The 112,407-nt window shown below is 71.5% G+C and carries 112 protein-coding genes and 6 tRNA genes (2 of these 118 only partly in view); 58 read left to right on the top strand and 60 right to left on the bottom strand.

All coding sequences use genetic code 11. The features are described 5' to 3' along the window. Positions 1–489, bottom strand: partial view of a glycoside hydrolase domain-containing protein gene (locus tag IEX42_RS08900; protein ID WP_188779452.1) — the 5' end (the start) only. Its footprint begins 864 nt before the window's first position; the window shows 489 of its 1,353 coding nt (coding positions 1–489); it begins with the start codon at positions 487–489; its stop codon lies off the left edge, out of view. A gap of 294 nt (positions 490–783) precedes the next feature. Between IEX42_RS08900 and purL the strand changes: the two genes are divergently transcribed. Beyond that, a complete protein-coding gene (gene purL / locus IEX42_RS08895; RefSeq protein ID WP_188781023.1) occupies positions 784–3,063 on the top strand; it encodes a phosphoribosylformylglycinamidine synthase subunit PurL in 2,280 nt (759 codons plus the stop codon). Positions 3,064–3,125: 62 nt separating this feature from the next. After that, a complete protein-coding gene (locus IEX42_RS08890) occupies positions 3,126–3,449 on the top strand; it encodes a dihydrofolate reductase family protein (RefSeq protein WP_188779451.1) in 324 nt (107 codons plus the stop codon). A gap of 53 nt (positions 3,450–3,502) precedes the next feature. Here the strand turns inward: IEX42_RS08890 and IEX42_RS08885 are convergent, their stop codons facing one another. Further along, the gene (locus IEX42_RS08885) at positions 3,503–4,333 is read right to left on the bottom strand and encodes a DNA-formamidopyrimidine glycosylase family protein (RefSeq protein ID WP_188779450.1); all 831 of its coding nucleotides are present in this window, start codon (positions 4,331–4,333) and stop codon (positions 3,503–3,505) included. A 59-nt stretch (positions 4,334–4,392) separates the two neighbouring features. On the opposite strand from IEX42_RS08885, the gene IEX42_RS08880 reads away from it, so the two are divergent. The 4 genes from IEX42_RS08880 to IEX42_RS08865 all read left to right on the top strand — a co-directional run bounded on the left by IEX42_RS08880 (position 4,393) and on the right by IEX42_RS08865 (position 9,271). Next, complete coding sequence (locus IEX42_RS08880) at positions 4,393–4,758, top strand: sterol carrier family protein (protein ID WP_229660730.1); 366 nt, start codon at positions 4,393–4,395, stop codon at positions 4,756–4,758. Between the two features lie 10 nt (positions 4,759–4,768). Further along, entirely contained in the window at positions 4,769–6,109 is a 1,341-nt protein-coding gene (locus tag IEX42_RS08875) for a dipeptidase (protein ID WP_188779448.1), read from the top strand. 272 nt (positions 6,110–6,381) lie between these two features. Next, positions 6,382–8,784 carry a molybdopterin cofactor-binding domain-containing protein gene (locus IEX42_RS08870; RefSeq protein WP_229660729.1) on the top strand — a complete coding sequence of 801 codons (2,403 nt, stop codon included), beginning with the start codon at positions 6,382–6,384 and terminating at the stop codon, positions 8,782–8,784. Between the two features lie 10 nt (positions 8,785–8,794). Continuing rightward, positions 8,795–9,271 (top strand): (2Fe-2S)-binding protein, encoded by a 477-nt coding sequence (locus tag IEX42_RS08865; RefSeq protein ID WP_188779447.1) that lies wholly within the window; start codon positions 8,795–8,797, stop codon positions 9,269–9,271. A gap of 58 nt (positions 9,272–9,329) precedes the next feature. On the opposite strand, the gene IEX42_RS08860 is transcribed toward IEX42_RS08865, so the two are convergent. Then, on the bottom strand, positions 9,330–10,781 hold the full coding sequence (locus IEX42_RS08860) for a S28 family serine protease (RefSeq protein WP_229660728.1): 1,452 nt from the start codon (positions 10,779–10,781) through the stop codon (positions 9,330–9,332). A 117-nt stretch (positions 10,782–10,898) separates the two neighbouring features. Between IEX42_RS08860 and purF the strand changes: the two genes are divergently transcribed. The 3 genes from purF (at position 10,899) to IEX42_RS08845 (ending at position 13,905) form a co-directional block, all read left to right on the top strand. After that, a complete protein-coding gene (gene purF / locus IEX42_RS08855) occupies positions 10,899–12,488 on the top strand; it encodes an amidophosphoribosyltransferase (protein WP_229660727.1) in 1,590 nt (529 codons plus the stop codon). Continuing rightward, positions 12,485–13,567 (top strand): phosphoribosylformylglycinamidine cyclo-ligase, encoded by a 1,083-nt coding sequence (gene purM / locus IEX42_RS08850; RefSeq protein ID WP_188779445.1) that lies wholly within the window; start codon positions 12,485–12,487, stop codon positions 13,565–13,567. Before purF ends, purM begins: the two co-directional genes overlap by 4 nt. A gap of 146 nt (positions 13,568–13,713) precedes the next feature. After that, positions 13,714–13,905, top strand: coding sequence for a DUF3073 domain-containing protein (locus tag IEX42_RS08845; RefSeq protein WP_188779444.1), 192 nt, complete (start codon positions 13,714–13,716; stop codon positions 13,903–13,905). An 84-nt stretch (positions 13,906–13,989) separates the two neighbouring features. Here the strand turns inward: IEX42_RS08845 and IEX42_RS08840 are convergent, their stop codons facing one another. Then, a complete protein-coding gene (locus IEX42_RS08840; protein ID WP_188779443.1) occupies positions 13,990–15,102 on the bottom strand; it encodes a Glu/Leu/Phe/Val family dehydrogenase in 1,113 nt (370 codons plus the stop codon). Between the two features lie 329 nt (positions 15,103–15,431). Here IEX42_RS08840 and IEX42_RS08835 point away from each other — a divergent pair, with 329 nt between their 5' ends. Further along, on the top strand, positions 15,432–15,644 hold the full coding sequence (locus tag IEX42_RS08835) for a BldC family transcriptional regulator (RefSeq protein ID WP_188779442.1): 213 nt from the start codon (positions 15,432–15,434) through the stop codon (positions 15,642–15,644). 278 nt (positions 15,645–15,922) lie between these two features. Further along, complete coding sequence (ileS, locus tag IEX42_RS08830) at positions 15,923–19,129, top strand: isoleucine--tRNA ligase (RefSeq protein WP_188779441.1); 3,207 nt, start codon at positions 15,923–15,925, stop codon at positions 19,127–19,129. 31 nt (positions 19,130–19,160) lie between these two features. Here ileS and IEX42_RS08825 read toward each other — a convergent pair whose 3' ends face one another. The 9 genes from IEX42_RS08825 to IEX42_RS08785 are packed head-to-tail and all read right to left on the bottom strand — an operon-like array spanning position 19,161 to position 27,409. Next, the gene (locus IEX42_RS08825) at positions 19,161–20,252 is read right to left on the bottom strand and encodes an MSMEG_0565 family glycosyltransferase (RefSeq protein WP_188779440.1); all 1,092 of its coding nucleotides are present in this window, start codon (positions 20,250–20,252) and stop codon (positions 19,161–19,163) included. Further along, on the bottom strand, positions 20,249–21,088 hold the full coding sequence (locus IEX42_RS08820; protein WP_188779439.1) for a carbon-nitrogen hydrolase family protein: 840 nt from the start codon (positions 21,086–21,088) through the stop codon (positions 20,249–20,251). Before IEX42_RS08820 ends, IEX42_RS08825 begins: the two co-directional genes overlap by 4 nt. After that, complete coding sequence (locus IEX42_RS08815) at positions 21,085–22,365, bottom strand: MSMEG_0569 family flavin-dependent oxidoreductase (protein WP_188779438.1); 1,281 nt, start codon at positions 22,363–22,365, stop codon at positions 21,085–21,087. Before IEX42_RS08815 ends, IEX42_RS08820 begins: the two co-directional genes overlap by 4 nt. Next, the gene (locus IEX42_RS08810) at positions 22,362–22,667 is read right to left on the bottom strand and encodes an MSMEG_0570 family nitrogen starvation response protein (RefSeq protein WP_229660969.1); all 306 of its coding nucleotides are present in this window, start codon (positions 22,665–22,667) and stop codon (positions 22,362–22,364) included. The genes IEX42_RS08815 and IEX42_RS08810 overlap by 4 nt, the downstream gene beginning before the upstream one ends. A 1-nt stretch (position 22,668) precedes the next feature. Next, complete coding sequence (locus tag IEX42_RS08805) at positions 22,669–23,535, bottom strand: carbon-nitrogen hydrolase family protein (RefSeq protein WP_188779436.1); 867 nt, start codon at positions 23,533–23,535, stop codon at positions 22,669–22,671. Continuing rightward, positions 23,532–24,947 carry an MSMEG_0567/sll0787 family protein gene (locus IEX42_RS08800; RefSeq protein ID WP_188779435.1) on the bottom strand — a complete coding sequence of 472 codons (1,416 nt, stop codon included), beginning with the start codon at positions 24,945–24,947 and terminating at the stop codon, positions 23,532–23,534. The genes IEX42_RS08805 and IEX42_RS08800 overlap by 4 nt, the downstream gene beginning before the upstream one ends. Beyond that, on the bottom strand, positions 24,947–26,011 hold the full coding sequence (locus IEX42_RS08795; RefSeq protein ID WP_188779434.1) for an MSMEG_0568 family radical SAM protein: 1,065 nt from the start codon (positions 26,009–26,011) through the stop codon (positions 24,947–24,949). The genes IEX42_RS08800 and IEX42_RS08795 overlap by 1 nt, the downstream gene beginning before the upstream one ends. Positions 26,012–26,021: 10 nt before the next feature. Then, positions 26,022–26,546, bottom strand: a complete 525-nt coding sequence (locus IEX42_RS08790; RefSeq protein ID WP_188779433.1) for an MSMEG_0572/Sll0783 family nitrogen starvation response protein — start codon at positions 26,544–26,546, stop codon at positions 26,022–26,024. Positions 26,547–26,587: 41 nt separating this feature from the next. Next, positions 26,588–27,409: an amidohydrolase family protein gene (locus IEX42_RS08785; protein ID WP_188779432.1), complete on the bottom strand. Its 822-nt coding sequence runs from the start codon at positions 27,407–27,409 to the stop codon at positions 26,588–26,590. A gap of 132 nt (positions 27,410–27,541) precedes the next feature. Between IEX42_RS08785 and IEX42_RS08780 the strand changes: the two genes are divergently transcribed. After that, positions 27,542–28,909, top strand: coding sequence for an AMP-binding protein (locus IEX42_RS08780; RefSeq protein ID WP_188779431.1), 1,368 nt, complete (start codon positions 27,542–27,544; stop codon positions 28,907–28,909). A gap of 35 nt (positions 28,910–28,944) precedes the next feature. Then, complete coding sequence (locus tag IEX42_RS08775) at positions 28,945–29,493, top strand: DUF998 domain-containing protein (protein WP_188779430.1); 549 nt, start codon at positions 28,945–28,947, stop codon at positions 29,491–29,493. Positions 29,494–29,509: 16 nt separating this feature from the next. Here the strand turns inward: IEX42_RS08775 and IEX42_RS08770 are convergent, their stop codons facing one another. The 3 genes from IEX42_RS08770 to IEX42_RS08760 form a co-directional block, all read right to left on the bottom strand. Further along, a complete protein-coding gene (locus tag IEX42_RS08770; protein ID WP_188779429.1) occupies positions 29,510–30,472 on the bottom strand; it encodes a lipid kinase in 963 nt (320 codons plus the stop codon). A gap of 50 nt (positions 30,473–30,522) precedes the next feature. Next, positions 30,523–31,545, bottom strand: coding sequence for an NADPH:quinone reductase (locus IEX42_RS08765; protein WP_188779428.1), 1,023 nt, complete (start codon positions 31,543–31,545; stop codon positions 30,523–30,525). 86 nt (positions 31,546–31,631) lie between these two features. Then, positions 31,632–32,705, bottom strand: a complete 1,074-nt coding sequence (locus IEX42_RS08760; RefSeq protein ID WP_188779427.1) for an alkene reductase — start codon at positions 32,703–32,705, stop codon at positions 31,632–31,634. 106 nt (positions 32,706–32,811) lie between these two features. On the opposite strand from IEX42_RS08760, the gene IEX42_RS08755 reads away from it, so the two are divergent. Beyond that, positions 32,812–33,261 carry a hypothetical protein gene (locus IEX42_RS08755; protein ID WP_188779426.1) on the top strand — a complete coding sequence of 150 codons (450 nt, stop codon included), beginning with the start codon at positions 32,812–32,814 and terminating at the stop codon, positions 33,259–33,261. Next, positions 33,258–33,548 (top strand): DUF1330 domain-containing protein, encoded by a 291-nt coding sequence (locus tag IEX42_RS08750; protein WP_188779425.1) that lies wholly within the window; start codon positions 33,258–33,260, stop codon positions 33,546–33,548. The genes IEX42_RS08755 and IEX42_RS08750 overlap by 4 nt, the downstream gene beginning before the upstream one ends. Position 33,549: 1 nt before the next feature. On the opposite strand, the gene IEX42_RS08745 is transcribed toward IEX42_RS08750, so the two are convergent. From IEX42_RS08745 to IEX42_RS08735, 3 genes are all read right to left on the bottom strand, one after another. Further along, complete coding sequence (locus IEX42_RS08745) at positions 33,550–34,005, bottom strand: GNAT family N-acetyltransferase (protein ID WP_188779424.1); 456 nt, start codon at positions 34,003–34,005, stop codon at positions 33,550–33,552. 9 nt (positions 34,006–34,014) lie between these two features. Continuing rightward, positions 34,015–34,335: a hypothetical protein gene (locus IEX42_RS08740; protein WP_188779423.1), complete on the bottom strand. Its 321-nt coding sequence runs from the start codon at positions 34,333–34,335 to the stop codon at positions 34,015–34,017. 126 nt (positions 34,336–34,461) lie between these two features. Then, a tRNA-Phe gene (locus IEX42_RS08735) sits at positions 34,462–34,535 on the bottom strand. A 79-nt stretch (positions 34,536–34,614) separates the two neighbouring features. On the opposite strand from IEX42_RS08735, the gene IEX42_RS08730 reads away from it, so the two are divergent. Continuing rightward, entirely contained in the window at positions 34,615–35,052 is a 438-nt protein-coding gene (locus tag IEX42_RS08730) for a PaaI family thioesterase (RefSeq protein ID WP_188779422.1), read from the top strand. 8 nt (positions 35,053–35,060) lie between these two features. Here IEX42_RS08730 and IEX42_RS08725 read toward each other — a convergent pair whose 3' ends face one another. The 8 genes from IEX42_RS08725 to IEX42_RS08690 are packed head-to-tail and all read right to left on the bottom strand — an operon-like array spanning position 35,061 to position 43,746. Continuing rightward, positions 35,061–35,519, bottom strand: coding sequence for a thioesterase family protein (locus IEX42_RS08725; protein WP_188779421.1), 459 nt, complete (start codon positions 35,517–35,519; stop codon positions 35,061–35,063). Between the two features lie 3 nt (positions 35,520–35,522). Then, positions 35,523–36,461 carry a 3-hydroxyacyl-CoA dehydrogenase NAD-binding domain-containing protein gene (locus tag IEX42_RS08720; protein WP_188779420.1) on the bottom strand — a complete coding sequence of 313 codons (939 nt, stop codon included), beginning with the start codon at positions 36,459–36,461 and terminating at the stop codon, positions 35,523–35,525. Next, positions 36,458–37,357 (bottom strand): beta-keto acid cleavage family enzyme, encoded by a 900-nt coding sequence (locus IEX42_RS08715; RefSeq protein ID WP_229660726.1) that lies wholly within the window; start codon positions 37,355–37,357, stop codon positions 36,458–36,460. Before IEX42_RS08715 ends, IEX42_RS08720 begins: the two co-directional genes overlap by 4 nt. Further along, positions 37,354–38,499 carry a serine hydrolase domain-containing protein gene (locus IEX42_RS08710; protein WP_188779419.1) on the bottom strand — a complete coding sequence of 382 codons (1,146 nt, stop codon included), beginning with the start codon at positions 38,497–38,499 and terminating at the stop codon, positions 37,354–37,356. Before IEX42_RS08710 ends, IEX42_RS08715 begins: the two co-directional genes overlap by 4 nt. Continuing rightward, the gene (locus IEX42_RS08705; protein ID WP_188779418.1) at positions 38,492–40,297 is read right to left on the bottom strand and encodes an ABC transporter ATP-binding protein; all 1,806 of its coding nucleotides are present in this window, start codon (positions 40,295–40,297) and stop codon (positions 38,492–38,494) included. Before IEX42_RS08705 ends, IEX42_RS08710 begins: the two co-directional genes overlap by 8 nt. A gap of 1 nt (position 40,298) precedes the next feature. Next, positions 40,299–41,141, bottom strand: a complete 843-nt coding sequence (locus IEX42_RS08700) for an ABC transporter permease (RefSeq protein ID WP_188779417.1) — start codon at positions 41,139–41,141, stop codon at positions 40,299–40,301. After that, positions 41,138–42,205 (bottom strand): ABC transporter permease, encoded by a 1,068-nt coding sequence (locus IEX42_RS08695; RefSeq protein ID WP_229660725.1) that lies wholly within the window; start codon positions 42,203–42,205, stop codon positions 41,138–41,140. Before IEX42_RS08695 ends, IEX42_RS08700 begins: the two co-directional genes overlap by 4 nt. Then, positions 42,202–43,746: an ABC transporter substrate-binding protein gene (locus IEX42_RS08690; protein WP_229660724.1), complete on the bottom strand. Its 1,545-nt coding sequence runs from the start codon at positions 43,744–43,746 to the stop codon at positions 42,202–42,204. Before IEX42_RS08690 ends, IEX42_RS08695 begins: the two co-directional genes overlap by 4 nt. 102 nt (positions 43,747–43,848) lie before the next feature. Between IEX42_RS08690 and IEX42_RS08685 the strand changes: the two genes are divergently transcribed. Continuing rightward, complete coding sequence (locus tag IEX42_RS08685; RefSeq protein ID WP_188779416.1) at positions 43,849–44,649, top strand: IclR family transcriptional regulator; 801 nt, start codon at positions 43,849–43,851, stop codon at positions 44,647–44,649. A 4-nt stretch (positions 44,650–44,653) separates the two neighbouring features. On the opposite strand, the gene IEX42_RS08680 is transcribed toward IEX42_RS08685, so the two are convergent. Further along, positions 44,654–44,726 (bottom strand) — tRNA-Glu (locus tag IEX42_RS08680). 67 nt (positions 44,727–44,793) lie between these two features. Here IEX42_RS08680 and IEX42_RS08675 point away from each other — a divergent pair. The 3 genes from IEX42_RS08675 to IEX42_RS08665 all read left to right on the top strand — a co-directional run bounded on the left by IEX42_RS08675 (position 44,794) and on the right by IEX42_RS08665 (position 46,973). Further along, positions 44,794–45,141, top strand: coding sequence for a metallopeptidase family protein (locus IEX42_RS08675; protein WP_229660723.1), 348 nt, complete (start codon positions 44,794–44,796; stop codon positions 45,139–45,141). A 112-nt stretch (positions 45,142–45,253) separates the two neighbouring features. Next, positions 45,254–45,330 (top strand) — tRNA-Asp (locus tag IEX42_RS08670). Positions 45,331–45,506: 176 nt separating this feature from the next. Beyond that, complete coding sequence (locus tag IEX42_RS08665) at positions 45,507–46,973, top strand: NAD(P)/FAD-dependent oxidoreductase (protein WP_188779415.1); 1,467 nt, start codon at positions 45,507–45,509, stop codon at positions 46,971–46,973. A gap of 12 nt (positions 46,974–46,985) precedes the next feature. Here IEX42_RS08665 and IEX42_RS08660 read toward each other — a convergent pair whose 3' ends face one another. Then, positions 46,986–47,300: a hypothetical protein gene (locus IEX42_RS08660; protein WP_188779414.1), complete on the bottom strand. Its 315-nt coding sequence runs from the start codon at positions 47,298–47,300 to the stop codon at positions 46,986–46,988. After that, entirely contained in the window at positions 47,300–48,883 is a 1,584-nt protein-coding gene (locus tag IEX42_RS08655; protein WP_229660722.1) for an adenylate/guanylate cyclase domain-containing protein, read from the bottom strand. The genes IEX42_RS08660 and IEX42_RS08655 overlap by 1 nt, the downstream gene beginning before the upstream one ends. Positions 48,884–48,944: 61 nt before the next feature. Between IEX42_RS08655 and IEX42_RS08650 the strand changes: the two genes are divergently transcribed. Beyond that, positions 48,945–50,147, top strand: coding sequence for an AI-2E family transporter (locus IEX42_RS08650; RefSeq protein ID WP_188779413.1), 1,203 nt, complete (start codon positions 48,945–48,947; stop codon positions 50,145–50,147). Between the two features lie 19 nt (positions 50,148–50,166). Here the strand turns inward: IEX42_RS08650 and IEX42_RS08645 are convergent. Beyond that, positions 50,167–50,239, bottom strand: a tRNA-Lys gene (locus tag IEX42_RS08645). A gap of 12 nt (positions 50,240–50,251) precedes the next feature. Then, a complete protein-coding gene (locus IEX42_RS08640) occupies positions 50,252–52,447 on the bottom strand; it encodes a hypothetical protein (RefSeq protein WP_188779412.1) in 2,196 nt (731 codons plus the stop codon). Between the two features lie 371 nt (positions 52,448–52,818). Between IEX42_RS08640 and IEX42_RS08635 the strand changes: the two genes are divergently transcribed. From IEX42_RS08635 to IEX42_RS08620, 4 genes are all read left to right on the top strand, one after another. Next, positions 52,819–53,022, top strand: a complete 204-nt coding sequence (locus IEX42_RS08635; protein ID WP_008360626.1) for a cold-shock protein — start codon at positions 52,819–52,821, stop codon at positions 53,020–53,022. Positions 53,023–53,247: 225 nt separating this feature from the next. Next, the gene (locus tag IEX42_RS08630; RefSeq protein ID WP_188781205.1) at positions 53,248–53,430 is read left to right on the top strand and encodes a hypothetical protein; all 183 of its coding nucleotides are present in this window, start codon (positions 53,248–53,250) and stop codon (positions 53,428–53,430) included. A 137-nt stretch (positions 53,431–53,567) separates the two neighbouring features. Next, positions 53,568–54,185: a DUF47 domain-containing protein gene (locus IEX42_RS08625; protein WP_188779411.1), complete on the top strand. Its 618-nt coding sequence runs from the start codon at positions 53,568–53,570 to the stop codon at positions 54,183–54,185. A 7-nt stretch (positions 54,186–54,192) separates the two neighbouring features. Next, positions 54,193–55,200, top strand: a complete 1,008-nt coding sequence (locus IEX42_RS08620) for an inorganic phosphate transporter (protein WP_188779410.1) — start codon at positions 54,193–54,195, stop codon at positions 55,198–55,200. A 60-nt stretch (positions 55,201–55,260) separates the two neighbouring features. Here IEX42_RS08620 and IEX42_RS08615 read toward each other — a convergent pair whose 3' ends face one another. From IEX42_RS08615 to IEX42_RS08590, 6 genes are all read right to left on the bottom strand, one after another. After that, positions 55,261–56,268, bottom strand: coding sequence for a hypothetical protein (locus IEX42_RS08615; protein WP_188779409.1), 1,008 nt, complete (start codon positions 56,266–56,268; stop codon positions 55,261–55,263). 111 nt (positions 56,269–56,379) lie between these two features. Continuing rightward, positions 56,380–57,159, bottom strand: a complete 780-nt coding sequence (pstB, locus tag IEX42_RS08610) for a phosphate ABC transporter ATP-binding protein PstB (RefSeq protein ID WP_188781015.1) — start codon at positions 57,157–57,159, stop codon at positions 56,380–56,382. 47 nt (positions 57,160–57,206) lie between these two features. Beyond that, a complete protein-coding gene (pstA, locus tag IEX42_RS08605; protein WP_188779408.1) occupies positions 57,207–58,289 on the bottom strand; it encodes a phosphate ABC transporter permease PstA in 1,083 nt (360 codons plus the stop codon). Continuing rightward, on the bottom strand, positions 58,286–59,230 hold the full coding sequence (gene pstC, locus IEX42_RS08600; protein ID WP_188779407.1) for a phosphate ABC transporter permease subunit PstC: 945 nt from the start codon (positions 59,228–59,230) through the stop codon (positions 58,286–58,288). Before pstC ends, pstA begins: the two co-directional genes overlap by 4 nt. 11 nt (positions 59,231–59,241) lie before the next feature. Then, on the bottom strand, positions 59,242–60,345 hold the full coding sequence (gene pstS / locus IEX42_RS08595; RefSeq protein ID WP_188779406.1) for a phosphate ABC transporter substrate-binding protein PstS: 1,104 nt from the start codon (positions 60,343–60,345) through the stop codon (positions 59,242–59,244). 169 nt (positions 60,346–60,514) lie between these two features. After that, the gene (locus IEX42_RS08590; protein WP_188779405.1) at positions 60,515–61,423 is read right to left on the bottom strand and encodes an NUDIX hydrolase; all 909 of its coding nucleotides are present in this window, start codon (positions 61,421–61,423) and stop codon (positions 60,515–60,517) included. A gap of 45 nt (positions 61,424–61,468) precedes the next feature. On the opposite strand from IEX42_RS08590, the gene IEX42_RS08585 reads away from it, so the two are divergent. Further along, entirely contained in the window at positions 61,469–62,563 is a 1,095-nt protein-coding gene (locus IEX42_RS08585; RefSeq protein ID WP_188779404.1) for a hypothetical protein, read from the top strand. A 161-nt stretch (positions 62,564–62,724) separates the two neighbouring features. On the opposite strand, the gene IEX42_RS08580 is transcribed toward IEX42_RS08585, so the two are convergent. Beyond that, complete coding sequence (locus IEX42_RS08580) at positions 62,725–64,926, bottom strand: RNA degradosome polyphosphate kinase (protein ID WP_188779403.1); 2,202 nt, start codon at positions 64,924–64,926, stop codon at positions 62,725–62,727. Between the two features lie 69 nt (positions 64,927–64,995). Between IEX42_RS08580 and IEX42_RS08575 the strand changes: the two genes are divergently transcribed. Next, positions 64,996–66,051, top strand: coding sequence for an alpha/beta hydrolase (locus tag IEX42_RS08575; protein WP_229660721.1), 1,056 nt, complete (start codon positions 64,996–64,998; stop codon positions 66,049–66,051). Positions 66,052–66,058: 7 nt separating this feature from the next. Here IEX42_RS08575 and mshD read toward each other — a convergent pair whose 3' ends face one another. Together mshD and IEX42_RS08565 are read right to left on the bottom strand one after the other, a co-directional pair. Next, positions 66,059–66,961 (bottom strand): mycothiol synthase, encoded by a 903-nt coding sequence (gene mshD, locus IEX42_RS08570; RefSeq protein WP_188779402.1) that lies wholly within the window; start codon positions 66,959–66,961, stop codon positions 66,059–66,061. A 31-nt stretch (positions 66,962–66,992) separates the two neighbouring features. After that, positions 66,993–67,712: a winged helix-turn-helix transcriptional regulator gene (locus IEX42_RS08565; RefSeq protein ID WP_188779401.1), complete on the bottom strand. Its 720-nt coding sequence runs from the start codon at positions 67,710–67,712 to the stop codon at positions 66,993–66,995. A gap of 111 nt (positions 67,713–67,823) precedes the next feature. Between IEX42_RS08565 and IEX42_RS08560 the strand changes: the two genes are divergently transcribed. The 6 genes from IEX42_RS08560 to IEX42_RS08535 all read left to right on the top strand — a co-directional run bounded on the left by IEX42_RS08560 (position 67,824) and on the right by IEX42_RS08535 (position 71,364). Beyond that, complete coding sequence (locus IEX42_RS08560) at positions 67,824–68,114, top strand: MoaD/ThiS family protein (protein ID WP_188779400.1); 291 nt, start codon at positions 67,824–67,826, stop codon at positions 68,112–68,114. Between the two features lie 54 nt (positions 68,115–68,168). Continuing rightward, complete coding sequence (locus tag IEX42_RS08555) at positions 68,169–68,603, top strand: TlpA family protein disulfide reductase (protein WP_188779399.1); 435 nt, start codon at positions 68,169–68,171, stop codon at positions 68,601–68,603. Between the two features lie 254 nt (positions 68,604–68,857). After that, positions 68,858–69,331: a DUF4395 domain-containing protein gene (locus tag IEX42_RS08550; protein WP_188779398.1), complete on the top strand. Its 474-nt coding sequence runs from the start codon at positions 68,858–68,860 to the stop codon at positions 69,329–69,331. Positions 69,332–69,384: 53 nt separating this feature from the next. Next, positions 69,385–70,233, top strand: coding sequence for a sulfurtransferase (locus IEX42_RS08545; RefSeq protein WP_188779397.1), 849 nt, complete (start codon positions 69,385–69,387; stop codon positions 70,231–70,233). Continuing rightward, positions 70,233–70,529 carry a DUF1416 domain-containing protein gene (locus tag IEX42_RS08540; RefSeq protein WP_188779396.1) on the top strand — a complete coding sequence of 99 codons (297 nt, stop codon included), beginning with the start codon at positions 70,233–70,235 and terminating at the stop codon, positions 70,527–70,529. The genes IEX42_RS08545 and IEX42_RS08540 overlap by 1 nt, the downstream gene beginning before the upstream one ends. Before the next feature lie 94 nt (positions 70,530–70,623). Beyond that, complete coding sequence (locus IEX42_RS08535; RefSeq protein WP_188779395.1) at positions 70,624–71,364, top strand: hypothetical protein; 741 nt, start codon at positions 70,624–70,626, stop codon at positions 71,362–71,364. 5 nt (positions 71,365–71,369) lie between these two features. Here the strand turns inward: IEX42_RS08535 and IEX42_RS08530 are convergent, their stop codons facing one another. Next, positions 71,370–71,906, bottom strand: a complete 537-nt coding sequence (locus tag IEX42_RS08530; RefSeq protein ID WP_188779394.1) for an arsenate reductase/protein-tyrosine-phosphatase family protein — start codon at positions 71,904–71,906, stop codon at positions 71,370–71,372. Between the two features lie 83 nt (positions 71,907–71,989). Here IEX42_RS08530 and IEX42_RS08525 point away from each other — a divergent pair, with 83 nt between their 5' ends. Continuing rightward, positions 71,990–73,096 carry an LCP family protein gene (locus tag IEX42_RS08525; RefSeq protein ID WP_188779393.1) on the top strand — a complete coding sequence of 369 codons (1,107 nt, stop codon included), beginning with the start codon at positions 71,990–71,992 and terminating at the stop codon, positions 73,094–73,096. A gap of 22 nt (positions 73,097–73,118) precedes the next feature. Here the strand turns inward: IEX42_RS08525 and IEX42_RS08520 are convergent, their stop codons facing one another. Then, positions 73,119–73,475 (bottom strand): DsrE family protein, encoded by a 357-nt coding sequence (locus IEX42_RS08520; RefSeq protein WP_188779392.1) that lies wholly within the window; start codon positions 73,473–73,475, stop codon positions 73,119–73,121. A 61-nt stretch (positions 73,476–73,536) separates the two neighbouring features. Here IEX42_RS08520 and IEX42_RS08515 point away from each other — a divergent pair, with 61 nt between their 5' ends. The 4 genes from IEX42_RS08515 to ygfZ are packed head-to-tail and all read left to right on the top strand — an operon-like array spanning position 73,537 to position 75,929. Then, positions 73,537–74,037 (top strand): heme-binding beta-barrel domain-containing protein, encoded by a 501-nt coding sequence (locus IEX42_RS08515; protein WP_188779391.1) that lies wholly within the window; start codon positions 73,537–73,539, stop codon positions 74,035–74,037. A gap of 2 nt (positions 74,038–74,039) precedes the next feature. Continuing rightward, positions 74,040–74,504: a Fur family transcriptional regulator gene (locus tag IEX42_RS08510; protein WP_229660720.1), complete on the top strand. Its 465-nt coding sequence runs from the start codon at positions 74,040–74,042 to the stop codon at positions 74,502–74,504. A 53-nt stretch (positions 74,505–74,557) separates the two neighbouring features. Beyond that, positions 74,558–74,920: a phosphomannose isomerase type II C-terminal cupin domain gene (locus IEX42_RS08505; RefSeq protein ID WP_188779390.1), complete on the top strand. Its 363-nt coding sequence runs from the start codon at positions 74,558–74,560 to the stop codon at positions 74,918–74,920. 52 nt (positions 74,921–74,972) lie between these two features. Then, complete coding sequence (gene ygfZ, locus IEX42_RS08500) at positions 74,973–75,929, top strand: CAF17-like 4Fe-4S cluster assembly/insertion protein YgfZ (RefSeq protein ID WP_188779389.1); 957 nt, start codon at positions 74,973–74,975, stop codon at positions 75,927–75,929. A gap of 27 nt (positions 75,930–75,956) precedes the next feature. Here ygfZ and IEX42_RS08495 read toward each other — a convergent pair whose 3' ends face one another. Then, positions 75,957–77,657: a tyrosine-protein kinase domain-containing protein gene (locus IEX42_RS08495; RefSeq protein WP_188779388.1), complete on the bottom strand. Its 1,701-nt coding sequence runs from the start codon at positions 77,655–77,657 to the stop codon at positions 75,957–75,959. 130 nt (positions 77,658–77,787) lie between these two features. Between IEX42_RS08495 and IEX42_RS08490 the strand changes: the two genes are divergently transcribed. The 7 genes from IEX42_RS08490 (at position 77,788) to IEX42_RS08460 (ending at position 85,199) form a co-directional block, all read left to right on the top strand. Continuing rightward, complete coding sequence (locus tag IEX42_RS08490) at positions 77,788–78,339, top strand: VanZ family protein (RefSeq protein ID WP_188779387.1); 552 nt, start codon at positions 77,788–77,790, stop codon at positions 78,337–78,339. Positions 78,340–78,412: 73 nt separating this feature from the next. After that, positions 78,413–80,266: a nucleoside-diphosphate sugar epimerase/dehydratase gene (locus tag IEX42_RS08485; protein WP_229660719.1), complete on the top strand. Its 1,854-nt coding sequence runs from the start codon at positions 78,413–78,415 to the stop codon at positions 80,264–80,266. 52 nt (positions 80,267–80,318) lie between these two features. Further along, on the top strand, positions 80,319–81,452 hold the full coding sequence (locus IEX42_RS08480) for a DegT/DnrJ/EryC1/StrS family aminotransferase (protein ID WP_188779386.1): 1,134 nt from the start codon (positions 80,319–80,321) through the stop codon (positions 81,450–81,452). Beyond that, a complete protein-coding gene (locus IEX42_RS08475; RefSeq protein WP_188779385.1) occupies positions 81,449–82,042 on the top strand; it encodes a sugar transferase in 594 nt (197 codons plus the stop codon). The genes IEX42_RS08480 and IEX42_RS08475 overlap by 4 nt, the downstream gene beginning before the upstream one ends. Further along, a complete protein-coding gene (locus IEX42_RS08470) occupies positions 82,039–82,680 on the top strand; it encodes a NeuD/PglB/VioB family sugar acetyltransferase (RefSeq protein ID WP_188779384.1) in 642 nt (213 codons plus the stop codon). Before IEX42_RS08475 ends, IEX42_RS08470 begins: the two co-directional genes overlap by 4 nt. Positions 82,681–82,743: 63 nt before the next feature. Then, positions 82,744–84,024: a hypothetical protein gene (locus IEX42_RS08465; protein WP_229660718.1), complete on the top strand. Its 1,281-nt coding sequence runs from the start codon at positions 82,744–82,746 to the stop codon at positions 84,022–84,024. Positions 84,025–84,074: 50 nt separating this feature from the next. Further along, positions 84,075–85,199 carry a hypothetical protein gene (locus tag IEX42_RS08460; protein WP_188779382.1) on the top strand — a complete coding sequence of 375 codons (1,125 nt, stop codon included), beginning with the start codon at positions 84,075–84,077 and terminating at the stop codon, positions 85,197–85,199. Here the strand turns inward: IEX42_RS08460 and IEX42_RS08455 are convergent. Beyond that, on the bottom strand, positions 85,186–85,506 hold the full coding sequence (locus tag IEX42_RS08455) for an acyltransferase (RefSeq protein ID WP_229660717.1): 321 nt from the start codon (positions 85,504–85,506) through the stop codon (positions 85,186–85,188). The two genes, IEX42_RS08460 and IEX42_RS08455, sit on opposite strands and share 14 nt — an antisense overlap. 366 nt (positions 85,507–85,872) lie before the next feature. Here IEX42_RS08455 and IEX42_RS08450 point away from each other — a divergent pair, with 366 nt between their 5' ends. Both IEX42_RS08450 and IEX42_RS18255 read left to right on the top strand, forming a co-directional pair. Further along, positions 85,873–86,814 carry an NAD-dependent epimerase/dehydratase family protein gene (locus tag IEX42_RS08450; protein WP_188779380.1) on the top strand — a complete coding sequence of 314 codons (942 nt, stop codon included), beginning with the start codon at positions 85,873–85,875 and terminating at the stop codon, positions 86,812–86,814. Then, positions 86,799–87,992 (top strand): glycosyltransferase, encoded by a 1,194-nt coding sequence (locus tag IEX42_RS18255; RefSeq protein WP_373286186.1) that lies wholly within the window; start codon positions 86,799–86,801, stop codon positions 87,990–87,992. The genes IEX42_RS08450 and IEX42_RS18255 overlap by 16 nt, the downstream gene beginning before the upstream one ends. Here the strand turns inward: IEX42_RS18255 and IEX42_RS08440 are convergent. The 8 genes from IEX42_RS08440 to IEX42_RS08405 all read right to left on the bottom strand — a co-directional run bounded on the left by IEX42_RS08440 (position 87,989) and on the right by IEX42_RS08405 (position 97,012). After that, positions 87,989–89,248 carry a nucleotide sugar dehydrogenase gene (locus IEX42_RS08440; protein ID WP_188779378.1) on the bottom strand — a complete coding sequence of 420 codons (1,260 nt, stop codon included), beginning with the start codon at positions 89,246–89,248 and terminating at the stop codon, positions 87,989–87,991. The two genes, IEX42_RS18255 and IEX42_RS08440, sit on opposite strands and share 4 nt — an antisense overlap. 204 nt (positions 89,249–89,452) lie before the next feature. Next, entirely contained in the window at positions 89,453–90,574 is a 1,122-nt protein-coding gene (locus tag IEX42_RS08435) for a glycosyltransferase (protein WP_188779377.1), read from the bottom strand. Then, positions 90,555–91,544: an NAD-dependent epimerase/dehydratase family protein gene (locus IEX42_RS08430; protein ID WP_229660715.1), complete on the bottom strand. Its 990-nt coding sequence runs from the start codon at positions 91,542–91,544 to the stop codon at positions 90,555–90,557. Before IEX42_RS08430 ends, IEX42_RS08435 begins: the two co-directional genes overlap by 20 nt. Next, on the bottom strand, positions 91,541–92,665 hold the full coding sequence (locus IEX42_RS08425) for a glycosyltransferase family 4 protein (protein WP_188779376.1): 1,125 nt from the start codon (positions 92,663–92,665) through the stop codon (positions 91,541–91,543). Before IEX42_RS08425 ends, IEX42_RS08430 begins: the two co-directional genes overlap by 4 nt. Further along, positions 92,662–93,636, bottom strand: a complete 975-nt coding sequence (locus IEX42_RS08420) for a sulfotransferase (protein ID WP_188779375.1) — start codon at positions 93,634–93,636, stop codon at positions 92,662–92,664. Before IEX42_RS08420 ends, IEX42_RS08425 begins: the two co-directional genes overlap by 4 nt. Then, positions 93,636–95,120 carry a sugar transferase gene (locus IEX42_RS08415; RefSeq protein ID WP_188779374.1) on the bottom strand — a complete coding sequence of 495 codons (1,485 nt, stop codon included), beginning with the start codon at positions 95,118–95,120 and terminating at the stop codon, positions 93,636–93,638. The genes IEX42_RS08420 and IEX42_RS08415 overlap by 1 nt, the downstream gene beginning before the upstream one ends. Before the next feature lie 207 nt (positions 95,121–95,327). After that, a complete protein-coding gene (locus tag IEX42_RS08410) occupies positions 95,328–96,185 on the bottom strand; it encodes a sulfotransferase family protein (protein WP_188779373.1) in 858 nt (285 codons plus the stop codon). Then, positions 96,182–97,012, bottom strand: a complete 831-nt coding sequence (locus IEX42_RS08405; protein WP_188779372.1) for a sulfotransferase family protein — start codon at positions 97,010–97,012, stop codon at positions 96,182–96,184. The genes IEX42_RS08410 and IEX42_RS08405 overlap by 4 nt, the downstream gene beginning before the upstream one ends. A 151-nt stretch (positions 97,013–97,163) precedes the next feature. Between IEX42_RS08405 and IEX42_RS08400 the strand changes: the two genes are divergently transcribed. Next, complete coding sequence (locus IEX42_RS08400; RefSeq protein WP_188779371.1) at positions 97,164–98,378, top strand: pectate lyase family protein; 1,215 nt, start codon at positions 97,164–97,166, stop codon at positions 98,376–98,378. Here the strand turns inward: IEX42_RS08400 and IEX42_RS08395 are convergent. The 3 genes from IEX42_RS08395 to cysD all read right to left on the bottom strand — a co-directional run bounded on the left by IEX42_RS08395 (position 98,370) and on the right by cysD (position 101,761). Then, entirely contained in the window at positions 98,370–99,497 is a 1,128-nt protein-coding gene (locus IEX42_RS08395; protein ID WP_188779370.1) for a glycosyltransferase, read from the bottom strand. The genes IEX42_RS08400 and IEX42_RS08395 overlap by 9 nt on opposite strands. Positions 99,498–99,509: 12 nt before the next feature. Next, positions 99,510–100,760 (bottom strand): sulfate adenylyltransferase subunit 1, encoded by a 1,251-nt coding sequence (locus tag IEX42_RS08390; protein ID WP_188781010.1) that lies wholly within the window; start codon positions 100,758–100,760, stop codon positions 99,510–99,512. A gap of 86 nt (positions 100,761–100,846) precedes the next feature. Then, the gene (cysD, locus tag IEX42_RS08385; protein WP_188779369.1) at positions 100,847–101,761 is read right to left on the bottom strand and encodes a sulfate adenylyltransferase subunit CysD; all 915 of its coding nucleotides are present in this window, start codon (positions 101,759–101,761) and stop codon (positions 100,847–100,849) included. Positions 101,762–102,029: 268 nt separating this feature from the next. Between cysD and phoA the strand changes: the two genes are divergently transcribed. The 3 genes from phoA to IEX42_RS08370 all read left to right on the top strand — a co-directional run bounded on the left by phoA (position 102,030) and on the right by IEX42_RS08370 (position 105,358). Continuing rightward, the gene (gene phoA, locus IEX42_RS08380) at positions 102,030–103,490 is read left to right on the top strand and encodes an alkaline phosphatase (protein WP_229660714.1); all 1,461 of its coding nucleotides are present in this window, start codon (positions 102,030–102,032) and stop codon (positions 103,488–103,490) included. A gap of 136 nt (positions 103,491–103,626) precedes the next feature. Continuing rightward, the gene (locus IEX42_RS08375) at positions 103,627–104,064 is read left to right on the top strand and encodes a MarR family winged helix-turn-helix transcriptional regulator (protein WP_188779368.1); all 438 of its coding nucleotides are present in this window, start codon (positions 103,627–103,629) and stop codon (positions 104,062–104,064) included. Beyond that, entirely contained in the window at positions 104,057–105,358 is a 1,302-nt protein-coding gene (locus tag IEX42_RS08370) for an MFS transporter (protein ID WP_188779367.1), read from the top strand. The genes IEX42_RS08375 and IEX42_RS08370 overlap by 8 nt, the downstream gene beginning before the upstream one ends. A 19-nt stretch (positions 105,359–105,377) precedes the next feature. On the opposite strand, the gene IEX42_RS08365 is transcribed toward IEX42_RS08370, so the two are convergent. Both IEX42_RS08365 and cysC read right to left on the bottom strand, forming a co-directional pair. Next, positions 105,378–106,322 carry a sulfite exporter TauE/SafE family protein gene (locus tag IEX42_RS08365; protein WP_188779366.1) on the bottom strand — a complete coding sequence of 315 codons (945 nt, stop codon included), beginning with the start codon at positions 106,320–106,322 and terminating at the stop codon, positions 105,378–105,380. After that, positions 106,322–107,518 carry an adenylyl-sulfate kinase gene (cysC, locus tag IEX42_RS08360; protein WP_229660713.1) on the bottom strand — a complete coding sequence of 399 codons (1,197 nt, stop codon included), beginning with the start codon at positions 107,516–107,518 and terminating at the stop codon, positions 106,322–106,324. The genes IEX42_RS08365 and cysC overlap by 1 nt, the downstream gene beginning before the upstream one ends. A 69-nt stretch (positions 107,519–107,587) precedes the next feature. On the opposite strand from cysC, the gene IEX42_RS08355 reads away from it, so the two are divergent. Continuing rightward, a complete protein-coding gene (locus tag IEX42_RS08355; RefSeq protein ID WP_188779364.1) occupies positions 107,588–109,000 on the top strand; it encodes an amidase in 1,413 nt (470 codons plus the stop codon). Between the two features lie 142 nt (positions 109,001–109,142). Here IEX42_RS08355 and IEX42_RS08350 read toward each other — a convergent pair whose 3' ends face one another. After that, entirely contained in the window at positions 109,143–109,943 is an 801-nt protein-coding gene (locus IEX42_RS08350) for a thioesterase family protein (RefSeq protein WP_188779363.1), read from the bottom strand. A gap of 72 nt (positions 109,944–110,015) precedes the next feature. Here IEX42_RS08350 and IEX42_RS08345 point away from each other — a divergent pair. The 6 genes from IEX42_RS08345 (at position 110,016) to IEX42_RS08320 (ending at position 112,315) form a co-directional block, all read left to right on the top strand. Continuing rightward, positions 110,016–110,088 (top strand) — tRNA-Thr (locus IEX42_RS08345). 51 nt (positions 110,089–110,139) lie between these two features. After that, positions 110,140–110,213, top strand: a tRNA-Met gene (locus IEX42_RS08340). A gap of 54 nt (positions 110,214–110,267) precedes the next feature. After that, complete coding sequence (gene rpmG / locus IEX42_RS08335; protein WP_188779362.1) at positions 110,268–110,438, top strand: 50S ribosomal protein L33; 171 nt, start codon at positions 110,268–110,270, stop codon at positions 110,436–110,438. Between the two features lie 38 nt (positions 110,439–110,476). Beyond that, complete coding sequence (locus IEX42_RS08330; RefSeq protein WP_188779361.1) at positions 110,477–110,887, top strand: FAS1-like dehydratase domain-containing protein; 411 nt, start codon at positions 110,477–110,479, stop codon at positions 110,885–110,887. Then, complete coding sequence (locus IEX42_RS08325; protein ID WP_188779360.1) at positions 110,884–111,288, top strand: MaoC/PaaZ C-terminal domain-containing protein; 405 nt, start codon at positions 110,884–110,886, stop codon at positions 111,286–111,288. Before IEX42_RS08330 ends, IEX42_RS08325 begins: the two co-directional genes overlap by 4 nt. After that, positions 111,281–112,315: a UDP-N-acetylmuramate dehydrogenase gene (locus IEX42_RS08320; protein ID WP_229660712.1), complete on the top strand. Its 1,035-nt coding sequence runs from the start codon at positions 111,281–111,283 to the stop codon at positions 112,313–112,315. Before IEX42_RS08325 ends, IEX42_RS08320 begins: the two co-directional genes overlap by 8 nt. A 4-nt stretch (positions 112,316–112,319) precedes the next feature. Here IEX42_RS08320 and IEX42_RS18130 read toward each other — a convergent pair whose 3' ends face one another. Next, on the bottom strand, positions 112,320–112,407 hold the 3' end of the coding sequence (locus tag IEX42_RS18130; RefSeq protein ID WP_229660711.1) for a hypothetical protein. It continues 599 nt past the right edge of the window; the window shows 88 of its 687 coding nt (coding positions 600–687); its start codon lies off the right edge, out of view — the gene reads right to left on this strand; its stop codon occupies positions 112,320–112,322.

Here is a 112,407-nt window from a genome sequence, read left to right as displayed (position 1 = left end):
CTTGGGGATCCCCAGCGCCGTCGCGCGGCTGACGGTCTTCTTGGCCTCGGCGGTCCCCTGTGCGCGGGCGGCGGCATAGGTCGAGGTCGTGCTGGGGTTGATCCGGACCTGCTTGAGGTAGCGCTCCCGGGTGGTGCACGACGCCTGCGGGCCGAGGGTGATCGGCAGCAGGTGCCAGCCGGCCGCGATCTGGGTGCGGATCCACGTCGAGGTGAGGTTGGGCTGCGAGGTGCAGCCGCGGGAGTCGCCGGAGAGGTAGATGCCGACCCCGCGGTACGGCGAGCTGTTCATCCATGCCGTCATCGCCGACTGGCTCGGCGCGGTGCACTGGTCGAAGGCGCGACCGTAGAAGTCGCCGGGCGCTCCGCCGGACGCCTGTGCCGGGGACGAGGCGATCCCGACGCCGGTGGTGGCCGCGGCGAGAGCCGCCGTCGCCGCGAGAAGACGGCGCGCCCGGCGGGGGCGCAGGGACGGGGTCCGAGAGGTCATCACGAGGCTCCGGGGGGACGAAACGGGGCGCACGGGGCGCCGGACCCGATGAGGAAATCACACAAGTCACATGAGCAACAGGAGTTGCTGACAACTACAACGCTGTAATTGTCAACGACCGTCGTCGGCGTGTCGTGGACGACCGCGGCGACGTGCGCCGGTGGCGGTCGTCGTCGTGACCCGGTACGGGCGACGGCGAGGTGGGACAGCCGGCTCGGTAGGTTGGGGCGTCGTCCACCCGCGCTGTCGAAAGGCCCTTCGGTGACACCTTCCGCGAGCGACCCGAACCCCGACGTGCTCGACTCCGTCGCCGCTGCGGCGAGCGACCCCGGGAGGGTCCAGCCGTACGCCGAGCTCGGACTCGCCGACGACGAGTACGCCCGCATCCGCGAGATCCTCGGTCGGCGCCCGACCGGGTCCGAGCTGGCGATGTACTCGGTGATGTGGAGCGAGCACTGCTCGTACAAGTCCTCCAAGGTGCACCTCAAGCAGTTCGGCGAGATCCCGCAGGAGACGCCCGTCGGCAAGACCCTGGCCGGCATCGGCGAGAACGCCGGGGTGCTCGACATCGGGCAGGGCTGGGCCGTCACCTTCAAGATCGAGTCCCACAACCACCCGTCGTACGTCGAGCCGCACCAGGGTGCGGCGACCGGTGTCGGCGGGATCGTGCGCGACATCCTCGCGATGGGCGCCCGGCCGGTCGCCGTGATGGACCCGCTGCGCTTCGGCCCGCTCGACGCTGCGGACACGCATCGGGTGCTGCCGGGGATCGTGTCGGGCGTCGGCGGCTACGGCAACTGCCTGGGCCTGCCGAACATCGGCGGAGAGGTCGTCTTCGACCCCTCCTACCTCGGGAACCCGCTGGTCAACGCGCTGTGCGTGGGCGTCCTGCGGCACGAGGACCTGCACCTCGCGAGAGCGGTCGGCGAGGGCAACCTCGTCATCATGTACGGCGCGCGCACCGGCGGGGACGGCATCGGCGGCGCCTCGATCCTCGCCTCGGTGACGTTCGACGAGGGCGGGCCCACGAAGCGGCCCTCGGTGCAGGTCGGCGACCCGTTCATGGAGAAGCTGCTCATCGAGTGCACGCTCGAGCTGTTCGCCGCCGGCGTGGTGGCCGGGATCCAGGACTTCGGCGCCGCCGGCATCTCCTGCGCCACCTCGGAGCTGGCCGCGGCCGGCGACGGCGGGATGCACGTCGAGCTCGACAAGGTGCTGCTCCGGGACTCCACGCTGAGCCCCGAGGAGATCCTGATGAGCGAGAGCCAGGAGCGGATGATGGCGGTCGTCGACCCCGCCGACGCCGAGCGGTTCCTCGAGATCTGCGCCCGCTGGGACGTCGAGGCGGCGGTGATCGGTGAGGTGACCGCCGACCAGCGCCTGGTGGTCGACTGGCACGGCGAGACCGTGGTCGACGTCGACCCGCGGACCGTCGCCCACGACGGGCCGGTCTACGAGCGCCCGGTCGCCCGGCCGTCGACCCAGGACGACCTGCAGGCCGACGCGGCCGAGGCGCTGCCGCGGCCCACGACCGGGCCTGCGCTGCGCGAGACGCTGCTGCGGCTGCTGGGCAGCGAGAACCTCTGCGACCGCTCGTGGGTGACCGACCAGTACGACCGTTACGTCCGCGGCGGCTCCGTCCTCACCCAGCCGCACGACGCTGGGATGATCCGGGTCGACGAGGGGACCGGCCTCGGGGTCGCCCTGGCCACCGACTGCAACGGACGCTTCGCGCAGCTCGACCCGTACGCCGGCGCCCAGCTCGCCCTGGCCGAGGCGTACCGCAACGTCGCCACGACGGGTGCGCGCCCGCTCGCGGTCTCGGACTGCCTGAACTTCGGCTCCCCCGAGGACCCGGGCGTGATGTGGCAGCTGGCCGAGGCCTGCCGCGGGCTCAAGGACGGCTGCCTGGCGATGGGCATCCCGGTCACCGGCGGCAATGTCAGTCTCTACAACCAGACCGGCGAGACCGCGATCCTGCCCACGCCTGTCGTTGCCGTGCTCGGCGTCATCGACGACGTCGCCACCCGGGTCCACTCGGGGTTCGCAGCCCCCGGGGAGCACGTGCTGCTGCTGGGGGAGACCCGCGAGGAGCTCTCCGGCTCGGAGTGGGCGAACGTCGTCCACGGGCACCTGGGCGGTCGGCCGCCGGCGGTCGATCTCGCCGCCGAGCAGGCGCTGGGCGGGCTGCTGGCCGGGGCGGTCCGAGACGGGCTGCTCACGTCCGCCCACGACCTGTCCGACGGCGGGCTGGCGCAGGCGTTGGCCGAATCGGTGCTGCGCAACGGCGTCGGTGCGGCGATCACGCTGCCCGAGGACCCGTTCGTCTCGCTGTTCGCGGAGTCCGCGGCGCGCGTGCTGGTGACGGTGCCTGCTGAGCACCACGCCGCGTTCGAGGCCGCGACCGAGGCTGCGGGCGTCCTGTGCACGGAGCTCGGCACCACGGACGGCGACGCTCTCGAGGTCACCGGCCAGTTCACGGTCGGGATCGACGAGCTGCGCACGGTCTGGTCCGCCACGCTGCCGGCGGCGCTCGAGGACCCCGTCCAGGAGGCGTTCGACCCGCAGCGATGAGTCCCGGACGGGGACCGGGTCGGACCGTGCGACCGATCACCACCGCACCCGGGAGCGGAGTCATGGGCCGTCTCGTCTCGACCTTCTTCTCCACCCTCGACGGCGTCGTCGAGTCGCCGCACACGTTCCACTTCCCCTACTTCGACGAGGCGATGGCCGCGGCGATGAGCGCCCACCAGGAGCAGGTGACGGCGTACCTCATGGGCCGTCGGCTGTACGACGAGTGGTCGACGTACTGGCCGGGCAACACCGCCGACGAGCTCGGCGCCTTCATCAACCCCCTGCCGAAGTACGTTCTCTCGTCCTCCTTGACGCAGCCGACCTGGGAGCACACCACGGTCCTCTCGGGTGCGCCCGACGAGGTCGCGGCCGACGGCGGCGCCTGAGCGGTAGTCCAGGACGTTTCGGCGTTCTGGTGCCCGGTTCGTCCGCGGAAACGTCAGGGACTACCGCGGCGCGCCTCGGGCCCGGGGCCCGGCTGGCACGACGGGCACCACCAGGTCCGCCGGTTCGCGGGGTCGTCGGGCAGCTCGGGAACCATCCGCACCGTCGTGCCGCAGCGCAGGCAGGGACGGCGGTTGCGTCCCGAGACCCAGTGGTTCTCGCGGTGCCGCGAGCTGCCGGTGGTGACCTGGTACGCGCCCGGCGCCGTCGCCGAGTGCCTCAGGGCGCGCGCCGCGAGGCGTACGAGCCGGTCCAGGTCCACCTCTCCGACCGGGGTCCACGGGCTGTGGCCGGTCAGGAACGCCAGCTCGTTGACCCACAGGTTGCCGAGGCCGGCGAGGTGCGTCTGGTCGAGCAGCGCGGAGACGAGGGGGGCCGACGGGTCCGCCGCGAGCCGTCGTACGGCCTCGTCCGGGTCCCAGTCCGGCCGGAGCGGGTCCGGGCCGAGGTGTCCCACGAGGTCCGTCTCGGCGGTCGTGGCCACCAGCGCGAGGTCGTGCAGGTGCAGCCCCCACGCCGTGGCGCCGGACCCCACCTCCAGCACGACGCGGACGTCCGGCATCAGGTGTGCGGGGAGCCGGCGACCCGGGCGGGTGACGGTCCACGACCCGTCCATCCGCAGGTGGCTGTGCAGCGTCACGCCGCCGTCGGGGCCGCCGAACCGGGTCAGCAGGTGCTTGCCGTGCGTCGCCTGCTCGAGCACCGTGCGCCCGGCCAGGTCGCGGGTGGCCAGGGCCGGGACGCGCAGGTCGCTGCGCACCACCTCCTGCCCGACCAGGACGTCGAGCCTCCGGGCGAGCACGTAGACGCTGTCTCCCTCGGGCACGCGCCCAGTCTGGCAACTAGGCGTGTCTCACGCCCTACCCGCAGGGGAGGATGGGGTGCGTGCCCCGTCGCCTCTCCCCCGCCCCCGCCGCCGAGCTCGCGGCCGCGCTGGACGCCTACGCCGCCGGGTCGGACGACAAGGAGGTGCTGCGGACCCTGGTCAAGCACTTCCTCGCCCTGCTGCAGCGGCGCGCGCCCGGTGCGTCCGTGGAGGTGCGGGTGCCCCCGTACGCCGCGGTCCAGGTGGTGCCCGGGGTGCGGCACACCCGCGGCACCCCGCCGGCCGTCGTCGAGATGGGCGCGAGCACCTGGGTCGACCTCGCCACCGGGCGTACGACCTGGGCCGACGCGCTCGCTGCCGGCGACGTCCGGGCCTCCGGCGAGCGCACCGACCTGACCGGGTTCCTCCCCCTCGACGGGGACTAACGTCGACACCATGAGCACCGACGACCTCCGCGCCCGTGTCCACGACGTCCTCCCCGGCATCCGCCGGGACCTCGAGGACCTGGTACGGATCGAGTCGGTCAGCGCCGACCCCGAGCGCCTCGGTGAGGTCGAGCGCAGCGCGGAGGCGGTGCGTGCGCTGTTCGAGGCCGAGGGCTTCGCGACCGAGGTGACCCGGGCCGCCGAGGGCACCGCGCCCGCCGTGATCGCCCACAAGAGCGGGCCCGAGGGGGCGCCCACCGTCCTGCTCTATGCCCACCACGACGTCCAGCCCGAGAACGACCACGCCGACTGGGACAGCCCGCCGTTCGAGCCCACCGAGCGGGGGACGAGGCTCTACGGTCGCGGTGCCGCCGACGACAAGGCCGGCATCGCCGCCCACCTGGCGGCCGCCCGCGTCTGGGGCGACGACCTGCCGGTGAACCTCGTGGTCTTCGTCGAGGGCGAGGAGGAGGTCGGGTCGGCGACCCTCGTCGACCTGCTGGCCCAGCACCGCGAGGAGCTCGCCGCCGACGTCATCGTCATCGCCGACTCCGGCAACTGGGACATCGGCGTCCCGGCGCTGACGACCAGCCTGCGCGGCCTGGTCCGCGTCGACGTCGAGGTCCGCACGCTGAACCACGCCGTCCACTCCGGCATGTGGGGCGGCCTCGCGCCGGACGCGCTGATCGCGCTGAGCCGGCTGATCGCCAGCCTGCACGACGACGCGGGCGACGTCGCCGTCGCGGGCCTGCACGCCGGTCCCGCGGCCGACGTCGAGTACCCCGAGGAGCGGCTGCGCGCGGAGTCCGGTGCCGCTCCCGGCCTGGAGTGGATGGGCACCGGCTCCGCGGTCGAGCGGCTGTGGACCAAGCCCTCGCTCAGCATCACCGGGCTGGACGCCCCCAAGGTCGCCGGCGCCAGCAACACGCTCGTACCCGCGGCACGTGCGCGGATCTCGATGCGGATCGCGCCGGGTGACACCACGGAGAACGCCGTCGCCTGCCTGCGGCGTCACCTGGAGGAGCACACGCCGTGGGGTGCCACGCTCGGGATCGAGGTCGTCGACACCGGTGAGGCGACCCGGATCGAGGCGTCCGGCCCGGCGTACGACGCGGCGCGCGCGGCGTTCCGCGAGGCCTGGGACGGCACGGAGCCGATCGACATGGGGGTCGGCGGGTCGATCCCGTTCATCGCCGAGTTCCTCGAGGCCTTCCCCGAGGCGAGCGTCCTGGTGACCGGCGTGGAGGACCCCGACACCCGGGCGCACGGGGCCAACGAGGGTCTCCACCTCGCCGAGTTCGAGCGGGTGATCCTGGCCGAGACCCTCCTGCTGCGTCAGCTGACCACCTGAGGCTCCGCGTCTGCGAAACGTTTGCCGCACTCCGAGGCGCACCTGCGTCGTCGGCCAGCGAGTCACCCCCGCACGTGCGTTTTCGGCCCTTCCCTGCAGGTTTGTGCACCTGCACGGACGGAGGGGGCGTTCTTAGGTGAGGCTGCCTTGGCAACGCCTGTGTCGGTCGTCACTGTGGACGGGTCACACCTCGCGGGTTCGGCCCCGAGGTGAGTCAGCGGGGAGGGAACGCCCGGGTGACCCCGGGTGCCACGCGAGACGAGGACAGCGTCGTGACGACAGACCAGCACCGCACGCCCACCGACGGAGTCGAGTTCGAGGACGAGCAGGAGGCGGTCGACGCGGCGCCCGGGGGGCTCGGACGCCGACACTTCGTCGGCTACGTCGTCGCCGGCAGCACCCTCGCCGTCGCGGCCGACCTCACCACCGGCGCGATGCCGGCCGACGCGGCGACCCCGGCCGCGGGGTCCGGCACCCCGATCCCGTCGGCCCCGCAGATCGCGGAGGCGTACGACCTCGAGGACCTGCAGACGCAGGCGGCGCTGCCCACCTCGCAGCTGATCACCATCGAGGTCGACAAGGACGGGGTGGCCCACTTCGCGCTGCCGCGGATGGAGGTCGGGCAGGGGATCACCACCTCGACGGCGATGATCATCGCCGAGGAGCTGGACCTGCCGCTGAGCAAGGTCCAGGTCAGCCTCGCGCCCGCCCGGCCCGAGCTGCTCTTCAACCAGCTGACCGGCGGCTCCAACACCACGGTCTCGACCTACACGCCGGTCCGGGTGGCCGCGGCGCTGGCCAAGAAGCGTCTGCTCGACGCGGCCGCGATCCTGCTCGGCGGCCAGGTGGCGCTGCTGAAGTCCAAGGAGGGCATCATCTCGCTGCCGGGCGGCGGCTCGGTGACCTACGGCGAGGCGGCGGCCAAGGCGGCCAGCCCGTCGACCGAGAAGGTCGACGTCACCTTGAAGAAGCCCAGCGAGCACAAGGTGATCGGTACGCCCCGCAACCGGGTCGACGCGCTGGACGCGGTGACCGGCAAGAAGCAGTTCTCGATGGACCTCGCCGTCAAGGACGCGCTGCCGACGATGATCTGCCGCCCGCCCACGGTCAACGGGAAGCCCAAGAGCATCAAGAACCGCGCCGCCGTGCTGGCGATGCCCGGTGTCACGCACGTGGCCACGCTGCCGACCGGCGTCGCGGTACGCGCACGGACGTTCGGCCAGTGCATCGACGCGGTGCGCGCCCTCCAGGTGGTCTGGAACAGGGGCACGGTCGAGGGGATGGACGACGAGGCCGTCCTGAAGCAGCTGCGCGCCGCCCAGCTGCCGCTGGCGGTGCCGAAGGTGCCGATCCTGGCCAAGACCGTCGAGGCGTCCTTCGAGTTCATGTTCCGCAGCGGTGCGGCGCTCGAGCCCAACTGTGCGGTCGCGGACTACAAGGACGGCAAGATCACGGTGTGGGCGGGGCTGAAGTCGCCGCTCGTCGCCCAGGCCAACATCGCCGACGCGCTGGGCATCCCGCAGACGAACGTGACCGTCAACGTGATCACGGGGGGCGGCTCGTTCGGGCACAAGCTGTTCAGCGACGGCGCGATCGAGGCCGCGCGGGCCGCCAAGGCGTTCGGCAAGCCGGTGAAGCTGATGTGGCACCGCTGCGACGAGCCGCGTCAGGGCCGGTCGCACCCGATGTCCACCTCCCGCATCCGGGCCACGGTGCTGGGCAACTCGATCCTGACCTTCGAGCAGCGCCACACCGGCGTCTCCACCGACTTCAGGCACGGCCTCGGCGAGCGCCTGACGAACCTCGCGGCCGACCTCCCGACCGGGCTGGGCAACCTCGGCTTCTCGGAGTCGATCTTCCTGCTCACCCAGGAGCTCGGCTACAACATGGGCGTCGTCACCCAGCTGCTCACCGAGACCAAGAACCAGGAGCAGTTCCCGACCAGCAGCGTGCGCAACATCTACTCCCCGGACGTGCGCACGGCCTCGGAGCTGATGATGGGCAAGCTCGCCGAGGCGCTGAAGATGGACCCGGTCGAGTTCCGGCTGCGGTTCCTCAAGGAGGAGCGGACCAAGGCCGTGCTCCGCAAGGTCGCCGAGGTGGCCAACTGGGGCAAGACGATGCCCAAGGGCACGGCCCAGGGGGTGGCGATCCACAAGGAGTACAAGGGGGCCACGGCCACGATCGTGGAGCTCGACTGCCGACCCGAGACCGTCAACCGGAAGATCCGTGACGCGGTCACCGGTCCTCGGGTGATGCGCGCGACGATCGTGGTCGACGCCGGCCTGGTGATCAACCCGCGCGGTCTCGAGGCCCAGATGATGGGCGGCGTCTCCGACGGCATCGCCCAGGCGCTCACCAGCAGCAGCCACCTGCGAAACGGGAGCTTCCTCGAGGGCAGCTGGGACAACTTCTTCTACACCCGCCAGTGGAACGCCCCGCTGGACTTCCAGTGCGTGGTGATGAAGAGCGACTCCGAGCAGCCCGGCGGTGCCGGCGAGGCCGGCGTGGCCTCCTCGATGGCCGCGACCGCCGCCGCGTACTGGAAGGCGACCGGGACGATGCCGACCCGGTTCCCGATCCTGCACGACCAGACCCCGGACGCGTTCGAGGTCAAGCCGTTCTCGCCACCCATCCCCGAGTCGCCGACCGACGGTCTGCAGTACACCTACTGAGGAGCCACCCATGCCCAAGCACACCTTCAAGCTCAACGGCGAGACCGTCACCGTCGACGTCGAGGACGACGTGCGCGTCCTCTGGGTGCTCCGCGACATCCTCGGCGTGACCGGCCCCAAGTACGGCTGCGGGATCAACGTCTGCAAGGCCTGCACGTCGCACATCAACGGCAAGGCGTTCAACCCCTGCTCGGTGCAGGTCAAGGACCTCAAGGAGACCGACGAGGTCACCACCATCGAGGGCCTGCCCGACACCGTGGGCAAGGAGCTGCACCCGATGCAGCAGGCCTGGCTGGACCGCGACGTCGCCCAGTGCGGCTACTGCCAGCCCGGCCAGATCATGGCGGCCGTCGCACTGGTGAAGAAGGTCAAGGCGGAGGGACGCGCGATCACCAACGCCGACCTGGACTCGATCCGCAACGTGTGCCGCTGCGGCACCTACAGCCGGATCCGCGAGGCGATCAAGCAGGGCTCCACGAAGATGTGACCTCTGCACGACGACGGGCCCGGGGCAGCAGCCCCGGGCCTGTCGTCGTTGGCGCACCCTACGCGCCGTGTCGTACGAGGTAGTCCGCGCGGCGGTCCAGGGCGGGCTCCCGCTCGGGTGCCCCCGTCCGCGCGATCTGCTTGGCCGCCTCGTCGCTCGAGGGCAGCCCGGCCCAGCGCAGCACCAGGTCCGTGGCGTGCTCCCGCTCGGCCTCGGGCAGCTGCGCGATGGTCGAGCCGTGGTTGCCGCCGGGGACGTAGTGCCGCTCGCACTCGCGCGCGGCGCCTCCCTTGCCGCAGGCGAACGGCTCGGCGCTCCACGGGTCGTTGGAGCCGTAGACGTACAGCATCCGGGTCGAGCGGGTGCGTACCCAGTGGTCGACGTCCGGCATCGCCGCGGTGTCGAACCGCTTCGGCCGGATGTCGGCCGGCACGAAGGTGGCGGCGACGTCGGCGCCGGGGAAGCGCAGCAGCTTCGTCAGCCGGGTCTCGTACGGCTCGGGCGAGCCGAGCTGGTAGGCCGCCTGGAAGTAGTACGGCGTGTAGCCCGAGACCTGCTGGTCGGCGTACGTCGTCAGCGAGGAGTGGGCCTCGAAGAAGTCCCAGACCTGGTCGTTGGTCGCCGTGCGGGCGTCCGGGACCGTGGCGCAGTCGGACTCGGGGGAGTACTGCCAGAAGGCGAAGTACATGTCGACGACCGCCGACTCCATGGCCCTGGGCAGGCTGCCGACGATGTCGTAGGTGTAGTGGTTCTCCCGCGACACCCGGCGGGTCTTGTCGGTGAACCAGACGCGGTTGCGCAGCACGCGGCGCTGCAGCGCGGTCAGGTCGTCGCGGCACTGCTGGTCGCTGCCGACGTGGTCGAGGAAGTCGTTGTAGACGTCCTTGGTGTCGACGACGTCGTTGGGGGCGACGTACGGGACGGTCCCGTCGACGTCGCGGGGGAAGAACCGGCGGTGGTACGTCGCGGTCATGCCGCCCTTCGAACCGCCCGTGGTCAGCCAGTGTGCGGTGTAGAGCCGCTTGAAGGACCGGATGATCTCGTGCTGGTCCTCGGCGGCCTGCTTGATCGTCAGCTGCTTGGTCCACTTCGGGTGGGCGGGACGGGAGGGCTCGAAGAAGCGGTACTCCATGCTGATCTGGTTGCCGTCGACGATCCGCGTCGGCTCGCTGCGCGACGGTGTCGTCGAGACGCCGTAGCCGCTGGTGTACATCACCATCGGGCGCGAGACGTCCTTGTGTAGCAGCGTCATCCGCTGGGTGAACGTGCCCTGGTCGGGGTGGTCGTGGTCGACCGGCTGGGAGAAGCCGATCACGAAGTAGCGGTAGCCCTCCGGTGCCTGCTTCTCCTCGGCCGAGACCACGTGGGGCAGCGCCTTCACCTGGGCGAGCAGGTCCGGTGGTGGAGCGGCCGCGCCGGCGGGACCGGCCGGCAGCCCGACGGCGAGTGCGGCGACCAACGGGGCGACGAGCGCGAGCGCCAGGGCTCGCAGATGACGGTACGACGACACAGGACCTCCCGAGACGGATGTGTGCCTCGCACCCTAGGTCACGTTGCTCGGCCCAGGGCAGGCTCGCGCCGCCCAGCGGTTCACCCGACGCGGCCCGGTCGCCGTACAGTGGTGCGCGTGGCCGCCAATGCTCGCCGTCGTCCCGCCGACGGCCGCCTGACGCACGACCTCGACCCGCACGACAAGGGTCCCCAGGACGCCTGCGGCGTGTTCGGGGTGTGGGCTCCCGGCGAGGACGTCGCCAAGCTCGCCTACTACGGCATCTACGCGCTGCAGCACCGAGGGCAGGAGTCGGCCGGCATCGCGGTCAGCAACGGCCGGCAGATCCTCGTCTACAAGGACATGGGACTGGTCTCCCAGGTGTTCGACGAGTCGACGCTGGAGGCGCTGCGGGGCCACATCGCGGTCGGCCACTCGCGCTACTCCACGACCGGGGCCAGCACCTGGCACAACGCGCAGCCGACCTTCCGCCCGACGATGGACGGCTCGATCGCGCTGGGCCACAACGGCAACCTGACCAACACCTCCGAGCTGCAGCAGCTGGTCGCCGGCCTGCCCAGCAGCAACGGCGAGCTCGACATCCACGCGCGCAACCTGGAGACCTCGACCAACGACACCAGCCTGGTCACCGCGCTGCTCGCCCACCACCCCGACACCACGCTCGAGCAGCGGGCCATGGAGCTGCTCCCGCAGATCCGCGGCGCCTTCTGCTTCGTGTGGATGAACGAGTCCACGCTGTACGCCGCCCGCGACCCCCAGGGGATCCGGCCGCTGGTGCTCGGCCGGCTCGAGCGGGGCTGGGTGGTCGCCTCCGAGACCGCGGCGCTGGACATCGTCGGTGCCTCGTACGTCCGCGAGGTCGAGCCCGGCGAGATGGTCGTCGTCGACGAGGACGGCCTGCGCACCATGCGCTTCGCCGAGCCGGAGCCCAAGGGCTGCCTGTTCGAGTTCGTCTACCTCGCCCGGCCCGACACCCGGATCTCCGGGCGCCAGGTGCACGGGGTCCGGGTGGAGATCGGCCGCCGGCTGGCCGAGGAGCACCCGGTCGACGCCGACCTCGTGATCCCCGTGCCCGAGTCCGGGACGCCGGCCGCGATCGGCTACGCGGAGCGGTCGGGGATCCCGTACGGCACCGGGCTGGTGAAGAACTCCTACGTCGGACGCACCTTCATCCAGCCCTCGCAGACCATCCGCCAGCTCGGCATCCGGCTCAAGCTGAACCCGCTGCGCGACGTCATCGAGGGCAAGCGCCTGGTCGTGGTCGACGACTCGATCGTGCGCGGCAACACGCAGCGCGCGCTCATCCGGATGCTGCGCGAGGCCGGGGCCCGCGAGGTCCACGTACGCATCGCCAGCCCGCCGGTGAAGTGGCCGTGCTTCTACGGCATCGACTTCGCCACCCGTGCCGAGCTGATCGCCAACGGCCTCACGACCGACGAGATCTGCGCCTCGATCGGCGCCGACAGCCTGGGCTACGTCGACCTCGAGGACACCGTGGCGGCGACCGAGGTGCCGAAGGAGAGCCTGTGCCGGGCCTGCTTCGACGGCGTCTACCCGGTCGAGCTGCCCGAGCCCGAGCACCTGGGCAAGCACCTGCTGGAGTCCTTCCCGGAGAAGCTGGCCGAGCTCTCGGCGTCGAACCCGCTCGCAGCCGGTCAGCGGTCCGCGGCCGGTGCGGGCGGCGGCGACGCGCTGGAGCGCCCGTGAGCGCGGACAGCGAAGGCGCCGGCGCGTCGGCGACGTACGAGTCGGCGGGGGTCTCCATCGAGGCCGGCGACAGTGCGGTCGAGCTGATGAAGGTCTGGGTCGACAAGGCCCGCCGCGAGGAGATGATCGGCGGGATCGGCGGCTTCGCGGGTCTCTTCGACGCCTCTGCGCTCAAGGCGTACGACCGTCCGCTGCTGGCCACCTCGGCCGACGGCGTCGGCACGAAGGTCGCGATCGCGCAGGCGATGGACGTCCACGACACGATCGGCTTCGACCTGGTCGGCATGCTCGTCGACGACCTCGTGGTGTGCGGGGCCGAGCCGCTGTTCCTCACCGACTACATCGCCACTGGGCAGGTGGTCCCCGAACGGGTCGCCGCCATCGTCAAGGGCATCGCCGAGGCGTGCCTGCAGGCCGGTTGCGCGCTGATCGGCGGCGAGACCGCCGAGCACCCGGGGCTGATGGCGCCCGGCGAGTACGACGTCGCCGGCTCCACGACCGGGGTGGTCGAGGCCTCCGCGCTGCTCGGCCCGGCGCTGGTGCGCCCCGGGGACGCCGTGGTCGCGATGGCCTCAAGCGGGCTGCACTCCAACGGGTACTCCCTGGTCCGTCACGTCCTGCTCGAGCGCGCCGGCTGGGCCCTGGACCGCGATGTCGCCGAGCTCGGTCGCACGCTGGGCGAGGAGCTGCTCGAGCCGACGCGGGTGTACGCCAAGGCGTGCCTGGCGCTGGCCGCCGGCACCGCCACCCACGCGATGTCGCACATCACCGGCGGCGGGCTCGCCGCCAACCTGGAGCGCGTGATGCCCGAGGAGCTGACCGCGACCCTCGACCGCGGCACCTGGGCGCTGCCGGCGGTCTTCGACCTGGTCCGCGACGTGGGGTCCATCGACCGTGCCGACCTCGAGCGGACGCTGAACTGCGGCGTCGGCATGGTGGCTCTCGTCGCCCCGGACGACGCCGACGCGGCCGTCTCGCTGCTCGGCGACCACGGCGTCCGTGCGTGGGTCGCCGGAGAGGTCACCGAGGCGGCCGCGGACGAGCGAGGTGCGGTGCGGCTGGTCGGCGACCACCGCTGAGGTCCCTCGGCGCGTGCCGAGGACGCTTACCGGCCGGGCGGCGTGCGTGACCGCCCGGTCGTTGGGTAGTCTCGACCTACGACATGCTGACACCAGACCGGTGAGCCCCAGGGGCCCCGGCCGAACTTGCGAGGGGGTCGGACCCAATGGGGCGCGGCCGAGCTAAGGCGAAGCAGACCAAGGTCGCTCGCGATCTGAAGTACCGGAGCCAGGACACAGACTTCGACGCGTTGGCGAAGGAGCTCCACGGAGACTCCGGCGACGGCGGCGGAGCCTCTGATGACGCCTCCGACGACGTCTCGGGCGACGACGACTGGGCGGACCGCCCGCGCGGTTGACCGCGGGCCGGTGCGTCGTCGCCGGCCCTCCCCGAACCGACGCGGTGACGCCGGTCGTACGCCGTGGCGGTGTGCCGCGGCTGCTCAGCGACCCACGCGGATCGCGCCCAGCCGGCTGACGCCGGCGATCCGCTGCTCGGCGACCCGGTCGGCGGCGACCGCCGGCGAGATGCCCTCGGCGTCCGCCACGCGCAGCACCTCACGCGTGGTGTCGAAGATCTTCGCCGCCCGGCGCTGCGCCCGCTCGAAGGAGAAGCCGTCGAGCTCGTCGGCGACCTGCACGACGCCGCCGGCGTTGACGCAGTAGTCGGGGGCGTAGGTGATGCCGCGGTCCAGCAGCCGCGCGCCGACCTCGTCGCCGGCCAGCTGGTTGTTGGCGGCACCGCACACGATCCTCGCGGTCAGGGCGTCGGTGACCGGCTCGTCCAGCGCCCCGCCGAGCGCGCACGGCGCGTAGACGTCGAGCGGTGAGGCGATCAGCGCGTCGGTGTCCGGCACCGCCCTCACCTCGGGGTGCGACGCCACGACGGCGTCCACGGCGGGCTGCCACACGTCGGTGACGAGGACCCGGGCGCCGTCCTCCAGGAGATGGCGGACGAGGTGCCTGCCCACCTTGCCGACACCGGCGACCCCGACGGTGCGTCCGGCCAGGGTCGGCGCACCCCACACCGACTCCGCGGCGGCGCGCATCCCCTGGAACACGCCGTAGGCCGTCAGCACGCTGGAGTCGCCCGCTCCGCCGTGCTCGACCGTGCGGCCGGTGGCGAAGTCGCACTCGCGCGCGACGACGTCCATGTCCTCCGAGTAGGTCCCCACGTCGCAGGCTGTCACGTACCGGCCGCCGAGCGAGGCGACGAAGCGGCCGTACGCCCGCAGCAGCACCTCCGACTTGTCGGTGCGCGGGTCGCCGATGATGACGGCCTTGCCGCCGCCGTGGTCGAGGCCCGCGAGCGCGTTCTTGTACGTCATCCCGCGGGAGAGTGCGAGGACGTCCTCGAGCGCCGCCTGCTCGTCGGCGTACGGGTGGAACCGGGTGCCGCCCAGCGCCGGGCCGAGCGCGGTGGAGTGGACGGCGATGATCGCGCGGAGTCCCGACTCGCGGTCCTCGCAGTGGACGACCTGCTCGTGCCCCTCGAGCCGGGCGAACACGCCGTCGCGCTGGGGGCGGTCCGGGTCACGGTCGGGTCCGAGGGTCATCTGTCGCCTTTCGAGGGTGTGCGTGGTGCTCATCCGCGTGTGTCCCGACCCTAGACCGGCGCGTACGGATGTCACGGTTCTGTACTGTTCGCCCGGTGTGCAGTCGTTCACCGGGTTCGCACGAAAAAGATTTTTCGATCAGATTTCGGGTGCTTCATACTTCTGACCTGCACAAACATGCAGCACGCGTGACGGACCGCTCCACACAAGTCCGACAAGGGGTAGGCGATGACCCCGAAGGGTGGCAGACTCCTTCGAAGCGGGCACGCAAGGGCTTGGGGGAGTCGTCCGCTGCATCCACTCAATCCCGTCCAGAAAGGGGGGTCGCCGTGTCCGTGCGCCCCGAGGAGTCCGAGACGTTGCTGACCCCGGCCGAGGTGGCCGCGCTGTTCCGGGTCGACCCGAAGACCGTGACGCGCTGGGCCAAGGCCGGCAAGCTCACGTCGATCCGCACGCTGGGCGGGCACCGCCGCTACGTGGAGTCCGAGGTCCGTGGCCTGCTCAACGGCGCCGTGCCCCAGCAGCGCGGCCCGGTCGACTGAACCAGCCCGCTCCGCTCCACCCGCTCCGGCGCCGTCCTCGGCACCGGAGCGGGCTGTAGCATGAGCGCTCAGAGGCGTTCGAGCCGTCATCAGCGGCGAGCCTTCGGAAGAACAGTCGTCCACTGATCCATCTCGGGCGACCAAGTAGACCCGAACGGGTGGGCCCGTCACAGCCCGCAACGAAGTGGCCCCGCCCGGGGCAATCGAGGTGGTACCGCGGCTCTCGTCGTCCTCGTGTCCAGCACGACACGACATCGACCAGACCAGGAGCACCGCCCATGACCTATCCCCGGGTCTCCGCCACGGGCCGCGACGACGTCCCCGCCAGCCCGCGCTTCCCGGAGGTCGAGGAGGCGGTGCTGGCCTACTGGGCCGACGACGACACGTTCCGCGCCAGCGTCGAGCAGCGCGACGCAGGGCCGGGCGGGTCGAACGAGTTCGTCTTCTACGACGGACCGCCCTTCGCCAACGGTCTGCCGCACTACGGCCACCTGCTCACCGGCTACGTCAAGGACCTCGTCCCGCGCTACCAGACGATGCGCGGACGCCGGGTCGAGCGCCGGTTCGGCTGGGACACCCACGGTCTGCCCGCCGAGCTCGAGGCGATGCGCCTGAACGGGATCAAGACCACCGACGAGATCCTCGAGCTCGGCATCGAGAAGTTCAACGAGGCCTGCCGGGCCTCGGTGATGAAGTACACCGGCGAGTGGCGCGACTACGTCACCCGCCAGGCGCGCTGGGTCGACTTCGAGCACGACTACCGCACCATGAACGCCGACTACATGGAGTCGGTGATCTGGGCCTTCAAGCAGCTCTACGACAAGGGCTGGGTCTACGAGGGCTTCCGGGTGCTGCCGTACTGCTGGAACGACGAGACGCCGCTGTCCAACCACGAGCTGCGGATGGACGAGGGCACGTATCGCAACCGCCAGGACCCGGCCGTCACGGTCGGCGTGGAGCTGACCTCGGGCGAGCACGCCGGCGCGAAGGCGCTGGTGTGGACGACCACGCCGTGGACGCTGCCGTCGAACCTCGCGGTGATGGTGGGCGAGGACATCGACTACGTGGTCGTGGAAAAGGACGGAGAGCGCTTCGTCCTCGCCGAGGCGCGGCTGGGGGCGTACGAGCGCGAGCTCGCCGGGGCCGAGGTGGTCGCCCGGACCACCGGGGCGGCGCTGGCGGGTGCGACGTACGACCCACCGTTCTCGTACTACCGCGGTCACGGAGGAGCCTTCCGCGTGGTCACCGCGGAGTTCGTCACCACCACCGACGGCACCGGGCTGGTGCACACCGCCGGTGCGTTCGGTGAGGACGACAAGGTGGTCACCGACCGCGAGGGCATCGAGGCGGTGATGCCGGTCGGCAAGGACGGGCGGTTCACCGCGCCGGTCACCGAGTACGCCGGCATGCAGGTCTTCGACGCCAACGCCCACATCATCGACGACCTCAAGGCGGGCACGGGCTCGGTGACGCCGGGGACGGTGCTGCTGCGGCGCGAGACGTACGACCACTCCTACCCGCACTGCTGGCGCTGCCGCGAGCCGCTGATCTACAAGGGCGTCTCGTCGTGGTTCGTCGAGGTGACGAAGTTCAAGGCGCGGATGGGCGAGCTCAACCAGCAGATCAACTGGGTCCCCGAGCACGTCAAGGACGGCCAGTTCGGCAAGTGGGTCGAGAACGCCCGGGACTGGTCGATCACCCGCAACCGGTTCTGGGGCAGCCCGGTGCCGGTGTGGAAGTCCGACGACGAGGCCTACCCGCGCCTGGACGTCTACGGCTCGTTCGCCGAGCTCGAGCGCGACTTCGGCGACCTGCCGCGCGACCGCGACGGCAACCCGGACCTGCACCGGCCGTTCGTCGACGAGCTGACCCGGCCCAACCCCGACGACCCGACCGGTCGCTCGACGATGCGCCGGGTCGCGGACGTCCTGGACGTCTGGTTCGACTCGGGGTCGATGTCGTTCGCGCAGGTGCACTACCCGTTCGAGAACGACGACTGGTTCGAGGGGCACTTCCCGGCCGACTTCATCGTCGAGTACATGGCCCAGACGCGCGGTTGGTTCTACACCCTGCACATCCTGGCCACGGGTGTCTTCGACCGTCCCGCCTTCGAGAACTGCATCAGCCACGGCATCGTGCTCGGCTCCGACGGCGAGAAGATGAGCAAGTCGCTGCGCAACTACCCCGACGTCAGCGAGGTCTTCGACCGCGACGGCGCCGACGCGATGCGCTGGTTCCTCATGGCCAGCCCGATCCTGCGCGGCGGCAACCTCGTCGTCACCGAGCAGGGCATCCGCGACGGGGTGCGACAGGTGCTGATCCCGCTGTGGAACAGCTGGTACTTCTTCGCGCTCTACGCCAACGCCGCCGGCCACGACGCCGTGGCGTCCACCGCGTCGAGCGACCCGATGGACCGCTACCTGCTGGCCAAGACGAGGGAGTACGTCGCCTCGGTCACCGCCCAGCTCGACGCCTACGCCGTGGCCGACGCCTGCGACACGACGCGGTCGTTCCTCGACGTGCTGTCGAACTGGTACATCCGCCGCTCGCGGGAGCGGTTCTGGGCGGCTGCAGGCGCTGTCGACGTCGGGGCCTTCGGCACGCTGGCCACCGTCCTGGACGTGCTGTGCCGTACGACGGCCCCGCTGCTGCCGCTGATCAGCGAGGAGATCTGGCGCGGCCTGACCGGCGGGCGCTCAGTGCACTTGGCCGACTGGCCCTCGGTCGAGGAGCTGCCGGCCGACGACGCGCTGGTCGCGGCCATGGACGAGGTGCGCGAGGTGTGCTCGGCGACCTCGGCCCTGCGCAAGGCCGAGCAGCTGCGCACCCGGCTGCCGCTGGCCGCGCTGACGGTGGTCGTGCCCGACCCGGACGCGCTGACTGACTTCGCCTCCATCGTCGGCGACGAGGTCAACGTCCGCTCGGTGCGGGTGATCGGCACCTCCTCCGACGAGGCGTCGTCGTACGGCGTGGCGCAGCGGCTCACCGTCAACGCCCGCGCGGCCGGACCGCGGCTGGGCAAGGACGTGCAGGTGGCGATCAAGGGCTCGAAGTCCGGCGACTGGTCGGTCGCCGCCGACGGCACCGTCACCGCGGGCGGGCTGGCGCTGGTCGAGGGGGAGTACTCCCTGGAGACCGTCGCCGAGGCCGCCGAGGAGGGTACGGCGCTCGGCGTGCTGCCCGGGGGCGGCTTCGTCGTCCTCGACACCCGCGTCACCCCCGACCTGGCCGCCGAGGGGCTGGCCCGCGACGTGGTGCGCGCAGTGCAGCAGGCTCGCCGGTCCGCCGGACTCGACGTCTCCGACCGGATCAGCCTGGTGCTCGGCGGCAGCGAGGCGGCCCGCAACGCTGCCGAGGCGTACGCCGACCTCATCTCCGGCGAGGTGCTGGCCACGTCGTACTCCGTCACCGGTGCGCCGGTCGACGGCGAGTCCGCGGCCCTGGCCGACGGCGAGAGCGTGACGATCAGCCTCGAGCGGGCGTGAGTCGCTGACCCAGGACGCGGTGCGGGCCCCGTCAGCGTGGTACGCCGGCGAGCGACGCATACAGCTCGCGGTGGGCGCGGGCGGCCGCGTCCCAGGTGAACCGGCGGGCGAGCGCGCGGCCCGGGGCGGGGTCGAGCGCGTCGCTCAGCGCGCGGTCGAGAGCCGTGGCGATGCCCGCCTGGTCGCGTGCGTACGACACCGTCTCGCCCAGCACCTCCCGCAGCACCGGCAGGTCGCGGGCGACGACGGGCACGCCGGCGGCGAGGGCCTCGAGCGCGGCCAGGCCGAAGCCCTCCTTCGTGGACACGAACGCCAGCGCTCCGGCCTGGGCGATCAGCGACGGCAGGTCGTCCTCCGGCAGGACGCCCAGCACCTCCGGCACCACTCCCAGCTCGGCGGCGCGGGCCTCGAAGCGGGCGCGGTAGTCGCGGTAGTCGAAGAGCGTCTCGCCGCCGCCGATCACCAGCCGCAGCCCGGGTCGTCGCTCGCGCAGCCGGGCGAACGCCTCGAGCAGGTCCAGGCTGCCCTTGCGGGGCTCGATGCCGCCGAGGGCGAGCACGTAGTCGCCGAGCCGGTCCGACCACGCCGCCCGTCCGGCGCCGTCCGTCGCGCCGGCCTCGAAGCGTGCGGCGTCGACGCCGTTGGGGATGACGGTCGGCCGCAGCCCCCAGCCGGCGCGGACCTCCTCGGCGACGGCGGCCGAGACGCATATCCGCACGGTGGGCTCGACGACCGCCCGCTCGTGGCAGGCCGCCAGCTCGGGGGTGGCGAAGTCGTCGAGGTGGTGGATGGTGCGTACGCACGGCAGCGCGGCGTTGGCCGAGATGCAGTCCTGCGCGTGCACGACGTCGTACGACGCACGCTCACCGGCGAACGCGTCGGCGAGGACCGCGATCGAGCGGACGATCCGCGGGCCGACCGCCTCCTCCTCGGCCGCGGCGAACGGCACCGCGTGCACGGTCACCGCCGGGTCGACGGGACGGAAGAACGTGGTGTCGCCGCCGCGGCCGAGGGTCCAGACGTGGACCTCCTCGCCGAGCCGGGCGAGCGCCTCCGCCAGCGCGAGGGTGTGGACGACCCCGCCGCGCGGGCGCGTCGAGTAGGTCAGCAGGGCGACCCTCATCGGACGACTCCGTCGACGCGGTCGGTGAGCGCGATCAGCTCGTCGAGGTGGTGCAGCTGTCGTCGTGCGCGGGCGACCTCGAGGTCGACGTCGACGTCGGTGAGCGCCATCGCTCCCTTGCCGGTCGTCCGGGCGAGGACGTCCCCGCCCGGACCCACGACCTTCGCCCGGCCGAGGAAGCGGAGCGTGCCCATCAGCCCGGTCTGGTTGGAGGAGACCCAGACGACCTGGTTCTCGGCCGCCCGCGCGGCGTCGTAGAGGTCGAACAGCCGGGACTGCCGGTCGTGGGTCAGCCGCCGGGTCCGGTCGGTGACGCTGGCCGGCCAGGCAGACAGGCAGGCGATCGTCGTCGCGCCGTCCAGCGCCAGGGCCCGCGCGGCCTCGGGGAAGGTCTTGTCGTAGTCGATCAGCATGCCGATCCGCCCGACGGGGGTGTCGAAGGCCGCGAACCGGTCCCCGGCGGCGTACACACTGCGCTCACCGGGCGGCTGGTGGACCTTGCGGTGCCGTCCGAGCACGCCTCCGCCGTGCAGGCACAGGGCTGCGCCGGCCAGCGGGCGCGGGCCGTCGAGCGCCTCGGAGTAGCCGAGGCAGACCACCAGCGGCCCGCACGCCGCGATCAGCCGGGCGATCTCGGGGCCGTCCTCGCGCAGCCCCGGTGGCAGGTCGTCGGTGGCGGGGTGCTGCAGGTCGGTGAGGTATCCGCCGAGGCTGGCGTGCGGCAGGACGAGCAGGTCGACGTCGGCGCCGCGCGCCTCGGCGATGATGCCCTCGACCTTGACCACCGACCGCTCGACGTCACGGCCGAAGTGGGCGGCGACCGCCCCGATCCTCACGAGCGCCCGACCCCCGGGGCGGCGAGGTCGCCGCGCACCGCGGCGACGACGTGGTCGGCGACGTGCTCGGCGTCAGCGGCGACGCCGAGGAAGCGTCCCGAGCCCCAGGTGTGCAGCCAGGGCAGGCCCACGAAGCTGAGCCCCGGCACGGCGCTCACGCCCCGGGTGTGGGTCGGGCGGCCGGACCCGTCGAAGGCGCCGACCCGCACGAACCGGTAGTCGGGGCGGTAGCCGATCGCCCAGACGATGCTGCCGACGCCCGCCTCGGCGAGGTCCAGCGTCGTGGTCTCGGACCCCGGGCGCCAGACCGGCTCGTACGGACTGCCCGGCGGTGCGTCGATGCCCTCGCGCTCGACGTAGGCGTCGATGTCGCGGCAGATCGAGTTGTAGACCCGGTCCGCGTCGTCCAGCGCGGACTCGGCGGTCGGCAGGAAGCGCAGCAGGGTGCCGGCCCCGTCGGCGAGCATCCCGTACAGCCTCATCCCCTCCGCGGCGAAGCGGCGCAGGTCGATGTCGCGGCCGCCGTCGCGGCCGGTGACGTAGTGGTTGGTCTTCTCGCGGGCCGCCAGACCGCCCGGGTACGACGCGACCGGGGTGTCGTAGAGGCCCATCTGGGCCAGCCAGGTCATGGTGTCCCGGCCGCGGTATGTGCGGGCCACGCGCGGGGCGTCGCCGAGCGCGAGGTGCACCTGACGCCCGGCCAGGTGCAGGTCCTCGGCGATCTGGGCGCCGGACTGGCCCGACCCGACGACGAGCACCGCTCCCTCGGGCAGCTGGTCGGGCCGCTCGTAGTCCGCCGACTGCACCTGGGCCACCGAGGGGTCCAGCGACGGCGCCCACGAGGGCACGATCGGCACGTGGTAGCCGCCGGTCGCCAGCACCACCTGCGCGGCCGACCAGGACCGCACGCCGCCGGGGCCTTCGGCCGTGACCGTGAAGCCGCCGTCCTCGTGCTCGGCCACGGACGTGACCCGGGTGTGCTCGACGAGCGGCGGCGAGAACGAGGCCACGTACCCCGCGAGCCAGTCGACGACCTCCTCGCGTGTCATGAAGCCGTCGGGGTCGGAGCCGGCGTAGGCGTAGCCGGGCAGTCGGCAGTGCCAGTTCGGGGTCACCAGGGTGAAGCTGTCCCAGCGGCTGTCGGCCCACTCGTGCGCGGCGGTGTTCGCCTCCACCACGACGTGCTGCACTCCGTCGCGCACCAGGAACCAGCTCACCGAGAGCCCTGCCTGGCCGCCACCCACGATGACGACCGGCACCTCCTCGGGCCCGCTCATGCCCGCTGCTCCGGCCTGGCACGGGACTCGCCGTCGTGCATGCCGAGGACGCGCACCACCTCGTCCGGGGCGTACGCCGCCGCACGCGTCTGGATCTGCTCGGTGGTGGAGATCGCCGACGTGCAGGCGAAGCCGAAGATCTCCTGCACCCGGTCACCGGCGATGCTCAGTGCGTAGGTGGCCCGCCGCGAGAACTCCTCGACCCGGTAGTCGGTCCCGGCCTCGAGGTGCTCGTGGACCACCAGTGAGGGTGAGTAGCACTCCTCGACCACGCCGTCGGGCCAGCGCACGGTGAACGTCATCTCAGGCAAGGACGGCCTCCTGACCGCTCGGGTAGACCTCCGGTCGGCGGTCGCGCAGGTGGAACATCGACCGCCGTGCAGCGGCGACCTCCGCGGCGACGTCGACCCGCGCGACGGCCAGGCCCTCGGCGGTACCGGTCGTGGCCAGCACGTCGCCGCCGGGTCCGACGACCTGCGCGCTGGCGACGAAGCGCAGTGAGCCGAAGGTCCCGGACTGGTTGGACGCCACCCAGACGACCTGGTTCTCCAGGGCACGTGCGCGGTCGAAGAGGGTGAAGCGTCGGGTCCAGCGGTCCTCGGCGAGGTCGTCGGACGCCGCGGTGCGCGACGCAGGCCAGGCCGAGACGCAGACGATCGTCTCGGCGCCGTCGAGGGCCAGCGCACGCGCCGACTCCGGGAACGCCTTGTCGTAGCAGATCAGCAGGCCGAGGCGGCCGGCCGGGCTGTCGATCGCGGCCAGCTCCGAGCCGGCGGCGTAGTGGGCGTCCTCGCCGAGCGGCTGGTGCACCTTGCGGTGCACACCGAGCACCCCGTCGCCGGTCACCGCAGCCGCACTGTTGTAGCGCTCGGCGCCGTCGGACTCGCAGAAGCCGACGACCAGCGTCATCTCCCGGGCCAGCTCGGCGACCCGGCGCAGCTCGGGGCCGTCGAGGTCCATCGCCGGAGGCAGCGAGTCCGGCGACTCGTCGTGGCTGCCGTCGCGGCCTGCGCCGAGCACGGAGAGGTAGCCACCGAGGCACGCCTCGGGGAGGGCCAGCAGCCCGACGCCCTGCGCACGGGCGTCATCGACGAGGGACGCGATGCGGGCCAGGTTGTCCTCGACGTCGCGACCGAAGGGTGCGGCCACTGCCGCGACCGCGGTGCTCACGCCGCCCCCAGCCCGGTCACCGGGCCGGTCAGGACCTCGGTCACCTCGCCGTCGGGCCAGCGCAGCCGGACCCCGGAGCCGCTCGTCAGTTCCCCGCACGCCTGCGACGTCACGAAGCCGGGCAGGCCCGAGACGTCCGCGTCGTCCTCGTGCGCGGTGAGCATCGCGAACCCCGGGAAGCACGTCACCCAGTCGGCGTACGACGACGTGCCCGGCGTCGGCACGTCGGCCGCGTCCAGCACCGCGCCGCACCCGGAGGCCTCGGCGAGCATGCCGAGCGTCCCGACCAGCCCGCCCATGGAGACGTCCTTCGCGGCCGCCGGGTCGAGGGTGCGGACGACGCCACCGAGGGCGCGCAGCTCAGCACCGGTGCGGTGCGACGAGGAGTCCCACTGGGTCCCGGCGTAGCCCGGGCGCCAGCCGCCGCCCAGGTCCGCGGTCACGCGCAGCCGGTGGCCGGGGCGACCACCGCCGCCCGGGACCGGGGTCGTCGTACGTCCGAGGGCGGTGACGCTGAGCGAGGCCGGCACCCCGAGCTGGGTGTGCCCGCCGAGGACCGGCACGGCCCAGGCGCGGGAGGCCTCGGCCAGTCCGTGCAGCACGCGGCGCGCGGCGGCGGCGTCGCGGGCGCCGACGGCGTCGAGCAGCCCGACCGGGGTGGCGCCCATGGCGCCGAGGTCGTTGAGGTTGACCAGGGCCGCGCACCAGCCGGCCCACTCGGGGTCGCGCTCGACCATCGAGGGCAGGATCGCGTCGCACGCGGCGACCACGTCGGTGCCGGCGAGCGGTGCCCCGTCGTCGCCGAGGAAGCCGGGCACGTGCCCGGCCGGGGCGGCGCCGACGAGCGCGGGGACCAGACCGGCGAGCGGCGACTTCGTGGCGGCGACCAGCCGGGCGACCCGGCCCACGGGCCAGCGGACGTCGACGTGCGGCACGCCGTGCAGCGACCTCGGGGCGAGCCGCTGCCAGCCGAGCCCGGTGAAGAGCGCCTCGTGGCGGGCCTGCACGCACGCCTCGAAGCGCAGCGCGCCGAGGTCCTCGGCCGTCGCGCAGGCCGCGCGGACCAGTGCGGTGCCGGTGCCGGGGGCACTGCCCGGTGCGACGACCAGTCTGCTTCCCTGCCACCACCCGAGGTCCCTCCCGTCGGTGACCGGATGGAGGCGGACGCCGCCGACGACCACACCCGACGCCGTGCGGGACAGCAGGACGACGGTGCGCGGGTCGGTGTCGGCGTCGTCGAGGTCGTGGTGCTCGAAGAGCCCCTGGCTTTCGACGAAGGCGCGGTGCCGCAGGGCGGCGTACGTCCGCAGGCCGGCGGCGTCCCGACCGGGATCGGCGCGTACCACCGTGGGGCCCGGCGCCGGCCCGGTCAGGACGCAGGACGCAGGTGAGACGACCGTCGCGCCGCTCATCACGCCCCCTCGCAGGACAGGCCGGAGCAGGCGCCGCAGGCCGCGCACCCGGCGGCCTGGTCGGCGCCCGCCATGCCGGCGGCGCGGAGCGCCGCCGCGACCCGCGACGTCACGTCGGCGACCACGGCGGGATCGGGCGCGGCGACGCCGTCGACGTCGGTGGCCAGCGTCCCGGCGAGCGGCCGGAACGGCACCACGAACGGGTAGACCCCCATCGCGATCAGCTCCTCGGCGCCGGCGACGAGCTCGTCGGGGTCCTCGCCGAGGCCGACCAGGAGGTAGGTCGAGACCTGGTTCCAGCCGAAGACCCGGACGGCCTCGGCCCAGGCGGAGCGGTACTCCGCCATGGGCACCGAGCCCTTGCCGGGCATCCAGCGGCGGCGTACGTCGTCGTCCAGCGACTCCACGTGGATGCCGATCGAGCGGGCCCCGGCCTCGTACAGCTCGGTGATGCTGGCCAGGTCTGCCGGCGGCTCGCACTGCACCTGGACCGGCAGGTCGGGGAGCACCTCGTGCACCGCGCGGACGCACCGGGCCAGGTGGGTGGCGCCGCGGTCGCGGCCCCGGGAGGTGCCGGTGGTCATCACGACCTGGCTGACCCCGTCGAGGCGGTGCGCGGCCACCGCGACCTCCGCGATCATGGCCGGCGTCTTCACCGCCACGGTCGCCCCCTGCCGCAAGGACTCCTCGATCGCGCAGAACCGGCAGCGCTCGTCCTCGTCGTACCGTGCGCAGGTCTGCACCACGGTCGTGGCCAGGACGTGCGAGGAGTGCAGGCGGGCGATCTGCTCGTACGACACCCCGTCCGCGGTGGTGAGGTCGTAGAACCGCGGTCGGGCGACAGCCTCCACGCCCATGCCGGTGTCGGCGCCGTCGAGGAGGAGCTTGCCGCCGCGCACGGAGTACGGGCTGCGGGGGTTGAGCGGGATGGCCGCGCCCACCCCGTCGAGGAGCACGTGGCCGTCGTCGCTGGGCCCGGCTCCCGCCCGCCTCGACACCGGAGCGTCGAGGAGGCGGATCCCCTGGATCGCGACGTCGACCCGCGTCGAGCGCGCTGTCGTCACGGGTCGTCCCTCACAGGTTGTAGCAGGAGTTGATCACCGCGCCCTTGTTGGCGAAGTGGATGACGGCGTCCTGGACGTCGAGCGGGTGGGCCGGGACGACGCCCTCGATGAGGTCCTCCTCGCGGCAGCCGTGCAGCGCGAGGCCGAAGCGGCAGCACAGGACCGTGCCGCCCTCCGAGATGAAGGTCTTGATCGAGTCGTTCATGTTCTGGTTGCCGGGGAAGGCTCCGTCGCCGGTGGTGGGGAACCCGCGCGTGTCCATGCAGGCCAACGTTCCGGGGCCGTAGAAGTAGAGGGTCGTGTCGAAGCCCTTGCGCAGCGCGCGGGTGGACTGAAGCACGGCCACGAAGCTGACCGAGCTCTCGTGGGGGATCCCGTGGACGAGGGTGAGCCAGGACTGGCCCTCCGACGCCTGGTAGTCGGGGAACAGCTTCGTGCTGCCGTACAGGTCGGTGCCCTTGGCCTGGGAGGGGTGCGGGACCTCTCCCAGCGAGGTCTGCATGTTGGCGAGGATCTCGTCGTCGTACACGGACATTGGTGCCTCCTGGTGGGTGGGGTTCATCGGATCTGCTGGGGTCAGCCGTAGAGCGACTCGAAGTTCTCGGTGAAGAAGGCGCGGGCCAGCGAGCCGTCCCCGGCCGCGGCGGCCAGGCGGGCGTGCTCGCCGGCGTAGTCGCCCCACGGGGTGTCGGTGGCGAAGAGGACCCGGTCGTGCCCGACGCCGCGCCGCTCGATCTCGGCCACCAGCCAGGCGGGGGCGAAGCCGATCGTCCAGGAGGTGTCGGTCCACACCTGCTTGCCGGACTCGACCCAGTCGAAGAACCGGCCGCCGATCAGCTTCATGTGCCCGCTCATCCCGCCGCCGAGGTGGACGAGGTGGATCTTCGTGGCGTCGCCGTACCTCTCGACGAGCGTGCCGATCGCGTCGATGTCGGAGGCACCACCGGGAGAGGTGTGCACGTGGACGACGAGGTCGTGGTCCGCGGCCGTGGTGAATATCCGGTCCAGCTGCTCGGCGCAGTCGGGGTCGTCGACCGAGCCGCCGAGGAGGAAGCTGGTCTTGAGCGCCGCGACGCCGGCTTCGGCGACGAGTGCGAGCGCCGCGTCGTTGCGCAACGCGTCGGAGGCCTTGGGGGAGACCCACAGCCCGCACCGCACCCGGTCGTCGCGCTGCGCGGCCTCGAGCGCGAGGGGATTGAGGTCAAAGGAGGCCTGGGGGTCGGGCACGCCGTAGTTCGGCAGCACGAGGGTCCGCTCGATGCGGTGCTCGTCGAGGTCCGCGATGAGCTCCTCCACCGAGGCGACAGCGGTCGTGTCCGGGCTGATCGGCGGGCCGCCGTAGAAGGGGTACGACGGCAGCACCCCGATGTGCCGGTGCGCGTCGTGTGTCCGTTCCATGACGAGAGTCAACGTGCGCCTTGTTTCGCAGTGGTTCCGAGCGGAATACGATTCGCGCTCACTCGTGTGAGCGTCGTGTTACGTGGTCGTCGCTGGGCGGCCGCGCCGTGTCGCGGCGCCTAGCGTGGAGCCGTGAGCGAGACGACCATCGCTGCCGCGCTCGACGAGCTCGAGCGGCGCGACCCGGACCGGGTGGCCGTGCGCTGCGGCGGGGCCGCGCTGACCAGGCGCGAGCTGGGGGAGTGGACGCGGCGGCTCGCCGCGCACTGGCGCCGCGGCGGGCTCGCGGTCGACGACCACGTGAGCATCGTGCTCGAGAGTGGGATCGGGTTCGTCGTCGCGGCGGTGGCGGCCTGGCGAGCCGGGGCCACGCCGCAGCCGGTCCCGCCGTCGCTGCCGGAGGGGGAACGACGCGACGTGCTCGAGCTCGCCGCCGCCCCTCTCCTCGTCGACCACGACCCGCCGCTGGTCGACGACCTGCCGCCGTGCGCCGAGCTGCCCGACCTGGCCGCCTCCTGCTGGAAGGCGCCCACCTCCTCCGGGAGCACGGGGCGGCCGAAGATCGTCCGCGCAGCGGCGCCTGCCACGTGGGACCCGGACCGTTCCCCGGCGGCGTTCGTCCCCCGCGACGCCGTCCAGCTGGTGGCGGCGCCGCTGCACCACGCGGCACCGTTCACGTACGCGATGCGGGGGCTGATGTGCGGTCACACGCTGGTGCTGATGACGGCCTTCGACCCGGCTGAGTGGCTGCGGCTGGTCGAGACCCACGACGTCACGTGGGGACTGCTGTCCCCGACGAGCATGCTCGCTGTCTGGCGCTCGCCACGACGAGCCTCGGCCGAGGTGTCCTCGCTGGAGTCGGTGCTGCACCTGGGGGCCCGCTGCCCGCCCTGGCTGAAGCGGGAGTGGCTGGGGTGGCTCGGGCCGGAGCGGGTCGTGGAGGTGTACGCCGGCACCGAGTCGCAGGGCCTGACCTGCATCGGGGGCGAGGAGTGGCTTGCACACCCCGGTTCGGTCGGGCGGCCGACGGGCGGCACGCGACTGAGGGTGGTCCGTGCCGACGGGACGGGGTGCGGCTTCGGGGAGACCGGCGAGGTGCTGATGCGGCGCGACCGGGAGACGTACTCCTACCTCGGCGCTGAACCGGTGGTGCGCGACGGCTGGCACACGCTCGGCGACGCCGGTCACCTCGACGAGCAGGGTTATCTCTTCCTCGGCGACCGGCTCGAGGACGCCGTCCGGACGCCGGACGGCACGGTCTGGCCGGCCGACGTCGAGGGCGTGATCGAGCGGCACCCGGCAGTGCGCTCCTGCCTGGTCGTCGAGAGGTCCGGGCAGGTCCACGCCGTCGTCGAGACGGCGCCGGAGGACCTCGCCGACATCGGGGTCTGGGCCGCCGGGCGGCTGCTCGAGGTGCAGCGTCCGGCGACCTGGCAGCAGACGACGAGCCGGCTCCGGGACGACATGGGCAAGGCGCGTCGCGCCGAGTGGCGCGGGTAGGGCGTCGCGTGGCGGAGTACGGCAGGATCGGCCTCGTGCACCGATCCGTCCTGGTCTCCTCCGTCGTGGCGCCCGTGGCACTGATCGGGGGCTGGACGCTCGCCGCCACCCGGCAGCCGGCGTCGTACGACCCGGTGTCGCAGACGATCAGCGCCCTCGCGGGCCACGACGCCACCGACCGCTGGGTGATGACCACCGGCATCGCCGTCACCGGCGTCGCGCACGTGGTCACCGCCCTTGGCCTGACCGAGGCGCGACCCGCGTCGCGGGTGCTGCTCGCCGCGGGTGGGGTCGCCACGACGTCGGTCGCGGTGTTCGCCGAGCCGTCGCAGGCGCACGTCCCGGTGGCGACCACGAGCTTCGTGCTCCTCGCCGCGTGGCCGCTGCTCTCCGACGTGCCGAGCAGGCGCGCCGGGCTGGTGGCCGGGATCGGGCTCGGGGCGCTGGCCGCGTGGCTGGGGACCGAGCTCGGCGGCCCGCGGGTCGGCGGGGTCGAGCGGGTGGTCGCCGGTGCTCAGTCGCTGTGGCCGCTGGCCGCGGTCGCCCTGGTGCGCCGGACGACCTCGCGCGCGGCGCGGGCCTGACCGCGGGCGGATCGCGTCACGGCGCGGGCGGACCGTCGAGCGTCGCGGCCGTGCTGGCGTGCGGGACCACGACGCGTACCGCGTTGCGCTCGACGGTGAACGACGCCGGGGTGCGCGCCGCGATCTCGCCGTCGAGGTTCACCGGCATCGGCTGGTCGGTCAGGACCTGCACCCGGCGGGTGCGCACGTGCACGACGCGGTCGTGCTCGACGAACCGCCCGTCGCGGAACAGTCGCGCGATCGAGACGTGGTCCCGCATGCGTCCGCGGCCGATGGCGTACACGTCGAGCAGGTGGTCGTCGAGCGAGGCGACCGGCGAGACGGCGTTGCCGCCGCCGTAGTGCCTGCCGTTGCCCACCGCCACCTGCAGCAGGTCGGTCATCTCCAGGTCGGGGTGGTCGCCGTCGGGGAACGACAGGCACGCGGTGAACGGTCGGTGCCGGCGGAAGGCGCGCACGGTCGCGACCGGGTACGCTGCCGGCCCCAGCAGCCGCTTGGCGCGCGGGGAGAGAGCGTGCGTGACGCCGGTCGAGAGCCCGATCGAGGCGACGTTGAGGTACGCCCGGGCGCGGCTGTCGGCCGTGGCGCCGTCCACCCGGCCGAGGTCGACGTCGACGACCTTCCCCTCGACCAGGGTGCGGATCGCTGCGTCCAGCTCGCTCGGGATCTGCAACGTGCGTGCGAAGTCGTTGGCGGTGCCCAGCGGCAGCACGCCCAGCGTCGTACGCGTGCCCGCGACGGCGCCGGCCGCGCAGCTCACGGTCCCGTCGCCCCCGCCGACGACCAGCAGGTCGGGTGCGGTGGCCGTGATGGCGTGCAGCGTCCCGGCGAGGTCGGCCCCCTCGGTGACGGTGTGCACGGTGACCTCCCCGAGCCCGGAGCGCGCGAGGGCGGCGTGCGCGGCGGCGAGGGTGCCGCGGCCGCGACGTGCTCCACCGTTGACGAGCAGGGACACGGTACGAGTGGCAGTCGGGGGCATCGTCCGGACGCTAGCCACCCCGGATGAGGATGCTCTGAGAGCGGGCTGGGTCAGTCCTCGGAAACGTCGATCAGCACCTTGCCGACCGCTCCCGCCTCGACCGCGGCGTGCGCCTCGGGGGTCTGCTCGAGCGGGTAGTGGTGCAGCGGGACGCCGCGCTCGTCGCCGACCGCGAGCGCTCCGTCGGCCACGGCGGCGCTGACGTCCTCGGCGGCCGCGCGCAGTGCCGCGTCGCCGACGGTGTACAGCAGCACCCACTGGAACCGGACGTTGGTGGAGAACGTCTCGCGCACGCTGAGGGTGACCTCGTCGCCGCCGTTGTTGGCGTAGATCGCGATCGTCGCCCGCGGCCGGATCACGGCGAGGTCGAGCGCGAGGTTCTGCGCCGGCGCCACCTCGACGACGAGGTCGACGCCGTCCGGCGCGAGGTCCCGGATCGCGCTCGCCGTGTCGCCGTCGCGGTAGTTCACCGTGTGCTGGGCACCGGCGGCCTTGGCCAGCACGGCCTTCTCGTCACTGCTCACGGTCGTGATCACGGTCGCGCCCGCCCACCGGGCGAGCTGGATCGCGGCGTTCCCGACCGCACCCGCGCCGCCCGCGACGAGGACGGTCGCCCCGTCCATCGAGCCCGGCGAGAGCCGGTCGCCGTAGTCCTCCGACGTGGTCAGGGCGCGGTGCGCCGTGACGGCCGGGACTCCCAGCGAGGCGCCGAGGTCGTACGACGCGCTCTCCGGCAGCGGCGCCACGTTTGCCCGGGGGAGGACGACCTGCTCCTGAGCGGTGCCACCGGGGCGGGTGTGCTGCGCGAGCATCACCCACACGCGGTCACCGGGCGCGAGGTCCTCGACACCGGCGCCGACGGCGTCGACCTCGCCGGCACCGTCCTGCCCGGGCACGATCTCGGGGAACGCCAGCGGACCCATCCCGCCGGCCCGGAACTTCCAGTCGGTCGGGTTCACCCCGGCACGCACGAGCCGCACCCGTACCTGACCGGGGCCGGGCTCACTCGCCTCGCGCTCGACGAGGTCGAGGACGGAGGCGTCCCCGGGCTGGGTGTAGACGACGGCACGCATGCGACCTCCTGGTGGTGGGGGCTGATCAACCGGGGAGCAACCGGGCCCGCCGGGTCATTCCCGGCGGGCCCGATGACGTACTGCCCTCAGGACTCGGAGAGGAACGGGTAGTCGGTGTAGCCCTCGGCCCCACCGCCGTAGAACGTGGCCGGGTTCGGCTCGTTGAGGTCCGCGCCGGTGCGCCAGCGCTCGGCGAGGTCGGGGTTGGCGAGGAACTCGCGACCCACGGCGACCAGGTCGCCGAGACCCTCGTCGAGGATCTTCTCCACGTCGGCGAGCGTGGTCACCGAGCTGAACCCGGAGTTCAGCATCACCGGGCCGCCGAAGCGCTCCTTCAGGTCCGCGACCAGGTCGGTGGTCGGGTCCGCGAGGATCGAGAGGTACGCCAGCCCGAGGTCGGCGATGCCGTCGACGAGCGTCCGGTACGCCGCGATCGTCTCCGCCTGGTCCTCCTCGAGCACGCCCTGGATGTTGTGCGCGGGGGAGATGCGGATGCCGACCCGGTCGGCGCCGATGGCCTCGGCCACGGCGCGGGTGACCTCGATGCTCAGCCGTGCGCGGTTCTCGGGCGAGCCGCCGTACTCGTCGGTCCGCTCGTTCGAGGACTGCCCGAGGAACTGGTGCAGCAGGTAGCCGTTGGCGGAGTGCACCTCGACCCCGTCCAGGCCCGCCTCGACGGCGTTCCTCGCGGCGGTGACGAACTCCTCGACGATGCCCGGGATCTCGTCGGTCTCCAGCGCGCGGGGGACGGTGTTCTCGGTGCGGCCGTTCGCGGTCACCATCTCGCCCGGCGCCTGCAGCGCGCTCGGCGCCACCGACTCGAGCCCGTTCTTGTTGTCGGGGTGCGCGATCCGCCCGGCGTGCATCAGCTGCGCGACGAGGTAGCCGTTGCCCTCGTGGACGGCGTCCGCCGCCAGCCGCCACCCGGCGAGCTGCTCGGGGGAGTGGAAGCCGGGGGTGTCGAGGTAGCCCTGCCCGACCGCGCTGGGCTGCGAGCCCTCGGTGACGATCAGGCCGGCGCCGGCGCGCTGGCCGTAGTACGTCGCGTTGAGCTCGCCCGGCACGCCCTCGGGCGCACGGTTGCGGGTCAGCGGGGCCATCACGAAGCGCTGGGGCAGGTCCCAGCGGCCGATGCGGATGGGGTCGAAGGCTGTCGTCACGAGTCGCTCCTGGCAGGTTGGTTGATCGTTCACGCAGCGCAGCCGTCACCGGTCGGCTCTGATTCCCCCTGTGTCGCAGGTCTCGCAGCCTGGCAGCATCGGCGTCGTGCTGACTCGTGCGCTCTTGTCCGGGCTGGCGGGGACCGCCGCGATGACCGCCACGACCACCCTCGAGCGGCGTCTGAGACCGCGGCTGGACCACCCGGTCGACTACGACGCGAGCACGCACGTGGCCACCGCCGTCGGCGCGGTCCTGCGCCGACCGGCGCGCGGCGAGGCGCAGCGTCGGGGGTACTTCCTGCTCGCGCACTGGGGCTACGGCTCCGCCGTCGCCGTCGGGTACGACCTCCTGCGCACCCGCCTGCCGGCGACGGCGGCGGTGCCGACGTTCTACGCCGGCTGCCAGGCCATGGCGTGGACGCTGTTCCCGACGGTCGGCGGCGCCCCGCCGCCGTGGCGCTGGCGTCGCGACGTCGTGGTCAGCTCGCTGGCCCAGCACGCGGTCTACGTCGCGGTGGTGGCCGGTGTCGCGCGGGCTGCCAGACTCGACGCATGACTGCGTACTGGATCAGCGCCTACCGCGAGATCAGCGACCCGGCGAAGGTGGCGGCATACGCCGAGCTCGCCGGTCCCGCGATCGCCGCCGCGGGCGGTCGCTTCATCGCTCGGGGGATGCCGGCGGCCGTCTTCGAGGACGGTGTCGAGCAGCGGTCCGTGATCGTGGAGTTCGACGACGTGGAGGCGGCGACGGCGGCGTACGCGAGCGAGGCGTACGCCGAGGCGCTCGCCGCGCTCGGCGACGGCGCGGTCCGCGACCTGCGGATCGTGCCCGGCGTCGACTGACTCAGCCGGTGGTCAGACGCAGCTGGGGCAGCACCCGCCCGCTGATCGAGCCGCTCGCGACCTCGCCGACGTGGACCGCGCCGGCGCGCTCGTAGAAGCCGACCGCGTGCGGGTCGGCGTCGATGAACAGCGAGGTCATGCCGAGCGACCGGGCGGTCCGGACGGCGTGCGCGAGGAGCAGCCGTCCGAGCCCCCGACCCATCCGGCCCGGTGCGACGAAGAGGTCGTCCAGCGTGCCCTCCTCGGGCGTACCGCCGATCCGGTAGAACCCGGTGACCCCCTCGTCGTCCTCGGCGAGGACGACCCGCGTGCCGTCGCAGGCGGCCGGGTCGACGGTGAGCTCGGCGCGGCACGACTCCATGAACGACGCGGAGTAGCCCCAGTGGGCCTTGCTCTCGAACGCGAGCGCCGAGAGCGTCGGCGCCTCGTCGGGCAGCGCGGGTCGCACCCGGCTCATCTGGCCCTCCTAGCGCTCGGGCGTCGGCTTGGGCTCGTCGTCGCACTCGAGCCGACCGTCCTTCTCCGAGCAGTCGTAGCGGGAGACGCCGTCGATGATGATGGTGTCGCTGGAGTACTTGGTCCCCGGCCTCACGTCGATCTTCTCGACGTAGTTGTCGTTCAGCTCCTTCCTCTCGGAGGAATAGCTGTCACCGACGAGCTTGAACCCGACGACGAACGCAGCGATGACCACCACGAGGACCACCACGAAGATCGGCCAGAAGAAGCGTTCGAGGAACGACTTCTGCCGTTCTGCGGCCACCGGTTCGCGCGCGCCCGATTCGCTCACGTCTGTACACCTACCACGGCCTGCTCCTCGCCGAGGGGACATCCAGCGAGCGGCCGCAGGTGCTGGGCCACGTCCGAGGCCACCGGCAACGATTGCCGGTGGGTCTGATCGACACGGGGGGGGGGGTGGCCAGGGGCGGGATCGAACCGCCGACCTTCCGCTTTTCAGGCGGACGCTCGTACCAGCTGAGCTACCTGGCCGCATGGTGCGGGACCGGGCGAGACTCTAGCCGATCGGGCCGGTGTCCACGAAACGCGCGGCCCCGCGATACTGGCTGCCATGACTGACGGCACGGGTGAGAACGGCACGGTGACCGGGGACATCGCCGGCGACATCTCCGGAGAGTTCGTCCGGCACCTCGGACTGGTCTTCACGGAGGTGACGGGCGACCGGGTGGTCGCGACCTGGGAGGCGCTGCCGAAGCTGCACCAGCCGTACGGGATCGTCCACGGCGGGGTGCACTGCAGCGTCTTCGAGACGCTGGCGTCCGTCGGCGCAGCCACCTGGTACGGCGACCGCGGCCAGGTCGTCGGGGTCAACAACTCCACCGACTTCCTCCGCGCGGTCCGCGAGGGCACGCTGACCTCGACCGCGGTGCCGGTCCACCAGGGCCGGCTGCAGCAGCTGTGGCGGATCGAGACCGTCACCGAGGCCGACGGCAAGCGCGTCGCGCAGGGCCAGGTGCGCCTGCAGAACATCGCCGCGGGCGGCTTCTGAGCACAGCCTCACAGGGTGATCGCGCGACCCGCGTCCGGGTCGGCGTCGGTGAGCGCCGCCGCGATCCGGGCGGCGACGTCCTCCGGGAACGGTGCGCTGCGTGCGTCGTCGCCGGTGGTCTGCACGTGCAGACCCAGCACCTCCTCGGTGGCACGCAGCCTGCCGTCGGCCCACAGCTCGTGCCACAGCCGGAGCAGCTTGGACGTGTGACCGATGACCGTGGTCCGCGCCTCGAGCTGCTCTCCCGGACCGATCTGGTCGAGGTATCGCACGTGCGCCTCGAGGGTGAACAACGAGGCGCCGGACCGCTCGCGGTAGTCCGTCCCGAGGCCGAGCACCTCCATCGCCGCGTCGGTCGCGTGGCCCAGCACGAGGACGTAGTACGCCTCGGAGAGGTGGCCGTTGTAGTCGATCCACTCGGGACGTACGTCCTCCCGCCACGTGCAGAGCGGGTCGTCGGCGCTCACGGCTCAGACCCGGCCCAGGGCCCGCAGCACCGCGATCACCCCGGCGTCCCGCTCGGCCACGAGGTCGTCGACGCTGCGTCCGTCGGCCTCGCGGTCGCAGCCCTCGACCACCGCGTCACGCAGCGCGGGCGTGAGCTCGGCCGCCACGAGGCGGGTCCACGGGGCGAGCAACGAGGGACCGAAGTGGTCCAGCATGTGCGCCATCCCACCCTGGCCGCCGGCCAGGTGGAAGGTGAGCATCGGCCCCATCACCGGCCAGCGCAGGCCGGGGCCGTCGACGATGGACTGGTCGATCTGCTCGACCGTCGCCTCGCCCGCCGCGACCATGTGCAGCGCCTCGCGCCACAGCGCCTCCTGCAGGCGGTTGGCGATGAAGCCCGGCACCTCGGCCTCCATCGTGATCACCGACTTCCCGGCGAGGCGGTAGAACTCGCTCGCCCAGGCCACGGTGTCGGCCGTGGTCGCCTTGCCGCCGACCACCTCGACCAGCGGGATCAGGTACGGCGGGTTGAACGGGTGCCCGACCACGGTGCGGCCGGGTCGCTCGCACGAGACCTGCATGTCGCTCATCGGGTAGCCCGAGGTCGAGGAGGCGATCACCACGTCCTCGGGGATCGCCTCGTCGAGGTCGGCGAGCAGCCGGACCTTGAGGTCGAGGTCCTCCGGCGCGCTCTCCTGGACGAAGTCGGCGCCGGCGACGGCGGCGGCGAGCTCCGGCTCGTAGCGCAGCCGGTCGCGCGAGGCGTCCTCCGCCAGGCCCAGCTCGGTGAGTGCCGGCCAGGCCGCGTCGACCAGGTGGCGCAACCGTGCCTCGGCGTCCGGTGCGGGATCCCAGGCGACGACGTCGTACCCGTGGGCGAGGAAGTACGCCGCCCAGCCGCCGCCGATGACGCCGGCGCCGACGCAGGTGACCGTACGGGCGTCCTCCGGCGAGGGCCTCATGCGCGGGACTCCAGGCCCAGGATCTCGCGTCCCTCCTCGGGCGTGGCCACCTGCGAGCCCATCGCCTCGACGATCGTGCGCGCCCGCTCGACCAGCTGGGCGTTGGTCGCCTTGACCCCGCGGGAGAGGTAGAGGTTGTCCTCCAGCCCGACCCGGACGTGCCCACCGAGCAGCACCGACTGCGCCACCCACGGCATCTGCATGCGGCCCAGCGCGAACGACGCCCACACCGACCCCTCGGGCAGCTGGTCGACCATCGTGGAGAGCAGCGCGGGATCGGCCGGTGCGCCGTACGGGATGTCCATGCACAGCTGGAACATCGGTGGCGCGTCGATCAGCCCCTCCTCGACCAGCTGCCGGGCGAACCACAGGTGCCCGGTGTCGAAGATCTCCATCTCGACCCGGACGCCGAGCTCCTGGATCTTCTTCGCGCCCTCCCGGAGCATGTCGGGCGTGGAGACGTAGACCAGGCTGCCCTCGCCGAAGTTGAGGCTGCCGCAGTCCAGGGTGCAGATCTCCGGCAGCAGCTCCTCCACGTGCGCCAGGCGCTCCGAGCCACGCACCAGGTCGGTGCCCTCGACGAAGCGGGTCGGCTCGGCCGGGTCGAGCACCAGGTCGCCACCCATCCCGGCGGTGGTGTTGACGATGACGTCCACGCCGCTCGCGCGGACCCGCTCGACGACCTCGCGGTAGAGCGCGACCTCGCGCGAGCCCTGCCTGGTCTGCGGGTCGCGCACGTGGATGTGGATGATCGTGGCACCGGCGCGCGCGGCGGCGATGCCGGACTCGGCGATCTCCTCCGGCGTCACCGGCACGTGCTCGGACCGGCCGGCGGTGTCGCCCGCCCCGGTCAGCGCGCAGGTGATCATCACCTTCCGGTTGATCGTCCTCTTCACGATGGCTCCTCCCTGTCGATGGTGGTGCTGCTGGTGGTCGTGCCGGTGTCGGCGTCCGCGATCGCGGCGAGCCCGAGGATGCTGAGGTCGCGGTACTGGCGGTCCGCCCACGGGTCGGCGTACGGCCACTGCGAGGTCTTGACGACCACGACCTCCCGGTCGCGGTCGACGAAGCAGAACTGGCCCCTGCTGCCGTCCGCGGTCACCTGGCGGCCCGCGTCGTCCAGCGGCCACCAGTGCATGCCGAAGCCGAGCAGCGCACTGATCGAGGACGGCAGCCGTCCCGGGCGGAGCCAGGGGTACGCAGGGCGGCTGCTCAGCTCGACCCACTCCCCGCCGGCGAGCTGGTGCAGTCCCACCCTGGCCCAGTCCCGGGCGGTGGCCGCCAGCGCGCCGCCGGCCATGGCCACGCCCTCGTCGTCGGTGCCGACCACCGCGCCGTGCTCGCAGCCCAGGGTCCGCCACATCGCGGCGGTCGCCTCGACGTACGTCCGCCCCGTGGCCCGCTCCCGTACCCAGTCGAGCACCTGGGAGTCGGCGGTGCAGTACTCGAAGCGGGTGCCGGGCGGCTCCGCGGGCCCGACGCGGGTGAGCAGTGCGCGCGACGAGCCACCGGACCCCGCGAACGCCCCCACCAGCCGGCTCGCCGGGCCGTCGGGGTCGCGGTGGTCCTCCACCCAGTCGACGCCGCTGGTCATCGAGGCGACGTCCGCCACCGTGCAGGTCGCCCAGCCGGAGCCGGCCAGCTCCGGGACCAGGTCGACGACCGGGTCATCGAGCGAGAGGTCACCGGCGGCCACCGCGTCGCCGACCAGGTGCGCCAGCGCCGACTTGGTCATCGACGCGCCGAGGAACAGGTCGCCGGGGCCGAGGCCGTCGGCGTACCACTCGTGCACGACGGTGCCGCCGCGAACGACCACCAGGGACGTCGCGTACGTCGCGGCGAGCCAGCCGGCCAGGTCGTGCCGCCGCCCGGCGCCGTCGATCGCGACGCCGAGCGGACCGGGGTCGCTCGGCAGCGGCTCGCCCGACCCGGGCACGTCGACGTACGTCCGCCCCAGCGAGCCCGACCCCTCGGCGAGGTGCGGGTTGACCATCTGCAACCCCGCGAGGCGGGACTCCGGACCGGACGGCTCAGTCAATGCGCGGGCTGTTGGCCAGCAGCCGCTGGGTGTAGTCCTCGCGCGGGTTGTCCATCACGTCGGCGACCGGGCCGGACTCCACGACGCGGCCGGCGCTGAGGATCTGCACGCGCGCCGCGATCGAGCGGACCAGGGCGAGGTTGTGGGTCACGAACAGCATGCTGATTCCCCGCGTGCGCCGCAGCTCGTCGAGCAGCGCGACGATCGAGCCCTGCACCGACACGTCGAGCGCCGAGGTGATCTCGTCGCAGACCAGCAGGTCGGGCTCGGCGGCCAGCGCACGGGCGATGGCGACGCGCTGCCTCTCGCCGCCGGAGAGCCGGTTGGTCTGGTAGCGCATCACGGCGGGCCCGAGCGCGACCTGCTCGAGCAGCTCGGCGACCCGGTCCGTGGCCTCGGTGCCCGAGGCGATGCCGAACAGCTCCATCGGCCGCTTGACGATCTGCTCGACCGTGAGGCGCGGGTTCAGCGAGAGGTACGGGTTCTGGAAGATGTACTGGATCCGCTTGCGGTCGGCGGCGCTGCGCTTGCGCGAGCCGTGGCCCAGCGGCCGGCCCTCGAAGCCGATGGTGCCGGTCCACTCCTTGTGCAGGCCGCCGACGCAGCGCGAGATGGTCGTCTTGCCCGAGCCGGACTCGCCGACCAGCGCGACCACCTCGGCCCTCGCCACGTCGAAGCCGACGTCGAAGACGACCTGCGTGCGGCCGTACGAGACGCCGAGGTCGGCGATGTCGAGGATCACCTCGCGGGCGCGCTGGGGGTCGGCGTCCGGGACGGTGCCCAGCGAGATGTCCCAGTCACCGATCTCGCCGGCCCGCAGGCAGCGCACCTCGTGGCCAGGGCCGCGCTCCCTGAGCTCGGGCTCCTGCTCGGCGCAGGCCTCGACGGCGAACGCGCACCGGTCGTGGAAGCGGCAGCCGCCCGGGCGGGAGCCCGGCGCGGGGGTACGACCGGGGATGCCGCTCAGCGCCCGTGCCTGCCGCAGGTGCGGGATCGAGTCCAGCAGAGCCCGGGTGTACGGGTGCGAGGGGTGGGCGAAGATGGTGTCCCGGTCACCGATCTCCGCGACCTGGCCGGCGTACATCACCGCGACGCGGTCGGCGATGTTGGCCACGACCGCGAGGTCGTGGGTGACGTAGAGCGCCGCGACCCCGTGGCTGCGGCACAGCTCGCCCATCGTCTGCAGCACCATGCCCTGGGTCGTGACGTCCAGTCCGGTGGTCGGCTCGTCGAGGACCAGCACCTTCGGCTTGGGCAGGAACGCCATCGCCAGGGCGACGCGCTGCACCTGTCCGCCGGAGAGCTGGTGGGCGTAGCGCCGCAGGAACTCGTCGTCGTTCGGGAGACCCACCTCGGCCAGACCGTCGCGAGCCCCCTGCAGCCGGCTCTCGGCGGTGCCGAGGCCGCGCAGCTCCATCAGCTCGACGATCTGCCTGCCGATCCGGATGCTCGGGTTGAGCGCGGACGCCGGGTCCTGCGGGACGTACGCGATCTCCTCGCCGCGCAGCCGGCGTACCTGCTGCCAGGGGAGAGCCAGCACGTCGCTGTCCTCGAACAGCACCTTGCCGCGCTCGATCATCGCTCCGGCCCGGGTGTAGCCGAGCAGCGAGGTCCCCACCGTGGTCTTGCCCGAGCCGGACTCACCGACCAGGCCGACCACCTCGCCCGGCCGCAGCACCAGGTCGATGTCGTCGACGACGTCGACGTCCGGTCGCGCGGTGAGCCCGATCCGCAGGTCGGCGACGGTGATCCCGCCGCCGGCGGCCTCGGGGGGCGGTGTCGTGTCCAGGGTCGTCATGTCAGTCCCGTCCGCGGTCGGAGAGCTGGGCGATCCCGTCGGCCATCAGGTTCGTGCCGATCGTGAAGATCGCGATGATCAGGACCGGCGCGAGGACCGCCCAGGGCTGGGTGGAGATCGCCAGCCGGTTCTCGTTGATCATCTGGCCCCAGTTGGCCTTGTCGGGGTCGGTGGAGAACCCGAGGAAGCCGAGGGCGGCGACCAGCCCGATCGAGTACGTCAGCCGCAGCCCGGCCTCGGCGAGCAGCGGTGCGTTCATGTTGGGCAGCACCTCGGCGAGGATCACCCGGCTGCGCCGCTCGCCGAGCGCCTCGGCGGCGTGCACGAAGTCGCGCGAGACCAGGCCGAGCGCGACGCCCCGGGCCACCCGGGCGACCCGGGGGGCGTGCGAGACCCCGATGAGGACCACGATCATCCAGGTCTTCGGCTGGTCGACGGCGGTGAGGATGACCAGGGCGAGCAGGATCTGCGGGAAGGCCAGCGTGACGTCGTTGAGCCGCATGATCACCTCGTCCCACCAGCCGCCGGCGTACGCCGCGACGACCCCGATCAGGACGCCGAGCACCATGCCCAGCACGGTGCCCAGCACCGCGATGAGCAGGATGATCCCGCCGCCGTAGAGGAGCCGGGACAAGATGTCCTGGCCGAGGTAGTCGGTGCCGAAGACGCCGGTGCCGCTGAACGGCGGGCCGGTCACCTCGTTCTCCCCGTGGGGGGCGAGGAGCGGGCCGACGAGGGCCAGCAGGATCACGAGCACGGTGATCGTGGCGCCGACGACCAGGCGGCGCTGGTGCACGAACCGCGACCAGGCCGAGGTGGTGGCGGACTGCTCGGTGGCGCTCACGAGGAGATCGCCGTCCTCGCGCGGGGGGTGAACAGGATCGAGAGCAGGTCGGCCACGAGGTTCACCACGACGTACACCGCGGCGATGATCATGCTCAGCGCCTGCACGAGCGGCACGTCGTGGGCGTTGACGGCGTCGACCAGCTGCTTGCCGATCCCCGGGTAGTTGAACACCGACTCCACGACCACGATCCCTCCGGCGAGGTACGCCAGCTGCAGTGCGATCACCTGGATGCCCGGGACGATCGCGTTGAGGAGCGCGTGCTTGCGCATCACCACGCCCTCGGGGATCCCCTTGAGACGGGCGAGCTCGACGTAGTCGGAGTCGAGGACCTCGAGCAGGGTGGCGCGCACGATGCGCGCGACGTACGGCGAGACCGCCAGCACCAGCGTCAGCACCGGGAGCACCATCGCCCGGGGCTGGTCCCACGGGTGGCCGGTGGGGGAGGAGATCGTCACCGCGGGGAGCAGGTGGAACACGCTGGTCGACAGCAGGGCGACGAGCAGGATGCCGACGACGAACTCCGGGAGGCCGGCCAGGCCGAGGAGGATCGTCTGGATCACCGTGTCGGGCCGCCGGCGGCGGTAGTTGGCGGAGAGCATCGCCACGCCGAAGGAGACCGGGATCATCACCACCGCGGAGACCAGCACCAGGCCGAGGGTGTTGACCACGCTGCTGCCGATCAGCTCGCTGACCGGTCGCAGCCCGGTCAGCGACGTGCCGAGGTCACCGGTGAGCAGCCCGCCGAGCCAGTTGAGGTACCGCTGCACCAGGGGCTGGTCGGCGTTGAGCAGGCCGTTCAGCTGGTCCACCCGGGCCTGGTTGGCGGCGTAGTCCCGACCGAGGATCGCCCGGACCGGGTCGCCCAGCGCGGCGGTCGCCACGAAGACGAGGATCGAGACCAGCCACAGGGTGAGGACGGCCAGGCCGAGCCGGCGGGCCAGCCACAGCGCCCAGGCGAGGGCGCCGAAGCGCCCGCGCGGGGGAGCGACCGCCCCGGGCGCGTCGGCGCGCTCGGGGAGCTCGATCTGCTCGGCGCCCCCGAGCCCCTGGGCCGAGGTCAAGAAACCGTCGCCTTGTTGAACCGGTAGGACCCCAGCGGGAGGTACTTGCTGGTGCTGACGCCCTTGACGTTGGCGGCGACCGCGTCGACCTGGCGGCGGAAGCCCCAGATGATGTAGCCGCCCTCGTCGTACTCGATCTTCTGCGCGTCCTGCAGCAGCGAGTTGCGCTTGGCGTCGTCGGTCTGCGCCTGGGCCGAGGAGATCAGGCCCGCGAACTTCGCGTTGTCGAAGTGGGTCTCGTTGTAGGTCCCGCTCTTCAGCGCGCACACCGCGGCCTGCGGGATGTAGTTGCGGGTGTTCCAGAAGTCCTGCGCGAAGGTGTACTTGAGGTAGTCGTCGCCGTAGAACGGGTTCTTCTTGACCACCCGGACGTCGACCCCGGCCTGCTTGGCCTGCTGCTTGAACAGCGCCGCGGCCGAGGGGGCGACCGAGCCGATGTCGTCACCGGTGAACAGCTGCACCTGCAGGCCCTCGGCGCCGGCGGACTTCAGCAGCGAACGGGCCTGCTCGACGTCCTGCTCGCGCTGCGGCAGCTCCTTGGCGTAGGCGTCGTCGAAGGGGGCGTAGAGGTCGTTGCCGAGCGTGCCCTTGCCGGACAGCGCCTGGTCGATCATCTGCTGGCGGTCCACGATCAGGCGCATCGCCTGGCGGACCCGGTTGTCGGAGAACGGCTTCTGGTCGACCCGCATGGTGAACGGCACCCAGGCGCCGCTCTGGGTCTCGAGGACCTGCCCGCCCTGACCCTTGACCGAGTCGATCAGGTTGTACGGCAGGTTGTCGACGGTCTGCACCTGGCCGGCCTGGAGAGCGTTGATCTGGGCGTTGGCGTCGGAGAAGTCCTGGATCTGCAGCTGGTCGATCTTGGCGACGTCGCCCCAGTAGTCGGCGTACTTCGCGAAGGTGCTGGACTTCCCGGGCGTGAAGGACTGGTAGGAGAACGGCCCGGTGCCGACCGGCTTCTTGATGTCGAAGTCGGTGGGGATGATGCCGAACGTGTACTCGGCGAGCAGGTAGTCCAGCACCGCGTACGGCGTCTTCAGCGCGATGGTGAGCGTGGAGGCGTCGACCTTCTTGGTGCCGTCGAAGTCGATGATCGGCGCGAGCGCGACGCCGGCGGAGGTCGGGGCCTTGGGGTCGGCCACCCGCTTGATGCTGAACAGCACGTCCTCGGGGGTCACGGACTTGCCGTTGTGGAAGGTCACGCCCTGGCGCAGCTTGACCGTCCAGGTCTTGGCGTCCGCGGACGGCTCGATCGACTCCGCGAGAGCGGGGGCGATCTGGTAGTTCTCGTCCCAGAACAGCAGCGGCTCGTAGAGGTTGCAGCAGCGGGCGATGTCCGGCGCCGTGACCGGGCTGTGCGGGTCGAGGGTGTCCTTGGTGCTGCCGCCGGTGGCGCCGTGGATGAGCACGCCGCCCGCGGAGCCGCTGCCTCCGTCGCTGCCTCCACAGGCGGCGAGCAGCTGGCTGGCTCCGATGGCTGACGCGGTCAGACCTCCGAGCTGGAAGAGCTGGCGGCGGCTGAAACTGGCTCGGTCGGTCATGGTGCCCCTTCGGCGTTCGTCATGCGAACAGATGCGGTTGACATGCGAACTTAGGATGAGGTCTCGGGTCGGTCAAGCGGATCGGGTCAAGTGGGGGTAACGATGTCGCAGGCCTTGTCGGGAGGGCCGGAGGTCGCCTCGGGCGTCGCGACGTCCGCGGTGCGCACCTCGTACGTGCAGTCGGTGGACCGTGCGATGGTCCTGCTCGCCGCCGTCGCGGAGTCCTCGGCCACCGACGCGACGGCGCAGATCCTCGGCGAACGCACCGGGATCAACCGGGCGACGGTGTGGCGGATCCTGACCACGCTCGAGGCCCACGACATGGTGACCCGCGATGCTCGCAGCGGCCAGTGGTCGATCGGTGCCGGCGCCGTCCGGGTCGCTCGTGCCGCCGGTCTGGACGCGCTCGCCCGGTCCGCCCGCCAGGTGCTGAGCCGGTTGAGCCTGCAGACCGGTGAGACCGCAGGGTTCGCCGCGCTCCAGGGCTCGACCCTCACCTACCTCGGCGAGGTCGTCCCGCCCGACAGCACCATCGCGTCCTGGCTGGGGCACCCCGCCCCGCTGCACGCGACCTCGACCGGCAAGGCGTACCTCGCGATGCTCCCCGACGAGGAGGTGCCGGCGCTGGTGGGGTCGGACCCGGTGCGCTTCAACGACGCGACCGTCACCGACCTGTCGGCGCTGCGCGACGAGCTCGGCCGGGTCCGCGAGCGCGGCTTCGCCGAGTGCCGAGGGGAGTACGACGCGGCGGTCTGGGGCGTCGCCTCGCCGCTGCTGGACAACGCGGGGCGCCCTGTCGCGGTGCTGAGCGTCTGGGGGCCCGTCGGCCGGGTCAGTCCCGCGCGCTTCGAGGCACTGGGCGCGCTGACGCAGGACGCGGCGCGCAGCCTGTCCTGGCGCTGAGCGGTACCCCCAACGGGATTCGAACCCGTGCTACCGCCGTGAAAGGGCGGGGTCCTGGGCCGCTAGACGATGGGGGCCCGGCCGGGGATCGGGTCCGCGGCCTGAGCCAGCATAGGTGACCGGGCGGCTGGTTGGATCGGGAGCGTGGAGGCCACCGCGGAGGAGTTCGAGGCTCTGGTGGTGGACGCGCTGGACACCATCCCGTCCGAGCTCGCCCGGCTGATGGACAACGTCGTCGTGCTCGTCGAGGAGAACGCGCCCGCCGACGAGCCCGACCTGCTCGGCCTGTACGACGGCGTGCCCCTGACCGAGCGCGACTCGACGTACACGTTCGCGGTGCCGGACCGGATCCTGCTGTTCCGCGGGCCGCTGCTGGCGATGTGCACGGACGCCGACGAGCTGGTCGAGGAGATCGGGATCACCGTGGTCCACGAGGTCGCCCACCACTTCGGGATCGACGACGCGTCACTGCACGCCTGGGGCTGGGGATGAGGCCCGCGCCGGGTCGGCGCACGGGGCCGGGCAGCGGCGGTGCTGCGAGCGCCGGCGCCGATTCGTGCTCCGCCGCCGCCGTGGGTTAGCCTTCTGGGGCTGCACCATCCAAGGCCCCGTAGCGCAGTTGGTTAGCGCGCCGCCCTGTCACGGCGGAGGCCGCGGGTTCGAGTCCCGTCGGGGTCGCCAGCCGACACCCCGGATCCTCATGGGTCCGGGGTGCTCGTCCGTCCGGACCTGTTCTCATCTTGTGATTCCGTGCACAAGCTCGGGGCCCGGCTGGTCCGAACCGGCCCTGCGGTGGGAGTCTTGGAGCGATCGAAGAGGGTTGCCCTCATGTCACACCAGAGAGGTCGGGATCGGTCGTGAACGAGGCCGGGTCGCAGCACAAGCACAAGGTGGTCGTCATCGGCTCCGGGTTCGGTGGCCTGTTCGGCACCCAGGCCCTGGACCGCAGCGACATCGAGGTCACGATGATCGCAGCCACCAGCCACCACCTCTTCCAGCCGCTGCTCTACCAGGTGGCGACCGGCATCCTCTCCGAGGGCGAGATCGCCCCGCCGACGCGCGAGGTCCTCTCCCGTCAGAAGAACGTGCAGGTGCTGCTGGGCGAGGTCACCGACATCGACCTCGACGCCAAGACCGTCACCCACCAGCTGCTCGGCCGCCGCAGCGTGACCTCGTACGACTCGCTGCTGGTCGCGGCGGGTGCGGGGCAGTCGTACTTCGGCAACGACCAGTTCGCCGAGTTCGCCCCCGGCATGAAGAGCATCGACGACGCGCTGGAGCTGCGCGGGCGGATCTTCGGCGCCTTCGAGATGGCCGAGGTGCTGGCCTCCAAGGGCGAGAACGTCGACCACCTGCTGACCTTCGTCGTCGTGGGCGCCGGCCCGACGGGTGTGGAGATGGCCGGCCAGATCGCCGAGCTCGCCCACCGCACGCTCAAGCGCGACTTCCACTCCATCAACAGTCGCGAGGCGCGGGTGATCCTGATGGACGCGGCCCCGCAGGTGCTCCCGCCGTTCGGGGAGAAGCTGGGGGAGAAGAGCAAGAAGGAGCTCGAGAAGCTCGGGGTCGAGGTCCAGCTCGGTGCGATGGTCACCGACGTCTCCGAGCGCGGTCTGACCGTCAAGGACAAGGACGGCAGCGAGCGCTCGATCGCCGCGGTCACCAAGATCTGGGCCGCCGGCGTGCAGGCCAGCCCGCTGGGCAGGACGCTCGCGGAGCAGTCCGGCGCCTCTCTGGACCGCGCCGGCCGGATCGGGGTCAACCCCGACCTGACCCTGCCCGGGCACCCCGAGGTCTTCGTCGTCGGCGACATGATCGCGCTGGACCACCTGCCGGGTGTCGCCCAGGTGGCGATCCAGGGCGCCAAGCACGCCGCGAAGCAGATCAAGCACGGCCTGGACGGCAAGGAGGCCGGGCAGCCGTTCAAGTACTTCGACAAGGGCTCGATGGCCACCATCAGCCGGTTCCGCGCGGTGGCGAGCATCGGGAAGTTCAAGCTCACGGGCTTCATCGCCTGGGTGATGTGGCTGGCCGTGCACCTGGTCTACATGACCGGCTTCAAGAACCGGCTCACCGCGCTCGGCCACTGGCTGATCAGCTTCCTCGGCCGGGGCCGCGCCGAGCGCACCTCCACCGAGCAGCAGATCTTCGCGCGGGCGGCGATCAAGCGGCTCAAGGGAGGCGCCAACGACCTGGTCAGCGCGCCCGGGGCGCACGAGGCGGCCGAGGACCTGCTCCGGGTGACCCGCGAGGACCTGGAGTCGCGCGCGGCGGAGGAGACCCGGCTGACCGACTCCGGGGAGCGCGGCAAGCAGACCGTCTGAGCCCCTCGGCACTCAGAAGTACGGCAGGATCCCCACCAGGTTGAAGGCGCTGGCCACCACGACCACTCCGCACATCACCTGCATCGCGACGCTGCCGCGGTAGAGGTACGACGCCCACGCCCCAAGCACAACGCCGACCAGGGCGATCAGGGCGAACAGGTCGCGCCGGCCGTCGGTGACCTCGAGGGTCCCCGTGAGCCCGCTGGGGTCGACGGCGTCGACCGGGTCGTACATCACGCCGTACAGCGCGAGCAGGCCGCCGACGATCAGCAGGAACGAGCCCAGCAGCAGGCCCTTCCCGCGGCTGCTCGCCTCGGCGGGGTCCATCAGTCCTCCTCGGGATCGGCCAGCACCGAGGTCTCGGTGGGCTCGTTGCGCCCGCGCAGCGTGACCGGCTCGTGGTCGCTCCAGTGCGACGCCTCGTCCTGCGTGGCCGCGTCCACGCTGACCCGTGCGGCCAGCACCCCGCCGGGCACGTCCTTGGCGAGGTCGGTCAGCCGGGAGGCGGAGTTCACGGCGTCACCGATGACGGTGTACTCGAAGCGCGACTCGTCGCCGACGTTGCCCGCCACCGCCTCGCCGGTGGCCACCCCGATGCCGCACCCGATCTCGGTGACCTCCTCGCGCAGCCGGCGAGCCATCGCGCGAGCCGCCGCGAGAGCGGCGCTCGCGTGGTCGTCGAGCTCGACCGGGGCGCCGAAGACGGCGAGCACGGCGTCGCCGATGAACTTGTTGACCAGGCCCTCGTGCCGGTCGACCTCCTGCACGACGACGCCGAAGAACCGGTTCAGCATCTCGACGACCTCGCCCGGGTCGCGCTCGGCGGCGAAGCCGGTCGAGCCGACGAGGTCGACGAACAGGACCGACACGGTGCGCGCCTCGCCGCCCAGCTCGACATCGGCGAGCTGCGCGGCCTGCGCGGCGACGTCGCGCCCGACGTGGCGCCCGAACAGGTCGCGCAGCCGCTCGCGCTCGCGCAGCCCGGCGACCGTCTGGTTGAACCCGGACTGGAGCATGCCGAGCTCGGTGCCGTCGTACACCGCGACCTGTGCGTCGAGGTCACCGTCGTCGACCTTGAGCAGCGCGTCGCGCACCGAGAGGATCGGCTCGACCACGGCGCGGCTGTTCAGGTAGGTGATCAGCAGGCCGAAGACCAGCACCACGCCGCCGAGGGACAGGATCGTCACCGAGAGCCGGCGCACGGTCACGTCCTGGCCGCCCAGCGCCAGCACCGCGGTGGCGAGCAGGCCGACGACGGGTGCGGCCGTGCCGAGGCCCCAGAACAGGATCATCCGCTGACGGATGCCGAAGCCGGTCGTCGCGGAGGGCGAGTGGTCGGCCAGCGCGAGCGCGGCGATCGGGCGGAAGGCGAACTCCGAGAGCAGGTACGCCGTTGCGGACACCATCAGACCCGCGATGGCGATCGAGACGCCCGAGCTGAGGGCGCGCGCGGGCTGGATGAGCAGGTTGAGGGCGGTGAAGAGCACGACGGCCGCGGTCCAGAACGCCGCCTGGATCCGGGTCAGCCGCCACGGCAGCCGCAGCGCGGTTCGGCGCTCGGCCTCGTCGGGACGACGCTGGTCGATCACCCAGCGCAGCGATCTCAGCCCGGCGCGGGTGCCCCACACGGCGCCCGCGCCGACGGCGAGCACCACGTACACGGGCACGGCGATCGCCAGCGCCAGCGTGGTCGCGTCCGAGGCGCGCGGAGCGGGCACGACGAGGGTCGCCATGACGAAGACGATGCCGGCACCGATCGCGTTGGTGGTGGACAGCAGCACGGTGAGGAGCGTCTGCAGGCGTACGCGCAGCTGCATCGGGCTCTGCTCGGACCCGCCGAGCAGCAGCGAGCCGAAGGGGGTCCTGGCGGTCCCGCCCTCCTCCGCGGACTCCTCGGTCGTGGTCGCCACCGCGACATCGTCGCAGGTCCGAGGCGGATCTCCAGCCGAGATGCCCGGTAGCGTGACGTCGGTGAGCGACCCCAGCACTTCTTCCGGCGCCGAGCGTGCTGTTCCGACTCGTGAGCGGCTGATCGAGAACGGCCTCACGGTGGCCTCGCGCTGGACGCTGCGCCTGCTGGTCGTCGCCGCGGGTCTGGTGGTGCTCGGCCTCGGGATCGGCAGGTTGTGGAGCATCGTCCTGCCGGTCGTGCTGGCGCTGATCGTGACCACGATCCTCTCACCGGTGGCACGGGTGCTCGAGCGCTACCTGCGCTTCCCGCGGGCGCTGAGCGCGATCACCACTCTCCTGGGCGCGCTGGCGCTGCTCGTCCTCGTCTTTTCGCTGCTCGCCCCGTCGGTCGTCGACCAGGTCGGTGCGGTCGCCAACCAGGCCTCGGACGGCCTGGAGAAGGTCGAGGACTGGCTGGCCTCGACGCCGCTGGACATCACCCAGAGCCAGTTCGAGGACCTCGTCGACGAGGTCCAGAAGCGTCTGCAGGACTCTGCAGCGTCGATCGCGGCAGGTCTTCTCGTCGGTGTCAACGCGGTCACCTCCGGGGTGATCACGCTGGTGATCTGCCTGTTCCTCGTCTTCTTCTTCCTCAAGGACGGGCACACGTTCCTGCCGTGGCTCGAGCGTCAGGCCGGCCCGAGGGCCGGTGCCCACCTGCACGAGGTCGGCCGGCGGGCGTGGAAGGTGCTGGCCGCCTTCATCCGTACCCAGGCACTCGTCGGACTGATCGACGCCGTCTTCATCGGAGCAGGCCTGGTCATCGTCGGCATCCCCTTGGCACTGCCGCTCGCGGTGCTCACGTTCTTCGGCGGCTTCGTCCCGATCGTGGGCGCGTTCACCGTCGGCGCTCTCGCGGTCCTCGTGGCCCTCGTCAGCAACGGCCTTTCCGCCGCGATCATCATCCTGGTCCTGATCATCGTCGTGCAGCAGGTCGAGGGCAACATCCTCTCGCCGATCCTGCAAGGCCGGACGATGAACCTGCACGCCGGCGTCGTCCTGCTCGCCGTGACGCTGGGATCGACGCTCTTCGGCGTCGTCGGGGCGTTCCTCTCCGTCCCGTTCACCGCGGTCGGCGCCGTGATCTACCGCTACGTCGACGAGCAGCTCGTCGCCGCCGGGGGAGGACCGCCTGCCGCCGAGCCGTCTGACGAGCCGTCTGACGAGGCGCCGGACGAGGCGTCCTCGGCCCCGGACGACGAGGCTCGGCCGCCCGAGGGCTGACCGTCCTCAGGCGTACGGGTGGGCCCCGTGGGGATCGAACCCACAACCCGCGGATTAAAAGTCCGCTGCTCTGCCGATTGAGCTAGAGGCCCGTGGCCCGCAAACTACCGGGCCACCTCGGCACGGTGGTGCGCCACGATCCGGGAGAACTCCTCGGCGTCGACCGCGGAGGACGGGATCACGAGCTCGGTGCCGTTGGGACGCACGATCGTCGTCCGCCAGGCGCGGGAGTAGACGTCGTCGTCGACTCGGATGTCCAGCTTCGAGCTGCGCAGGTCGAACCGCTCGCCGTCGGAGCCGCGCGAGACCTCCAGCATCGGCCCGTCCACCGAGACCAGTGTCGGCGTCCAGCTCAGCAGCCCCCACCAGAAGCACAGCGTGAGCCCGGTGATGCCGGCGGCGATGCCCCAGACCACCTGGTTGCCGCGGGACACGGCCCAGAAGATCGCGCCGACCGCGATCACCGCGGCGACGATGAACAGCAGGATCAGCAGCGGGCGGTGGGCACCGCGAGGCTTGTACTCCACGTGCTCGGGGAAACCCTTGGAGTCGTCGCGAGGAGGGGTGAGCGGCTCGGGCTCCGCACGGCCCCTTCGCAGGCGCGCCGAGGCGGGCTCCGGGGTGGACTCGTCGTCGGTCGCGAGCGCGGCGTAGAACGACGAGGTGTCCTGGGTCGAGCGGGACCAGTCGACGTCGTCGTCCGCAGAGTCGGTCCCGCCCTCGTTCGCGAGACCCGTCGGCAGCGGCGCGTCGGGCTCGTCGGCGTCCGCCGGGTCCGAGACGTCCGCTGGGGCCGCGGCGCCGGCGGGGGCTGTCGGCTCCGCGTCGGTCGCGGACCACGCGTCCGCCCGGGACGAGGGCTCGACGGTCTCCGCGGCCGGTTCCGGCGCCGGATCGGGCTCCGGGGCCGTCGCGGCGGACCCCGTGGTCGAGGTCGCGCCCACGCCCGGTGACCGCGGGTCGCCCGGGAAGGGGACGTACCCGGGCTCGACCGGGATCACCGCGCTGTGCTCGGCGTCCCAGCCCTGGCCGTCGTCGGAGTACCACGTGTAGCCGCCGTCGCCGGAGACCCACCGCAGGCCGTAGTCGTCGTACCACTCGCGGAGGTCCCAGGTGGGCGACGCGGAGACGGGCTCCGGCGTGGACTCGGGCACGGCGGCGAGGGAGGACGCAGGCTCGGGGTCCTCGGCCGGCGCAGCGGCGGGCTCGACGACCGGCGCCTCGGGCCAGACGTCGTCGGCGGGCTCGGGGAGCTCGTCGGCGACTCGCGCGTCGTCGGAGAAGAGCTCGGCCTGTCCGGGGTCGGGGGCGGTCGGCTCAGGAGCGGTCTCGGGGGTGGCGAGGTCGGGCTCGACCGTCGGCTCCCGGAGGGCGTCCCGGTCCCAGCTCGACCACTCGTCGGGCGCTGGCGTCTCGTCAGCCGGCTCGGCAGCGCGTTCGACGACCGGGGCCTCGCCCTCCGGTGGGTTCCACTCGACGTCGGCCTCGTCCTCTGCGGGCTCGTCGTCCTCGGACTCGTCGTCCTCGGAGTCGTCGGTGGACCCGATCCCGTCGGCCGGTGCGGCAGCCGCAGCGGTGTCGAGGACGGGTGTCGGCGCAGGTGCGACCGCGTCGACCGTGTCGACCTCGGGGACCGTGAGCTGCTCGTCGTCCTCCTCGGCGGGTGGCGCCGTGGTCCCCGGTGCGGCGGAGAAGGCATCGTCGACCTCGTCCTGCACCGGCTCCGTGCCCTCGACCGTGGCGGTCGGCGTGGGCTCGGACCGGTCGGACCGGTCGCCGATCCACTCGGCGAGCTCGTTGTCCTCCTGGTTGCGCACGTAGCGCTCGAAGTCGGCGAGGGTCCAGCTGGCCGTCGTCGTCATGTCCAGGCTGCGGGGGTCCATCGACGTCGGCGCCGGAGGTGCGGAGGGCTCCTCGGTCGCACCGTCCTCGGAAGCGCTCGGCGTGGCCGGGTCGGCGGCGTACGGCCACCACTGCTCGCCGCCGTCGGGCTCGGTCGCCGAACCACCGGCGAACGACTCGCCGCTGGGTTCGTCGCTGGGCCACAACGACTCGACGTACTCCTCCTCGTCCTGGGCGGGTCCGGTGGACCCGGCGGGCTCAGTGGACTCGGCGGACTCTCGGGACGCGGGTTCGTCCGCCGCGGCCGGTGGCACGGCGGGCTCCGGCGACTCGGGGGCGGACCGCCCGGTCACCCACATGGCGAGCAGGTCGGAGGCGGCCGTGGTGCGCTCGCGCTCCGGCTCGGCGCCGGGGCGGCTCTCGGGGGAGCCCTGGTCCTCGGAGCGACCGTCGCTCATGACGGGCCACCCTCTCTCTTGAGTCGTCGCACGACAGCCGGAAGGGGCGCCTGCGAAGGGCGTGGCGACCGGTCCGGCAGTCCGGTTCAGGGCCCCACGGTAGGCGAGAGGGAGGCGTCGGCCACGAACGGCGCCCGGGGCGGTCGAACAATTTCACCCGCTCGTCACCTGACACCGGTAGGTCAGGGCCGCTGATATTGGTACGCTCGACCGCGCAGCGGCTGCACTTCAACACAACGCACGTTGGGGTGAGTAGGGCCAACGGCGTTTCTCTTTGCGAAGGCGGGGCGGGACGTACGTGACACCGCAGTCGCTGTCGGGGCGGCCGACGTGGTTCGTCCCTCGCCTGTGAAACAAGGAGAAACACCAGCATGGCTCAGGGCACCGTCAAGTGGTTCAACGCCGAGAAGGGCTTCGGCTTCATCGCTCAGGAGGATGGCGGCGACGACGTCTTCGTCCACTACTCCGCGATCCAGACGCAGGGTTACAAGACCCTCGACGAGAACCAGAAGGTCGAGTTCGACGTCACCCAGGGCCCCAAGGGCCCGCAGGCGGAGAACGTCCGCCCTCTGTGAGGCGTCCCGGGCCCGGGTGACCGGGTCCGGACCTTCGACCCCGTCCTCGTGGCTTCGTGCCGCGGGGGCGGGGTCTTCACATCTCCGCAGTGCACATACCTGTGGATTAGACACGGGCGGATAACCGGATGTTCGCCGGACGCCGAGCCCGCCCATGGCTTAGACATGAGTCCTCGGCGGAACGCGTCCCGCGATCCGCCACCGCACACGAGAGGGAGGCGCGCGGTGACCGAGGACCCGCTGCAGGTGGACCTGCAGGACCATGACCTCTTGGACGAGGTCCAGCTCACCGCCGCGCTCATGGTGGCGGCCAACGAGTGCGAGGGCGACCTCTCCGACGGGGAGATCGACGAGCTGCTCGGGCTCGGCGACCGATCCTTCGTGCTCCCCCGGGCCGAGAGCGCCTGACGCCTCGGCAGCGTGAGCCGTCCGGTTCGCGTGCGGGGCGGGACCCACCCCGGCGCGGGCGCAGTTCACCCGGGCGTCGTACCCTCGCCACGGCCCGTCAGCGGGCGTGTCCTGACCCTGCTAACAGGAGTGCACCCGTGGCCCTGCGGTTCCGTCCGGTCGACGGCACGTTCTACGAGCTCTTCACCGACTCGGCACGAGGCCTGGTGCGCGGCGCCGACCTCCTCGCCGAGGTCCTCGCCGACGGCGCCGACCGTGCAACGGTCGCCGAGCGGATGCGTGTCGCCGAGCACGAGTGCGACGAGATCACCCACGACATCGTGCGGCGGGTGAACTCGACGTTCGTCACCCCGTTCGACCGTGAGGACATCTACTCGCTGGCCTCCGGTCTCGACGACGTCATGGACTACATGGAGGAGGCCGTCGACCTGGTCAACCTCTACGAGGTCGAGCGGCTGCCCAAGCAGCTCGCCCAGCAGGTCGAGGTGCTCCAGCGGTGCGCCGAGCTGACCGCCGAGGCGATGCCGCGGCTGCAGGCGATGAAGGATCTCGACGAGTACTGGATCGAGGTCAACCGGCTCGAGAACACCGGGGACAAGACGTACCGCCGGATCCTGGCCAAGCTCTTCTCGGGCAAGTACGACGCCCTCGAGGTGCTCAAGCTGAAGGATGTCGTCGACTCGTTGGAGAAGGCGATCGACGCCTTCGAGAAGGTCGCGAACATCGTCGAGCAGATCCACGTCAAGGAGACCTGAGCCGGTCGTGGAACTCGCCATCGTCATCGCGGTGGTCGTCGTCGCCCTCGCGTTCGACTACACCAACGGATTTCACGACGCGGCCAACGCGATCGCCACGTCGGTCTCGACCCGGGCGCTGACCCCGCGCATCGCTCTGCTGCTCGCCGCGGTGATGAACTTCGTCGGCGCGCTGCTGGGTCAGGAGGTCGCACAGACGGTGAGCGAGGTGATCAGCACCTCGGGCGTCGGCGTCGTCCACGGGTTGGTGATCGTGCTGGCCGGACTGCTGGGGGCGATCACCTGGAACCTCGTGACGTGGTACTTCGGGCTGCCGTCGTCGTCCTCCCACGCCCTCATCGGCGGGCTCGTCGGCTCGGCGCTCGTGGCCAGCGCAACGGTCCACTGGGCGACGATCGTCGACAAGGTCGTCATCCCCATGGTGCTCTCGCCGCTGATCGGCTTCGCGGTCGCCTTCGCGGTGATGCTCGCGGTGATGTGGATCTTCCGGCGCCGCAACCCGCACAAGGTGCAGCGAGGCTTCCGGCTGATGCAGACCGTCTCCGCCTCCGCGCTGGCGCTGGGCCACGGCCTGCAGGACGCGCAGAAGACCATGGGCGTGATCTTCCTGGCGCTGCTGGTCACCGGCCGGGCGCAGTCCGGTGACGACCTGCCGCTCTGGGTGGTGATCATCTCCGCCAGCGCGATCTCGCTGGGGACGTACTCCGGCGGCTGGCGGATCATGCGCACCCTCGGTCGCAAGATCATCGCGCTCGACCCGGCACGCGGCTTCTCGGCCGAGGCGACGGGCGCGGCCGTGCTCTACGGCATGGCGATCCTGGCCCACGCCCCGGTCTCCACGACCCACACCATCACCTCGGCGATCATGGGCGCGGGCGCGACCAAGCGGTTCTCCGCCGTGCGCTGGGGGATGGCCCGCACCATCGTGGCCGGGTGGATCCTCACCTTCCCCGCTGCGGGCGCGGCGGCTGCGGTGGCGTACCTGCTGCTGCACTACGTCGCCCGGCTCGGGTAGTCCCTGACGTTCTTGCGGTCGAACGGGTCGACACGCCACCACAACGTCCTTCAGCTCGGCCTATGCGGCGTGCCGCGCTCGCAACGCACGCCGTTCGGCGACGGTGTCGGCCCCGAGCCAGCCTGGTGGAGGGGTCGTCGTCCACGACCGCACCCGTCTCGTGCTCGCGGCCCGTCGCACGGCGCGCTCCATGCGCGCGGCAAGCCGTTCCGGTGCGGCCAGGTCTGGGCCCAGCACGGTGACGTACTCGAGGCCGACGTCACGCATCTGCTCCTCACGGCCCACGTCGTGCCGGCGTTGCGAGACGTCGAGGTGCTCGACGCCGTCGTACTCGACCGCGAGACCGGACTCGGGCTCGAGGAGGTCCGGAGTCGCGACGTGGCGTCCGGCGAGGTCGAAGACCGGTGGGTTCACCAGTACGGCGGGCAGCCCGTGCTTGAGCCACAGCATCCGCAGCCGGCTCTCCATCGGGGACCAGCTGTTCTCCGACATCAGCCGGGTGGCGCGGCGAGCACGCTCGATCCCGGTCCAGCCCGGGTGGTCGAGGACGTACGCGGCGAGCTCGTCGGCGCTGACGAGATCGGAGAACGCAGCCATCTCCGCGGCCACCACCGCCGCGGTGAGCGAGGGGGCGTACCGCATCAGGAAGCAGGCGGACCGCGCGGCGACGGTCACCGGCAGGCCGTCGTGACCGACGACGTCGGCCGGCGTGAGCCGCTCCTGGCTGACCCTTGCCCCCGGGGGCGTGCGGATCTCGCGGCACATCGCGACGAGGTCGACGTCGTCGAGGACGCGTCCGCCCTGCGAGGCGCCGGAGAACCAGCGCCCACCCATCCAGCGCAGGGCCGCCCAGCCGGTCACCGCAGTACCCGGTCGCAGCACGGCCGCCGCCTCGACGATGCGTTGCTCGGCCGTCAGTGGCGCCGAGGTGGGGACGTACCACCCACGGCTCGAACGACGCCAGCTCGGCCCGCGGACCTCACTCGCCATCGGGCCGGCCCGGTGACGGGAGCCCACCCGGACCGGCGCCACGACCGACTCGCTGAAGGGGCCGACGACGCGCTCCACCCGAGAAGCATGGCGCCGGCGCCGTCAGCGGCGCGGTGGTTGTCCACAGGGTCAGCGCTGCAGGACGTTGTGGTGGTCGAAGCGGCGTTCTGACCACCACAACGTCAGGGACTACCCGAAGCGGCCGGAGATGTAGGCCTCGGTGGCCTCTTCGTCCGGGTTCGAGAAGATCTTCTTCGTGGGGCTCATCTCGATCAGGCGTCCCGGCTTCCCGGCGCCGGCGAGGTTGAAGAACGCGGTGTCCTCGGAGACGCGGGCGGCCTGCTGCATGTTGTGGGTGACGATGACGATCGTGTAGTCGGTCCGCAACTCGTGGATCAGGTCCTCGATGGCCGAGGTGGAGATCGGGTCGAGCGCCGAGCACGGCTCGTCCATCAGCAGCACCTGGGGGCGTACGGCGATGGCCCGCGCGATGCACAGCCGCTGCTGCTGGCCGCCGGAGAGGCCCATCCCGGGCTTGCCCAGCCGGTCCTTGACCTCGTTCCAGAGGTTCGCGCCCTTCAACGACCGCTCGACGACGTCCTCGGCCTCGGACTTCTTCAGCTTCTTGTTGTTCAGCCGCAGGCCCGCCAGGACGTTGTCGGCGATCGACATCGTCGGGAACGGGTTCGGCCGCTGGAAGACCATGCCCACCTGGCGGCGCACCTCGACCGGGTCGATCGTGGGGTCGTAGAGCGAGTTGCCGTCCACGACCACCTTGCCCTCCACCCGCGCGCCCGGGATCACCTCGTGCATCCGGTTGAGGGTCCGCAGGAAGGTCGACTTGCCGCAGCCCGAGGGGCCGATCAACGCGGTGACCGAGCGGGCGGGGATCGTCATGTTGACCCCCTCCACGGCGAGGAAGCTGCCGTAGAAGATGTTCAGGTCGGAGACGTCGATGCTCTTGGCCATCAGGTCGGTGTTCCTTTCGAACGACGCGCGGTCGTCGGTCCCGGCGCTCATCGGCCGGTCTTGGGGGCGAAGGCCTTGCCCAGCACGCGGGCGAGGAGGTTGAGCAGCATGACGATGACGATCAGCACGAGAGCCGCGCCCCAGGCCCGGCCCTGGGCGAACTCGGGGTTCAGCCCGGGCTGGGTGTAGCTGTAGTAGATGAACACCGGCAGGGTCGACATCTGACCGCCGAACAGGTTGAAGTTCGAGGAGTCGGTCGACCCGGCGATGATCAGCAGCGGCGCGGTCTCGCCGATCACGCGGGACACGGCGAGCGTCACCCCGGTGATGATGCCCGGCAGCGCGGTGGGGATCACGACCTTCACGATCGTGCGCCACTTCGGCACGCCCAGGGCGTACGAGGCCTCCCGCAGGTCGCCGGGCACCAGCTTGAGCATCTCCTCGGCCGAGCGCACCACGATCGGGATCATCAGCAGCGACAGGGCGACCGAGCCGCCGATGCCGAAGTGGATGCCCGGGTCGTTGAAGATCAGCGCGAAGAGGGCGAAGGCGAACAGTCCGGCGACGATCGAGGGGATGCCCGTCATCACGTCCACGAGGAACCGGATCCAGCCGGCGACCTTCGAGCGGGCGCCGTACTCGACGAGGTAGATCGAGGTCATCAGTCCGATCGGGACTGAGATGACGGTCGCACCGAGGGTGATCAGCAGGGTGCCGACCAGGGAGTGGTAGATCCCGCCTCCCTCACCGACGACGTTGCGCATGGAGTACGTGAGGAACTGGCCGTCGATCTGCCCCGCGCCGTTCTCGACCACGATGTAGAGCAGCGAGACCAGCGGGACGAACGCGATGATCAGCGCCATCCAGATCAGGCTGGTCACGAACCGGTCGGTCGCCGCGCGAGGGTTCTCGACGGCGCGCGACCACACGGTGATCGCGACCAGGTGGAGCAGCCCGGCGACGACCGCCCAGGCGATGATCCCCCAGCCGAGGAGCAGCGCGAGGACGCCGGCAGCGGCCAGCGAGGCGACGGCGACGAGCGCCGGTGCGGAGCGGGGCAGGCGCGCGCTGCGCAGCGGCAGGTGCGGCGTGGCCGGGGGCGTGGTCGGCGGCGGCGCTGTCGTGGTCATCGGCCCACCTTGGCGTCGGCGCGGGAGACGATCCCGCGGGCGGCGAAGTTGACGAGGAACGTGATCACGAAGAGCACCAGGCCGGTCGCGACCAGTGCGTTGACCTTCAGGCCGGTCGCGTCGGGGAAGGACAGCGCGATGTTGGCCGCGATCGTGGACGGGTTGGTCGAGGAGATCAGGTTGAAGGTGATGACGCCGCTGGCGCTGAGCACCATCGCGACCGCCATCGTCTCGCCCATCGCCCGGCCCAGCCCGAGCATCGTCGCGGAGACGACACCGGAGCGGCCGTACGGCAGCACCGAGAGCCGGATCATCTCCCAGCGCGTCGCGCCGAGCGCGAGGGCGGCCTCCTGGTTAAGGCGCGGGGCCTGGGCGAAGATCTCGCGGGAGATGGCGGTGATGATCGGCAGCACCATGATCGCCAGCACGATGCCGGCGGTCAGGATCGTACGACCGGTGCCGGAGGCGGGTCCGGCGAAGAGCGGGAGCCACGACACGTGCTCGGCCAGCCAGCCGTACGCCGGCACCAGGCGGGGACCGAGGAAGCCGATGCCCCACAGCCCGTACACCACGCTGGGCACGGCGGCGAGGAGGTCGATCAGGTAGCCCAGCGGCGCGGCCAGCCGGCGCGGTGCGTAGTGGGAGACGGCCAGCGCGACACCGATGGCCAGCGGGGTGGCGATCACCAGCGCGATCACCGCGGCCCACAGCGTGCCGAACACGAAGGGCCACACGTAGGAGACGAACGAGCCCTTGCCGTTGAGGTCGTCGGCCCCGGCGCCCAGGGCGGGTGCGCCCTGGACGATCAGGAAGATCGCGACCCCGGCGAGGGCGACGAGGATCAGGAAGGCGGCACCGAAGGCGGTGCCGGCGAACACCGAGTCACCCAGGCGGCGCGTGCCGGACCTGGGTGACTCGGTGTGCTGCTCGGTGGTGGACACGAGGCTCCGACTCAGCCCTTCGCGGAGATCGTGTCGATCGCCGCCGCGGCCTTCTCCTGCAGCGAGGACGGCAGCGGCGCCGAGCCCGCGTTCTCCGCGGCGGCCTTCTGGCCCTCCTCGGAGACGATGTAGCCGAGGAAGCCCTTGACGAGGTCGGCCTTCGCCTGGTCGTCGTACGTCGGGCAGGCGATGAGGTACGAGCTCAGGAACAGCGGGTACGCGCCCGACTCGGTCGTGGTGCGGTCCACCTCGACGGCGAGGTCGTTCTCCGGGCGGCCGTCGGCCAGCGGAGAGGCCTCGAGCGCCTTGGCGGCACCCTCGGCGGACGGCTCGACGTAGTCGTCGCCGACCTTGATCTTGGCCGTCGACAGGTCACCGGCCTGGCTGAAGTCGGCGTACCCGATCGAGCCGGAGGCGTTCTTCACGGCCGCGACCACACCGGAGGTGCCGGTCGCACCCTCGCCGGACTTGATCGGCCACACCTTGTCGGGCTCGGAGGTCCAGGCACCCTCGGAGGCCTTGGACAGGTAGTCGGTGAAGTTCTGCGTCGTACCCGACTCGTCCGAGCGGTGCACCGGGTCGATCCGCGTCGACGGGAGGTCGGCGTCGGGGTTGTCGGCCTTGATGGCCGGGTCGTTCCAGGTGGTGATCTTGCCGGCGAAGATGTTCGCGGCGGTCTTGGCCGAGAGCTGCAGGTCGTCGACCCCGTCGAGGTTGTAGACCAGCGCGATCGGGGAGATGTAGTCGGGCACCTCGATGGCGTCGGCGCCGCAACGCTTCTTGGCGCCGGCGATCTCGCCCTTCTCCTCGCTCAGCGCGGAGTCGGAGCCGGCGAAGTCGGTGCCGCCTCCGTTGAACTTCTCCACGCCCGCGCCGGAGCCGGCGGGGTCGTAGTTCACGGTCACGTCGGAGTTGTCGCCCTGGAAGGACGAGCGCCAGGTGTCCATGGCGGCCTCCTGCGCGCTCGAGCCGGAGCCCTGCAGCGTGCCGGAGAGGTCGCTGCTCCCGCTGCCGCTGCCACCGGACTCGTTGCCGGCTCCGCAGCCGGTCAGGACGAGGCCCAGGGCGAGGGCAGCGATACCCGGAAGGGCGAGGCGCTTGGGGGATCGGATCACGTCGTTCTCCTGTGTCGAATATGAGCCGTGCGCGGCTCGGTCGCGGAGAACCTAGGCAGTGCAGGTGTATCGACCCGGCGCGGACAGTGAACGGGAGGTGAACGGTGCGAGCCGACTCGGCGACGAGCGGTGGGTCGCGTCAACCAGATCGGGTCGAGCGGTGGGGAGGTCAGGCGTCGCGGGGGTGCAGCTCGGCCGCGACGACCTCGCCCTTGCGGTGGTGGACGACGACCAGATCGCCCGGGGAGAGCGGCTCGTCGAGGGTGAGGCCCAGGCGGTCCAGCACCGCCGGGAGCACCGGGCGGTGGGTGCACAGCACCGTCGGCTCCTTCGAGGTGAGCAGGTCCTCGACCAGCGCCGGCACGTCCTCGGCCGGCTCGTGCTCCTCGGCCAGCACGGGGGTGCCGTGCACGGCCAGCACGTGCTCGGCGGCGTACGGGGCGACGGTCTGCAGGCAGCGCACGGAGTCCGAGGAGACCACGCGGGTGACGGCGTACGCCGACAGCAGCGGGACCACGGCGCGCGCCTGCTCGACACCCTGCTCGGCCAGCGGTCGCTTCGGGTCCTCCCCGCGCCAGCTCTTGCGTGGGCGCGCCTTGGTGTGCCGCAGCACCGCCAGCACGCCGGTGCGCTTGGACTGCGAGAGGGCGTCCTCCAGGACGGTGGCGTCACGCGGGTACGTCAACCGGCTCTCGGCCTGCTCCACCGGGACCCACTCGACGCGGTCGATCTCGCGGTTGGGCTCGTAGCGGCCGACGTCGGGGTCGCCGACGACGTACCCGAGCCAGTAGTGGACCAGCTTGGTCCGGCCGTCGCGCTGGAGGTACGCCTGAGGCCGCACCGGACGGCCCAGCCGGATCTCGACGCCGGTCTCCTCGATCACCTCGCGCACCGCCGTCGTCACCGGGTGCTCGCCGGGGTCCTGCTTGCCCTTGGGGAAGGACCAGTCGTCGTACTTCGGCCGGTGCACCAGCAGCACCCGTCCCTTGCGCACGACCACGGCGCCGGCGGCGATGACGTCCGCCGCTCGCGTCGCGGGCTCGCCGAACGTCGCCTGACCCGGGCGGGTGACCACCATGGGTCTAGTCTCACACCGCCGCAGCGAGGAGAGGACGGCCACCCGATGCGACTGCCTTCCGTGCCCCGCAGCGCGTCCCGCCGCCGGGTCGTGCTGGCGGCGGTCCTGGTGGTGGTGGTCGTCGTCGCCGGTCTCCTCGTGGTCCGCGAGCTGCGTGGTGGGTCGGACCTGCAGCAGGCGCTCGCAACCGCGCCGGCCGGCACCAAGCGGGTCGCGTTCACCGACTGGGCCGCGGTGCGCGAGCGGGTGGCCCGCAGTCGCGCGCCGATCGCCGCGAGCCGGGTGGACACGCTTCTCGAGCGCGGCTACGACCGGGACCTCACCTCGTCCTCGAGCATCGCGGACTCCGGCAGCGCCCTGGCCACGAACCTCGGGTTCGGTCCGGGGAACGCCGACTGGGAGGCGTACGGCATCGCGCCGGAGGGTGCCGCGATGGTGCTGAGGATGGACGACTCGGTGGACTTCGACGGGCTCGAGGACAAGCTCCGCTCGGCCGGGTACGACGCGCCCGGCGACGACGGGGTCTGGGACGGCGGTGCCGACCTCGTCTCGAGCATCGACCCGACGATCACCCCGGAGCTGCAGTACGTCGCGCTCGACGCCGGCCGGCACCTGGTCGTCTCGAGCGACACGGCGTCGTACGCCGCGAAGGCGCTGCGCTCGGCGACCGGTGACGCGGACTCACTGGCCTCCTCCGACGCCGGGTCCACGGCGCGTGCGCTGGCCGGTCGGGTCGAGGGACTGGCCTCGGCCGTGGTGTGGCCCGGCGACTACGCCTGCAGCGACCTGTCGATGTCGCAGGCCGCGCCCGAGGACGAGCGGTCGGCGGAGGACCGGGTCTCCGACGTGGGAGGAGTGGCACCGCTCGACAGCCTCGTGATCGGCGAGCGCGCCGACGGCGACGTACGGGTCGCGATGGCCTTCGAGAGCGGTGACCAGGCGGAGGAGAACCTCCGACCGCGCGCCGAGCTCGTGGTCGGCGAGGACCCGAGCCGCCCGCAGCCCGTCGGGGAGACGTACCGGCTGACGCGCAGCCGTACCGACGGGGACGCCGTGCTGCTGGACCTGCGACCCCGCCCTGATGTCGGGGCGGGGCTCTCCGGTATCACCTCCGGGCCGGTGCTCTTCGCCACCTGCTGAACGCCGAGCTTCGCCCCTGCAGGGTTGAGTTGCGCCCTCTGCAGGTTTGAGTTGCGTCCCCTGCAGGATCGAGTTTGCGCCTGACCGATCCCACAGGTGGCCCGGGCCTGCAGAACCCGCAACTCGGGCCTGCAGAACCCGCAACTCGACGGGCAGGTGCGTCAGCGGCGGCGGTTGTGCCGGGCGATGAGGGTCTCCTGGAGGTCGCGCAGGGGCGGCTCGCCGGGGGCGGCGACGGCGCGGGTCCAGCTGCCGTCGGCGTCGAGGTCCCAGGCGGAGGTGCCGGGGTCGAAGGCGAGGTCGAGGATCTCCCCGACCTGGCGCACCTCGTCGGCGCCGGGCAGCGCGGTGAGCACCTCGACCCGGCGGTCGAGGTTGCGGTGCATCATGTCCGCCGACCCGATCCAGGCCCGCGGCTCGCCGCCCTGCTCGAACCAGAAGATCCGGCTGTGCTCGAGGAACCGGCCCAGCACCGACCGCACCCGGATGTTCTCCGAGAGCCCCGGGACGCCGGGTCGCAGGCTGCAGATCCCGCGGACCAGCAGCTCGACCGGTACGCCGGCGCGCGAGGCGCGGTACAGCTCGTCGATCACGGCCTCGTCCACCACGGAGTTGGCCTTCAGCCTGATCCGCGCGGGGCGACCGGCCCGGTGGTGCTCGACCTCGCCGCGGATCTGCTCGACCAGCCCGGTACGGACCGAGTCCGGGGCCACGAGCAGCGCGTCGTACGACGGCTTGCGGCTGAATCCGGAGAGGTTGTTGAACAGGTTGGCGACGTCCTCACCGATCCGCTCGTCGGTGGTGAGCAGGCCGAGGTCCTCGTACATCCGGGCGGTCTTGGGGTTGTAGTTCCCGGTCCCGATGTGGGTGTAGCGCCGGATCCCGTCCGGCTCCTCCCGCACCACCATCGACAGCTTGCAGTGCGTCTTCAGCCCGACCTGGCCGTAGACGACGTGACAGCCGGAGTGCTCGAGCTTGCGGGCCCAACGGATGTTGTTCTGCTCGTCGAAGCGGGCCTTGATCTCGACGATCACCAGCACCTGCTTGCCGCTCTCGGCGGCGTCGACGAGGGCGTCGATGATCGGGGAGTCGCCGGACGTGCGGTACAGGGTCTGCTTGATCGCGAGCACGTGCGGGTCGGCCGCGGCCTGCTCGATGAAGCGCTGCACGCTGGTCGCGAAGGAGTCGTACGGGTGCTGCAGCAGCACGTCGCCGCGCGAGACCGCCTTGAACACGTCGACCGGCGACGCCGACTCGACCGGGGCGAGCGAGGTGTGCGTCGACGGCACGAAGGCCGGGAACTTCAGGTCGTCGCGGTCCAGGTCGGCCACGCCGTGCAGCCCGCGCAGGTCCAGCGGCCCCGGGAGCCGGAAGACCTCGTCGTCGCTCACACCGAGCTCGGAGACCAGCAGCTCGAGGATCTGGGCGTCGATGGTGTCCTCGACCTCGAGGCGCACGGCCGGACCGAACTTGCGGCGCAGCAGCTCCTTCTCCAGCGCCTTGAGGAGGTTCTCGGCGTCGTCCTCCTCGACCTCGAGGTCCTCGTTGCGGGTGACCCGGAAGGTGTGCGCGGAGACGACCTCCATGCCGGGGAACAGCCGCTTGAGGTGCTCGGCGATGACGTCCTCGAGCGGCACGAAGCGGTGCCCGGGCAGCTCGACGAACCGCGCGAAGCTCTGCGGCACCTTGACCCGGGCGAAGTGCTCCTTGCCGGTCTTGGGGTTGCGGACGATGACGGCGAGGTTGAGCGAGAGCCCGGAGATGTACGGGAACGGGTGCGCCGGGTCGACGGCCAGGGGCGTCAGGACCGGGAAGATCCGCTGCTTGAACAGCTTCTTGCAGTGGCGCTGCTCGTCCGGGTCCAGGTCGCCCCAGCGGACCAGCGCGATGTCCTCCTCGGCCAGGGCCGGCACGAGCTGGTCGTCGAAGACCCGCGCCTGGCGCAGCATCAGCTCCGAGGCGGTGGCGTAGATCTGCTCGAGCACCTCGCGAGGCATCATCCCGGACGCGGCGCGCACCGCCACGCCGGCGGCGATCCGCCGCTTGAGCCCGGCCACGCGGACCATGAAGAACTCGTCGAGGTTGGAGGTGAAGATCGCCAGGAACCGGGCCCGCTCCAGGAGGGGGAGCGTCGGGTCCTCGGCCAGCTCCAGCACCCGCTGGTTGAAGCGCAGCCAGGACAGCTCGCGGTCCAGGAACCGGTCGTCGTGCTCGCCGGTGTCGAGGTCCGACTCGGGGACGTACGGCGGCTCCACCTCGAAGGTCTCCGAGGCGACCACCCGCAGCCCACCGTCGTACGGGCCCTCCTGCGGGCCGTCGTCGGCGGTGGTCGTCACCTGGCCGGGGTAGGGCTCGTTCGTCATGGTGGGATCATCCCACCGGCAGGTGAATGCCAGGTGTCCACAAGCCCAGGAGGAACGGTGCCGCAGACCGTGAGCAGTCCGTCGACCGGTGAGCGCGTGCAGGCGGCGGTGCTGCGTCTGGCGATGAACCTGCCGCCCGCCCTGCAGCGACGGCTGGTCGGGCCACCCGTCGTGCGCGAGGGCCAGCGGCTGCAGCCCGAGACCCAGATGATGCTCACGCTGCAGCGCGTGTCCGGTGAGCCGAAGGTCGAGGAGCAGCCGCTGGAGGAGGCTCGACCGCTGCTGGTCCGGCAGGCACGCGCCGTCGGCGGCCACCAGCCGGTGGGCCGGGTCGACGCGCTGCGGGTCGGCGGGGGCGCGGGCGACCTCGACGCACGGCTCTACGTCCCGCGGGCGCTGCTCGGCGACCGCCGGCCCTCCGGCCTGCTGGTCTTCTTCCACGGGGGCGGCTTCCTGTACGGCGACCTCGACTCCCACGACGCCCCCTGCCGGTTCCTCGCCGAGCAGGCCGGCGTCCGGGTCCTGTCGGTGGACTACCGGCTCTCGCCCGAGCACCCGTACCCGGCCCCGCACGACGACGCGGTGACGTCGTACCTCTGGGCGGTCCAGCACGCCGAGGAGCTCGGCGTGGACCCGGCGCGGATCGGTGTGGGAGGCGACTCCGCCGGCGGCAACCTCGCAGCGTCGGTCGCGCTGACCGTGGCCGAGGCGGGGGTGCGCTGCGCGCTGCAGTTGCTCGTCTACCCGATGACCGACGCGCGGGCCCAGGCCCCCAGCCGCCGGACGTACGCCGAGGGCTTCTACCTCTCCGCGCGGTTCATGGACAACGCCGAGGAGGCGCTGCTCACCGACCCGGCGCAGCGGGAGGACCCGCGGCTCTCGATGGTGCTGCGCCGCGACGTCCCTGCGCTGACCGCCCCGGCGTTCGTGGTCACCGCGGGGTTCGACCCGCTGCGCGACGAGGGCGAGGAGTACGCCGCCCTCCTCGCCGCGCACGGCACCCCGGTGACGCACGTGCGCCACGAGGGCCTGATCCACGGGTTCTTCAACGTGGTCGGCTGCGGCCAGGCGTCGCGGGCAGCGAACCTGCAGATCGCCGAGCAGGTGCGCGCGGCGCTCGGCTGAGCGTCCCTCAGAGCCGGGGAACGCCGGCGTACTGCGCCTCGACGCGTGCCTGGGTGAAGCCCGCACGGTCGTAGACCGTGATCGCCGGGGTGTTGTCGCCCTCGACGTAGAGGATCACCCGGTCCAGTCCGCGCTCGCGCAGGTGGGCGAGCCCGGCGTTGGTGAGCACGGTGCCGATGCCGCTCCCGGCCGAGCGCGGGTCGACCGCGACGACGTAGACCTCGCCGAAGCGGTCGCCGCCCTCGTCGTGGACCTTGGTCCAGTGGAAGCCGAGAACGCGGGACTCGTCGTCGGCGGCGACCGCCAGCAGCAGGCCCGCGGGGTCGAACCAGTCCTCGGCCTGACGCTCCCGGAAGTCGTCGAGCGTGAGGTGCCCCTGCTCGGGGTGCTGGGCGAAGGCCAGCGAGTTGACCTCCAGCACGCCCTCCTCGTCACCGTCGCGGAAGGCGCGGACGACGTACGACGCCGGCGGGTCGACGGCGGGCAGGGTCGCGTCGAGCGGGCGCTGCATCACCCACAGCTCTCGCTCCCGCGCGAGCCCGACGCGGTCGGCGATCCGTCCCGCCGCCGGGTGGTCGGAGTGGGACCAGGCCTCGACCGCGGTGGAGACCCCCTCCAGCGCCGCCCGCGCCAGCGTCGTGCCGACACCCGTGCCCCTGGCGTCGGGGTGGACGATCACGTCGAGGTCGGCGCCCACACGGAGCGCGAAGCCGGCGGGACCGCCCCCGGCGCCGTCGCGGGGGTCGGCGGCCAGCTCGAGCTGCGCGCCGGACAGCCCGCGGTGCTTGAGGTGCAGGCACGCGGCCTCGTTGAGGTTGGTGACGCCGTCGGCGGCGTCCGCGGCCGCGGCGATGCGACGTACGTCGGCCGCGGTGCCCGTGGGGGCGTTCCAGTCGAAGCTCTCGGTCACCCGGTCAGGGTCTCACGATGCCCGAGAGGGCTCAGGTCCGCGCGGGGTCGCGCGTGGTGTCGCGGCTCTGGTCCTTCGGAGGCAGCACGAAGCGGTAGCCGACGTTGCGCACCGTCCCGATCAGCGTCTCGTGGTCGTTGCCGAGCTTCGCTCGCAGACGGCGCACGTGGACGTCCACGGTGCGGGTGCCGCCGAAGTAGTCGTAGCCCCACACCTCCTGCAGCAGCTGCTCGCGGGTGAAGACCCGGCCCGGGTGCTGGGCGAGGTACTTCAGCAGCTCGAACTCCTTGAAGGTCAGGTCGAGCGTGCGCTTGCCCAGCTTCGCGGTGTAGGTCGCCTCGTCGACGACGACCTCGCCGGAGCGGATGATCCGTGCCTCGGGGTCGTCCTCGCCCTGCGCGGCCAGGCGGCCCGTGGCCATCCGGATCCGTGCCTCGACCTCGGCCGGGCCCGCGGTCGGGAGCAGCACGTCGTCCATGCCCCAGTCGGCGGCGACGACGGCCAGGCCGCCCTCGGTCACCAGGAGCAGCACCGGTTGCACCGAGCCGGTCGTACGGATCAGCCGGGTCAGGTCACGGGCGTGCGCCAGGTCGCGGCGGCCGTCGACGAGGACCACGTCGTGGTCCGGCGCCTCCAGCAGGGCCGCGCCCTCGGCGGGGAGCACGCGGACCTGGTGGTTCAGCAGGCCGAGCGAGGGCAGCACGTCTGCGGACGGCTGGGTGGAGGTGGTCAGGAGGAGAACGGTGCTCACGTGGGATGCCGTTTCGACTCGTTGGGGTCACGCTGCCGAGATGTGCCCGACCTCCTTGTCGGACGACCCTGCCCGTACGGGGCAGCTGGGTGAAGAATAGCGAACGTGCACGTGAACGAGGGACCGAACCAGGCAGAAGGCGCTGTCACGGTGCGCTACTGGGCCTCGGCCCGCGCTGCGGCCGGCACCGAGGCCGACGTGGTGGAGGTCGACGGGGCGACCACGCTGGCCGAGGTCGTGCGTCGGGTCGTCGCGCTCCACGACGACGAGGCGTTCACGCGCGTGGTGGGCGTGTGCTCGGTCCTGGTCGAGGACCGCCCGGCCGGGAAGGGCGACCTCACGCTGGTGCCGGTCGAGCCGGGGCAGACCGTGCAGCTGCTGCCGCCCTTCGCCGGCGGCTGAGCAGGTGCCGGCGAGGCGCGGGAACACCACCGGGCCGAGCGCGTTGAGCCCGTCGTGAGCACAGGTGTCGTCGTCCTCGTCGTGGCCGTGGTCGCCGTGCTGGGCGTCTGGGCGCTGCGCGCGGTGCGCGACGGTCGCTTCCGGACGCGCCGGTCGGGGACGGCCGCGGCCGTCCCGGGACCGGGGCTGCTCGAGGGCACGCCGTGGGCCCATGCGCTGGGGGAGCGCGCCACGCTGCTGCAGTTCTCCTCGGCGTTCTGCGCCCCTTGCCGGGCGACCCGCCGGACGCTGGCGGAGGTGGCCCGGATCGTGCCGGGCGTCGCGCACGTGGAGGTCGACGCGGAGCAGCACCTCGACCTGGTCCGACGCGTCGGCGTCCTGCGGACACCGACCACCCTCGTCCTCGACCCGTCCGGTCGCGAGGTGTCCCGGGCGCAGGGCGCGCCGAGCCGCCAGGCCGTGGTCGCGAGCCTGGAGCCCCTCGCGTGAAGGTCTCGAACAGCGAGACGGCTGTCCATCAGTCGAGACGCGCGGTGTCCGTGCGGCAGCCGCTGAGTAGTTTCTCGACCGTGACTGTCCTGCTGACGCGCCGCCGTGTGGTGGACCAGTGCCGGGTGCGCTCGTCGCTGTGTCGATGCGCCTGACCGTGCGCCGTCGAGCCTGAGCACGCCGCGGCACGGTCGGTCCGCCTCGTGGCGGGCCTCAGCCCTGTCCAGCCCTTGGCGATCCTCGAGGAACCAGTCATGACCTCTCCGTACTTCGGACCCGCGCTCGACGACGCCCCGACTCGTACGTCGAGCTCCGTCGACCCGCGCGGTCCGCGCTTCGCTGCCGCGCTCACCTCTGTGGTGCTCGTCGTGGTCCTGCTGACGGCGCCCGGTCCCGTCGGCGTCGTGCTGCTCGCGCTGCAGGTGCTGCTCTTCGCGCTCGGCGCCGCGGCGGGCGTGCAGCACGGCCCGTGGGCGATCGTGTTCCGCCGTCTGGTCCGGCCACGGCTCGCACCGCCGGCCGAGCTCGAGGACCCGCAGCCGCTCCGCTTCGCCCAGGCCGTGGGCCTGGTCTTCGCCGGGGTCGGCCTGGTCGGCTACCTGGCCGGGCTGGGGCCGATCGGTGCCGTCGCGACCGGGCTCGCCCTCGTGGCCGCCCTGCTGAACGCCGTCGCGGGCCTGTGCCTGGGCTGCGAGGTCTACCTGCTCCTGCGTCGGGCCACCGCCTGACGTCCGTACGTCCCGCACCACCCCACCGAGAAGCCACCGAAGGAAGGAACACCATGAGCCGCGAGAACTCTCTCGTCACCGCCCAGTGGGTCGAGGAGCACCTCGACGACCCGAAGATCGTCCTCGTCGAGGTCGACGAGGACACCTCCGCCTACGACAAGGGCCACATCAAGGGCGCCATCAAGCTCGACTGGACCACCGACCTGCAGGACCAGGTCCGGCGTGACTTCGTCAACAAGCAGCAGTTCGAGGAGCTCCTGTCGAGCCGGGGCGTCGCGAACGACGACACCGTCGTGCTCTACGGCGGCAACAACAACTGGTTCGCCGCCTACGCGTACTGGTACTTCACGCTCTACGGCCACTCCGACGTCAAGCTGCTCGACGGCGGCCGCAAGAAGTGGGAGCTCGACAGCCGCGAGCTGGTCGACGAGGTCCCCCAGCGCGACGCGACGTCGTACACCGCCCAGGAGCAGGACGCCTCGATCCGCGCGTTCCGCGACGAGACGGTCGAGGCGATCGGCACCAAGAACCTCGTCGACGTGCGCAGCCCCGACGAGTACGCCGGCCGGCTGCTGGCTCCCGCCCACCTCCCGCAGGAGCAGGCCCAGCGCGCCGGCCACATCCCCACCGCGGCCAACGTGCCGTGGAGCAAGGCGGCCAACGACGACGGCACCTTCCGCTCCGACGAGGAGCTGAAGGAGATCTACACCGAGGCCGGCGTCGACTGGGACAAGGACACGATCGCCTACTGCCGCATCGGTGAGCGCTCCTCGCACACCTGGTTCGTGCTCAAGGAGCTGCTCGGCCAGCAGAACGTCAAGAACTACGACGGGTCCTGGACCGAGTACGGCTCGCTGGTCGGCGTCCCCGTGACGCTCGGCGACGAGGCCGGTGACGCCTGATGTGCGGCGCCACCGCCGGTGGGCTCTCGCTGGACGGCATCGACGTCGCCAAGGAGGCCATCATCCAGGGCGTCGTGACCAAGAGCGGTGAGCCGGCCTCCCCGGCGTACGTCCGGCTGCTGGACCGCACCGGCGAGTTCACCGCCGAGGTCCCGACCTCGGCGACCGGGCAGTTCCGGTTCTTCGCGGGCCCGGGGGAGTGGACCGTCCGCGTGCTCGCGCCGCAGTCCGACGCCGTCGACCGCACTGTGACGGCGCAGACCGGCGTCGTCGCGGAGCTCGAGGTCGAGATCTAAGAACGCCTCGCACCGATCGTGCTCGAGCGATCGCGGGCCCGGTTCGGGCGGCTCTGGAATACTGGGCGGTCCTGCCGCCTCACGTCCTGGAGTCATGTCTGAGCCGGGCCCGCGCTTCGAGGTTCCGCCCGAGTACGCCGACGTCTACGAGAAGGCCTTCCGTAGCGCGTCCCACGGCGACCGGGACGACGGCGACGAGGGGGCGGGCGGAGGCGGGGCCCCCGGCGGCCCGTGGTGGCGCCGTCACGCGTGGAGCCTCGCGGCGGCGCTGCTGCTCGTGCTCGTGATCGCGGTCGGCGCCTATGCGCTCGGCCGCGCCGACGGGCACCGGCGCCCGTCGTCCACCCCCGCTCGGACGACGACGTCGGCGCCGGCGACGGGATCGGGCATCTCGCCGCTGACCCCCCAGCTCGCCACCAGCACCTGCCGGCCGCCGACCGTCTCCGACGCCGGCGGCAAGACCGTCTCGTTCGTCCCCGGCAACGCCCTGGACCGCGACACCTCGACCAGCTGGGCGTGCAGCGGTACGGCCACGGGCGAGGAGCTGGACCTGACCCTCCCCGAGGGCAGCATCGTCACGCGGGTCGGACTGATGCCGACCGGGTCGGTATCCGGGGTCACCCTCAACCGGATCGACGCGGTCGACTGGATCTTCGCCGACGGAGCCACGGTCCACCAGGACCTGACCGGTGACACGCAGTCGGTGGCGCAGATCATCGACGTGCCGCCGGCGAGCGGCAGGGCCGTACGACTGCGGCTGTCCGCGGTCACGCCAGGTCCGGCGGACCTGACCGCCGTCGCCTCGGTCTACCTGTGGGGACCTCGCCGCGGCTGACCCGCTCAGCGGGACGCCGTCAGCCCCGCTGCGATCGTCCTGGTGGCTCGGAGCAGCTGGTCGCTGACCATCGCGAAGATCTCGGGCCCCTGGTTGATCGGGTCCGGCACGTCGTGCTCGACGTCCCGCAGCGTCGAGCGCCGGTCCGACGCGTCCCGCACCAGGTCCGACGCGGGCAGCAGCCGCGGCGCAGAGTCGACCAGCGCCGCGAAGTCGAGGATGGTGAACGTGCGTCTCAGCGCGCCGGGGACGTCCTCGAGCACGCGCGCGCGAACGTCGGTCGTCGCGGTGAGGACGAGGTCGGCGTCGCGGATCATCGGGTCGTTCAGCTGGCGAGCGACGAACCCGTCGCCCGTGCCCCCGGCCGCCTCCAGATCGGCACGGCTCTGGGGGTGCATCCCGGTGCCTTGCAGGGCGCGCGTTCCGGCGCTGTGCACCTCGAAGTCACCGGCCGCCGACGTCAGGTGCAGGGCGAGCATCCGCTCGGCCATGGGCGAGCGGCAGACGTTGCCCACGCAGACGGTGAGCACGACGAAAGCCACGCAGGACATCCTATTCACGAGGTTCGGCGCCCGGCTGGGGCATGTCGCCTACGATGTTCGCGGCTCGCCGGAAGGAGCGCTCGATGACCCGCCTGGACAACGACGGACCCCTGTTCTCGAGCACCGACCACGACGCTCCCGCCGAGGGTCGCGCCGTCCGCCGACGTAGGAGCTGGCCTCGACGTCACAAGGCGCTGAGCGCGTTCGCCGGTCTGCTCGTGCTGCTGCTCGTGGTCGTCGGCGGCGCCGCGCTGTACCTCAACCACCAGCTCGGCTCGATCCCGCGCATCACGATCGACCCGCCGGCCGCGGGGCGTCCCGCCGCTCCCAGCAACGACTCGATGAACATCCTGCTCGCGGGCGTGGACAACGGCGACAACGGCGACTCGATCGCCGAGGAGGTCGCCAGCGGCAAGTGGAAGCCCGGCTCGCACCGGTCCGACACGCTGATCGTGCTGCACCTGACGGCGGACCGGAAGCACGCCTATCTCGTGTCGATCCCGCGCGACAGCTACGTGCCGGTCCAGGGCTACGGCAAGCAGAAGATCAACGCCGCCTTCTCTTACGGCGGTCCGTCGCTCGCCGTCCAGACCGTCGAGCAGTTCACCGGCCTGCGGATGGAGCACGTGGCCCTCATCGACTGGAACGGCTTCCGCGACCTCTCCACCGCGCTGGGCGGTGTCCGGGTCTACGTCCCGGAGACGACGCGGACCTCGAAGGGCACGGTGTGGCAGAAGGGCTACACCACGCTGGAGGGTGATCGCGCGCTCAAGTACGTCCGCACCCGGTACGGCCTCAAGAACGGCGACTACGACCGGATCCAGCGCCAGCAGAACTTCCTGCGGGCCGCGCTGGACCAGGCGGGGGCCAAGGGGAACCTGACCAAGCCGCTGCGGTTCCGTGACCTGCTGCGCGCCGTGACCACGAATCTCACGGTGGACAGCCAGTTCACCAACTCGCAGATCAGAGGGCTCGCCTGGTCGCTGCGAGGCCTTCGCTCCGACGACATCACCTTCATCACCGCTCCGAAGAAGCGGTTCGCCTCCAACGACGCCGGTTCGGTCATCATCCCGGACGTGGACCGCACCAAGGAGCTCTTCGGCGCGGTCACTGCCGACGAGCTCGACACCTACGTGGCGAAGTACGGCGACGGCGCGCAGACCCTCAACTCCAAGACCGGGGTCCGCTGAGCCCCTGGCCGTCGGAGCCGTCTCAGTAGACGATCGCCTGCGCGTCGTCGGCCAGCGCCTCCTCCACGAAGGTGGCCGCGCCCGCAACCCGGACCTCGGGGAGCAGGTCGGCGCCGACCAGGTCACGGCGCTGCGCGCACTGGGTGCAGACGGTGAGACTCCCCCCGAGCACGCCGAGCAGGTCCGGGAGCGGCGTCGCCAGCTCCAGCCGGAGCTCCTCGGCCCGACCCGGGACGGCGAACCAGACCGCCTCGCCGGTCAGCCACATCGAGACCGGCGCGCCGGCGGCCACGGCGGCCGCGGCGACGGTGAACGCCTGGTTCGCGCGCTCGGGTGCCTCGAGCCCGGCGGTCAGCTTCACCACCAGTGGACGTGTCATGCCCGCAACCTACCCAGCGGGCTCGACCGAGCCACCGCGTCCGACGTCCTACGATGGCCCGATGCCGTTCGAGATCCCTGAGAACCTGCATCCCGACGTCGCTCGGCTCGCCTGGATCCTCGGCCGCTGGGCCGGCAACGGTCACGGCGAGTACGCCGACATCGAGCCCTTCCAGTTCGGTCAGGAGCTGATCTTCCAGCAGGACGGGCGACCCTTCATCCACTACATGAGCCGCACCTGGGTGGTCGACGAGCAGGGGGAGCTGGTCCGGGAGTTCGAGCAGGAGACCGGCTTCCTGCGTCCGCAGCCCGACGGGAAGCTCGAGGTCGTGCTGAGCCACAGCACCGGGGTGGTCGACGTCTGGTACGGCGAGCTGCACCCCGAGCAACCCCGCTTCGAGATCGTCACCGACGCGGTCGCGCGCACGGCCACCGCAGAGGAGTACGCCGGCGGCAAGCGCCTCTACGGCTACGTCAACGGCGACCTGCTCTACGCCCACGACAAGACCGCCGGCGGTCACGAGCTGCAGCCCTTCATGCACGCGCAGCTGGTCAGGCAGTAGCCGTGGCGGACGCCGGGGACGTGCCCGTGCCGGCCCCGGCCGCGCACGGAGCCGCGGGCTGGAAGGCGGATCTCCGTGCCCGGGGGTACCGACTCACCCCGCAGCGCGAGCTGGTCCTGGCGGCCGTGGAGGCGCTGGGCCACGCGACGCCCGAGCAGGTCTACGCCGAGGTGCGCAGGCAGTCGGAGGCGGTCAACCTCTCCACCGTCTACCGCACGCTCGAGCTGCTCGACGAGCTCGGCGTCATCCGGCACGCTCACATCGAGAGCCGCACCCCGACCTACCACTCGACCAGCGGGCACGAGCACTTCCACCTGGTCTGCCACCGGTGCGGCCGGGTGCTGACCGCGAGCGCGGACGACGTCACTGCCTTCGCGGCGCTACTGGCCGAGAGGTACGACGGGTTCGCCCTCGATGTGGGTCACCTCACCGTGTTCGGAACCTGCCCGGACTGCGCCGACATCTGAGACCATGAGCCCGTTCGCGAAGTAGGAACCCGGCAACGAGAGGCTCGAGCGCGATGTCACTGGACTCGGAGGTCCGCCCGTGGGGCGAGTGGCACGTCATCGACGTGGAGGACGGCTACAAGATCAAGCGGATCCACGTGAACCCGCACTCGCGGCTCTCGCTCCAGACGCACGAGCACCGCTCGGAGCACTGGGTGGTCATCGCCGGCACCGCGACGTGCACCGTCGGGGACGACACGGTCGTCGTCCGTACCGAGGAGTCGATCGACGTCCCGAAGGGCGCCAAGCACCGGATCGCCAACGAGGGCGACGTCGACCTGGTGATCGTCGAGGTGCAGATGGGCTCCTACACCGGCGAGGACGACATCGTCCGGTACGAGGACGACTACGGCCGTCGCGGGACCGCCGTCTCCTGATCGGCACGTCGTCGGCCGGAATCCTCACCGGTCGGTGCTCGTTGGACCCGTCATGAGCACCGACGCGAGCCCGCTGCTGTCCCTGGAGGGGGCCGTCGCCGCAGACGGCCGCGACGCCGGCGTCGCGGCGCACTACGGGTCCTTCCACACCGAGCAACGGGCACTGGTCGCGGGGGAGGGGTACGTCGACCTCTCGCACCGTGGTGTCGTCCGGGTCGGTGGCCCGGACCGGCTGGCGTACCTGCACTCGCTGACGACGCAGCAGTTCGAGGGCCTCGAGCCGGGACGCTCGGTGTGGGCACTCGTGCTGTCGCCCCAGGGTCACGTCGAGCACGCGATGCAGGGCAGCGACGACGGGGAGGTGTTCACCGCTCACGTCGAGCCCGGTTCGGCGCCGGCGCTGGTGGACTTCCTGAACCGGATGCGCTTCATGATGCGGGTGGAGGTCGCCGACGTCACCGACGAGGTGGCGACCGTCTGGCGGCGTGGGGAGTACTCCCTGCTGCCGCGCACCGAGCTGACGACGTACGCGCAGGCGGCGGGCTCGGCGTGCGGTCTCTGGGCCCACGAGGCGCTGCGCATCGAGCGGGGTGAGCCGCGCCTCGGCGTGGACACCGACGCGCGGAGCATCCCCAACGAGCTGGGCTGGGTGGGCGACACCGCGCACTCGGCGGTCCATCTCGACAAGGGCTGCTACCGGGGTCAGGAGACGGTGGCCCGGGTGCACACGCTGGGCCGCCCGCCGCGCAGGCTGACGCTGCTGCACCTGGACGGGTCGGAGAACCGGTTGCCGGAGCCCGGCACGCCGCTGACCTACGACGGTCGTGCGTCCGGCTTCGTCGGCAGTGCGGCCCGGCACCACGAGCTGGGGCCGATCGCCCTCGGACTGGTCAAGCGCAACGTGCCCCTCGATGCCGCTCTGGACGCCGAGGGGATGCCCGTCGCGCAGGAGATGCTCGTCGACCCCGAGGTGGGCATGCACGTGAGGCCGAACCTGGGCCGCTCGTAGCCCGGTGGGGACGCCCGGATCCTCCGGTCAGCTCCGCGGGCCCCAGTACTCCTCCTCGGGCTGAGCGGGAGCGTCCCACTCGGTCTCGTCGGGGGGCCAGCGTGCGTCCCAGTCCTGACGCCGCCGCTCATCGTCGGGCCGCGGCGAGGGGGGCGGAGGCATGCGAGGCGCGAGCTGCTGCGGTTCGGCGTACTGGGGCGAGGGCTCCTGAGCCGTCTGCGGCTCCGGGGCGCTCCAGGACGCGGACTCCGGGGCAGGCTCGGGCTGCGGGTCGGTGAAGATCTCCGGCGGCGGGGTCGAGGGCTCGTTGCGCCGCCGGTCGCGCCGCCGCGCGCGGCGACTCTTGGCGTGGCCCGTGAGGTCCGGCGCGTAGCCGTAGCCGTACCCGTAGCCGTAGCCGTACCGGCCGCCCTTGGCCGGGACCCGGTTGAGGACCGCGCCCAGCGGTCTCGCACCGACCGCGCGCAGACGCTCGGCCGCACCGGAGAGCTGGTCGCGCGTGGTCGACCCGTGTCGTACGACGAGGATCGCTCCGTCGGTCTGGTTGGCCATCAGGGCGGCGTCGGTGACCGGGAGCAGCGGGGGCGAGTCGACGATGACGACGTCGTACTCGTCACGGAGCCGGGTCAGGAGCTCGGCCATGGCCCGGGACTGGAGGAGCTCTGCGGGGTTGGGGGGCGTCGACCCGCTGGTGAGCACCTCCAGGCCGCTGCTGTGCCGCTGCACCGCCTCGGCCAGGTCGACCCGGCCCAGCAGGACGGTCGTGACCCCGACGGCCGGCTCGAGCTCGAGCAGGTTAGCGACCTGCGGGCGACGGAGGTCGCCGTCGACCAGCAGGACTCGTTGTCCGGCCTGGGCCATGCTGAGCGCGACGTTGACGGAGGTCGTCGACTTGCCCTCACCGGGCACCGAGCTGGTGAAGACGATGACCTTGGAGCCCGAGTCGATGTCGACGAACTGCAGGTTGGTGCGGAGCACACGGAAGGCCTCGACGCGGGGCGCGTGGCTGCTGAGGTCGGTCACCAGCGGGTGCTTGGCGATCGCGGAGTCGAAGGACACCCCTCCGACGACGGGTGCCTCGAGGGTGTCGGAGACCTGCTCGGCGGTCTTGACGGAGGTGTCGAGCAGCTCGCGGACCACGGCGAGCCCCAGACCGAGCAGCAGCCCGAGCACGACGGCGAGGCCGATGTTGCGCTCGACCTGCGGGGAGACCGGTGAGGTGGGCAGCGAGGCCGGGTCGGTGATGGTGCCCTTGAGCAGCGGCCGCTTCATCCCCGGCGGCGTCTCGATGTCCTTGATCGTGGCCTGCAGGTCCGTGGCCAGCGCCCCGCAGATCCGCTGCGCCAGCTTCGGGTCGGGGTCGGTGACCTGGATCTTCAGCAGCACGGTGTCGGGCTGTGCCGTGGCGGTGATCTTCTCCGCCAGCTGGCTCGGGGTGAGGTCGAGGTCGAGGTCGTCGATCACCTGGCTCGTCAGCTCGCCCTGAGTGACGAGCTGGGCGTACGACGTGACGCGCTGGGTCGCTGCCAGACCACCCTGGTAGGCGCTGCCCGAGGAGTCGTCGTCGCCCGAGCTCTGCGCCGAGGAGACGAAGAGCTGCGTCGAGGACTGGTACTGCGGAGTGGCTCTCGCGGTGAGCACGCCGGCGACCGCGACGACGAGCACGAGGCAGGCGAGGATCACCCGCCAGCGGCGTCGCACGATGCGCAGGTAATCCCGAAGCTCCACGTTCGCCATCCGTCTGTGATCGGCACCACGCGGCCCGAGGTCGCGCACTCGGGAGCAGAGCCTAGGCGATCGACCCGTGCGCACGGCTCACCCCGCGGCGCCGTCGGGGTCGGCGACCTAGAATTCGACGGTGCGCAGCGTCTCCGGGTCGTCCACCGACGATGCCCCCGCCGACGTCCGCCTGAGCGTCTCTCGACCCCTGAGGGCGCTGGCGGCGCTGCTGCTCGTGGCCTACCTCGGCCTGCTCGCCGTGGCGACCCTCTCACCTCAGCCCTCCATGGCCTCGGACGTGGTCGCGAGGGTCGCCGACGTGCTCACCGCGGTCGGCGTGCCTGCCGACCTGGTCGTCCCTGGTCGTGTCGAGGCGGTGCTCAACACCGCCATGGTGGTGCCGGCGACGCTGCTGGCCTCCGTCGTGTGGCCGCGTCCGGGGTGGCGGGACTGGACGGCGGCGGGCTTCGTGGTCTCGCTCGGCGTCGAGGTGGTGCAGGCGATCTGGCTGCCGGCGCGCTCGGCCCAGGCCGTCGACGTGGTGACCAACACCGCGGGTGCGTTCCTCGGTGCTCTCGTGGGCGCCCTGGTCGCGCGAGGACCGAGAAGGTCCCGCGAGGTCGGGAGCCGGCGCACAGCCCGGAAAGGTGGCATTCCCATCGAAAACCGCGAACCGCCGCCACACCAGTAACACTGGTTTCGCGCTGTTGTTGCCAGGTTCAACGTGTACGGTGACGCGCGGACCGCGACGTGGGGAGTCTGGTGTGAGACGTAACTGGAACGGCCAGCCGCTCTCCCCGTCCTCCAAGACGGCACTTCTCATGGCCTTCGACGCCCTCAGCTGGTTGTCGGGCTACGTTGGACTGGTCGCGCTGCAGCGTCTGATCGGCGACTCCCGTGGCACGACGATCCCCATGGCACTGGCGATGGGCATCGGTTGCGCGGTGCTCTTCCTGCTTGCGGGAGCCACGCTCCGGTTGCATCAGGGACGTACCAGCATCGGCAGCTTCGAGGACGTGGTTCTGGTGACCACGACCGCCGCGTTCACGGGCATCGCCTGCCTCATCGTCGTGCTGATCGCGCGGCCGTCGGGCAACGGGGTGCTGCTGCTTGCCGGGCCGCTCCTGGCGCTCACCTTCATGCTGTGGGGCCGTGGCATCCGCCGGATCATGCGTGACCAGCGACGAGTCAGTCGCTCCGGTGACGTGCCCACGCTGGTGATCGGCGCAGGCGAGGCCGGCCGGCAGCTGGTGCTGTCGATGATCACCGACGCGCACAGCCCGTGGAAGCCGGTGGGGTTCGTCGACGACGACCCGGCCAAGCGGCACCGCCGATACCGCGGCGTCGCCGTGCTGGGCAGCAGCGAGCAGCTGGACAGGGTGCTCGATCGCGTCGACGCGACCACCGCGGTGATCGCCATCCCCAGCGCCTCCGCCGAGGTGGTGCGCAGGCTCGCCGCCTCCACGACGGCGGCCGGCCTGGAGACGAAGATCCTGCCCAGCGTCGACGACCTGCTGCACGGCAGCCACGCCGGGGTCGGCGACATCCGCGACCTCGACGTGGCGGACCTGCTGGGGCGTCGCGTGATCGACACCGACGTCTCCTCGATCGCCGGCTACGTCCGCGGCAAGCGGGTCCTGGTGACGGGCGCCGGCGGGTCGATCGGCTCCGAGCTGTGCCGACAGCTGCACGAGTTCGCGCCGGCCGAGCTGATCATGCTGGACCGCGACGAGTCCGCGCTGCACGCCGTGCAGCTGAGCATCACCGGGCGGGCGCTGCTCGAAGGCGACGACCTCGTCCTCGGTGACATTCGGGACGACGCCTTCGTGCGGGAGATGTTCGCCCGTCGGGAGCCCGAGGTCGTCTTCCACGCCGCCGCGCTGAAGCACCTGCCCCTGCTGGAGAAGGCACCCGCCGAGGCGATCAAGACGAACGTGTGGGGCACTCTCAACGTGCTCCGTGCCGCTCAGGAGGTCGGTGTCGAGCGGTTCGTCAACATCTCGACCGACAAGGCCGCGAACCCGTGCTCGGTGCTGGGCTACTCCAAGCGCCTGGCCGAGGGACTGACCGCCGCCGTCGCCGCCGAGACCGCCGGGACGTTCCTCAGCGTGCGCTTCGGCAACGTGCTGGGCAGCCGCGGCTCCGTCCTGACTGCGTTCTCTGCGCAGATCGAAGCCGGCGGCCCGGTGACCGTGACCGATCCGGAGGTCACTCGCTACTTCATGACCATCGCCGAGGCTGTTCAGCTGGTGATCCAGGCCGGCGCGGTCGGACGCGACGGCGAGGCGCTCGTGCTGGACATGGGTCAGCCGGTCAGCATCGACGCCGTCGCCAGGCAGCTGATCGAGCTGGCTGACCGACCGATCGAGATCGTCTACACCGGGCTGCGTCCAGGGGAGAAGATGCACGAGGAGCTCTTCGCGGTCGGCGAGTCGGACCAGCGCGGCGCTCATCCCCTCATCTCCCACACGGCGGTGCCGGCCTACGCCCCCCTGCTGGCGCGGGAGCTCCCCTCCTGGGGCAGTGCCGGCGAGCTGGCTGCCGTGCTCTCGAGGGCCTGTCTCGACCTTGCCCACCTCCCTCAGCAGACCGGGCCCACCGTCGGGACCCGCCCATGACACAGAGCTGCCGCGCCCGCTGCTCGTCCGCGCCATTCCCGTACGGAGCACGATGAGCCGCGTCCTGCTGTCTGCGCCGGACGTCGGTGAGCTCGAGGAGGAGTACGTCGTCGATGCGGTCCGATCCGGGTGGATCGCCCCGCTCGGACCTCACGTGGACGCCTTCGAGCGTGAGGTGGCCGCCCGTGTGGGTGTCGCTCACGCCGTCGCCCTCTCCTCCGGCACGGCGGCGCTGCACCTGGCGCTGGTGTCGTGGGGGGTGGGAACGGGAGACATGGTGCCGACCTCGACCTTGACGTTCGCCGCCACCGCGAACGCGATCGTCTACACGGGCGCGACGCCGGTCTTCGTCGACAGCGACCCCGAGACGGGGAACATCGACGCAGCGCTGCTGGACGAGGCCATCACCGATCTGCGCCGCTCGGGCCACCGCGTGCCCGCCGTGGTGCCGGTGGACCTCCTGGGCAAGTGCGTCGACTACGCAGCGGTCGGCGAGGTCGCCGCCCGACACGAGCTGCGCGTGCTCTCCGACGCTGCCGAGTCCTTCGGTGCGCATCACTCCGGCGTGCCCGCAGGTGCCTGGGGCGACGCCGCTGCGCTCTCGTTCAACGGCAACAAGGTGATGACGACGTCCGGCGGCGGCATGCTGCTCTCGAACGACGAGGCGCTGGCCGAACACGTGCGGTTCCTGTCGACGCAGGCGCGAGAGCCCGCGATCCACTACGAGCACCGCGAGGTGGGGTACAACTACCGCTTGTCGAACCTGCTCGCTGCGGTCGGTCGCGCGCAGCTCACCCGTCTCGATGCGATGATCGCGCGCCGTCGTGACCACCGCAGCACCTATGTCGACCTCTTCGCCGACACCGCGGGTGTGCGCGTGCTCGGCCACCCGGCGGACACAGACGACAACTGCTGGTTGACGAGCATCCTCGTCGACAGCGCCACGACGGGGTGGAGCGCGGGCGACCTCCTGGAGTCGCTGGCCGCCGAGGACATCGAGACGAGGCCGTTGTGGAAGCCGATGCACCTGCAGCCCGTCTACAAGGACAAGCCTGCCTATCTCAGCGGGGTCTCTGACCGGCTCTTCACAGAGGGCCTGAACCTGCCCAGCGGGTCGGCCATGTCCGCCGACGACCGTCAGCGTGTCTGCGCCGCCATCCGTGCTTTCCTCGGTGACCGGGCATGATCAAGCGGGCAGTGGACGTCATCGCTGCTGCAGTGCTCCTGGTCGCGACGGCTCCCATCCAGGTGGTCGTCGCCCTCCTGGTGCGCAGGAGACTGGGCTCGCCCGTTCTCTTCCGACAGGTGAGGCCGGGATTACACGGCGAGCTGTTCACGTTGGTCAAGTTCCGGACCATGCGGCTCGCCGAGCCAGGTGAAGGGCTTGCCTCGGATGCCGACCGGATGACTTCTCTGGGCAGGGTTCTGCGCAGCAGCAGCCTCGACGAGCTGCCGACCCTGGTCAACGTGCTGCGGGGCGACATGTCCTTGGTCGGTCCGCGGCCTCTGCTTCCCGAGTACCTCGGCCGGTATACCAGTGAACAGGCTCGGCGGCACGAGGTCAGACCCGGGGTGACTGGGCTGGCTCAGGTGTCTGGGAGAAACGCGGTCAGTTGGGACGACCGTCTCAAGCTCGACGTGCGGTACGTCGACACGCATACCCTCCTGTTGGACGCAATGATCTTGGGAGCGACCGTGTCGCGGGTCTTGCGACGCGACGGCGTGGTGGCCGAAGGCAGCGCGACCATGCCAGAGTTCAGAGGGAGAGCCCAATGAGCCGCGACTTAGCGATCATCGGGTGCGGTGGCTTGGGGCGAGAAGCCGTCGGGATAGTCGACGCGATCAACTCCTCGCTCCCAGCGCGACGCTGGAACCTCATCGGTTTCCTGGACGACAACCCGTCAGAAGACAATATTCGGCGTTCAGACGCTATGCAGGTGCCAATTCTCGGCAGTATTGAAGGTCGACATTTGAGCCGCCGAGATTGCATGTTCGTTATCGCCATCGGATCCCCGACCGCACGGGCGGGTGTGGCGGAGAGGCTGAACGACGACGCTCGCGCTGCTACTTTGGTGCATCCCACGGCAGCATTGGGAAGGGCGGTCACCCTCGGCCGAGGGGTCATCGTGGCCGCCTACGCCCAGCTCGCGTGCAACATCGATGTGGGAGACCATGTAGTCGTCGATCGTGCGGTGCAAGTAGGGCACGACTGTAATCTCAAGCGTCTTGCGACGTTGCACCCGTCGGCCGTCGTGTCTGGCGACTGCACGTTGGGGTATGCCTCCCGTGTCGGCACCAATGCGACCATTCTTCCGGGTGTGAGAATCGGTGACGGCGGGTTCGTCGGCGCGGGGGCATGTGTCACCCGTGACGTCGAGCCCGGGGTGACCGTTCGCGGCGTGCCCGCACGGTGAAGTCACGTCAGACCCGAAGATCATCTGGAAACGAGCTGTTGGAAGGCATCCGTGGAATCGAGAGTGAGCGACGGTCTCGCCACGTTGCCCGGTGCGTTGGCGTCTCTCGCGTGCATCCTTCTTCTCGGGCAAGTTCTCCTCTGGTGCGGGCGGAGTTCCGTACGGGCACGGATCCTCGTGCCTTTGACTGCCGGTGTCGTTGCCACCGGGTGCGTGACGCTGTGGCAGCTTCTCTCGGGCACCCAGCTGACAAAGGACAGTCTTGTCTGGCACGAGCGGGCGGTCGCGTTCAGTCTGGATCCCTCCGGACGGACGAGGGGCGTGGCAGGCGCACTTGACGGCAAGGAGGGCTATCCCTGGCTGATCGGCTGGGTCTATCACTTCGTGGGAGCCGTGCCTCTGGTACCAATCCTGTTCAACATCATCTTCTTGGTCTTGACGGCAACGGTGGTAGCCAGGACGACTGAAAACCTTGGCGGACTGCTTGAGTGGCCGGAGGCTCAGGTCGACCGAGCCGTGCGTCTGAGCGCATGGATCGCTAGCTGCTGTCCAAGTCTGCTCATCTGGATTCCCGGCTTGCTTCGAGAGTCACTCACCTGGTTGCTGACCAGCAGCGCGCTCTACGGGACGTTGCTGCTGATCCGTACCGGCAGACTCCGATACGGGGTCATGATCCTCGGCGCTCTCGCTGCACTCTTTTCCGTGAGGGACACCGTTGCGACGGGGCTAGGCGTCGCCCTCGTGCTCGCAGCGGTCGCGTCGGTGCCACGGACCCGCAGCGGCAGGATGAAGTGGCGGATCCTGTTGATCGTGCCGGCGCTGGGGCTGCTACCCCTGGTGTGGAGCTGGCTCAGCTCAAGATTCGACCTCTCCGCGGAATCCATTAGCCAGCAAGGTGTCAGTCTGTCGGATGGCGCGAACAGCGGCTTCAGTGGCAGCTCGAGCGGAGGGTACTCCGACTTGGTTCTGGTCCGACTGCCGCGGGTCTTGGCCGGGCCGTTTCCCACCGAGTACCGACCGTCCGGAGTGATGGTGCTGGCTGGTGTCGAGGGCGCCATCTGGCTGGTAGCGGTGTTGCTGGCACTTCGCTTGCTGATGCGGCAAGGTAAAAGAGATGATTTCGGCCGGGCGGCCTTCGTCATTGTGGTCGCGGTCGGGGCGACGCTCGCCATGATTGCTTTGTCGACCGGGAACTATGGAATCCTCTCGAGGATGCGGTCGATCGCCTTCGTCTTGCTGCTTCCCCTGTCCTCACTGGGAGCTGTCATCGGGTCGCTCAGGCCTTCGAGGTCGTCCGATGGAGCATCGGGACAGCGATCGCGATACCCGCAGCGCGTTCGCTGATGTTGGTGCACCGTCCGCGGACTCAGCTGGCGCTGGGGTCCGCAAGCAACGTGATCTACGTCCTCACGGTGCAAGCCCTGGGTCTTATTTTCCTTAAACCCGACAATTTCGGTCTTTTCTCCATCCAGTATCTGCTGGGCGCGCTGGCAGGCTCGGTCTGCCTCTCAGTCGTCGCTGAGGCATGGATGCGAGAGGAGATTCGGACAGGCGTGAACTGGTCGTGGAAGACGTACGCGAACGCTGCGACGTGGGTGTCGCTGGGTGGGGTGGCGGTCACGATGGCAGTGTCTTTGGTCTTCAGTGATCTTCGCGTGATCGCAGTCTCGGGAAGCGTGGCGGTCGGGTTGGCGACGTACCGCGTCGCGACGCGTTTCTACGATGTACGCAAGGCCCGCTACCTGCACGTGGTAGCCGGTGATGTCGCGGGAGCGGGTCTCGCCCTGACCGTCGCCATCGGATCGGTGGCCGCTGGCCAGAAGGTCGGGTTGCAGACGCTGACGTGGGCGTGGATCGCAGCGGGGGTCGGGCCACTTCTTCTAGGCGGCTGGCCGGTCGGCGTCAGTGCGATGTCAGCCCGCTCATGGGTACGGAGCCACGCCGCGTCAATCAAGGTTCTCGCTCGGGACTCGGTCATCACTGATCTGAGCGGGATCGGCACCCCACTCATGCTGAGCCCTGTGCTCGGAGTTCAAGGCCTCGGCGTCTACCGCGCGATGTCCAACGCTGCCGCTCCTGTGAGACTCCTCGTCACACCGCTGCGACCGGCGCTCGCCGGCGTCTCGTTGGCCAAGGTCGTGTCGCCCCGGCCCGCCCTGCTGATCATGCTGACCGCGGCGCTACCAGGAATCGGCTGCTGGGTTCTGCTCGACCTGGTCCGGCAGGTCGCCGACATCGGCACCTTGACGTCCCTCAGCGCTCACTCGGCGACAGTCGGCCTCTTCGTGAGCGGCACCTTCCTGCTTCACATCTTCTCGATGTTCGCCAGGACGAATCTGACGGGTCGAGGGCTGCTGGTGGGGAGGATTCTCCAACTCGTGCTTTGCATGGGCCTCCCACTCACTTTCGCCACCACGGTCGGTTTGAGCGGCGCGATGGTCGCCTACGCAAGCGCCACCCTCTGCTCTGGGATCATGTGGTGCGTGTTGCTCGCCCGGCACGTTGCTAGCGCCGTTTAATCACGACGGCGGGTATGCCAGCAACGACGTCTGACGGCGCTACATCTCTCGTCACGATGGCGCCTGCTGCTACGACTGCGTGATCTCCGATGGTGATTCCGGCCATCACGCGAGCTCCTGCGCCGATCCACACATCGGATCCGATGCGGGTTGGAGCCTCGCTGACCGCTTGGTCGCGAATGGGAACGTCGCTGGAATCCCATGTGTGGTTCGTGGTCATGATGGACACCGCGTGGGCGATCGATACGTCGTCGCCGATTCGTAGGCCGCCGGTCCCGTCGAGATAGCAGAACGGGTGGATGCTCACCCTCGAGCCGATAATCATCTGGTCTGGGCGTAGCAGAAGAGCGTGCGACCGCACGTCGACGAGCTCACCGCACTGTCGAGCGACCGACCGAAGAACCGCGAATCGGAGCGCACGTGCCGCAAGAGAGTCAGAATTGGTGCTGCTGCGGAACAGCTTCACCTGCCACGCGGGGGGGATCCTCGCCACTATCGCGCTCAGTAGCGTGAGGGGGGTGCGGTACCGTGCGACCACGTCCCGGCCCCGAAGGTCTCCAGCGGCGGTCAATGTGTCTCACCTCTCTGAGGGCTCGGCTTCTTGTCGTTGTCTCGGTCGTCCACTCGATCTTCGAACATACAGACTTTTCATTCCCGCGGAGGCTCCGTCTTCATGATCGACCTGTCAGGTAAGCGCGTCCTCGTCACAGGAGGCGGAGGGTTCATCGGATCGAATCTCGTCCGTGCTCTGCAGCGCAGCGGTGCAGAGGAGGTCCGCGTGATCGACGACTTCAGCACGGGTTACCGCCAGAACCTTGCGGACGTCGAGGTGAGGGTCATCGAGCGATCGATCCTGGATGACGATGCCCTGTCCGACGCAATGGACGGTGTCGACGCCGTCGTGCACCTGGCGGCCCTGGGCAGCGTGCCGCGTTCGATCGAGGATCCGCGTCGATCGTTCACGGTGAACGCGGTCGGAACGATGAACTTGCTCGAAGCATGCCGTCGCCATGAGACGCCTCACGTGATCACCGTCTCCTCGAGTTCCGTCTACGGTTCCAACCCCAATCTCCCGAGAACCGAGCTCGACTGGACCGCACCGATGAGCCCCTACGCTGCCAGCAAGCTGGCGGGTGAAGGCCTCACACTCGCGTACGGGCACTGCTATGGGATGCGGGTTCTTCCTTTCCGTTTCTTCAATGTGTTTGGGCCATTTCAGGCCGCCAACCACCCCTACGCAGCCGTCATTCCGCGCTTTCTCCAGGCCGCGCTCGACAGAGAGCCTCTTTCCGTGCACGGCGATGGACTGCAGTCCCGAGATTTCACCTACGTCGACACGATCGTCGACACGCTGATCGATGCAATCTCGAGGCAGGTGATTCATTCGACACCGGTCAATCTCGCATTCGGAACGAGCACGACCTTGCTCGATGTCATCGAAGTGTTGGAAGGGCTCCTTGGGCGTGAGGTCGAGCGCGAGTTCCTGCCCCCTAGGGCCGGAGACGTGCGCGCATCGGCTTCGGACGGGGTCCTGCTTCGACAGCTCTTCCCAGACATTAGTCCGATCGGCCTTGACGAAGGTCTGCAAGCAACGCTGGAGTGGTTTCGTCGGTGAGTCAGGATACCCAGAGCCACACTCCGGGAACCATTGTTCTCGGAGTGACGGACGCCGTCTCATTAAGACTCTTGACGGGGTTTCCTGAATATTTAGACGATCGAGGTTGGAGAGTGCACGTGGTCTCCAATGCGCAGATTGGCTCGAACAGAGGTCCCGTGCAGTTCCACCACATAGCGATGGAGCGCGCACCGAGGCCGCTGCGCGACGCCCGGGCTTTGTGGCGGTGGTATCGCTTGCTCCGCCACGTCCGCCCAGACGTCGTCTCGATCGGTACACCGAAGGCAGCTCTCCTGGGGCTGCTGGCCGCCCAGTTCGCAGGCGTGAGCGCCAGGGTGTACAAGGTGCGAGGACTGCGTTTGGAAGGTGCGCGCGGCGCGGGACGACTTCTTCTCTGGTCTACCGAGTGGATCACCTGCGGCGCTGCACACGCCGCCCTCGTGGTGAGTCCGAGTCTTCGCAACCGTCTCGAGGGTTTTCGCCTTGCGCCCCCACGAAAGCTTCGAGTGCTGGGCTCCGGAAGCTCCAACGGCGTTGACCTCGAACGCTTTGCTACACGTCGATCAGCGAGCGCTCACACCCAGCCTCCTGCCGACCGAGACGAAGTGGTCATTGCGTTTGTCGGCCGGATGAGCCGGAGCAAGGGCGTGCCTGAGCTGTGCAATGCCTTCGAGGCTCTGCAAAGCAGCGGTATTGCTAGCAAGCTGCTCCTGGTCGGTGATTTCGAGGACGAGGTCTCTCGCGAGGCGGTGAGCAGGTTGAGCCGCCAGGGGCTGCCCGTGGACGTGGTGGGTTTCGTCGACGATGTCCGTGAGCTCTATGGCCGGGTCGACGTTTTGTGCCTGCCGACCCATCGTGAAGGTTTTCCGAATGTCGTTCTCGAAGCGGCCGCCGCGGCCGTACCGGCGGTGACGACCCGCGCCACTGGGGCTGTCGACTCGGTCATCGACGGCGTTACCGGTGTGCTGGTGCCGGTCGGTGACACTTCTGCACTTGTGCGAGCCCTCGCGACTCTTTGCGCTGACGGGACGCTGCGCAGGCGGATGGGAACAGCGGCACGCCAACGCGTGGCGGAGGAGTTCGACCGCCGCCGGCTGTGGCAGCTAGAAGGCGACTTCTACCTCGAGATCCAAAGCGCATCCACACGGAGCAACCGACGCAGGTCGTCGAGACCTTAGATGCTCTCGCGGCGACCGCCGAGGCGGTGCCGGGTGTCGAGCACGAATCCCGGCGCGGAGGCGATCAGGTCGTAGTCGAGGTTGTCGTGGTCGGTCAGCACGACGACCGCGTCCGCTGCACGGAGCTCGTCCTCGCTGAAGTCGACCACGTGAATGTAGCCCGGCGTCAGGTGGTCCTCGACGTACGGGTCGACGGCGTGCACCTCGGCGCCGGCTTGGTGGAGGAGCTCGACGACGCGCATCGCGGGAGACTCCCGAGGGTCGCCGGTGTTCTTCTTGTACGACAGGCCGATTGCCAGCACGCGACTGCCGTTGAGCGCCTTCCGCTCCTTGTTCAGCCCACTCATCACACGCTGGACGACGTAGTCGGGCATGTGGTCGTTGACGTCGTTGGCCAGCTCGACGAACCGGAAGTTCTGTCCGAGAGTCCTGCGCACCTGCCAGGAGAGGTACGACGGGTCGACCGGGAGGCAGTGGCCGCCGACCCCTGGCCCGGGAGTGAACTTCATGAAGCCGAACGGTTTCGTCGCCGCCGCCTCGATGGCCTCCCAGACGTCGATGTCGAGCGAGTGCGCGTAGACGGCGAGCTCGTTGACGAGGGCGATGTTGACGTGCCGGAACGTGTTCTCGAGCAGCTTGGTGAGCTCGGCCTCCTTGGGGGTGGCCACCGGGACGACGGTGTCGACGAGGCGGCCGTAGAGCGACTCCAGCTGCGCCGTGGACGCGGCGTCGATGCCCGCCACCACCTTCGGCGTGGTCACGAAGGTGTACGTCTGGTTGCCGGGGTCGATGCGTTCGGGCGAGTAGCCGACGAAGAAGTCCGGCCCGGCTTTCAGCCCCGACGCGTTCTCCAGGGCCGGCACGAGCAGCTCCTCTGTCGTGCCGGGGTAGGTGGTCGACTCCAGCACCACAGTGCTTCCTGGTGTCACGAACGGCCCGATGGTGTCGGCCGCCTGCTGCATGAAGGAGAGGTCGGGGATCGACTCCTTCAGCGGCGTGGGGACGGTGATGATCACGTGGTCGAAGCCTTCGAGGGCGTCGGACCGAGTCGAGGCGCGGAAGCGTCCGGTGGCGATCGCCGATGCCACGTCGTCGTCGCTGACGTCCTCGACGAACGATCGCCCCTGCTGGAGCGCCTCCACCCGGATCGTGTCGACGTCGAGTCCCACCACGTCGAAGCCGACCTGTACCGCCCGCATGGCGATGGGGAGCCCGACGTACCCCTGTCCGACGACGACGAGCTTCTCGTGAGCCATGGTGGTTCAACGCCTCCGCGCAGGGTCGGTCACAGTGTCGGGCACCAGCCGCTAGGTCGACCTCGCTTCCCGTGCCGGCGCCGAGCGTAGCGCTGATGCTGGATCGCGGCCCGGGCGGTCCGTCCCGCGATGTGTCCGTGGCCGGGGCGAACAGCCCGACACCAGGTGCGGGCGCCGGCTCGCCCGCGATCGCTCACCGAGGTCTCAGCCGGCGCGTCGGTCGTGGACGAGAGCGACCCACTGTCGCTGGACCGCTCCCCACGCGAAGCGTTCCGTCGAGGCCGGCGCACTCGAGTCGCCAGCTCGACGGGGGCGCCTCCCGATCGCGGCCGCGAGTGCCGCCGCGTCGCCAGGTGGCACGACCTCTCCTTCGGTGCCCTCCAGGAGCTCGCGGCAGGCGCCCACGTCCGAGGCGATGACCGGAAGCCCCATCGCCAGCGCCTCCAGGACGACGTTGGGGGTGCCCTCGTACCGGCTGCTGAGGACGAGGGCGTCGGCCGCGGCCATCAGGTCCGGTACGTCGTGGCGCAGGCCGAGAAAGGTCAGCCGTTCACTCACCCCGAGTCGCGCGGCCAGCGCCTCCAGCGCCTCGCGCTGCGGCCCCTCGCCGGCGATGACGCACGAGACGCTGTCGTCCGTCCGGGCGAGGGCATCGAGGAGGGTCGGCCAGTCCTTCTGGTCACTGAGCCGGCCGATCCCGAGGAGCAGGACGGACTCGGCGGCCACTCCGAGCGCGGCTCGGGTCCGCGCCGGGTCGGCCGTGGCGCGAGCGCGTACGGCGTCTGCGTCGATCCCGTTGGGGATCACGACGATGCGACGAGGGTCGTCGGGCACGGTGCCGTTGTGGCGCAGCGTGCGAGCGGCGGACCGCGAGTTCGTCACGACGACGTCGTCGAGCCCGCAGGTCACCCGGTAGAGCCACGTCCGCAGCCGCGTCTCCAGCTTCTCGTTGCGCATCGAGGCGATCGAGCGTCGCGGCCGAACGAGGACGTTCAGCAACCGGGTGAGCAGGGTTGCCTGCAACAGGAAGCTGACGGTGACCTCCGGTCGCCAGCGCCAGGCGCGCCACACGATCCGGCCCGCGTGGCGTACGTCCCACCCCGCGTCGGGCGAGGCCGGCAGCCAGGTCTGCAACCCGTCGCCCTCGATCTGCTCGGCGAAGTCGTTGCCGCCGCGCAGGGTCGCGACGACCACCTCGTCCCCGGCCTGGCGCAGTGCCCGGGCGACTCCGAGCAGCTGGGTCTCCGCGCCGCCGCGGACGAGGCTGTTGATCACCAGCAGGACGCGGCGCCGCTCCTCGCCGTGCTCAGACCGGTGCGGTGACACGGGCGCTCTCCCACGCGACCTGCGCGGCGATCCCGTCGGCCAGCGACGTCTGCGCCTGCCAGCCGAGGTGCTCCTCGGCCATCCGCGAGCTGCCTCCGGTGCGCTCGACGTCGCCGGCCACGACGGGGATCCGCTCCCGCTGCACGGGAGTGCCCAGGCACTCGCCCATCAGGTCCAGCACCCGGTTGACGGTCACCGACTCGCGACCGCAGACGTTGAACACGCTCCCGGGGACGACGTCGGCGTCGGCGGCGGCGAGGTTGGCCCGGACGATGTCGCCGACGTAGGTGAAGTCGCGGACCTGCTCGCCGTCCCCGGTCACCGTGACCGGTCGTCCCTCGAGCGCGTTGCGCAGGAAGATCGAGAAGGCCATGTCCGGCCGCTGTCGCGGTCCGTAGACCGTGAAGTAGCGCAGCGAGACCGTCGGTATGCCGAAGTTGCGCGCGTAGAGCCCGCACAGGTGCTCGGCGGCGAGCTTGGTGACGCCGTAGGGGCTGTACGGGGTCGGCAGCGCCGCCTCCGTGCACGGGTACGCCGGCTGGTTGCCGTAGACCGACGAGCTCGAGGCGAAGACGACCTTCCGTGCGCGACCACCCTGGACCGCCTCCAGCAGCCGCTGGGTGGTGACCACGTTGCGCTCGACGTACGTGCCGAAGTACTCGCTCCAGGACAGTCGTACCCCGGGTTGCCCGGCCTGGTGGAACACGGTGTCGACGCCGGCGGCCACGGCCAGTGGCTCGGGATCGGTCAACGACTGCTCGAGCAGCGTGAACCGGGGGTGCGAGAGGAGCGGCGCGAGGTTGCGGCGCTTCTGCTCCGGGTCGTAGTAGTCGGTGAGGCTGTCGACCCCGACCACCTCGTCGCCGCGCGAGAGCAGCGCCTCGGTGAGATGGCTGCCGATGAACCCGGCGGCGCCGGTCACCATGGCCGTCCGTGGAGCCCGTCGCTGACCGATCATCTGTGTGCTCACGCGCTCACCTTCTGGGTCTCGGAGTTGACGTGCGGCGGCTCGGTGGTGCGTACGTCCCCCCAGGCCGGGAGCACGCTGGCGTAGCAGGCGCGCAGCGCCTCGCGCTGACGCTGTGGCGAGTGGGCGTCGCTCAGGCGCCGCCCGTCGGCGCGCAGCCCGGCAGCGGTCGCGACGTCGCCGTCGGGCAGGGCGGCCACGACGGCGTCGGCGAGCTGTGCGCGGCCGGACCAGGTGCCGCGCAGGTCGAGCGCCCGCATCGGCGCCGTGTCGCGGGCCAGCACGGGGACCTCGAGCCGGGCGGCTTCGAGCACGGTCAGCGGGGTCGCCTCCCACCGCGCCGTGTGGACGTAGAGGTCGGCGGCGGCGAGACGAGCCGTGGCCGCGTCGTGGTCCAGCCACCCGGTGACCTCGACGCCCGCGGCGCGCAGGGCGGCGGTCTGCTCGGCGGAGCCCGCACCGATCCAGGTCAGCCGGACGTCGGCCCGCCCCCGCAGGTCCTCGGCCAGGGCCGCGAAGCTCTCGGGCGCCTTCTGCGGCGCGATCCGGCCCATGGCGACCACCGAGGGCCGGGGGTCCTCGTCGACGACCCGGGCCGGCGCCGGCGCGAGCGAGGCGATGTTGGGCACGTAGTGGACCCGGTGGGGGCGGATCAGGCGGCGGCCGAGCGCGGCCTCGTGGGCGCTGCACGCGGCCAGGGCCGCCGTGCGCCGACCGAGCAGCGCCTCCACCAGCCAGAACGCGGCCCGCGTGGTGGTGCGGACGTCGCGACGCACGAAGGCGAAGCAGTGCGGGGTGTAGACGACGTGCGCGCGCGGCAGCAGCGTACGCACGAGCGCGCCCGCCACCGAGGAGTGCGCGTGGACGATGTCGGGGGAGAGGTCGCGACGTGCGCGTCGCACCTCCCGGGCGAACCGCCAGGGCGAGCCAGGCACCTCGCGCACGGAGGAGAAGCCGGCGGATCCGGCCCACGACGCACCGTGGCAGCTGGGGTCGGTGCTGTGCAGCACGTGGTGCTCGGCCTCCGGCGTGGCCGCCACGTAGTCGCCGACGACCCGCTCGACCCCCGAGCCGAGCCCGTGGACCACGTGGAGGACCACCGGCGTCCGGCGCGCGGCGCTCATCGTCCACCACGCGTACGGCCCAGGTAGCCGTACGAGGCCAGCAGCGGAGCGGTCAGTGCGGTGACCCGGCGCCGCTGGTCGGCGGCCAGGGCGGTGCGCCACGCCTCGTCGAGGCGTACGCGGACGGGCTCGGCGTCGAAGCGGATCGGGTTGCCGGAGAAGCTGTGGCCGGCCGGTGCGGTGCCCAGCTGCCGCCGCGCGAGTCCGAGGCTGGTGGCGACCCGGCCGACCGTGGCGTCGGGATCGGTGGCGAAGTCCTCGTACCGCACGCGGAGCACGGGGACCCCGAGACCTCGGGCGGTCTCCAGCACGGTGTTGTACTCGGTCCACAGCACGGCGGAGCGCCACGGCGGGAGGGTGCGCATGTACTGCTCCTCCCAGTGGATCTCCGGGCGGCGCTTGCGCCGGGTCCAGGAGTGCGCGACGGCACGACTGTCGCGCACCAGGTGGAGGACCCGCAGGTCGATGCGGCCGGTGGCGGCGAGCGCGAAGAGGTACGAGGGGTCCTTCGAGGAGTCGATGACCGCCTCGTCACGGGCACCGTGCGCCGCCAGCGCGGCGTAGACGGGGACGACCACGTCGGCGTAAGCCGCCACCGCCGCAGTGGGCTGGCCGGCCCGGGCCTGGCGGAGCAGGGAGGGGACGCGCCGGATCCGGTCGACGGCGGGGCGCACCCGGGCCAGCGTGCCGGCAGCCCCGTCGAGGGCCTCGCCGTGAGCGCGGGACAGCACGCCGCTCCACCACGGGCAGCGGGAGAAGGGCTGTCCGCACTGGCACAGCTGGTCCTCGCCGATGCCACGGTCCCAGAGGTAGCGGACCTCGCCCGCGTGGCCGGCGGCGAGCTCGCGCTCGAGCACCTGGGCGAGCGCCGTGCTGCCGCTGCGCCCGGAGCCGGCGACGTAGAGCACCGTCGGACGAGCATCGGTCGGGCTCTGCTCGCGCAGGACCGGGCGGTCCGTGGCCGCGGTCATCAGTAGGCCCCGTCCTTGCCGATGACGGCCTTGATCGTCTTGGCCATGATCACGAGGTCGGCGGTGAGCGACCAGTTGTCGACGTAGTACAGGTCCAGGCGCACGGCCTCGTCCAGCGGCAGCCGCGAGCGGCCGGAGACCTGCCACAGCCCGGTCATCCCCGGGCGCACCATCAGGCGGCGGTGCGTGTGGCCGGTGTACGTCTCGACCTCCCACGCCTGCTGCGGTCGCGGGCCCACCAGGCTCATCTGGCCGCCGAGCACGTTGAACAGCTGTGGCAGCTCGTCGAGGGAGTAGCGGCGGATGAAGGCGCCGACCCGGGTGACCCGGGGGTCGGACCGGTTCTTCCACAGCGCCCCGTCGTGCCCGTCGGCCTCGCGCAGCTGCTGCTCGAGCCGGTCGGCGTCGCGGACCATCGAGCGGAACTTGAGGCAGCGGAACACGGTGCCCTTCCACCCCACCCGGCTCTGCCGGAACAGCACCGGGCCACGGTCCTCGAGCCGGACCGCGAGCGCGACCAGCACCATCACCGGCGAGAGGACGACGAGGGCGGCCAGCGACCCGACCACGTCGAAGAGCCGCTTGCTGACCCCACCCGCCTGGTCGACCTGCGGCTTGCGCAGGTGGATGAGCGGGAGCCCGGCGACGGGCCGCATCTGGATCCGGGGGCCGGCGACCTCGGTGAGGCTGGGGACCACCATCAGGTCGATGTCGTCGCCCTCCAGGGCCCAGGCGATGCGTCGCAGGTCCTCGGAGCTCTCGTAGCCGCCACGGGCGACGAGAACCGTGTCGGCGCCGGCCCGGGCGCAGCTCGAGCGGATGGTGGAGACGTCGCCGACCCGCTCGACGGGGCACTCGGCCTCGGGATCGGGGGTGCAGGCGCCGACGACGGCGTAGCCGAGGTGCCGCTCGCGGTCGAGGACCCGGCAGATCTCCTCGATGTCACCGGCGCCACCGACCGCGATCACCCGGTTGACCAGCCCACCGGCGCGGCGCACGCGGTGGACGAGCAGGCGGACGCCGTACCGGTGGAGGACCAGTGCGGGCGTCCCGATCGCGAACGCCATCAGCACGAACCCCCGGCTCAGCTCGATGCGCAGGAGGTAGCAGATCAGGCCGGTGAGGCCCGCGGTCGCGAAGGATGAGGTGAGGATGACGCGGTACTCCTCGACCCCGGCGCCGAAGAAGCGGCGCGAGTAGCCGCCGAGCAGCGCGAGCACCAGCAGCCAGCCGACCAGGATCTGGGGGCCGGCACTGGTCAGCAAGGAGAGCTGCGGGTCGGCCGGCCGGCCCAGGTCGACCAGGAGGCGCGCCTGCCAGGCCAGGGCGAGGGCGAGCCCGATGACCACGGCGTCGCCGAGCGCGATCAGGACGGTCGCGCGTCGGACGGCCCGGGCGAGCGGAGGGAGAACAGCACCGGCGTCGGGTGAGGTGGTGCCGACGAGCACCGCCCGCCGGCGGTGCGGCAGGGCGCTCAGTGTCATCGGACTCCCCCGTGATTGTTCGTCTGGCCCCTGGAGTAGATCGTCGGAATGTGTCCAGCGGATGAATTCCGAAGATATCTGGTCCAGACGTCTAGGCGACACCACGAAAGTGCGCAGAATTATCGGGTAATTCAGACAATCTTCAGCGCTAAAGACAATCAATAATATAGATAATTCGGCCCGTCGGGCCCCGCGGCGGACGCGGGCTCACGCCGTGGGGGCGCGCCACGAGGTCCCGACCGGCCGATCCAGCAGCTCCGTGAGCCGGTCGGCCTCGTCGGCGAGCGCCGCGCCGAGGTCGGCGAGGATCGCGTCCGGGACCGGGGCGGCCGTGACGCCCTGCCGTCCCCGCTTCAGGGCGCGGGCCGGTGCCGAGCTCTTGACCCGGTCGACGACCCCTGCGTGACCGGTGGCGGTCAGCCGGCGACTCACCGCCTTGGCGGCGGCGTACGCCCGGGGGAAGCGCGGCGCGACCGAGGCGTTCGTCTCGCCCGTGGTCGTCGGCTGCCACGTGTCGGGCGTCGCGACGCCGAGGAACTCCGCCGCCGTGCGTGCGGTTCGGGCCGGGTCCGTGCGGAGGTCGTCGAGGTCGACGAGGTGGATCGCGGCCGCGCCGAAGCGGTCCACCCAGGCCCTCAGGTCGCGGGCGTAGCGGCTGCGGTCCACGGCGTTGGGGTGCTCGCTGAGGAACGTGGCGAGGTCGCCGCGGTAGCCGGTCTCCTGCACCCAGTGGCGGTACTGCGAGACGACCCGGTCGACCGGGTGGCGCACGCTGACCAGCAGGCGGACCTCCGGGTTCGCCGCCAGCACCCGGTCGGGAGCCTCGGGGTGGGAGACGTACTGGGGCGAGATCTCGCCGCGCAGGCGTCCGTCGTCGGGCGCGAAGAGGCCGGCGTACCACTGTTCGCCGCGCGGGTGGTGCCGGGAGAAGTAGTCGGCTTCCTTGAGGTGCGTGGGGAAGGACAGGCCGGGGTGGTCGCGCAGCAGCGAGTCGAGGTAGGTCGTCCCGGCCTTGAGGGCGCCGATGCCCAGGAAGGCGGGGAGCGGGGTCGGTGCGGGGTTCAACGCTGCTCCACCGTCTCCGGCCACAGGTCGACGTCGATGCTCCCGGGCGCCAGCTCCACGAGCCGGTGGACGTCCTCGCGGTAGCCCTCGCGCACGTCCGCGAGCAGGGCGGGGTCGACCGGCGTCGTGGTGACGGCGGCGTTGCGGCTGCCGCTCTCGCGCGCCGCGGGGACGGGGTGCGGCTCGAGCCCTAGGAAGCCGAACGTGTGGTCCAGGTGGCGCTGCGGCTCGGCCAGGCACTGCTCGAGCTGGAGCACCAGCACCTGTTCGCGAGGCGCGGTCGCGAGGACCCGCGCGAGCTGCTCGGCGTACAGGCCGCGGGCGTAGGCGGCGGTGACGTCGTCCGGTCCGAGGGTCGGCCGGGTCTTCGAGGCGTGAGCGAGACCCGAGCGAAAGCGCGCGACCGGGTCGCGCAGCATCACGAGCAGACGGGCCTGCGGTGCGACGGAGAGGAGTCGGGGCACGGCCCACGGGTCCAGGAGGTACCGCGGGGTCCACTCGCCGGCGACCTGGCCCGGCCGGCGCCGGAACTGCGCGGCGTACGCCGTCGCCAGCCGGGCCGTGGCGACGGGACCGGCGTCCGCCCGCCACGCCTCGTCGAAGAAGTGCAGCTCCTTCGCCCCCATGCCGAGCGGGGCGACCTGGGGGTGCTGCTCGATCAGCGAGTGCCACCACGACGTGCCGCAGCGCTGCGCCCCGATCCCCACGAAGTCCGGAGGGCCCGGGCGGGTCGTCGGCGACAGGGCGGGATGCCTCGCCTGGGCCGCGCGTACCCGCGAGCGGACGGGGCCGCGCACCGCGACGTGCACCCGACGAGGGACTCTCACCGGCTGATCTCCCCTCGGGTCTGCTCCGGACGTGGCGGCGACGAGTCTGCCGGACCGGCGAGCGCGGAGAGGGGATCCCCGGGGAAACCGTGGCATATGACTGTTTTGCCCTACTATCGTCGCGCCACCGCTCACCGAGAGGTCTTCCCCCGTGCTCACTGTGCTCACCGGGCTCCGCGCCCTCGTCCCGGTCACCGCGATCCTCGCCGTCTCGGTACCCGCACTGGCCGTGGCCGGTTCCCCGGCGCCTGTGGCCGTCCCCGATCCCGGTACCGCGGTCGCGCCCGCACCGACGTCGGTGGTCGCGGCTCCCGGGGCGCCCTCGACCGCGGCGTCCGTCGAGGGGCTCCGGGCCCACGGCTTCGCCTCGGGGACCACCGGCGGTGGTGGCGGGGCGGTCGTCGTGGTGACCTCGGACCGTGACGACCCCGCCTCACCGGTGCCGGGCTCGCTGCGCTGGGCGCTGTCGCGGACGGGCCCGACCTGGGTGGTCTTCGCGCGGGACATGACCGTGCGTCTCGCCGCGCCGCTGCGCGTGCCCTCGAACACCACGATCGACGGCCGCGGTCACGACGTCCACCTCACCGGACCGCGGCTGACCGGCCTGGAGATCGTCGACGCCACGAACGTCATCGTCGAGAACCTGACCCTCACCGACTTCGGCGACGTCACGCGGACGGCGAGCAACGACGAGGGCGACGCGGTGCACGTCGAGCGCAGCAGCCGCGTCTGGATCGACCACTGCACGCTCGAGCGGGCCGGCGACAAGCTGGTCGCCGTGCAGGCCAGCTCGGCAGTGACGGTGTCCTGGAACCACTTCGCCGACCAGCAGCAGACGATGCAGGTCGGGAGCCTGAGCACGGCCGCCGAGGACGTGCGCGCCACCGTGACCGTGGACCACAACTGGTTCGACCGGGTCGGCTACCGCACGCCGGTGGTCAGCTACGGCAAGGCGCACGTCTACAACAACTACCTCGACCGGTGGCAGAGCTCCGCGGTGCGTTCGGAGCGGGTGGCTCAGGTGGTCATGCAGAACAACGTGCTCCGGGCGGGGGCCAGCCAGAAGGGATCCCTGATCGTGCCCGGGCAGTCTTGCAACGACGCGGGGACCCGCTGCGACGCCCGAGGCGGCTACCTGCTCGCCACCGGCAACCTCGCGATCGGCAAGGTCGTGCTGAAGTCGACCGGCAGCGGGCACGTGTTCGACCCTCGCGCGGCCTACGCCGCCCGCCCGGAGGCGCCCACCGTCGGGTTGGCGGACACGCTCGTACGTGGTGCGGGTGCGTCGGCGGCGATCCCGCTCACCGCGAACAGATGGGTTCGCCTCGCCGGCGGCTACCGTGCTGGGAAGATCGCTTTACGCTGAATTCGAGGCAATTCCGCAAATTGCCCGAAATGATGAAGTGATCGCTGCGGGTCGGACCGCCGCACGGGCGGGTTCCCGGTCCGCGAGCCCCGTCCTGCCGGAGCTCAGGGCCGTCGAGATCGCGTGGGCCAGCGCGTCCGGGTCGCCGACCGGGGCGAGGGTGCCGTAGGCGCCCGCGCCGAGGATCTCCGCAGGGCCCGACGGGCAGTCGGTCGCCACGATCGGGGTGTCGAGAGCCATCACCTCGAGCAGGACGGTCGGCAACCCTTCCCACCGGGAGCTGAGGACGAAGGCGTCGGCGTGGGCGAACAGCGGGTACGGGTTCTCGACGAACCCCGGCAGGCTGACCCGGTCGCCGATCCCGAGCCGCTCCACCTCGGCCTCCAGCGCGCCGCGCTGCGGTCCCTCGCCGGCGAGGACGAGATGGACGTCGTCGAGCAGCGCGCACGCGCGCAGGAGGGTCGTGAAGTCCTTCTGCTCGACCAGACGGCCGGCGGCGACGACCACGCGGGCGGACGGGGTGGCCGACGGCGTCCCCGGCCCGGGCCACCATGCGGGGAGGGGGGCCTGAGCCCGGCGTCGTACCCACGCGTCGTCGATCGGGTTGTGCAGCACCGTGATGTCGGCGCGGTCCAACCCGGTGAGGTCGGCGAAGTCGTCGGCGACCCCTCGCGACACCGCGGTGACCACGTCCGCGGTGCGCAGCAGCAGGCCGCTCAGGACGGGGAGCACCCGGTCCCTGCGCCGGGGGGAGCGACCGATGCTCACGCTCATGTGGTTGTGCACCATCACGACCGTGCGCGCGTGCACGCGCGACGCGGCGTGCGCCGCGAGGGTGACGAGGCCCGCGTGCGCCATCACGCCGACCACCACGTCCGGCCGCTCGTGGCGCAGGTGCCGGTTCAGGCCGGGCAGGCTGCTGAGGGTGCGCCGAGCGCCCAGGTCGACCAGCCGCAGGCCGGGCTCGTCGTGGACGCTGTCGGCGAGTGCCCCGCGACGGCTGCCCACGACCAGCGTGACCCGGTCACCGCCACGAGCCAGCGCGCGGCACAGCTCGACCGTGACCCTCTCGGCGCCCCCGCCGGAGAGGTCCGGCATGAAGAAGCAGACCCCGGCCACGGCGGTCCCGGCTCAGGCGCCGTCGAGGATCATCCCGGCGCCGACGGTGACCCCGGTCGCCTCGTCGATCAGGATGAACGACCCGGTCGTCCGGTTCTGGGCGTAGGCGTCGGCCAGCAGCGGCACCGTGGTGCGCAGCTGCACGCGGCCGATCTCGTTCAGGCCGAGCTCGCCGGCCTCCTGGTCGCGGTGCAGGGTGTTGACGTCCATCCGGTACTGGATGTTCTTCACCAGCGCCCGTCCCGTGCGGGTGGTGTGCTTGATGGCCAGCTTGGCCCGCTCGCGCAGGGGCTCGTTGGTCATCCAGCAGACCATCGCGTCGATGTCCTGGCTCGGCCTCGGCGCGTTGCGGACGCGGGCGATCATGTCGCCACGGCTCACGTCGACGTCGTCGGCGAGCCGCACCGTCACCGACATCGGGGGGAAGGCCTCGTCGACCTCACGGTCGAACAGGTCGATGCCCTCGATGGTCGAGGTCATCCCCGAGGGGAGGACGACGACCTCGTCGCCCGGCTTGAGCACCCCGCCGGCGACCTGGCCTGCGTACCCGCGGTAGTCGTGGAACTCCTCGGACTTCGGGCGTACGACGTACTGCACCGGCAGTCGCGTGTCGACCAGGTCGCGGTCGGAGGCCACGTGGACCGTCTCCAGGTGGTGCATCAGGCTGGAGCCCTGGTACCACGGCATGTGCTCGGAGCGGTTGACGACGTTGTCGCCCTTGAGTGCCGAGATCGGGATGACCTCGAGGTCGGGGATGTTCAGCTTCGCCGCGAACGAGGTGAAGTCGGAGCGGATCTTCTCGTACGTCGCCTGGTCGTAGTCGACGAGGTCCATCTTGTTGACGGCGAGCACCAGGTGGGGGACCCGCAGCAGCGACAGGATGACGGCGTGCCGGCGGGACTGCTCGGTGAGGCCCTGGCGGGCGTCGACCAGCACCAGGCCGAGATCCGCGGTCGAGGCGCCGGTGACCATGTTGCGGGTGTACTGCACGTGGCCCGGGGTGTCGGCGATGATGAACTTGCGGGTCGGCGTCGCGAAGTAGCGGTACGCCACGTCGATGGTGATGCCCTGCTCGCGCTCCGAGCGCAGGCCGTCGGTCAGCAGCGCCAGGTCGGTGTAGTCGTACCCCTTGGACTGGCTGGTGGCCTCGACGGCCTCGAGCTGGTCCTCGAAGATCGACTTGGAGTCCAGCAGCAGCCGGCCGATCAGCGTGGACTTGCCGTCGTCGACGGAGCCTGCGGTGGCGAAGCGGAGCAGGTCCATGCGCAGCGCGTCGGTGGCGTGGCCCGTCCCGAGTGCCGACTCGGTGGGCGTGCCCTCGGCCTCAGGGGTGGTCTCGTGCGGGCTCATCAGAAGTAGCCCTCCTTCTTCCGGTCCTCCATGGCGGCCTCGGAGAAGCGGTCGTCGCCACGGGTCGCGCCACGCTCGGTCACCCGGGCGATCGCGATCTCCTCGATGATCTTGTCGATGCTGTCGGCCTCCGACTCCAGGCAGCCGGTGAGGGTCAGGTCGCCCACGGTGCGGAACCGCACCGTGCGCTCGGTGACCTGCTCGCCGTCGCGCAGCGGGTTGTGCTCGCTCTCGGAGAGCAGCATCCCGTCCCGCTCGAAGACCCGGCGCTGGTGCGAGAAGTAGATCGAGGGGATCTCGATGCGCTCGCGGCCGATGTAGTCCCAGATGTCGAGCTCGGTCCAGTTCGAGATCGGGAAGATCCGCATGTGCTCGCCCTCGTGCAGGCGGCCGTTGTAGAGGCTCCACAGCTCGGGGCGCTGGTTCTTCGGGTCCCACTGGCCGAACTCGTCGCGGTGGGAGTAGACGCGCTCCTTGGCGCGGGCCTTCTCCTCGTCGCGCCGACCGCCGCCGAAGGCCGCGGTGAAGCCGTTCTCCTCGATGGCGTTGAGCAGGGTGCCGATCTGCAGCCGGTTGCGCGGGGTCTTGCCGTCGTCGACCACGACGCCGTCGGCGATCGCCTGCTCGACGCTGGCCACGATCAGGCGTACCCCGAGCCGGTCGACCCAGTGGTCACGGGTCTCGAGCACCTCGGGGAAGTCGTAGCCGGTGTCGACCTGCAGCACGGGGAAGGGGATCTTCGCCGGGTAGAAGGCCTTCTCCGCAAGACGCATCATCACGATGGAGTCCTTGCCGCCGGAGAACATCAGCACCGGCTTCTCGAACTCGGCGGCGACCTCGCGGAAGATGTGGATCGACTCCGCCTCGAGCTGGTCGAGCTGGCTCAGCTGGTAGTCCGTGTGCGTAGCAGTCATGGATCGCTTTCGGCAGGGGCTGGTGGCCCGGGAGGCGAGCACCGTCGCGGGCCGCGCCATCGTATCGGCCGTTCCCGCGTCCTGTGGGCGCGGTGCGTCGAGGCGAGACGAGGGCCGGTCCGACTCGGTCAGGTCCCACGGCTCGGGGTCGGCCGGCACGTCGCCTGCGTGCCGCCTGCCCGTCACCTGGTGGTCGTACGACGGTCACGTGGCGCCGATTGGGTCGCAGTCGCCCGTTGCTCGTGAAGGCTCCGTGAAGGGATCCCCCATGAACCACCACCTCCGCCGCACCGTTCCTGCGGTGGGTGCCGTCCTCGCCACCGGCGTCGCCATGGGCGCGCTCGGCTGGGCCGGCGGCGCCCAGTCCGCCCCCAGCGCCGAGCGGCCGCTGATCAGCCGCGCCGCGGCCGGCCCCGTCGACGCCTTCGGCGGCGCGCGTCGTGAGACGACCGACCAGACCCAGCTGATCCAGGACTCGCTCGCCGCCACCGGCGCCAAGAACGTGATCCTCCTGATCGGCGACGGGATGGGCGACTCCGAGATCACCGTCGCCCGCAACTACCTCGAGGGGGCCGGCGGGTTCTTCAAGGGTCTCGACGCGCTGCCGCTGACCGGTCAGATGACCCACTACAGCGTGGACAAGGCGACCGGGAAGCCGGACTACGACCCCGACTCGGCCGCGACCGGCACCGCGTGGGCGACCGGGCAGAAGTCGTACGACGGAGCCATCTCGGTCAACCGCGCCGAGACCCCGCGGCAGACGCTGCTGGAGTGGGCCAAGCAGTCCGGCCGGGCGACCGGTGACGTCACCACCGCCGAGATCCAGGACGCGACGCCGGCCGTGCAGGTGGCCAGCGTGAACGCGCGCAGCTGCTACGGCCCGGACCAGACCTCGACCACCTGCCCCCGCTTCGCCAAGGAGAACGGCGGGCTGGGCTCGATCACCGAGCAGCTGCTCGACACCCGCCCCGACGTCACGCTCGGTGGTGGGTCGGCGACGTTCGCCCAGAAGGCCAAGGCCGGGACGTACGCCGGCAAGACCCTGCGGGCGCAGGCGCAGCAGCGCGGCTACAACGTCATCAACAACGCCAAGCAGCTCAAGGCCGTGACTCGCGCCGACCAGGACGCTCCGCTCCTCGGCACGTTCTCCCAGGGCAACATGCCGGTGAAGTTCGCGCCGCTGAACGCCACGCCCACGGGCGCCGACGGGGACGCCCGTACCTGCACGGCCAACCCGGACTACGGCAAGACCCCGCCGCTGTCGACGATGACCACGAAGGCGATCGACCTGCTCTCGAAGAACCGGGCCGGCACCGACAAGGGCTTCTTCCTGCAGGTCGAGAGCGCGTCGATCGACAAGCAGGACCACGCGGCCAACCCGTGCGGCCAGATCGGCGAGACCGAGCAGCTCGACCAGGCCGTCACCGCGGCGCTCGACTTCGCCCGCAAGGACGGCAACACGCTGGTCATCACCACCGCCGACCACGCCCACACCAGCCAGATCGTGGACGCACCCACCCCGGGGCTGAACGCCAAGCTCCGCACCCGTGAGGGCTCGGACATGATCGTGTCCTACAACACGGCTCCGGCCGGCGGGAGCCAGCAGCACACCGGCACGCAGCTGCGGGTCGCGGGCTACGGCCCCGGCGCCGGCAACCTGGTGGGCCTCATCGACCAGACCGACCTGCACTTCATCATGCAGAACGCGATGGAGGCGTTCCGGGGCTGATCCGTTCCCGGACGCACCGTCGCAACGGCCGCACGCCTCTCGGGGCGTGCGGCCGTTCGTCGTTCCCGGTCGACGTGAGCGGGCTCACGGCACGCCCGGTGGTAGATGCATAGGGTGCTGATGTAATTTGGTGGGCGTGAGCAACCCGACGTCCACCGCGCTGGCCGGAGTGCTGCGCGAGCTGGCCGTGACCGTGGTCCGCGACGCTCCCCAGCACGAGCTCAGCCGTACGGGCGCCGCGACGCTGTCGCGGATCAGGCGTGGCGGACCGCACCGGATCACGGCGCTGGCCGAGCTCGAGGCGGTGAGCCAGCCGTCCATGACGGGCCTGGTGCAACGGCTCGAGCAGCTGGGCTACCTGACCCGGTCGGTCGACCCGGCCGACCGCCGCGCCAGCCTCGTGGCGATCACGCCGGCAGGGGAGCAGGCCGTCGAGGCCCGCCGCCACCTGCACGAGCAGGTCATCGTCGACCGCCTCGCCCGGCTCACACCCACGCACGTCGAGCAGCTCGTCGCCGCGCTGCCCGCCCTGACCACCCTCGCCGAGACCACGGAGAAGCCCGCACATGTCTGACACGCACCAGCACACCGCGCACGAGGAGGGCGGGCTGTTCAACCAGCCCAAGGCGGTCTACGCCGTCGCCTTCGCGTGCGTCATCTCCTTCATGGGCATCGGTCTGGTCGACCCGATCCTGCCCGCCATCTCCGAGCAGCTGGACGCCTCGCCCAGCCAGGTGACGCTGCTGTTCACCAGCTACCTCGTCGTCACGGCGGTGATGATGCTGGTGACCAACTGGGTCTCGAGCCGACTGGGCGCCAAGCAGACGCTGATCGTCGGCCTCGCCCTCATCGTGGTCTTCGCCGCGCTCGCGGGCGCCAGCGACTCGATCTCCGGCATCGTCGCCTTCCGGGCGGGCTGGGGCCTGGGCAACGCCCTCTTCATCGCGACCTCGCTGGCGGCCATCGTCTCCAGCGCGCGAGGCGGGTTCGCCGGCGCGATCATCCTGTACGAGGCCGCTCTCGGCATCGGCATCGCGGCCGGACCGCTGGTCGGTGGCGTCCTCGGCAACATCAGCTTCCACGGCCCGTTCTTCGGCGTCGCCGTGCTGATGTTCATCGCCCTCGTCGCGACCTTCTTCCTGCTGCCGGCCACGCCGAAGCCGGACCACAAGACCTCACTGGTCGCGCCGATCGCGGCGCTTCGCCACCGCGGGCTGCTGCTGATGGGTCTGGCGGCGCTGCTCTACAACTGGGCGTTCTTCACGATGCTCGGGTACGCCCCGTTCCTCATGGACCTCGGCGCCATCCAGCTCGGCCTGGTGTTCTTCGGCTGGGGGATCTTCGTCGCGATCTTCGCGGTGCTCGGCGCGCCCCGTCTGCAGGCCCGCTTCGGCACCGCCAAGACGCTCTACGTCGCGCTCTCGCTGTTCGCGGTCGACCTGGCCGCGATCGCGATCTGGCCCGGTGAGCGGACCGTCGTCATCGTCGCGGTGATCGCGGCCGGCATCTTCATCGGCATCAACAACACGCTGACCACCCAGGCCGTGATGGTGGTCGCTCCGGTCGAGCGGCCGGTCGCCTCGGCGGCGTACGGCTTCGTCCGCTTCATCGGCGGCGGTCTCGCCCCGTTCGTCGCCGCGAAGCTGGTCGAGCACTTCGACGTCCACGTGCCGTTCTGGCTCGCCGCGATCACCGCGCTGGGCGCCGTCGCGATCCTGGCCACGGCCCACACCGCCCTGCGCGATGCGGACGCCGGGATGGACGAGGAGGGCCACTCGGTCGAGGACCTCGACGAGGTCGTCGGCGAGGAGGCCGACGAGTTCGGCGGCGCCCCCGGCGCGATCGACGAGGCGATTCGCGCTCGCTGACTCGGCGCGGGTGGGCGCGCTAGTCGGAACCCGACCTCTCGCGGTCGACGCGCCAGGCCCCGAGGTTGTTGTCGAAGGCCGGCAGCCCCCGGGTCTGGCGCACCCAGCCCCACGCAAGCGGGCCGAGGAGCAGCAGTCCCGCACCGACGATCCCCACGATCTCCGGTGGGACGCCGAGCATCTTCAGCCCGGTGAGGGTCAGCACGATGACGATGCCGCGCCGGATGACCGACTGGGAGACCCAGGAGGCCATCCGGGAGCCGAGGTACGTCCCGGGCGTGCCGCCCAGGACCAGCGGGATCAGCACGGCCCACGTCACCCCCTCGGTGAGGACGTGGCCGACCGCCGCGGCCAGCACCAGCGGCACCGCCTGGACGAGGTCGGTGCCGACCAGCTTCACCGCGGACAGCGTCGGGTAGAGCAGCAGCAGAGCCACCATGATCAGTGACCCGGAGCCGACCGAGGTGATCCCGACCAGCAGGCCCCCGATCGCGCCGATCAGCAGCGTCGGCACCGGCCGGAGCCGCGGCGCGGTCGTGGGGGCCCGGTTGCCGGCGGTGACGTGGCGCAGCTGGAGGTACATCCGCAGCCCGTACGTCGCCGCCGTGAACAGCAGGGCCACGCCGATCGCGTACGTGAGGAAGTCGGTCTGGGCGCCCTCGTCACCGAGCGACTTCACGATGAACCCGCCGGCGAACGCGAACGGCACCGAGGTGCACATCAAGAGCCCGGCCAGGCGGAGGTTGGGCGAGCCGGTACGCCAGTGCACCGCGGCGCCGACCGACTTGTTCACCGAGGCGGCGACCAGGTCGTTGGCCACCGCCGCCGCCGGGTTGATGCCGAGCAGGATCAGCGCCGGCGTCATCAGCGCGCCGCCTCCCATGCCGGTGAGCCCGACGACGATCCCGACGCCGAAGCTGACGACGAGGACCGACAGCGCGGAGAGGGTGATCAGGTCGCCCATCAGGACTCCTCGGGGTGGGGGCGGAGGTCGAGCAGACCCGCGCTCGCGAGGCCGTCGAGCACGTCGCCGAGTGCGTCCTCGACGCTCCGCCCGGTGGTGTCGACGCGGACGTCGGCGTCGACGGGCTCCTCGTACGGCGAGGAGATGCCCGTGAAGTCCGGGATCTCGCCGGCCCGCGCCTTCGCGTACAGGCCCTTGCGGTCGCGCCGCTCGCACTCCTCCAGGGGAGTGGCGACGTGGACGCAGAAGTACGCCCCGCCCGCGTCCTCGACGTAGCCACGGACGTCGGCGCGGGTCTGCGCGAACGGGGCGATCGGCGAGCAGATCGCCAGCCCGCGGTGGCGCGCGATCTCGGCCGCGACCCAGCCGATCCGGCGGATGTTGGTCTCCCGGTCCTCGCGGCTGAAGCCGAGGCCCGCGCTGAGGTGGCGTCGTACGACGTCGCCGTCCAGGCTGGTGACCGTCCGCCGGCCGTCCTCGACGACGAGGTCGTGCAGGGCGCGCGCCAGGGTGGACTTCCCGGAGCCGGACAGGCCGGTGAACAGCACCACCAGGCCCTGCTCGTCGCGCGGTGGCCGGTCCAGCGCGACGGCGGCGGCGACCTCGTCGGTGAGCGGGCCGGTGCCGGGCAGCGCCCGCACGTCGTCGGCGTACGCCCCGGCGACCCGGACGGCGAGCTCCTCGTCGACGGCGGCGTCACCGTGGTCGGCCAGCGGGACGGCGACGACCGAGATGTCGTCGCGATCGCGGACGGCGGTGACGCAGACGCGCAGCAGGCCGACCGGGCTGAGCCCGACCGGGGTGCCGTGGCCGCACAGCACGAGCAGCGTCGCGGGGCCGTCGAGCAGCGCCAGGTCGTCGGCGGTCGGCGCGCCGCGGACGACGTAGGCCGGCCCGCCGGAGGACTCCGTACGGACCTCGGTCGGCGCGCGGTAGAGCCGCCGGAACGGTCGCGCGTCCTGGGGCGCGAGCGCCGTCACGGTGCCGTCGGCCGCGACCCGGGCCAGGGGGGTCCCCTCGGCGTCGGTCAGCTCGACGGCACCGGCCTGGCGGGCGGCGTCGGCCACACCGTCGGGCAGCGCCAGCGTGACCGGGCCGACCGGGTCGAAACCCGTGCGGGGCGCCAGCGCCCCGTTGAGGAGGAGCTCGAGGTCGTCCAGCTCGCGTGGTGTCGGGAGGTGTTGCGGGATCGGCACGGCCGCCATCGTGCCAGCCGGGACCCCGGTCGGCGCGCGAAGTCCGCAGGTCCCGGATACGGTCGGGGCATGCCGCGCGTGCACGCCGTCACCGACGACGCGCTGGGTGAGGACGACCTGGTCGGGCTCCTGGGCCGTCTGCAGCGCCGCGACGTCTCGCCCGCCGAGCTGGTCGACGCCGCCGTGGAGCGGGTCGAGAGGGTGGAGCCCGAGCTGTCCGCGGTCGCGCACGCGGCGTACGACGAGGCCCGTGCGCAGGCGCGTGGCGACCTGACCGGCCCGTTCGCCGGCGTCCCGACGTATCTCAAGGACAACGTGGACCTGCGGGGGATGCCGACCCAGCACGGCTCGCGGGCCTGGGTCGCCGGGCCGGCGGAGGCCGACGGCGACTGGGCGCGGCTGCACCGCGCGACCGGGATGGTCGCCCTCGGCAAGTCCCGGCTCTCGGAGTTCGGGTTCAGCCCGAGCGCGGAGCCTCCCGGTGGGCCGCCCGTGCGCAACCCCTGGGACACGGGGCGTACGTCGGGGGCCTCGTCGGCCGGCTCGGCCGCGCTCGTCGCGGCGGGGGTCGTCCCCCTCGCCCACGGCAACGACGGCGGCGGCTCGATCCGGATCCCCGCCGACTGCTGCGGCCTGGTCGGGCTGAAGCCCACGCGCGGACGGACGCCGAGCGACAAGCGCAACCGCGACATGCCGGTACGGATCGTCGCCGACGGCGTGCTCACCCGGTCGGTGCGCGACTCGGCGCTGTTCCTCCGCGAGGCGGAGAAGACCTACCGCGACCTGCGGCTGCCGCCGGTCGGGGACATCCGCCGCCCGGGCCGCAAGCGGCTCGTGGTCGGTCTCGTCGTGCAGTCGATCGGGGACCGGCGCACCGACCCCGAGACCCTCGCGGTGGTCAACGCCACCGCCCGGCTGCTCGAGGGCGCCGGCCACTACGTCGAGCCGATCGACGCCCCCGCACCGCCGTCGTTCGAGGAGGACTTCACGACGTACTGGGCGATGCTCGCCGCCGTGCTGCACGACGGTGGCCGGCTGCTCCTGGACCGGGACTTCGACAAGCACGCGACGGACCCGCTGACCCAGGGGCTCGCGAGGCTCCTGCACCGTCGGGCGTACCGCCTCCCGCAGGCGATCACCCGGCTGCGCCGTGCGCAGCGGATCTCCGAGGACCTGTACGCCCGCTACGGCTACGACGTCGTCCTCAGCCCGACACTGCTCCACCCCGCTCGGCCGCTGGGCGAGCTGGAGCCGTTCGCGCCGCTGGCCGACTTCTTCCCCCGGATCACCGACTGGGTCGGGTTCACCCCGTGGCACAACGCGACCGGCGAGCCGGCACTCGCGCTGCCGACCGGTGCCACCGCCGACGGCAACCCGGTGGGCGTGATGATCTCGGGTCCGCAGGGCTCCGAGGCGACCCTGCTCGAGCTCGGCTACGAGATCGAGGAGCTGGCTCCCTTCCGGCGCATCCAGGACGGGTAGTCCCTGACGTTCGCGTCGTCGTACGGCCTCAGGGGCCGCGGAAACGTCCTTCAGCGCCCTCGGTACGACGACGTCGACCGGCGGGGAGGTGAAGGACGTTCTGGTGGCTCCGGGCGCGAACGGAGCACCGCAACGTCAGGGACTACCGCCGCTGGAGCAGGAGGGTCTGCGTCGACCGCGCCACCTCTCCGCGGAGGTCGCTGACGGTCCCGGTCGTGCTCCCGACGGCGCCGGGACCGAGCGTGGTCGCGGCGTCGAGGCGTACCCAGTCACCCTCGGCGGGGCGCAGGAAGGTGACCGTGAGCTCGACGTTCATGAACGCCCACCGCCTGATGTCGAGGGCGGCGGAGACGCCGCTCGCGGAGTCGACGCAGGCCAGCACCCGTTGCAGTGGCGACATCGCCTCCCCGGCGACCAGGGGGACCTTCGGTCGCATCCACGCGGCGCCGGCGCCGGGCTCCTCCAGCCCGCCGGCCAGCCAGCGCCAGTCCACGGCGTCGAGGTACCCCGAGCCCCAGCCGGCGGGCCGGCCACGCTCCACGCCGTCATCGGGCCGGTCGCCGGGGGCCGCCGGCTCACCCGGTCCGTCCTCGTGCGCCGGCAGCGACCAGGAGCGGGCGACGGCGACGCAGCGACCGGTGCTCTCGTCGTGCAGCTCGGCCTGGAGCAGGCTGACCGTACGACCCGGGCGCAGCACCTGCGCGGACACGGCGAGCGGGCCGAGGCCGATCGGGCCGAGGAGGTCCAGCGCGTACCTCGCGACCGTACGGTCGGCCGGCAGCAGCTGCTCCGTCGCCCGCCCGAGCAGGGCCGCGGGCGGTCCGCCGTGCTCGGCGTCGGGGGTCCACGGTCCGGCGGTCGAGACCGTCGGTACGAAGCGCTCGCGCCCCTCGGCATCGGTGCCGTCGGGGAGGTACCAGCAGGGCTCGTCCGGCGATTTCACGTTCCTCCTCGGCCCTGTGTATCGTTGCCGACCGGCAGCGGCCCCGCACCAGTGCAGGGTGCCGTGGACCAGGCCCCTTTAGCTCAGTCGGCAGAGCGTCTCCATGGTAAGGAGAAGGTCTACGGTTCGATTCCGTAAAGGGGCTCGAGGACGCACGGGTCCGGCGGGAACACCCCGACCAGGACCGGCGTTCTGCGGCGGGGTAGCTCAGGCGGTTAGAGCGCACGACTCATAATCGTGAGGTCGCGGGTTCGAACCCCGCCCCCGCTACCCGCAAGGGTTCACCCCGACCGACACCGACTTCTGCAGAGACGAGGCACCACCGTGGCCAGCAAGAGCTCAGACGTCCGCCCCAAGATCACCATGGCCTGCGTGGAGTGCAAGGAGCGGAACTACATCACCAAGAAGAACCGCCGCAACAACCCCGACCGCATGGAGCTGGCGAAGTTCTGCCCGCGCTGCCGTCGGCACACCGAGCACCGCGAGACCCGCTGAGGCCCAGCCTCCAGCAGCCCCTCGAAGGCGCGCTCGTCGTGGTCGACCAGTCACTGGTGGGACGTACGTTCCCACCCTCGGAGACGTACGTCGTCACGCGCGAGCGCGTCGCTGCTTTTGCGGCCGCCACGGGCACCCCGTGGGACGAGGCGGACCCGGCTCCCGCGACCTTCCCGATCGTCGTCGCGTTCGCCGCGATGCGGGGCCTGATGGACGACCCGTCGGTCGGCATCGAGCTGCGCCGGGTCGTCCACGGCGAGCAGCGCTTCGCCTACGAGCGGCCGGTCGTCGTCGGTGACGAGCTGACCGCGACCCTGACCGTCGACACGGTGCGCAGCCTCGGCGGCGCCGACGTCATCGGCACGACGAGCGCCGTGACCGACGCCGACGGCGCGCTGGTGTGCAGCGCGAAGGCGACGCTGGTGCACAGCGCAGGGGAGGGCGCATGAGCACCCTCGAGCCCGGCACCGACCTGCCGCCGCAGGAGTACGTCGTCACCCGTGCGGACCTGGTCGCCTACGCCGCCGCGTCCGGCGACGACAACCCGATCCACCAGGACGAGGAGATCGCCCGCGCGGTCGGCCTGCCCGGCGTGATCGCCCACGGGATGTACACCCTGGCCCTGGCCGCCCGCGCCGTCCAGGAGTGGGCCGGCGGCCCGGGCCGGGTCGAGCAGGTCGGCGCCAAGTTCACCAAGCCGGTGGTCGTCCCTGCAGGCGACGAAGGGACGACCGTCCGTGTGGCCGGCACCGTGAAGTCGGTCGCGGACGGTCGCGCGACGCTCGCCCTCACCGTGACCTGCGGCGAGGACAAGGTGCTCGGCATGCCCACCGCGGTGCTGCGTGTCTGACGGGCCCGCGCTGGCCGAGCTGACCACCCTCCGCCTGGGCGGACCTGCCGACCGCCTCGTCGAGGCGACCACCGAGGAGGAGCTCCTCGCCGCCGTCCGGCGCGCCGACGAGTCGGGCACCTCGCTGCTGGTGCTCGGCGGCGGCAGCAACGTCGTGGTCGCCGACGAGGGCTTCCACGGCGACGTCGTGCACGTCGCGACCCGCGGCATCGAGGTGGAGGCGGACGCCTGCAGCGGTGCCACGGTCACGGTCGCCGCGGGGGAGCCGTGGGACGACGTCGTGGCGAGTGCCGTCGAGCGCGGCTGGTGCGGCATCGAGGCGCTCTCCGGCATCCCGGGCTCGACCGGCGCCACTCCGGTGCAGAACGTCGGCGCGTACGGCCAGGAGGTCGCCCAGACGGTCGCCCGGGTGCGGACCTGGGACCGGCGCGACCGGGCCGTGCGTACGTACTCCGCCGCCGAGTGCGGCTTCGGCTACCGCACCAGCCGCTTCAAGGAGGACCCGCAGCGCCACGTGGTGCTGACGGTGACCTTCCAGCTCGCGCTCGCCGACCTCGGTGCGCCGGTCGGGTACGCCGAGCTGGCCCGGTCGCTCGGCGTCGAGACCGGTCAGCGCGCTCCGCTCGCCGACGTACGACGTGCCGTCCTCGCGCTGCGCCAGGGCAAGGGGATGTGGATCGACCCCGAGCAGCCCGACGACCACGACACCTGGAGCGCCGGCTCCTTCTTCACCAACCCCGTGGTCGACCCCGCTCTGGTCCCGCAGGGTGCGCCGGCCTGGCCGCAGCCGGACGGGCGCGTCAAGACCAGCGCGGCGTGGCTGATCGAGCACGCCGGCTTCGCGAAGGGCTACGCGCTCGGCGGCGTCGCACTGTCCGGTCGGCACACCCTCGCCCTGACCAACCGGGGGAGCGGCACCACGCGCGACCTGCTGGCGCTGGCCACGCGGATCCGCGACGGCGTCGAGCTCGAGCACGGCATCCGGCTGGTCAACGAGCCGGTGCTGGTCGGCTGCTCGCTGCCGTGAGCGCTCAGTACGTCGAGTAGTCCGAGGAGCTGCTGGCGGCGATGCCGAGGGTGACCACGGCGATCACCGCGAGCACGCCCAGCACCAGGATG

It is taken from the genome of Marmoricola endophyticus (assembly GCF_014644415.1).
Classification (GTDB): domain Bacteria; phylum Actinomycetota; class Actinomycetes; order Propionibacteriales; family Nocardioidaceae; genus Marmoricola; species Marmoricola endophyticus.
The sequence above is the reverse complement of the archived record's forward strand: the minus strand, read 5'-3'. Positions and strand labels throughout refer to the sequence as shown.

What these genes read in the sequence shown, in the direction of transcription:
- IEX42_RS08890 (WP_188779451.1), top strand. Translation starts at nt 3,126, where the DNA reads ATGGGCCGTCTCGTCTCGACCTTCTTCTCCACCCTCGACGGCGTCGTC.
- IEX42_RS08875 (WP_188779448.1), top strand. Translation starts at nt 4,769, where the DNA reads ATGAGCACCGACGACCTCCGCGCCCGTGTCCACGACGTCCTCCCCGGC.
- IEX42_RS08865 (WP_188779447.1), top strand. Translation starts at nt 8,795, where the DNA reads ATGCCCAAGCACACCTTCAAGCTCAACGGCGAGACCGTCACCGTCGAC.
- IEX42_RS08845 (WP_188779444.1), top strand. Translation starts at nt 13,714, where the DNA reads ATGGGGCGCGGCCGAGCTAAGGCGAAGCAGACCAAGGTCGCTCGCGAT.
- IEX42_RS08840 (WP_188779443.1), bottom strand. Translation starts at nt 15,102, where the DNA reads ATGACCCTCGGACCCGACCGTGACCCGGACCGCCCCCAGCGCGACGGC.
- ileS (WP_188779441.1), top strand. Translation starts at nt 15,923, where the DNA reads ATGACCTATCCCCGGGTCTCCGCCACGGGCCGCGACGACGTCCCCGCC.
- IEX42_RS08825 (WP_188779440.1), bottom strand. Translation starts at nt 20,252, where the DNA reads ATGAGGGTCGCCCTGCTGACCTACTCGACGCGCCCGCGCGGCGGGGTC.
- IEX42_RS08815 (WP_188779438.1), bottom strand. Translation starts at nt 22,365, where the DNA reads ATGAGCGGGCCCGAGGAGGTGCCGGTCGTCATCGTGGGTGGCGGCCAG.
- IEX42_RS08810 (WP_229660969.1), bottom strand. Translation starts at nt 22,667, where the DNA reads ATGACGTTCACCGTGCGCTGGCCCGACGGCGTGGTCGAGGAGTGCTAC.
- IEX42_RS08800 (WP_188779435.1), bottom strand. Translation starts at nt 24,947, where the DNA reads ATGAGCGGCGCGACGGTCGTCTCACCTGCGTCCTGCGTCCTGACCGGG.
- IEX42_RS08790 (WP_188779433.1), bottom strand. Translation starts at nt 26,546, where the DNA reads ATGTCCGTGTACGACGACGAGATCCTCGCCAACATGCAGACCTCGCTG.
- IEX42_RS08785 (WP_188779432.1), bottom strand. Translation starts at nt 27,409, where the DNA reads ATGGAACGGACACACGACGCGCACCGGCACATCGGGGTGCTGCCGTCG.
- IEX42_RS08770 (WP_188779429.1), bottom strand. Translation starts at nt 30,472, where the DNA reads ATGCCCCCGACTGCCACTCGTACCGTGTCCCTGCTCGTCAACGGTGGA.
- IEX42_RS08765 (WP_188779428.1), bottom strand. Translation starts at nt 31,545, where the DNA reads ATGCGTGCCGTCGTCTACACCCAGCCCGGGGACGCCTCCGTCCTCGAC.
- IEX42_RS08750 (WP_188779425.1), top strand. Translation starts at nt 33,258, where the DNA reads ATGACTGCGTACTGGATCAGCGCCTACCGCGAGATCAGCGACCCGGCG.
- IEX42_RS08745 (WP_188779424.1), bottom strand. Translation starts at nt 34,005, where the DNA reads ATGAGCCGGGTGCGACCCGCGCTGCCCGACGAGGCGCCGACGCTCTCG.
- IEX42_RS08730 (WP_188779422.1), top strand. Translation starts at nt 34,615, where the DNA reads ATGACTGACGGCACGGGTGAGAACGGCACGGTGACCGGGGACATCGCC.
- IEX42_RS08720 (WP_188779420.1), bottom strand. Translation starts at nt 36,461, where the DNA reads ATGAGGCCCTCGCCGGAGGACGCCCGTACGGTCACCTGCGTCGGCGCC.
- IEX42_RS08705 (WP_188779418.1), bottom strand. Translation starts at nt 40,297, where the DNA reads ATGACGACCCTGGACACGACACCGCCCCCCGAGGCCGCCGGCGGCGGG.
- IEX42_RS08690 (WP_229660724.1), bottom strand. Translation starts at nt 43,746, where the DNA reads ATGACCGACCGAGCCAGTTTCAGCCGCCGCCAGCTCTTCCAGCTCGGA.
- IEX42_RS08685 (WP_188779416.1), top strand. Translation starts at nt 43,849, where the DNA reads ATGTCGCAGGCCTTGTCGGGAGGGCCGGAGGTCGCCTCGGGCGTCGCG.
- IEX42_RS08660 (WP_188779414.1), bottom strand. Translation starts at nt 47,300, where the DNA reads ATGGACCCCGCCGAGGCGAGCAGCCGCGGGAAGGGCCTGCTGCTGGGC.
- IEX42_RS08640 (WP_188779412.1), bottom strand. Translation starts at nt 52,447, where the DNA reads ATGAGCGACGGTCGCTCCGAGGACCAGGGCTCCCCCGAGAGCCGCCCC.
- IEX42_RS08635 (WP_008360626.1), top strand. Translation starts at nt 52,819, where the DNA reads ATGGCTCAGGGCACCGTCAAGTGGTTCAACGCCGAGAAGGGCTTCGGC.
- pstB (WP_188781015.1), bottom strand. Translation starts at nt 57,159, where the DNA reads ATGGCCAAGAGCATCGACGTCTCCGACCTGAACATCTTCTACGGCAGC.
- pstA (WP_188779408.1), bottom strand. Translation starts at nt 58,289, where the DNA reads ATGACCACGACAGCGCCGCCGCCGACCACGCCCCCGGCCACGCCGCAC.
- IEX42_RS08590 (WP_188779405.1), bottom strand. Translation starts at nt 61,423, where the DNA reads ATGGTGGTCACCCGCCCGGGTCAGGCGACGTTCGGCGAGCCCGCGACG.
- IEX42_RS08585 (WP_188779404.1), top strand. Translation starts at nt 61,469, where the DNA reads ATGCGACTGCCTTCCGTGCCCCGCAGCGCGTCCCGCCGCCGGGTCGTG.
- IEX42_RS08580 (WP_188779403.1), bottom strand. Translation starts at nt 64,926, where the DNA reads ATGACGAACGAGCCCTACCCCGGCCAGGTGACGACCACCGCCGACGAC.
- IEX42_RS08550 (WP_188779398.1), top strand. Translation starts at nt 68,858, where the DNA reads ATGACCTCTCCGTACTTCGGACCCGCGCTCGACGACGCCCCGACTCGT.
- IEX42_RS08545 (WP_188779397.1), top strand. Translation starts at nt 69,385, where the DNA reads ATGAGCCGCGAGAACTCTCTCGTCACCGCCCAGTGGGTCGAGGAGCAC.
- IEX42_RS08540 (WP_188779396.1), top strand. Translation starts at nt 70,233, where the DNA reads ATGTGCGGCGCCACCGCCGGTGGGCTCTCGCTGGACGGCATCGACGTC.
- IEX42_RS08535 (WP_188779395.1), top strand. Translation starts at nt 70,624, where the DNA reads ATGTCTGAGCCGGGCCCGCGCTTCGAGGTTCCGCCCGAGTACGCCGAC.
- IEX42_RS08525 (WP_188779393.1), top strand. Translation starts at nt 71,990, where the DNA reads ATGACCCGCCTGGACAACGACGGACCCCTGTTCTCGAGCACCGACCAC.
- IEX42_RS08520 (WP_188779392.1), bottom strand. Translation starts at nt 73,475, where the DNA reads ATGACACGTCCACTGGTGGTGAAGCTGACCGCCGGGCTCGAGGCACCC.
- IEX42_RS08515 (WP_188779391.1), top strand. Translation starts at nt 73,537, where the DNA reads ATGCCGTTCGAGATCCCTGAGAACCTGCATCCCGACGTCGCTCGGCTC.
- IEX42_RS08505 (WP_188779390.1), top strand. Translation starts at nt 74,558, where the DNA reads ATGTCACTGGACTCGGAGGTCCGCCCGTGGGGCGAGTGGCACGTCATC.
- ygfZ (WP_188779389.1), top strand. Translation starts at nt 74,973, where the DNA reads ATGAGCACCGACGCGAGCCCGCTGCTGTCCCTGGAGGGGGCCGTCGCC.
- IEX42_RS08480 (WP_188779386.1), top strand. Translation starts at nt 80,319, where the DNA reads ATGAGCCGCGTCCTGCTGTCTGCGCCGGACGTCGGTGAGCTCGAGGAG.
- IEX42_RS08475 (WP_188779385.1), top strand. Translation starts at nt 81,449, where the DNA reads ATGATCAAGCGGGCAGTGGACGTCATCGCTGCTGCAGTGCTCCTGGTC.
- IEX42_RS08470 (WP_188779384.1), top strand. Translation starts at nt 82,039, where the DNA reads ATGAGCCGCGACTTAGCGATCATCGGGTGCGGTGGCTTGGGGCGAGAA.
- IEX42_RS08450 (WP_188779380.1), top strand. Translation starts at nt 85,873, where the DNA reads ATGATCGACCTGTCAGGTAAGCGCGTCCTCGTCACAGGAGGCGGAGGG.
- IEX42_RS08440 (WP_188779378.1), bottom strand. Translation starts at nt 89,248, where the DNA reads ATGGCTCACGAGAAGCTCGTCGTCGTCGGACAGGGGTACGTCGGGCTC.
- IEX42_RS08425 (WP_188779376.1), bottom strand. Translation starts at nt 92,665, where the DNA reads ATGAGCGCCGCGCGCCGGACGCCGGTGGTCCTCCACGTGGTCCACGGG.
- IEX42_RS08420 (WP_188779375.1), bottom strand. Translation starts at nt 93,636, where the DNA reads ATGACCGCGGCCACGGACCGCCCGGTCCTGCGCGAGCAGAGCCCGACC.
- IEX42_RS08415 (WP_188779374.1), bottom strand. Translation starts at nt 95,120, where the DNA reads ATGACACTGAGCGCCCTGCCGCACCGCCGGCGGGCGGTGCTCGTCGGC.
- IEX42_RS08390 (WP_188781010.1), bottom strand. Translation starts at nt 100,760, where the DNA reads ATGGACCTGCTCCGCTTCGCCACCGCAGGCTCCGTCGACGACGGCAAG.
- cysD (WP_188779369.1), bottom strand. Translation starts at nt 101,761, where the DNA reads ATGACTGCTACGCACACGGACTACCAGCTGAGCCAGCTCGACCAGCTC.
- phoA (WP_229660714.1), top strand. Translation starts at nt 102,030, where the DNA reads ATGAACCACCACCTCCGCCGCACCGTTCCTGCGGTGGGTGCCGTCCTC.
- IEX42_RS08370 (WP_188779367.1), top strand. Translation starts at nt 104,057, where the DNA reads ATGTCTGACACGCACCAGCACACCGCGCACGAGGAGGGCGGGCTGTTC.
- IEX42_RS08365 (WP_188779366.1), bottom strand. Translation starts at nt 106,322, where the DNA reads ATGGGCGACCTGATCACCCTCTCCGCGCTGTCGGTCCTCGTCGTCAGC.
- IEX42_RS08355 (WP_188779364.1), top strand. Translation starts at nt 107,588, where the DNA reads ATGCCGCGCGTGCACGCCGTCACCGACGACGCGCTGGGTGAGGACGAC.
- IEX42_RS08325 (WP_188779360.1), top strand. Translation starts at nt 110,884, where the DNA reads ATGAGCACCCTCGAGCCCGGCACCGACCTGCCGCCGCAGGAGTACGTC.